Origin of the sequence: Candidatus Desulfosporosinus nitrosoreducens, assembly GCF_030954495.1 — a bacterium.
GTDB lineage: Bacteria > Bacillota > Desulfitobacteriia > Desulfitobacteriales > Desulfitobacteriaceae > Desulfosporosinus > Desulfosporosinus nitrosoreducens.
Window position 1 is genome coordinate 57672 of record NZ_JAVHUW010000082.1, and the last position, 115343, is coordinate 173014.

Genomic DNA, 115343 nt, shown 5'->3' on the forward strand with positions numbered 1-115343 from the left:
TTGGGAAAATTGTATGCGGTCTGCGATAAGGGGGGTGACCAGGTGTTCATGTTCAAGCTTGATTATGACAGGCAAAAGATCGTTCCCTGCCCGGGGAGCCCCTTGCAGCGTTCACCCGGTTCCGCGCCGCGCTACAGCGCGTTTCATCCGCAGCTGCCCTATTTGTTTGTGAACAAGGAAAATAAGCCTATTATCAGCGCTTTCCGTTATGACGAGGAAGGGAAACTGGAGCATATCTGGACTGTTGACGCGCTTCCGCCGCAGATAACCCCGCCGGAGGGTTTTTTGCAATCCGATATTTGCCTGGGAAAATCCGGCCACTATCTCTATTCGCTCCTGAGAGTCGTGAATGTGATTTCAGTTTTTAAAATCGACGGGAAAACTGGCCGGCTCACACTGGTGCAGGCTTTGGAGAAGGCCTGCGCCGGCGGCAGAGGCTGCGCGGTCTCTCCCGACGGACGCTTTCTCATCCTTGCGGCGCTCGAAGGGCACGAGGTGGCAACCTATCCTATAGGAGAAGACGGCAGGCTCTCTCCGGCAGTCTCCTCGATCGTTCAGCCCCTTCCCGGGACCGTAACCTTTTGGGAAGCGTGACACTTCCTCTAAGAGGTAAGAAGCGGCCGGCACCGACAACCGGTTCATGGCTTTTTGTTGCTTAGGAGACTAAAATTAAGGTTGTAAAGTGCGAGTGCGTTCTGAAGGCGGAACGCACTTTATCTATTTCTTCATTGGGTAACTATGGGGAGCTTGGAGGCAACGCAGCAAGGCAGAACAGCAATAACCATTTTCCGAAACCAATAAAATGTTGTATAGTAGTTATACTGTTTCCCGAAGGTGAGAAACATTGCCTGGAAAAGCAACCGGGAGGGGAACTCCTAATCTTATGCAGTAAAGGCTATCTTATAAAGTAAAGGCTGAAGAATACAAGGGGGGAATAGACAAATGTCAGAAAAGAAAGAGGTCCATGATTTAAGATCTGCCTTAGAGCTGTTGGCATCGGTTCCGGGACAATTAATTCAGACGGATATTGAAGTTGACCCTCATGCCGAGCTGGCGGGAGTTTACCGTCACGTAGGAGCGGGCGGAACTGTCATGAGACCGACTAAGGAAGGTCCGGCCATGATTTTCAACAACCTCAAAGGCTTTGCTGAGGCCAGAGTGGCTATCGGCGTGCTGGCCAGCAGGAAACGCGTCGGCTTGCTTTTGGATACAGATCCCAAAAAACTGGGGTTCCATTTGGCCAACTCCGTTAAAAATCCTCTACCGCCGGTGGTGATTGACAATAAATATGCCCGCTGCCAGGAAGTGGTGCACTATGCCGATGAACCCGGCTTCGATGTGCGGAAGCTGGTCCCGGCGCCGACCAACACAGAGGAGGACGCCGGTCCTTATATTACCATGGGCATGTGTTATGCCAGCGATCCCGAAAACGGAGACAGCGATATCACGATTCACCGCCTTTGCCTGCAGTCCAAGGATGAAATCAGCATGTTCTTCACTCCCGGCGCCCGTCATTTAGGCGTTTTCCGGGAGAAGGCGGAAGCCATGGGCAAACCGCTGCCCATCTCGATCAGTATCGGCGTCGATCCGGCCATTGAAATAGCCGCAGGGTTTGAGCCGCCTACCACGCCCATTGGCTTCAACGAGCTGCAGATTGCCGGGGCTCTCCGCCATAAACCTGTGGAATTGACGAAGTGCCTGACAATCCGGGAACATTGTATTGCCAACGCCGAATATGTGATTGAGGGAGAACTGCTTCCTAATTTCTATGTCAGAGAAGACCAGAATACCAAGACGGGTAAAGCTATGCCCGAGTTCCCGGGCTACACAGGGGATGCCAAAGAAGTTCCGGTTATTAAGGTAAAAGCCGTGACCCATCGGGTCAATCCGATTATGCAATCCTGCATCGGACCCAGTGAGGAGCATGTGTCCATGGCCGGCATTCCCACAGAAGCCAGCATCATTCAAATGATCGAACGGGCTATGCCCGGCAGATTGCAAAATGTTTATGCGGCACCCTGCGGAGGAGGCAAATATGTCGTTGTCATCCAGTTCAGAAAGAATGTGCCCAGCGACGAGGGACGCCAGAGACAGGCGGCGCTCCTGGCCTTTTCTGCCTTCAGTGAACTTAAGCATGTTTTCCTGGTGGACGAAGATGTGGATTTATTCGATATGAGTGACGTGATGTGGGCAATGACCACCAGATTCCAAGGCGATAATGACGCGATCTTTATTCCGGGGGTCAGGTGCCATCCTCTTGATCCCTCCAGCAGTCCGGAGTTTTCAACGAGTATCCGCGATGTCGGTATCTCCTGCAAGGCGATTTTTGACTGTACTGTTCCCTATGACCAGAAGCAGCGTTTCCAGAGAGTAAAGTTTATGGAAATTGATGAAGGAAAATGGGCGGAGTTCCTGAAGGTTTGATCGTAGAAAACGCCGGAATTTAGGGCAATGTCCTTAACAGCATTGAGCAAAATCCAGGCTGCCTGGTTGTTAAACCAGATGCCTGCCTTCAGGCCAGTCCCAAATTCGAATGCGCATTCGACTTTGGGACTGGCCGTTTCGTTCTGTGCAAAATTCTTATTGACAAAAATGGCTGATCACAACTTTAAATGAAGAGATCCGTCCATAGAATCACCTTTTGCCTAATAACTATGAATGAGCAAAACAGCTTCCATTCTTTTACTAAAAATAAATAGAGACAATCTGCTTCCTTCTGTGGTATAAAATAAGTCACCACAACAAATCTATCCCAAGGAGGAAGCAAATGTCTCATAGTGCTATCTTACCAAATAACGAAGCAATGTTCAATTTCTTTAAAAGCCACAGGCTGCCACTATATTTTTCAAAGCCTGTTTTACGGCATATTCAAGACTTTATCGTGGCTGCTACAGCGAAAGGACATCGTGGTGTGGTAAGGTAGCGGACATTGCTGAATGGAGTTCGGTTCACCAAACATCCATTGGTCATTTTCTCTCCCATGGGGTATGGGATGAGTTTTATATCCAAAAAATTGTTCAACAAGAATCCCTCCAATTTGTCGTATCTCATTCAAAAAAGACTGAGCAACCCATTTTCGTGATTCATGATGACACAGTTTGTCATAAGACGAAACCTTCGTCACAGGCACAACGTCCTATCGAGCAAGCAGAGTTTCATTTTTCGCATTTAGAGGGTAAAAGTGTTTGGGGACACCAAGTCCAAGCAACCCTTGTTCAATGCGATGGCCACTCGCTCATATGATATTCATCGATACGATAAGACCAAGCGAAGCAAGCTTGATGATGCCTGTGAATTGGCTAAAACCATGCCGATCCCCCCTAAGTCAGGCTATGCTTTGGTCGATTCTTGGTATACATGCCCCAAACTCATGAACACCTATGCAGCAAGAGGATACCAACTGATTGGAGCGCTTAAAACGAATCGTATTCTTTATCCGCAAGGGATTCGGGTTCGCCTTGATACGTTTGCCTCCTATGTGACCCAAAAGGAAGTTCACCTTGTGACCGTGAACAGTTCACCCTACTGGGTTTATCGCTATGAAGGGGCTCTGAATAGTATTGAAAATGCCGTCGTCCTATTTTGTTGGCCGAAAGAAGCCTTTCAAGTGCCCAAAGCCTTGCATGCATTTCTGTGCACGGATGTTTCACTAGAAACACAAACCATTTTAGATTACTACAGCAAGAGATGGCCGATTGAGATCTTCTTTCGACAAGCCAAGGGGAATCTTGGTTTCAAAGGCTACCAAGTACGCTCGATCCGTTCCATTGAAAGACTTTGGGCTTTACTTGCTTTCACTCATTTGTACTGCACCATTGGATTAGGGCACCCCCTGCTCTTTGGTGATGGACTTCGAAAAGTAAGAAACGACGTAAAAGGCCAATACATTCAATGGATTTATGATTGTGGTAGAAACGAAATACCTTTAGATGCCGTTTTAAAATCTCTAAAAGCTGCTTAAGGAGAAGTTTAACTAATCGTCTGTAAATATTTGTTACGAGAATTGCTCATTTATAGCTAATAAGCTGCTAGCGTACTATAAACTCAGGTATTTAATTCCTTAATAATATTAAACAATAGTGCTACACCGTTGCTGATTATATCAGGTTCCAGATGCCCATATCCCATAAGCAGCTTGCTTTGATGCCGGCCTTTTTCTATGCAGTGGCTTTCTATAGGAGTGATATATATTCCGTTGTTTAGACAGCTGCTTTTAAACGCCTCGTCAAATCGCATTCCGGGAAAATCTATGGCGACATGTAACCCGGCTGAATCTCCATAAGTAATCCACTCGCTGCCAAAGGTTTCTTCCAGTGACTCCAACAGCACCTGCCGGCGCTGACTGTAAATTTTACGCATCTTTTGGACATGCCTGTCAAGCTTGCGTGTTCTCAAAAATTCCGCTAAAGCAGCCTGCTCAAAGGGCGGATTTTGTACATCCAGATGGGTACGCAGATCCCGCCAGCGCATTTGAAGCTGGTAGGGCAAAATTACATAGCCTATCCTCAGCGCCGGAAAAACGGTTTTACTGAAGGTGCCAACATAAATCACACGCTGCGTGTCCATCGTATAAAGCGGAGCAATGGGCTCGCCGCTATAACGGAATTCGCTGTCATAATCGTCTTCGATGATATAAAGATCGTTTTCTCTGGCAAAGCGAATCAGCGCGGCACGGCGGGACGCGGGAAGAATTCCGCCCAACGGGAACTGATGAGATGGTGTAACATATATTGCGCCTGCATTTCCGCACTTTGACAGGTAATCTGTTTGCATCCCCTCGGCATCAACCGGTATGGGAACAATGGTGCAGCCTTTGTTTATGAATGTAGCAAGCATTCCGGTATGACAGGGGTCCTCCATCAATATTTTTTGGCCGCCCCCGCACAAAAGGTCTGCAATCAAGTGAAGCCCTTGTGTTGCACCGGCAGTTATAAAGATATTATTCGGTAAAACCTTAATACCTCGGCTTCTGAACAACCAAGCCGCAATTTCTTCCCGAAGATCAGGCAATCCCTGCGGTCCGGTATAACCAAAAGCTTCAAGTGGCAGTTCCAAGGAAGCCTTGTATAACAACTGCTGCCAAAGGAACCTGGAAAATTGGCTCAAGTCGGGCCGGCCCGTCCGAAAACTCACTGAAAGTGGCCGGACTGCCTGGCTTTTTATTTTTGGCAATAATGCCGGTTCGACCGGTTCAATGCACAAACCGTCAGCAACCCGCGTGGGAGCTCCCTGCCGGCTTATAATGTAGCCCTCTGCAATCAGCAAGTCATAAGCCTCGCAAACTGTATTGCGGGAAACACTCAGTTCCTTTGCTAATGCTCGTGTGGACGGCAGAGCTTCTCCCGCATTCAGTTGCCCGGATAGCATCAGTTCTTTTAAGTTCTGATATATTTGACGCCATAGCTGCAATTCACTTTTCCGGTTCAATTCAATTCCTAACATGACGCCTCCAACTGGCTCTGTAAAATCTACACTATACTGGCTCTTTAACAGAACCAGTTGCATGGGTAAAATTATACCATCACATTAAATGAATGCAATGCATTTTCGGAGAGATGTTAGCTTGAAAAATGACTCAACGTAAGTTAAAAATAGGCGCACTTAAATAAAGGTGCTTTCATCCTTTGAAAATTTAATAACAGCTAACCTAAGCCACAGTAATGTCAGCAGCTTTTATTATATTATTTGAAATGAGAAGTTTTACAGCTTGTTTAATTGCTTTCTCTTTCTGTTTTTCCAGCATAGGTTGTGGCATATCAATTTTGTACAAATCGCTTGGATTCCACAATTCACCCGTAACAAACATGTGGTAAATGGCGGTGAGTATCATCCTAGCGATAGCAATAATGGCTCTTTTTTTGCCCCTCCTTTTGTAAAGGCGTTCGTACTTGATTTTGTAGCAAGGAGACTTATCCGATTTCACGGCTGCATGGGCAACTTGCACCAACGCAGGTTTGAGGTAGACACCGGCACGTGTAATTCGGACAGATTTCTTCTTACCGGCAGATTCGTTGTTGCCCGGGGTTAGACCCGCCCAACAGCATAAACGTTTGGAATTGGCAAACTGAGACATATCCGTTCCAATTTCGGAGATGATGGTGATAGCAGAAGTTCTTTCAACCCCAGGAATGGTACGGAGGAGAGTAATGGCGCTTTCATATGGAGCAACCATCTTGTCCAGCTTTTCATCCAGCTTGTTAATGGACTGTTGGACGAATTCCAAATGGGATCGGACCATTACGATACGCTCTTTTTGATCCTGGGTCATCTGATATCCTTCAATGGATTCAATCACGGTATCTGCTTTTTTCTTCAAGGCCTTTTGAAGAAGGGATGAACAGTGTACCGGATCAAAGGAATCAGAGGAAACCAAATAGTCCGTGATGGAAGAGGCAGATTTGCCAAACATGTCGGAAACGACAGCATCAAGGGCTACATTACAAACAGTAAAGGCATTTTGAAAACGGTTCTTTTCACTGCTTTTACAACAAACAAGTTTAAAACGATATCGGGTATATTCACGAAGAATACGAATGGGTTTTCTGGGAATATAACTTCCGGGTACCAAACCTAAACGGAAGAGATCTCCGATCCACTTGGAATCTTTGGTATCATCCTTGTTTCCCTTTACAGCCTTCACCCATTTTGGGTTGGCGACAGTGATACGGATGGTATCTTCCAAAAGATTGTAAACAGGTACGTAATACTTTCCCGTAGATTCCATACACACATCAAAGCAGTTGTTATCGATTAGCCACTGCTTGAACTGAAGAATGGAATTGTTAAAAGTAGAAAACCGTTTTTTGGAATAATGGGGAACGATTCCTTGGGAAGTACTGAGTGTGGCGACGAGAAACGTTTTATGCACATCGACACCACAGCAGATAGGATAAACGACTTTCATGACACAGCCCTCCTTTCATAGTAGAGGAAGACATTGACTGAATCACCACACATCTAACGAGAAGCTAAAACAATGATTAGCTTGCGGTCTTATAGAACCACTCATTTGTGCTTGAAAGATGATTCTTACACTGGTTAGAATACTGATTTAAGCCGAGAAGAGCTGTCTACGACTCACCTCACCGTGCTTTGTAGTGTATCTTCTCCTCAGACTAATTATTGCCAGTGTTGAAGGCCGCGCACCATTTTTCATTACTGTTTGTGCCGCCAGCGGTAGCGGCGGAATGGAGGTTAGAATGGATTATTTGAACGGGAAATTATATTTGATTTGTGCTTTTTCGTTGGCAGGAACCAGCGTCATATCGGCCAGATTTGTTATGGGAAAGCTTGGGACGTTTACAATCACAGCAGTAAGCCTATTTTTTGCGCTTGTATTTTTGGTTTCATTATGCGGTAAGCAACTTGTCCGCTATATTCCATCAATGTCATTTCGCACTTTTCTTTTTTTGTCACTGCAGGCCTTATGTGGGATTTTTTTGTTCCGTATGTTTTTACTAAGCGGCCTTTATTATACCAGCGCTGGAGAAGCGGGTATACTCACAGGCGCGACGCCCGCCATAACAGCGTTTCTCGCTATGGTTGTATTAAGGGAGCCGGTCAGCCGCAGAAAACTTGCCGGAATACTCTGTACTGTAGGAGGCATTCTGATCATTCAAGGAATATTAACGCCGGGAAACGGTTTATCCTTAGAACACCTCGGCGGGAATATACTCGTACTTTGTGCGGCGGCTTGTGAGTCCGCCTTCAACACGCTGTCACGTATTTCCGCCGTTAAGGCTGCGGCGGACTTGAAAGAGTCTTCAAGTCCTATTGCGCAGACCACAATTGTAACGGCAATTGCTCTGATTTTATGCCTGATCCCTGCAATGCTGGAGCATCCTTTGCAGGAACTTTCAGGAATCGGCCTGATGGAATGGGCGGCTCTTCTTTGGTACGGCGTATTTGTAACGGCTCTGGCATTTATCTGCTGGTACTCTGGAATAAAGCGATGCGGCGCGTTCACAGCTGCGGCTTTTTCGGGCATGATGCCGTTTACTGCCTTGCTGCTATCGACCGTAGTGTTGGGCGAAAGCGCCGATTATCAGCAGTGGTTGGGCGGTTTTCTTGTAATCGCCGGCATGATCCTTATCGGGACTGAAGGCAGGGATGCCGCGTCTCCGTTATCCAGGAATAGAAAAAGCAGAGGAAAGGAACAGGTTAAGGAATAATGGACACGCTCGAAACCTACATACAGGTGAGGTGACTGAGGTAGATAGCATGGAGTAAAGCAAAGATTAATTTATCAGATTCTACCGAAAAAGGTAAAAGATTTCTATTGCTGGACCTGAATTTGCCAGACCGTTTTTAATTGGAACGGTTTGGCTTTTTAATTTTAGGGATTTTCTCCGGAAAAACACTCTATCCAGGTGGGCCGACAATTGCGGCTATGACCTCCAGTGATTGAAAGGAGTTAATAAGGCACAGCCTCTCGACGATTAACAGACGTAGTATACCCTTAATGATTCCATTAAGTTGTTTAAATTCAGTTTATAAAACTATCATATGATTACAATGCCATGTTATAAGCGGGGGTAGTAAAAAGGTATGAGCGTGATAGGTTAGAGTATTTAATTAATGAAGTAAAGGAGGATTTAATCATTGAAGAAAGGAAAGAAAATTGTTGCGTATTGTGCTGTTATTTTAATAGCATTCGCAGGTATTAGAGTATATAGAAGCATTGGTGCAGTGTCCCCGAAGCCGACGATCGTAAACAAAAAGACTTCTGTTCAGGTTCAAGCGACGGAAAAAGCCGAAATAATATCAGGGATTACATACAACGCTACCTTGGAACCGTATGAGGAAGGCATTGTTAGCAGTATGATATCAGGCCAAGTAGTTCAAATTTTGTTTAGCAATAGTGACAGTGTTTCCAAAGGCCAGACTTTGGTAGTTTTGGATGATAAAGATTTAAGAAACCAACTCGAGGTAGCGGAAATGACTGTTCAGAAAGATGAAATCACAGTTCAAAAAATGGAAGCGAGCTGGGAATCATCTCAAAGAGATTATGACAGAACGAGAGCACTATTTGAGAATGGAGCTATTTCGAAGGCCGATTATGAAAACGCAGAAACATCTCTTAAACTGGCCAAGGCTAATTTGGAATCTGAAAAAGTCACTTTGGAATCTGAGAAGGTCACGTTACAGAGTATTAATAACTCCCTTGAGAATTGTATAATTCGAGCACCCATTAGTGGTGTTATGGATGATAAAAGTGTAAATCTTGGGCAGATAACTTCCCCGGGACCAATCCTTGCAAAAGTAAAAAATATATCTTTACTATATGCAGTAGTACAGGTAGAACAGGAAAATGTGAACAATCTAAAATTAGGACAAAAAGCTATTATCAACAATGGTAATGACTCAATTGAGGGAGTTGTAAAGAGTATTGATGTATCGGCAGACCCTTCTGTTAGAGCTCTTAATTGCAAGATACTGGTGGATAATAAACATAAATTACTTCATCCGGGTGATTATGCCAAAGTTGAAATCCCCAATGAGCAAAAGATACAAACGATGACAATTCCGCTCGAAGCCTTAGCTGGAGATGAAGGGAATTACTATATTTTTGTAAATGATAAGGGGGTGGCTCGCCGCCGCAGTGTTACAATTGGCGATACGACCCAAAATAGGGTGGAAATCAAATCTGGGGTTCTATACGGGGATAGTGTCATTTGTACAAATGTGAATACGCTGCAGGATGGTGATGAAATAACGGTAGTTTCTGAACAGGGGGGAAATCGATGATTTTAGCAGATGTTAGCGTCAAGAGGCCTGTATTTACCATAGTTGTAATGATAGCTTTTGTCGTTGTAGGGATCCTCTGTTATACGAATTTAACCATTAATGATATGCCCCAGGTTGATTTACCGTATGTCACGGTTACCGTTACCCAGGGTGGGGCATCTCCGAATCAACTTGAGACCAATGTAACAAAAAAAGTAGAAGAGGCGGTAGGGCAGATTTCCGGAGTAAAGCATATTACTTCCACTATGACAGAGGGTGTTTCCAATACAACCATAGAGTTTTCATTGGATAAATCTCCCGATGTTGCCGCACAGGAAGTCAGAGATAATATTGGGGCCATTCGCGGAGAGCTGCCCAAAGATATCGACGATCCCATAATTTCCAAAGTTGATCTTTCAGCTAGCCCTATTCTATCTATCGCAGTTAGTGGAACGGAAGAAACAAAAGAGCTTTCACAGGTTGTCGATGATGTGATAGCAAAGAGGCTCTATACGGTGAAAGGTGTAGGAGCGGTGAATATACACGGCGATTCCAAACGCGAGATTCAGATTAAGCTGGATCAAAATAAGATGGCAGCCTATGGATTGACTGTGGAAGAAGTGATCAATAATCTGAAGAGTGGCAATCTCGAAGGAACAGGAGGTACAGTTACCGATAAAAGCAATGAAATTTCTCTTCGCATCGACGGCAGTGTAAAAAAGGTTGAAGATTTTAATAACCTTCTGGTGGCAAAAAGAAACGGAAAAGAAATACGGGTTCATGCTATTGCCGAAGTGATCGACGGGTTTAAAGATGCCGATAGCCTTTCCATGTATCAAGGAAAGCAGGCAATCGGCATTGATATTGTCAAGCAGTCGGGTGCCAATACGGTAGAAGTAGCCGATGCAGTGAAAAAGGAACTTTCAAATCTCAAGGCTTACATACCTCGCGGAGTAAACGTTGATATTGTCAGGGATAATTCGGAATCCATTAGTGATTCGGTAAACGAAGTTATGAAAAGTATGCTGGAAGGATGTATACTGGCAATTATTGTCGTATTCCTGTTTTTAAATGAATGGGAGAGCACACTGATTAGTGCCCTATCACTTCCTACCTCCATAATAAGCTCTTTTATTGCCTTGAAAGTCATGAACTTTTCACTCAATACCATGTCGTTGATGGCATTATCACTGGCTATAGGCTTGCTCATTGACGATGCTATTGTTGTTGTGGAAAACATTGTTCGCCACTTGCATCTGGGAAAAACCCCATTTCAAGCGGCAAAGGAGGCTACCACCGAAATTGGGCTTGCCGTACTTGCTACGACATTAGCTGTTGTGGCAGTGTTTCTGCCAACTGCAATGGTCAATGGAATCATCGGGAAATTTTTCATTGAATTCGGACTTACGGTTGTTTTTAGTATGTTGTTTTCATTACTCGTATCCTTTACCCTTGTTCCGATGATGTCATCAAGGATACTAAAAACCGAAAAGAAACATAATAAAACATTTTTTGGCAAGTCATTAAACAACTTTAGCCGCATGTTTGATAAGATTGCTGAGAAATATTCGCAATTCCTGAGTATTGTTCTGCATCACAGGCTGATCACGATGGTATTGGCGACGGTGCTGTTTGCTGGATGCATCGGCATGATTTCTTCGCTGGGCATCGAGTTCAGTTCATCGACAGACAATGGTGAAATCAGTATCAATACAGGTCTCGACTCAGGCTTGTCTCTGGAGAAGGCTGGTCAAAAAGCGAGAGATATTGAAGGGGTTATCCGCCAGTACTCTGAGGTAAAATCAATTTACACTACAGTACAAAAAGAACAGGCTTCGTTTTTCGTCAAGTTGAGTGATAAAAGGGAGCGTAAAGACAGTGCTAAGATCATTGCATCCAAGATGCGAGAAGACCTGAAAAAAATACCCGGCATAGAACTTGCTATAAATGCTGTTTCCAACTCTGGCGATATTAAGGATGTCGTCATCAACATTCAAGGAGATAACTATGATCAGCTCCGGAGGTTTGCCCTTGAAGCAAAACGGGTAATGAGTCAGGATCCCTATGCAAGAGATGTCAGTATCAGCGATAAGGCAGGTAAGCCGGAGGCCAAACTGGATATAGACCGGGATAAAGCAGCGGACTTAGGAGTGGACACTTCTTTGGCAATGGGTACTTTAAATACGTTATTTAATGGTACTATTGTGGGTCAATACAATAGCGGAAAAAACAAATATGATGTTCGATTATCTATGGAAGATCAACAACGCACAAGCCTTGACAGTCTGAGTGGTATTAGTGTACCTGGCTCCAACAATCAAATGGTACCTCTTAGCCAGGTGACTCGCAAAGTTTTAACCACAACACCTACAGCATTAAACAGGCATGACCGAACCGGACAAATTGAAATTTCGGCAAATGTCTCTGGCATGGCTACAGGAGACTTCATGAATTTGTACTTGAAGAAGTTCAATCATGAAATGAAAGTTCCGGCAGGGATAACTGTAGAAGAAGGGGGGATGGGTGCAGACATGCAGGAAGGCTTTATCGGCCTTTTGATCGCCTTAGGCATGGGAATCCTGTTCATATTTCTCATTATGGCAGCACAGTTTGAAAGCTTTATTGACCCCATAGCCATCATGTTTTCTCTTCCTTTGGCGCTTATAGGTGCTATTGCAGCTTTGTATGCAACCGGAAGCAAGATAGATTTTATGGCATTGATCGGTATCATAATGCTCATGGGACTTGTTGCTAAAAATGCCATCCTTCTTGTCGATTATGCCAAACAAAAGTTAAGGGAAGGTGCGGGTATCAATAAAGCTTTAATAGATGCTGGCCGGGTGCGGTTTCGTCCAATTTTAATGACGACTCTTGCAATGATATTTGGTATGATTCCCATCGCGACCGCTACAGGTGCCGGTACAGAAATGCGTGCACCAATGGCTTATGCGGTCATAGGAGGACTGATTTCTTCCACGTTTCTTACCTTGTTTATAGTTCCGGTAGTGTATAGTATACTTAACGATTTCAAAGTTTTGTTCAGGAAGAGAATGTCCGTTGAAGCAAATAAGCAAGCATAATTGGTAATCGTCCGGACTTGTGCTTTGCATACAGAAGACTCCTGAGAATGCCATTGCCTTCTCAGGAGTCTTTTATACCATTTTAGTTAGAATGTGATGATAACGTCGTCGTAAAGATGGTCATTTAGGTAAAGAAACTATAAATGTAGCTCCCTTTTCCAGCGCGCTTTGAACTCTAATAGATCCATTATGCATAGCTACAATTTTTTGGGTAATTGAAAGACCTAAGCCGCTGCCTTTATTTGAGCGATCCCTAGACATATCAGATTTGTAGAAACGTTCAAATATATGAATTTGATCGTCTTCTTTTATCCCTATTCCAGTGTCGGTTATTTGGCATTCAACTTTGTTTCCCCGGTGCTGCAGAGCAACACGTATTTGTCCGCCTTTGGGGGTGAATTTGATACTGTTGCCTATAAGATTGATCCATACCTGGCTCATGAGATCTTCATCTGCTTTGATCGTTATTTCCTCAAGAGAAGCTTCCATATCAATCTGTTTGTTCTGCCATTGGGGTTCGCAGGATAAAATAAGGCTTTTTAACTGTTTATCTAATCGGTAGTCTTGGGGATCAAAGGGGATCGTTGCAGCTTCCAGAGAAGCGAGCTTTAATAAGTTGTCGCTCAACTTGGACAAACGTCTACTTTCAGTTTCAATAATGCTCAAGTAGTGCAGCCGCTCTTCAAGGTTGATTTGCTTATTTCGCAGCGCTTGGGCAAATCCGCGGATTGATGTCAGAGGAGATTGGATTTCATGGGATACATTGGAGATAAATTCCTGCCTCATCTTCTCCATCCGATTTAATTCCAGAGCCATTGTATCAACGTTTTTCACTAGTTTATCAAATTGTTCATCATCTTGAAAACGTAAGTTCATGGCGACATCAAAATCTCCCTTCGCAATTTTTTCCGTTGCTTGAAGAACGGAGTTAAATGCTTTCTTGTATTGAGCCATATGATTGAACCGCAGCAAGGTGATGATGACTATAGCCAAAAGGAGTCCCATTAATGAATTAATAACTTGAACAAGAACATCCGGTGGGTGCAAGCCAATACTTGCATAAAATAAAGGCATTGCGAAAAAGGAAGCTAAACAGCAGACAGCAAACAAAGCCAGCAAGAGAACTATGCTGACAACTGTCTGGATAACGTCATTTATTTTCATGCTCATACCTCCATGCGGTAACCCAGTCCCCGAATTGTCCGGATTGCAAAAGAATAGCTATCTCCTGAGAAACGCTCTCTCAGCCGGTTAATATGAACATCTAACGTTCGTTCATTTCCTTCATAACCATAACCCCATATATCCTCAATTAACTGTTCTCTAGTAAACGTTTTCCCTGGGTAACTAGCAAGTTTAAATAAAAGCTCAAATTCTTTAAGAGGAAGGGTTAGACGCTCTTGATTTACAGTCAGCTCATATGTTTTGCGATTCATTTTTAGTTCACCGATTTGGATCATCTGAGAGGTGGAGATTTGATAACGTTTCAGTAGGGCCTTAACCCTGACAACCAGTTCCTGTGGTTCAAAGGGTTTGACCAGATAATCATCAGTTCCCAGTTGGAATCCCTTTACTTTTTGGCTTGTTTCGCCTTTTGCAGTAAGCATGAGCAAAGGGATATCGTAATACTTCCGAAGTTCATTGCAGAGCTGCCAGCCATCCATATGCGGCATCATGATATCAAGGATAACCATATCCGTTTTTATAGACTCAAGCTTTGAAAGAGCATCAATACCGTCGGTAGCCTCATATATTTCAAACCCTTCATTGCGCAAGAACACTTTTACTAATTCGCGTATATGTTGATCGTCATCGACAATTAATATATTATTCATTTTCGCTTATTCCTTTCCGGATTCAAAACGTATTTATATAAAATAAAAGGAAGGTATGGAGGCACTTAGTTTAATACTAACCATAGTTCAAGATAATGCTTGAGCATGCTATGAAGAATGATAGCAGATTATTGTAAACTGAATTTAAACAAGTATCTGCGTTACTACCGTTCATGGAGAGGTAGTTTTATATGTTTTGAAAGCATATCAGTGCAACAAAGACTAACGTAATCGACTGAAGGTTTGTTAGCCGATTTTTTTTATTTCATGTTTGACATTGTTTATATTCAGTTTAAAAAGTTCCTATATGATATTCACAGAACAGCAATTAACAATTCATAACAAAGGAGCTGAGTAGTTATTATTAGTCGAAATTTAAAGAGTAATTCACGGTTAAAACCCGGACAATCTTGTGAATCCAGCAAGAACCCTTGGTTGGCACTTATTGCAATTATGCTGGGTTCGCTGATGGTGGGGTTTGACGGCACTATAGTGTCCGTTGCCAACCCGCAAATCGCCGCTAAGTTGCATACTAGTTTAGGACAACTGCAGTGGATCAGCAATGCATATCTGCTTGCAACAGCGGCCAGCCTGGTTTTAGCGGGAAAACTCGGGGATAGATTTGGACGCAAGTTGATTTTTATAATAGCTGTTTTGAGTTTCGCATTTTCCTCACTGGCAATCGGGTTATCTGAAGCGGTTGACTTAATTATTGGATTTCGCGTCATACAAGGGATATTTGGGGCGTTGATTTTGACCAATGCCATGTCCCTTATCCGTGTCGTATTTCCGCCTGAAAAGCTTGCCGCAGGTGTTGGCGTTTTTTCATCGGCCAATGGCTTATCCGTGGCAGTAGGGCCCATCCTTGGCGGGATAATTGTACAAAAATTGGGCTGGGAGTGGGCTTTTTTTATCAATACACCTATAGGCTTTATCAGCGCCGTGTTGGGGATCTTCCTGCTTCTGGAAAGCAAGGTTCATACCGCTGTCCGGTTTGACATCGGCGGGGTGCTGCTGTTGTCGGGAACTCTGATCGCCTTATCCTACGCCATTATCAGGGCACCTTCTAATGGCTGGGGTTCTACGAGTACGTTGATTCTTATGGCTGTGTCTCTGGTGTTACTGATCGGATTCATCCTTGTTGAAATGAGAGCCAAAGATCCGCTGCTTCCCCTCAGTCTGTTCAGTAATCGGTCCATATCCATCGGGGTCATAATGACTGTTCTGGTAATGTTTGCTTTGATGGGATCACTCTTTTTCGTGATGCTGTACCTGCAGAAGGTTCAGGGAATTTCACCGTTTTCCGCAGGGTTGCGTATTTTGCCGCTTGGGTTAGGACTTCTTATTAGTGCGATAGCTTCTGTACCTTTGATAAAACGAAATGGCCCGCGAGTTCCTCTTACAGGAGGCATGATTATTATGGCTGCCGGATTATTTATTGCAACTTTCACGGCGTCCGATAGTTCGTATATGATATTGGCAATCGCGCTTTCCGTCCTAGGTATCGGGCTCGGTGTAGTTATTCCGGCTTCCACTGATGCGATTGTAGGAGCTGCAACCATTGAACAGGTTGGGGCTGCGTCAGGTGTACAACAAACAGCTAATCAGGTTGGAGGAGTTTTGGGTATTTCTATTTTAGGTGCGGTTATGTCCAGTGTCTCACAAAATACGTTTCAGAAATATTTGATAGATGCACATTTACCGAAACAACTGATAGACAGTATTGTCAAACAGGGGGGCGCGGCAATCAGTCAGGGGATAGCCACAATTCCCATCAATACATCCTCAGACTTTGCTGTGTCAATCCAGCAAGGAACTAAATTCGCGTTTATGTCTGGCATGCATGCGGCCATGATGTCGGGAGTTATCATATCCATAATCGGAGCATGCGGTGCATTTTTCATAACGAGGTCTGGTCCTGACGGGTTGGAGCAAGAGCAGTAATGCAGTAATGAAGAAAAAAGATAGGCATGAATTTTAATTTTTTAAAAACATTCGGAAAAACTAGCATAATACGAAAGGGGATATCAAAATGAGTGAAATGAAATTAAATGACAAAATAGCCGTAATAACTGGAGGTAACAGTGGTATTGGTTTGGCAACCGCCAGATTGTTTAAAGAACAAGGAGCAAGCGTCATAGTTGTCGGCAGAGATTTAGCGACCCTTGAAAGCACACGTAAGGAGCTTGGAGAAAATAGCTTTGCGATTCAGGCGGATGTTTCTAAGATTGCGGACATTGACCATGTAATGGATCAGGTACGTGGGAAATTTGGCAGAATAGACATTCTTTTTGCAAATGCAGGTATTTCAGAATGCCCGCCTATTCAGGAAACTGACGAAGCGTTTTTCGAACACATGATGGGTATTAATGTAAAAGGCGTTTTCTTTACTTTTACTCGGGCGCTGCCACTTCTTAGCAGTGGAGCCTCTGCTATTTTTACAAGCTCGGTGGCCAATAAAAAAGGCCGGCCGGGAGATCCGCTATATTCGGCAAGCAAGGCCGCTGTCCGCAGTCTTGCCAGGACACTCGCTGTTGATGAGGAAGTTCTTGAAAGGGGAATACGCGTAAATGTAGTAAGCCCGGGTGCTATTCAAACACCGCTCACTGCGCAGGAATTACCTGAGATGAAAGAGGCCATTAATGCCTATATTAAGTCTAGTGTACCTATGAAGCGGTGGGGGCAACCTGAAGAAGTAGCCAAAGCTGTACTCTTTCTGGCTTCCTCGGATTCATCGTATTTGACCGGTGGCGAAATCACAGTAGATGGAGGATTGGGAGAAATTTGATAGGAGTTATGAGTGACGTGATGTGGGCAATGACCACTAGATTTCAAGGCGATAATGACGCGATCTTTATTCCGGGAGTCAGGTGCCATCCTCTTGATCCCTCCAGCAGTCCGGAATTTTCAGCGAGTATCCGTGATGTCGGTATTTCCTGCAAAGCGATTTTTGACTGCACCGTTCCCTATGACCAGAAGCAGCGTTTCCAGAAGTAAAATTTATGGACATTGATGAAGGAAAATGGGCGGAGTTCCTGAAGGTTTGAACGTAGGGAACACCGGAATTTAAGGCAAGGTCCTTAACAGCATTGAGCAAAATCCAGGCTGCCTGGTTATTAAACCAGATGCCTGCCTTCAGGCCAGTCCCAGATTCGAATGCGCATTCGAATTTGGGACTGGCTGTTTCGTTTTGCTCTAAATTCTTATTGACAAAAATGGTTGATCACAACTATAAATGTATTTCAATGTAAAAATTGTGTCTCCTTTTGTCCAATGAGAGCTTTGCAGGCCAGTTAAGGGATATTCCAATTGGTCGGTTTCGTTAACTCAGCCGGTTCGCCTCATCTTATGCTCAAGCCTGTCTTGAGGTTATAACCCCAATGTTCCTTTCCCTGGAGGAACCGGTTGAGGTTGTCCCAAAATCGACAACGTTGTCGACTTTGGGACAACCTTTGTACGGGTTCTCACCCTAAAATAATGATATCTTCATGATAAAGAAATTTCCGTATTTTATTGCCAAGCTTGACATTAAAAACAGGTCCACCTGCGAGCTGCAAAAGGCGGTGAATGAGCGGAGTCAGGCGATTAAGGAACGGGACAAAGCCCTGCGGAAAAATACGGACCTTCAAAAAGCCCCGGATGATCAGACGGGCAAAATAGCCCGACTCAGCATGGAGCGCGACGAATTGAACACAAAAATAGAGGATTTAAAAAAGTCCCAGGCAGAGAACAAGGCTATAACAGGGAAACTGCAGCAGGAACGGACCTCAATTAAACAAAGTGTAAATTACAAAGGAGCTCGAAAGGACTGAAAAGGACCTTAAAGCAGCGTACAGCAAGATATCCGCCAATAGAAAATCGCCTATTTATATGAGAATCTGGACAAAACCTTTAAGGAACTGACGTTGGAAATGAAGCACTTCGCCGCGAAGGATTCGGATACGCATAAAGTCTATAAGGATAAGTTTGGAATTTTCTTATCGCGAGGGTTGACGACGAAAATGTGAAATAGACCGGGAGGGCGGGGAGCAGGGAATGAATTGATTTAGCGCCTGTTGACTTTAGATCCAACAGACGCAAGTAATTAAATAGTGGACTTCATTTTTTGCAGATGTTTTAAATTTCGGGTTATATGCTGGTTTCTCCATGTTATTTATATGTACCTAAAATTTTTGAGTTTTACAGTTATGTTTCCGTGAACGGGGCACGTTGAGACCGTTACAAGTTTGAAAACACTTACATAATGAAAACCCGCTATTCATGCTGGTTGCAGGGTTTAGAAATGTTCTGACAATTTAACAAGACTACCATTGAGACTGCTATGAATTTAGAAACTAGTTGGGGCTAAGAATTTCCGGATTACTCCATATTTATTTGGACGGTCTGGATTTTTTGTTTTATCTTGGATTATTTTCATGTTCTAGGGAGGAAATGAAGGAAACTCGTGGAAAGATTAATAGTAAATTATAAGTAGCCTTGTTTAAAACCAAGGGGTTTTGGATTTTATGAAATAGGAATTTAATTCATACAAGACGTGATTCTAATTCGTAATAGTTTAAGGGAAATCAACCATAAAGTAAAACAAGCGAACATTCTGTCAATAGTATATTTTTGTACCTGGAAGGAGATTTATATGCAACTCAAATACCTTGATACTGTTCTTGCTGTTAGAAACCTCAAAGCACCTTCCTTAGAGGCTTTAAATCCCGATTCAAGACTATACGAAATACTTCTATTACAGATTCAAGGTGATATTGAGGCAAACATAAGTTTTATAGGAAATAGAGAACAGCAATTAGCTTTTAGAAAATATGAAAGTTTTCTAGACTTAGCTTCTCAGAAAAATATTGATCTAGTCGTGACACCTGAATACTCATGCCCTTGGTCGGTTATAGATCATATAATATCCAAAGGTGTTTTTCCTAATAAACAAAAATTATGGGTATTAGGTTGCGAATCTATTGGAAGAGATGAGTTACGACACTTTATTACAACCCATAGTCAGGTCTTTTGGATATACGAAGATGAATTAGTAAATAACGAGGGGAAGGTAGGTAATTTTTTTGACCCTCTTTTATATATTTTTAAAACTGAAGATACAAACGGGAACGAGAAAATAATCTTCACTTTGCAATTTAAAACCACTCATATGAGTGTTCATGGTAGCCCGTTAGAAAGAGACAACTACATTCCTGGGAATCTAATTTATATACTAAGAAACGATGAAAGTTCAATATATTTACTAACTCTAATCTGTGCAGACAGTTTAGGATTTAGAAGAGAACAATTAACTAATAAACAACAAGCAACCTTAATAATGCATATTCAGATGAACCCAGACCCACGTGGCGACAACTTTAAGAATTATCGAAACGATTTATATGCTAACAAGGAAGAAAAGAAGGAAATTCTTTGTCTAAATTGGGCAAAATCTACAAACATTGCTAATGTATATGATATTGATTTTGCTGGGTCAGCTCATTATGTTAAAACGAAGGAAGTAGATAGAAGAGATGAGAAAATAAATTATAACCACGAGAAAGGTTTATACTTTACTAACTGGAAAAGCAAAAAGGTAAATAGTTATTTTTTTAATTCGGATGAATATGTGTTTCATTATCGTTCCACCAAAGTTTTACAAGACCTGGGAACTCCTGAGCAACAGAAAAGAACAGGCCCTGAGATGATTGAAACGTTTATTTGGGATGAGAATAAGTGGGCAGGTGACATCATACCAAATGATGGTTTTTTAGATTTATTAAAAGATACGAATCTGACTGATACAGTTCTCAATGATTTAACATATATAGATAAGGAACGTCTAATTGCATTATCTTCAGGGGAAGCACTAATGACCGATTGGCATAAACCAGAAATACTAAAGTTCCTTATAATAGATGATCAGGAAAAGATAAATAAAATTACAGTAACGCAAGATGGGAAGGGAGAAGTACAAAAGGAAAGATTACAATATTTAAGCTTATTTTCGGCTTTAATGAATGACATAATCTTATGTGAAGATAATTTTCCCGGTTGTATAAAAGACCTAGTAAATGGCTGCTCCATAGGATACGTTGTACCTAATTTTAACCACAATTTATATTCACTTAACGGGAATCCCCCCGCAACTGTCGCATATGTAGGAAGTACACACGAAAAATTGGCAAAAAAAATATTCGATGCGATGTTCTCATTTTTAGATGAAGATTCTAGAAGACGATTAGTAGTTTGGTTTGATAAAGATAGAAAATTAAATATAATTTGTAGCCCGCCTCCAGAGCATGATGCTGATTTGTCTGAAGATATAAGGTCTATCACAAGGGGGGCTTAATTATGAATATCGGAGAAATTAATAAATTACTTAATGATACGTTTGATGAAGTTATTCATGTTGATGAATATATTTTTAGGACAGTTAAAAATTTCAATAATGAGCCCTTGGCTGTTTATTACTTTGATCTTAGTGAGAAAATCATCAATTCTGATTTTGATTTAAATGCTTACCAGGAAAGGTATATCTCTACAGATTACTATACTCATCCAGGTTACCTTCAATGGAACTATTATTTAATTTACATTTGCAGTCCGGAGAATATACAAAAGATTAATTCGCTTGAGATAGAAAAAAACAAAATATATACAAGAAAATATGTTGTAACCCCACATGACCTGATAAATTTACCTGCATTTATGAAGATTTCAGATGCACCGACTGCGGAACTCTCAAAAGATGATTTAGGATCAGTTTGGATGCAAAAGATAAAAGAAAATCAATTAGATGTGGTATTCTTGAATGAAGTTAGTTACATTGATGGAGTTAATAGATATATAGATGGAAACCCAATCCTTCAACAAGAAGAGAAAATATTTACTGAAGTCATTGAAGATGAAGATAGAGAAATCACGTCTTTTATTACAAAAATATCGTTTGATAAGTATAGACCTTATCCAAATCAAAAGGAATTTAAATTGGGTGTTTTTAATCTTTTAAATGGTGCAAATGGGTGTGGAAAGACCTCTTTTCTTGAGGCGATAGAATTATTTTATTGCGGAAAGACTCTTAAAGAAAAAAATTCAATTCAATCGGGGAAAATAGAACTTTACTTTGAAGGAAGTAACAAGGCTAAGGAATATAATCCAGCAGATAATAAAAGATTCCGGTTAAGAGATAGAAGATGGTACAATAAAGTTTATTCACATGGAAATAGACTGTGTGAGAGTTTCAATAAATATAATTTCTTTGACTCTGATGCTGGCTATCGTTTATCCAAAAGCGATAATCAAACTGAGATTAAAACAGCTTTTATGGATATAGTGCTGGGCGAAAATATTAATGAGATAGAAAATCGCATAAAGGGCTTTCACCAAAGATTCCACGAAAAAGTGAAAGAATTTGGTAATGAAATAGAAAAACTGGAAGAATATTTAAAAGTAGAATTTGAAACATTAGAACAACTTGGAAATATTCCCAATGAACACGAGGAGCTATTTAGTTTGCTACAACAAGAAGTTCCAAAAAGAAGGTGGCGTGGGTATTTTCCAGCGGAAATGAATGAGGATATAAATAAATTCGAACGGGAAATTATCTCAGTAAAGATATTTCTAAATTCTGTGGATGTTGAATTAAACTGGTTATCAAATATTTCTCTTGAAATAATAGGTAAAGAATTAAATACATATAAATACAAACTCAACGAATTAGAAAAGATTAATAACAATATTAAGATTCTTGAGATAAAGAAAAAAGATGTTGATAAAGAAATAATAGACCTTAAAAAAAGTGAGCAATTATTTAACAAGATTGTAAAATATTTATCAGAACCTAATATATTAAGTTTAATCGGCTTAGATGAACAAATAGAAAATGAATTGAAATATTTATCACGGTTACAGTCTTCTAAAAAAATTTTAAATAATATTGACCTGGATTTTTTTAAGTTTGAAAATAAAGAAATTGAGGAATATCGAGATGAATTAAATCATCAAAAAACAATTTGTCAAAAGAAGAGGGACGATCTAAATATAAAGATAAACAAAATAGTTGATAGTTTAACTAAATTTGAACAGTTATTAACAGATATCAAACAATTAGGTAAGGCTTATATTTTTTCTAATGAAAAAGTTGATTCATGCCCATTATGTAATTCTAAATTCCAAAAAGATGAATTAATAAAACGCATTGAAACTTATGAAACTGCTATTGATCGTTCATTACTGGATATATTTCAAAGTGAGGTAATAGAGGTTGAAAAAGCTTTAACTGAGATAGATGAATTACTTGATGACTTATATAAGATTGAAAATATTTGCAACATATTATTTCAAAATACTTATTCATATCGAGAATCTAATTTAAAAAGTATAATTGAAGATTTAGAACAAAATTTTAGTATGATAAATAGTTCTAAGAGTAAACTCAAAGAACTGCAATCTTTGAAAAATTATTTTCGAAATAAAGGCCTTTCTGAAGAAGAATTAAACAAATTTAAACATATAACTAATAAATTAGAAACGGAATTTAAATTTGATCCTAGATCAATAAAAATTATTTTTAATAAACAAAATGAAATTATTTCGCAATTAATTAACTGTAATAGTAGAAGTGAAAAATTTAATCAAGAAATAATTAATTTACTCACAAACAAATCGAAATTTTTAATAAATGAAAATTTAAATAATTTAAATTTATTTAAAAAGCAATTAGGTAAGTTAGAAAGATCTTTTGAGGAATTGAAAAAAATATCAAATAAAATAAACCTTGATTATAATGATAATTTATCTACTATAATATATGATTTTGACTATTTACTAACCATATTGGAAAAATATAAGAAAGCAAAAGCTGAAAGAGAAGCAAAAGATATTATTTCTCTTAAATGCAATGATAAAATCAAAGCTATTGAATCTAAAAGAGAGGTTTTAATCTCAAAAATTATAAATGCAAATGCTGCCTTTAAAGTATTAGATGATATTATTAAAAACTTTAGTAAAGAGGATTTCTTTAAAAAGTTTATTGATAATAATAGAAGAGAAATTGTTGACATTTTCAAAAAGATTCATTCACCCAGGGAATTCGAGGACATTATTTTCGAAGTTGGTGAAATAAAACTTAAACGTGAAGGAGAAGAAACTCCTATTCCTTTAACTAAAATAAGTTCTGGTCAGCGATCTGCGTTAGCACTATCCTTATTTTTATCCCTAAATAATAAGATTAATAACGGACCGAAAATTTTATTGTTCGATGATCCAATAGCCAATGTGGACGATTTAAATATGCTCTCGTTTATTGACTATTTAAGATTTCTTGCCATAGAAAAGAAGAGACAAATATTTTTTGCTACGGCAAATACCAAATTAAGGAATCTGCTACTTAAAAAGTTTCAATTCTTGAACGAAGAAATGAATAATGTTGAATTAAGTAGATAACATTATTTTAGTTGCCAATGCGAATAAGCAAGGCATATATTGGTAAGAGGAGCTAAAAATAATACTATGCTGTTCCGGGTGACGAAAAAGTTGCTTAGCGAAGTTAAGATTATATTTTTTACGAATCCCTCATACCTTTCGCCTCCGATGTGCCATGAAGGAATTGAGAAGCAATTCCTCTCGCATTCCATAAGAAGGCCCCTTCCGAAGATTGGGTGTGGTGGTTGGGGTGAAAGTATATTGGTTGATTGGGACCGGGGTTGATGGGGACGGTTGTTTGCGGTCAGTCTTGCGATTCTCTATTTTGGAGATTTTATCCCATGGACAAGGCACGTGGAGTGCGTTGTAAGTTTGAAAACATTAACATGATTAAAAGCCGCTTGTGGAGCGGCTTTTATAAATAAGACATAAATTGTTTAACAATTCAACTAGGACTACCCTTGAGACTATGACGATTTAGAAAACAGTAGTCTACAGATTGTTCCATATTTGTATGGAAGGTCTGACTTTTTACACAAGTATAGAAGGAATATTTAGGAAACACGTTGAATCTCTTATATAAATTAATAGCTTCTATAGATATGCTTTTTATGTCTTTATTGATGTTCAACTATTCTCATACTTAATATTTGCTTATTTCTCCAAGAACCTGTTCAAATACTTTTAACATTTTTTCAATATCTGCTTCTTTTATCGTTAATGCTGGATAGAAGCGGATCAGATTTGCAACGGGTATGTATCCAACTAAAAACCCTTTCTCCAATAACTTCTCAAACACGAGTGGTAAGGGGGATTCTTTATCTTTACTATTAAATTCAACTGCCAACATTAATCCCCTACCTCGAACATCTTTGATGGAACTATATCTTTGTGCCAATAATTTGAGTGCATTCAGGAATTTATCTCCTACTAGCTTACTTCTTTTAACTAATTCTTCAGTTTGCATAACCGTGATTACTTCCTTGGCTACAGCACAACCTAAAGCATCATTTTGATGAGACTGAGCATAATGAAAATCAGTTTTTTCTAATCTTAATGCAATGTTATCAGTCATTATAACTGCACTAACCGGATAACCGTTGCCTAATCCTTTTCCTATGGCAATGATATCTGGTTGTAAGGAGTAGTGTTGAAATCCATACCAGTTTCCCGTACGACCTAAGCCTGTTGTCACTTCATCAACCATAATTATCCCGTTTTGTTGTTTAATCAAGGCTTCCAGAGCCTGAACCAATTTCTTCGGAGGTAATTTCACTAATCCTGATGTATTACCAGGCTCAAGTATTAGCCCACCAATGTTTGCTATTGGTATCTCTTTCAGGCAGAGACATTGAGGAGTACATTTCGATGTAATACAATCATTGCATTTTACCCAGTCAAAGCAAAACCAACCATCACTGTTTCTTTTCCCTGAATCTCCGTACGCAGATAAGTAAGAATTAGATAGAGTAAGAAACAAAGGCCGACTTGATAAGCATCGGGCAATCTGCACACCTAATTCAACCGCCTCGCTGCCTGAGCTGAGAAAAACGCATTTTCCATCCGGTAGACCTACTGTATCTAACACTTTTACTGCTGTTTCTTCAACAATATCATTGGTATATCTAAATCCTAGGTGCGCAATGTCATCAATTTGTCTTTTAATGGCCTGATTGATAAGCGGGTGATTATGGCCAAGAGAAGTGCACCAAACGCCTGCTTCGAAATCAATAAACTTGTTATCATGATCATCAAACAGGTAACAACCCTGCCCTCGAACAATATTTGCTTTAACAAAATCGTACCCGGAGCATTCCAGAACATGATCCATTCTTTTTCCTCCTTCTTTACCAAAACAATGGGTTGAAAAAAACTCCTTTCTATATTCAATTTTTCCAATGTTATAGAGTAATTTTAGTTGATGAAGGTCGGTTAAAGCTAGAAAAGAAATCCCAATCTGTACCGGTATAGAAATGAGGTTATACATGACCTATAAATATATGATTGTAGCTGATTTTATAAGAAAAAAGATCTTTTCCGGTATATTTAAGCCAGGCGAAAAATTGCCGTCAGTACAGACACTTTCCAAAGAATTGTCCTATAATTCGGATACTATCGTGAAAGCGTATAAGTTGCTTGAGGATGAACACTTAATTTATGCTTCTCCCAAAAGCGGCTATTATGTTGTTAAATCCGCAGTTCCCGTAAATAAAAAGAATGGCATAATTGATATGGTAACTGCTTGTCCGCCTGATTCTGTTAATCCATATAAGGATTTTTATCATTGTATGGAGAAAGCTATTTCGCTATATAAGAAAAAGCTATTTGAATATTCTTCGGCCCAGGGGATGCCGGAACTGATTAATGTTTTAGTTAAACACATGGCAAACTTTCAGGTCTTTGCAAAACCACAAGATATTTTTATAACCAATGGCTCACAGCAAGCATTGTATATTCTAGCGGCAATCCCTTTTCCCAACGGACGGACGAAAGTACTTGTTGAACAACCGACATATTCCGTAATGCTTCAGGTATTGAAGTGTACTAAAACATCGGTTGTTGGCATTGGAAGAACACACGAAGGTATTGATCTTTCCGAGTTGGAAGCAATATTTAAGCAAGGTGATATTAAATTCTTTTACACAATGCCAAGATATCAAAACCCTACGGGATTTTGCTATGATAGTTTACAAAAAAAGGAGATAATCAATCTAGCCAGACAGTATGAGGTTTTCATTGTTGAGGATGATTATTTGGCAGATCTAGAGGTAGATGCAAAAGCAGATCCTATGTATGCTATTGGTGAGAGAGAATGGATAATCTATATTCGGAGTTTTTCTAAAGCACTGTTGCCCGGATTGCGTTTGGGAATGGCCATCGTGCCGAAAGAACTACAAAATGAATTTATTGCCTATAAGCGAAGCATTGATCTTAATTCCCCAATCCTGACACAAGGAGCGCTGGAAATTTACCTGCAAAGTAGTATGTACAAGTTCCATGTGCAAAGAACAAAACAATATTATCAAGAAAAAATGAATATTTTGCGAGAAGCATGTGATCTAAATAATATTGTAAAATGTTATTTTCCTCCGACAGGAATCTATACCAGTTTAGATATAGTCGGCACTTCAGCCGATATTCTTATAAACAGGCTTGCCAAATACAATGTGCTTTTAAGTAGTACGGATGGTTGCTATCTTGAGGGATTTCCTCATCCAGAGGGTATACGTTTATGTGTTTGTAAAACAGAAGATCAGGATATCAGAAAAGCAATCCAGCTAATAGCCACGAATTAGGATCAAAAGGTTCTCCAAAACAATAATCTTCAAAGTATTGGACGTAGCAAATACCAATCACCTTACCTAAAGTCTAGCCACCATTTAGTACCGAGCCAATTTCATAACCTTTCCAAAGTAATGCCCCTTTTGAAGGTAGGATGGGCTAGTGGAGGTAAAGGGATTATTATCTAACAACCGGAGGGTTTTTGTAGAGCTCTGGCTTTTGTATTCTTGTTTCAGGAAATTGAGGATAATAGTGGAATTATCTTAAGAAAGAAGCCTAGTATTCAAACATTTTTAAGCTGCCACGTTGCGTTATACTGGACAGATCATCGATAGCAAATTAGGAACTGGAGAAAGAAAGTGGTGGGAACATGGAAAAGAACAATATGACTGACAAAGAATATAAAGAAATGTGGAGCAAATTAGAGCCAATCCAAATAAAAATGATTGAAAAAATTGGTTCATGTCGCCATAACCTTGGTGACATATTTGTTTACACGACCCCTTATGAAAAGCCTAATGAAGTATGTACTGCTCTGTTACATGTTTTGGATCTAGATACCCAATCACCATGCGTGCCCTTTGCTAAGTTCAAGAAGCCGCATGGATAAAGCCTAGCCAGCAGTTAAGTGCTCGAGTCATGCGTGAGGGGTTGTCGAAGGTGGCCCTTCTAGGCGGAGCTGGAGGCGAAATTCCTCCGGACTACCTGGCTTGGGGAGTGGCAATTGGGCAGATAGGGCGAATACCGACGGAGCAACGTCGGTACACCATTTACTTGTAATTATGGAGGAAAGAGAAATTGAAACTAAAGCAAATTATTATTGGGTTGTTTTTAGTAATAGCTGCAATTGCAATTTATACGTTAGTTTTTGTACGGTGGACTGGCAAATGACGCGCACAACGCCTCCAAAACCGTAGTTGAAGTGCCAATGATTGTTTATCCATCCCACCCGGTTGCGCCTTGCTTAGTTCTAGAAGGTTTGAAATAACCGCCTTGATAAACTCTAGCCAGTAGTTAGGTTACGAGTCTTTTAATTCCCCGCTTCCCAAAAGAAGGCCCCTTTCGAAGTTGGTTGAGTGAAGGAGTGAAGGTTCTGGGAACTCTAAGTTGAGGGTTGTACTACTTGGGCGGATCATGCAAGGGGAAATCCAAATATTCAAGGAATTTGATGGATATGCGTGGACAAATCAGCTTCATATACTATTAGGCGTGCCCTGTTCTATGAGAGTGAATTGTTAGCAGAAATTGCCTTTAACTCAAAGGCTTATTGGGGTTATGATGATAAATACATGGATAGATGCCGAAATGATTTAATTATTCATCCTGAAGAGTTAGTTGAATACATAGTTAATGTGCTTGAAGTAAATCAGGAAGTCGTTGGCTTTTATGAGTTAAGAGGCGAAATCCCAGAGGCAAATCTATTTTGGTTGTTTTTAGATCCCAAGGCCATCGGGCAAGGTTTTGGTAAGTCACTGTGGGAAGATGCAATTCAAACTGCAAAAGATATCAGTTATAAATATATGATTATAAAAAGTGATCCAAATGCCGAAGGTTTCTACACTGAGATGGGGGCTGTTCGGATTGGAGAGTTACCATCGTCGGCAATACATGGATTGTATCTTCCACTGTTGCGGATTGATCTTTAAACAATCACTGGCGATTCCTGCGAGTTATGATCTAATTAACTTCCCCGCTCTCCAAAAGAAGGCTCCTTTTGAAGGTGGGTTGGGATGAAAGGATACTGGGTACTTAAAAGTGTTCCGAATGTGGCATGGAGGCTGAAGGATGCGTCACATCTATTGAAGAGGTAATCCAAATATGATATTCAAAGCCCTATTTTTAAGCGTCATTTTACTAACCTGTTTCTCTATTCCCATATTCTTGAGTATAAAAGTGGCTAAATTTCAAAATCTCGGAATACTCAAGAAGGAGATTATTATTACTTTGATAGTGGTAGTTTTTTATTTAGTTACATTAGAATTACTAAACTTAATTGGAGACAATATCGCGCTTAATTTATAATCATGCTAATTTTCAAGGCTTCCGCTAATTCTCTCAATTCAGGAATTAAGGATGTATCAGCTCAAAGGAAGTTTGGCCAACTGAGAAATCGGGAGGAGCGTTCAACTTTCTGCGTCGTCTTGCAGCCGTAAGGCTTAAAGAGAAAGGCTGGTACGAGCCGTTTAAATCGAGAGGTTTATGCATGGTTCTGTAGGCGGCTGGTGGTGAAATCCCTCCGGCCGACCTGGCAAGTGCCGGGTCTTGCGTGTTGAGTGTGGTTAGCGTAAAGAAATACTGGACAACTTAAAGATTAATCAAACTATAGGGGTTGTTTTAATGGAACCAAGAATAGAGACATTAAACGAGAAAAAATTTATTGGAAAAAAAGTTATCATGTCTTTTTCAGAAGATAAAACCCGGGAGCTATGGCAAAGTTTTATGCCCAGAAGAAAAGAAATTAATAATAGCATTGGCAATGATCTATATTGTTTACAAGTTTATGGCAATGATTTTGATTTTAACAAATTTGACTTGAATAAGAAATTTGAGAAATGGGCTGCAGTAGAAGTAACTGATTTCGATAATGTTCCAGATGAAATGGAAACCATTACAATAATAAGTGGACTTTATGCTGTTTTCATTCATAAAGGAGCTGCTAGTACAGGCCCCGGAACATACCGATACATATTCGGAACCTGGTTGCCAAATTCAGGCTATGATTTGGATAATAGACCTCATTTTGATATTTTAGGGGATAAATATAAGAATGATGATCCTACTTCTGAAGAAGAAATTTGGGTGCCAATTAAAGTAAAAGTATAAGACTGGGTAATTTCCCCCGCCACCCCAGCCCCTCGCTAACTCTAAGAAGAAATAGCCGCCTCTTGTCTAAAGGTTCCGGAGAGTAAAGTTTATGGACATTGATGAAGGAAAATGGGCGGAATTCCTGAACTGGACCTTGTGTTTCCTCACTGTATGGAAAGATATTCCTTAATATAAAAGGCCAGCAGCAGATTGAATTTCTCCGCGGCATTGTCCAGCTCGGTCTTTAAGATCTCTTTAATTTTTCGGATGCGGTAGATGACGGTATTGCGGTGGGTGTGCATCCGGGAGGCCGTGTCCAGCAGGCTGCAGTCGGACATAAGGTAAATTTTCAGGGTGTTGAGGTAATCCGAATCGTGATCCAGATCGTAATTGGCCAGTGCCCCCAGGTGGCGCAGGTAAAAGGTTTCCAGCAAACCGGGGTCAGAGGTATTGAACAAGATCTGAAACAGTCCCAGTTCATCAAAACGCACGTACGGCTTTTGCCGGAATTCCGCAACAGCCAGGGAAAAACGAGCGCGCTTGTAGTATAAACTTATTTGCGCCAGGGAAGGGGCCGCATCGCTGATACCCAGCCTGATACTGTCGCAATAACAGAGCAGCTCGATCATCCCCTCCAGGGAAAGCTGCGTCTGCGCCGTGTTATGGACCAAAACCTGCATATTTTCATACTCAAACAAGTGATATTTCCAGCCGTATCTGTTCAGCGGGGAAGTAATCCTGGTCTTATCAATGAGATTGCGGATGACAAAAATTCTATAATTCCCCGCGGTCGCAAAGCCGAATTGATTGAGAGTGCGGAGGGTATTGTCCGGCACCGGCAGCTGGTTGATGGCGTTCTGAAAGGTGGCGCTCAATTGGTTTTCCCAGTGGTTCTCATCCAAGAACAGCCGGCAGAAATCCTGCAGAATATCCACCAAATGCACTTCCCAGGGCATCGTGAAGATGGGGAATTTGTTGACATTGCAAAACTCAATGATTTCCGGGGTGAGGTCCGGGAGAGAGACGTACTTGCCGACATTGATCAGAATCCCGCTGCAATTGTGCAAGGCGATGGTGCGAATGAAATTATAGAGCTTGACGCCGCTTTGGGTAAAAAGCCCCGTGGTAATGACCAGCTCGCCGCCTTTTAAGAAGGAGACGGTTTGAATATCCTCGGCGACATAAACCCAGGACGTATCATTGTTCAGACCGTTTTCTCCGCCGCGGAGGGTCAGCATGTATTTGCTTTTGGCAGAGTCATATAAGGTTTTTACCTGTGTGCGCATCGGGCGTCTCTCCTCAAAGAATTTTTTCGAGTATACCAAAAAAGACTTGTGCTGTAAATACAAAGAAGAGCGAAATGTTTGTGGCGTGAGGCCATTGGAATTAGTTTTCCCTGTGCTATAATACTAACATACCAAATAACAATTTCGCTCTGAAAGGTAGGATTTGCTACGGAACAAAAATTTGCGGTTACGATAGCACGACAGTTTGGCAGTCTGGGCCGCCCCATTGCCCGCCAGGTCAGTGAAAAACTGGGCATTGAATACTACGACAGAGATATCGTGGACCTTACTGCCAAGAAGCTGAATCTTCCGGTTTCGACCATCAGTGAAGAAGAGGAAAGCGCTAAATCTGCCTTCTTCAATATGAGCTACCCTTTGGGAATGGGGACCACGGAAATTCAGGATGAAATATTTGCGGTTCAGCGCAAGATTATTACCGACTTTGCGGAAAAAGAGTCTTGTATCATTGTCGGCCGGTGTTCGGATTATATTTTAAAAGATTATCCCAATCTCATGAACGTATTCATTTACGCACCTTACACGGCAAGACTTTGCAATTGTGTGGAGAAGCTCAACATGCAGCCCGCCGAAGCCAAGAAAATGATTGCCGATGTCGACAAGGCCAGGGAGGCCTATCACAAACATTATTGCGGCTACTCCATGTCCGACAAGGACTTCAAGCATGTCATGCTGGATTCCAGTTTGCTGGGGGATGAGGGAACCTGCGCTATCCTGGTGGAAATCATCAGGAAACGGTTTAATTGGCAATAACACGTCCCTAAGCTAAGGACAAGAACGATGCAATGAGGCATTTCTAATTGGAAATGCCTCATTTTGTTTTATTACCCCGGGCGGGAGGACGAAAAAACTCTCAGAAACCACAACCACTTTAGGCAGGAGGAAGGTGTCAAAAATGTCGATGCTGGAAATCAGGAATCTTTGCAAATATTTCGGGGACCTGGAAGTCCTGCAGGACGTCAATATCTCCGTACAAAAAGGAGAAGTCGTGGTCATCATCGGTCCCTCGGGCTCGGGCAAAAGCACTTTGCTCCGCTGCATTAATCTGCTGGAGCACCCCACGGGCGGTGAAATCCTCTATCAGGAGCAGGATATCACCCAGCTGGGCAAACAAGTCACGGATTACAGGAAGCATGTCGGCATGGTCTTTCAAAAATTTAATCTCTTCCCCCTGAAAACGGTATTGGAAAACGTGATGTACGCGCCGCTGAAGCTCAACAAACTGCCGAAGAAAGAGGCTAAGGATCAGGCCATGCAGCTGCTGCACAAAGTAGGCCTGGAAAGCAAGGCGGAGGTTTACCCTGCCGCTCTCTCCGGCGGGCAGCAGCAGCGGGTCGCTATCGCCCGGGCTCTGGCCATCAAGCCGGATATGCTTTTATTTGATGAACCGACTTCGGCTCTCGACCCCGAACTGGTGGGGGATGTGCTGGAGGTTATGAAACAGCTGGCCGGCGAAGGCATGACGATGGTCGTAGTGACCCACGAAATGGGCTTTGCCCGCGAGGTGGCCGACCGGGTGATCTTTATGGACGGCGGCTACGTGGTGGAGGTCGACAGGCCTGCGGAGATTTTCTCCAATCCTAAAAATGAAAGAACCCGGGCATTTCTGGCCAGAGTTTTGTAAGAGGAGGTGAACTACCATGGAACTGCACTTTGATAAAGCCTTCGCCACTCTCGGCCCCAGTCTTTGGCAGGGAATCGGCATTGTCGTCTACATTACCCTCTTTGGTTTTGCCCTGGCCCTGGTTGTCGCTCTTCTCCTGGCCATCGGCAAGCTCTCCAGGAATAAAGTCCTGACCCGGATTTTAAGCCTTTTCATTGAGCTGATCCGGGGCACGCCCCTGCTGGTGCAATTTTTTTACATCTATTACGTCATCCCCGTGCTTCTCAATAGTGTTGCCTCCCTGGCCGGCTATGCGACAAACGTTCAGTTCAAGCCCGCCACCTGCGGTATTATCGGCTTTGCCATCAATTACGGCTGTTACATGTCGGAAGTCATCCGCGCCGCGATTCTGGCCATTGATTACGGGCAGCGCGAAGCCGGCCTGGCTCTGGGCTTCAGTGAAAAGCAGGTCTTGTTCCGCTTCATTATCCCGCCGGCAATCCGCAATTCCGTGCCGGTTTTCGGCAACTACCTGGTGATGATGATTAAGGACACTTCCCTTTTAGCGATGATTTCTGTGCAGGAGCTGCTGCTGCGGACCAAGACCTATGCCTCGCAGACGTTTCTGACAGTGGAAGCCTACACCATTCTGGCCCTTTTTTATTTGGTGATCAGTATACCGCTTTCACAGCTCAGCAAAATTGTGGAGCGCAAATTGAAGCAGGTTGGTTAAATAGTACAAAATGTACTATCACAAATATACCCTTAGGGGCAAAGAAAGAAGGAGATTGGTTTGAAACGAATGGTAAACCTAAAATTAATGGTTCTGTGCCTGATATCCGTTCTGCTGCTGACAACTGTGACGGCCTGCGGGACCAGCAAAGGAACGGCCTCCGGCGGCCAGACCGCGTCGGGCGGAAGCCAGGAGTCCGCGCTGCTGCAGAAAATCAAACAAAGAGGCTATATTGTCATCGGTTCCTCCAACGACGCCCCCTTTGCCTATCAAGACGTCGACAGCAAAAAGCTGGAAGGCATCGATATCGAAATCCTGCGGGAAATCTGCAAACGCCTGGGTATTCCGGATATTCAAATGAAACAGGTTGATTTCTCCAATCTGCTGGTCGAACTGAATAATAACAGCGTTGATATGGTCGTGGACGGCATGTACGTTAAGGACGAACGGCTGAAGGTTGCCGCTTTCACCGACAAGTGGTACCAGGAAGGGGAAGCCGTGGTCATTCCGGCTAATTCCAGCATCGCCGGCAAAGATGACCTGAAAGGCAAAACCATCGGCGCCCAGCCCGGCACCGCTTTCTATGAAACCGCCCAAAAATGGCTGCAGGACGGAAAGATCGGCAATCTGGTCGCTTACGATAATCAGGCAACCCTGATGACCGCCGTGAACCTGGGCAAAGTGGACGCCGTCGTTACCGACGGAATTGTCGCCGGCTATACCCTGTCGAAGGACAGTTCCCTCAAACTCAAGCTTTTGTCCCCCTACCAGCCGGAGGCCAGCGGTCAGATCGGCGCCGCGGTCCGCTTTGCCGATGAAGATTTTATCAAGGAAGTAAACAAGGCTCTCAACGATATGAAGCAAGACGGAACTTTGATGAAAATACTGACCAATTACGGGCTGACCAAAGATTATTTCGTCGATGTCAATGACGGCGCCACCAAAAACATTAAGTAAAAGAACATCAGGAAAAAGCTATTTATTATTAAGAAAGAAACATTAGTTGAGAAAAGGCCTGTTGAGGAAACATCAAGTAAAAAAACATTAATACCGGCACCTTAAACAGCAAAGTAAGGGCTGAAGCTTTAGGTTAAGAACGAACGCGGAGAGAGATGCCGGGCCTCTCTCTCCGTCTTTTTGAGGAATATTTGAGGAGTCATTGGAGGAGTAACTATGCTGGAGTTTCAGTACCATCTGCCGGTCAATCTCCTGTTCGGCCGCGGCAAATCCGACGCTGTAGGAGAAAAAGCGGCCGCTTTGGGCAAGCGCGCCTTGATCGTCACCGGCGGCAGCAGCGCCAAACGCTCGGGACTGCTGGCCAAAGTTGAAGGGTTGCTGCGGGAAAAGGGAGTTTCCTCTGTCCTGTTTGATAAGGTGAAACCGAATCCTCTGACGACCACCGTCTACGATGGGGCGGCCCTGGCCGCCGCAGAGGGCTGTGATCTGGTCATCGCCGTCGGCGGCGGCAGTAGTATCGACGCCGCCAAGGGTATCGCCTTTCAGACGGTTAACGGCGGGGACATCAATGACTTTATTTTCGGCCGCAAAGTCAGTACCGCGGCCCTGCCCCTGATCGCCCTGCCGACCACCTGCGGCACCGGCAGCGAAGGCAACGGCTTTGCCGTAATGACTAATCCGCAAACCCTGGATAAAAAATCCCTGCGCTGCAATGCTATTGTACCTGCCTGTTCCATCATCGATCCGCTGCTCATGACGACCATGCCCCAATCCACTCTGGCCTGCGTGGGCTTTGACGCCCTCTGTCACAACATGGAAGCCTATCTGTCCGCGCTGGCCCAGCCCCTGACCACGATCCAGGCTCTGGAAGGCATCCGCCTCTGCGCCCAAAGCCTCTGCCAGGTCTATGAGGACCCTTCCGATCTTGAGGGTTGGGAGCGGCTGACCTTAGCTAGCACCCTGGGCGGCATGGTGATCAACAGCGCGGGGGTGGCCGCGCCGCACAGCCTGGAACATCCGGCCAGCGGTCTGAAGGACATCGTCCACGGCAAAGGCTTGGCGGCCCTGACGCCGCTGATTTTTGAACAGTCCATCGGCGGGGCGCCGGAGAAATTCGCCCTGATTTCCAAACTTTTGGGCGGCAGGGATGAAAAGGACTGCGCGGAGACAATCCGGGAGCTGCTGTCCAAGCTCGATTTAACAACAACCCTGGGCGAACAGGGAATTAGCGAGGCCGACGTGGATTGGCTGGCGGAAAATTGCCTGAAAATCTCCGCGGCCGGCCTGAGCAATCATCCGCTTGTCTTCGGCCTGGAAGAGATAAAGAGGATCTACCGGGAAGCCATCTAAGTCCCGGCTGCCCGTAAACCTGATATTGCTGAGAGGAGAATTCTTATGCTGAGAGATGCTTTGCCCCAAATAATAACGCCTTTGCCCGGCCCCAAGGCTAAAGCGATTATCGCCAGAAGAGGGGAGGCCGTTCCGGAGGCCGTCAAATGTGTTTATCCCTGCGTCATCAAAAGGGGAGAGGGCGCCATGTTTGAAGATGTGGACGGCAATATCTTTCTCGATTGGGTCGGGGGAGTGGGGGTTCTGAATATCGGCTACAGCCATCCGGAAGTCATCGCAGCCGTGAGAGAACAGGCCGGCAACTATTTCCACGCCATGATGAACATCGTGACCCATGAAGGCTATATCAAATTGGCCGAAAAAATGAACCGGATCATCCCGGTCAAGGGAGAAAAAAGCAAGACCATGTTTGTCAATTCCGGCGCGGAAGCTGTGGAAAACGCCGTTAAAATAGCCAAGTCTTATACCGGGAGACCTAATATCATCGTATTTTCCGGCGCTTTTCACGGCCGGACCCTGCTTGCCGCGACCATGACTTCCAAAAAAGCCTACGCTCACGGGCTGGGTCCCTTTCCCGACGGAATATACCGGGCGGAATTCCCGTATTTGTTCCGGGGACCGAAAGGGTATACGGAAGCAGAAAGCATTGCTTATTATCTGGAAAAATTGTATAAAGTCTTTGAAGAAGCTTCCCCGGCGGAATACGTGGCGGCCATTGTCTTCGAGCCGGTGCAAGGGGAAGGCGGTTTTATTCCCGCCCCTTTGGAGTGGGCCAAGGCTGTCCGCCGGCTCTGCGATGAAAAAGGCATCCTGATGATCGTCGACGAAGTTCAGACCGGCTTTGCCCGTTCGGGCAGGATGTTTGTTGCTAACTACTGGGCCGAGGCCGGTTTTGCTCCGGATATTATCGCCACGGCCAAATCCATTGCCGGCGGCATTCCCCTGAGCGCTGTCACGGCCCGGGCCGAGATTTTCGACGGAGTTAAGAGCGGGATTATCGGAGGCACCTTCGGCGGCAACGCCCTGGCCTGCGCCTCGGCCTTAAAGGTGATTGAGATTATCGAGCGCGATAATTTGTGCGCCCGTTCGCTGGAGATTGAAGGGAAGTGTCGGGAGAGGTTCCAGCTGTGGCAGGAGAAGTATGAGGAGGTCGGCGACGTCAGAGGGATAGGCTGTATGATGGGCCTGGAATTCGTGACCGACAAAACCAGCAGGAACCCTAATCCCCAATTGGTCGCCAGGATCATCGCCTCCGCGGCCGGACAGGGTTTGATCGTGGAGAACGCCGGAATCTACGGCAATGTGATCAGGTTTTTGTGCCCGTTGGTTGTGACGGACGCCCAGCTTGCGAGAGGCCTGGAGATCTTGGAGTCGGCCCTGGAGACCTGCCGGCAGAATTAAGTATTTTGAGCATAATAAGAGCATTGAGCAAAATCCAGGCTGCCCGGTTATTAAATCAGATGTCTGCCTTCAGGCCTGTCCCAGATTCGAATGCGCATTCGAATCTGGGACAGGCCATTTCGTTTTGCTCTAAATTCTTATTGCTAAATATGGATGGGAGTATGTCACAAGCAAGGTAACTGTATTAATATAAGAATATAAGAAAAGATAAGGAAATCTATGAACAATCCTTAAGTTTATACGGGGGAGGTAAAAGGATGAATGTAACGGAAACATCAAAAGAGAACTCTTACATGTGGGTCATCCTGGCCATCATTTTTTTAGGTCAAGTGCTCTTGAATGTCTTAAGCTTCCAGATAGGCGGAATGGCCGCTCAGCTAATACCTGCCTTGCATCTGCAGCCCAGCCAGCTTGCCATGGCCTTGTCCGCTCCCATGCTGGCCAGTGCCGTACTGGGAATTCCCGCCGGCGCTCTGGCAGACCGCTTCGGCGTTAAACGCATAGCGGCCTTCGGTTTGATTATCAGCTCCGTCAGCAGCTTTGCCCGCATCAGCGCTGCCAGCTTTGGCGCGCTTTTTGCCTGGATGTTGTTGATTGGTTTTGGTATCGCCGTTCTCAATTCCAATGCCGCTAAATTACTGGGCGCCTGGTTCCCTATACGGCGGATGGGGTTGGCGATGGGAATTTATGTCGTAGGCGCCGGAGTGGGGATTACGATCGCCTTAGCGACGTCTCCGCTTTTCCCTTCAATTCACAGCGCTTTTCTTACTTCGGCAATTGCTATGACTTGCGTAACGGTTTTGTGGCTGCTGTTCATTAAAAATAAACCTGCGGGAGCGCCTGATCAGCCGGTTCTGTCCATGACACACTGTCTGGGTGTGGCGGCTAAAAGCAAAAATGTTTGGTTTGGTGCGCTGGCAATATTTTTCATGATGGGAACCTATGTTACCCAGAGTGGCTTCTTATCGAATGCCCTTGTTCAGGCCAAGGGCATTAATCCGGTTCAAGCCGGCCTGGTTGCCTCTTCTTTGACCCTTGCTTTTATTGTCGGAGGCTTGCTGGGGCCGATAATTTCTCATAAAACCGGATTAATCAGGCCGTTCTTAGCTCCAACGGCTATCCTTTGCGCTCTCAGTTCCTACCTGGCCTGGAATGTTCCCTTTGGTCCCCTTACCACCGTATTTCTTATCCTCGCCGGCCTTTTCATCGGTATGACTCCTCCGCTTATTTTGTCCTTGCCTATGTCACTTCCGGAAATCGGGCCGGTCTATGCCGGGAGCGCGGGAGGAATTCTCAGTACGTTTCAAATGGCCGGCGCCTTTTTTATATCCTCCTACGTCATTATCCCGCTGGCGGGACCGGATATTAATAAAGTGTTTTTATATATCGCCGCCGGTTATTTCATTTATGGCATCGTCATGCTGTTCCTGCCTGAATTGGGAGCAAAAGCAAAGAAAAAGAATGTGGTTTGACCCAATGAGGTGCTCAAGGCAATGAAGCAGACGGGACTCTGCGCTGAAAAAGGCATTACCCCTGAGGGGCATTGGGTAAGACGAGACTTTAATTCGGTTTGCGCTAATTGAGTTGATGATTGCTTAGATTCTTGTCAGGGAAGGGAGTTGAACTAAAGGATGGAAATGACCGTCGATAAAAAACGATGCCCGCAGAACCACCCCTGCCCGGCGGTCCGCGTCTGTCCCACAGGCGCAAATTACCGTGTTATCGGATAAGCTTTTAGGGATAAACGTATTCATCAAATTAAAGAATTCAATAGTTTCCTCCTGTATGTAAGTTATATGTACATGAAATTTTGAGTTTTACAGTTATGTTTCCGTAGACGGGGCATTCAGAAGTTGTAGTCCTGTTGCAACGCTAAAATCGTTAATGGTTGAAAATGAGTAATAAACTTTGGAGCGTAAGAGCAATTTTGCTTTTGCGCTCTTTTTTCTTAGAGTAACTAAAAAATCTTAATAATAAGGAGGATGTTTTCATGAAAAAGATTACGTTTATTCCTACAAAAATTTTGTGAAGAATACTGGAAAACTAAGGGTTGCAGCATATTGTTGGGTTAGTACCGAGCGCAAAAGCCAATGCGCAAGAAAAAAGGATTGACGGACGAGGCCTGATGGCCTCATGGGGCTCCGCCCCATACGCGACCTTCGGTCGCATAGGTTTATCGCTTTGGGTTTCCAAGGAGAGTGATGCTTTGAAAACAAAAAGAAAAGAGCGACACCGTGCTCCGCCATATTCACTATTGCCGGGTGAGCAGGTATGGACCGGCACAGCCTCGTAGCCTGGAGCTTTAGATAAAAACTTATACCAGGATGATACAAAGTCATCCTGACTGGACTTTTGCCAGCGTATTTTTTAACGTTGGGAAAAGTGGATTGCGGCGAAGTGGAAGGAGCATATTTCAATTTGCTATAAAGATAAGTTGTGTATCAATATCAAATTAAATGATGGATGAAAGGTTTGTAAGGGGCAGCGAGACGGTAATAATGAAGTGTTGCAGTGTTTGCAAACTACTCTGTCATTTTTGCCCAAAATATGGCATGATATAAGAAAATTCTCATTCTCTGGTACTATTAAAAAAGCAAATGGTGATTAAGATGAATATTGATTTATATCATAATGATACCGGAATTTATACAGAAAAAACGTAAATGCGATTATTGGGATTTTAAGATAGCGCATCCCAAAAACAAAGCAGATTTATTGCACGATATACTTTGCATTGCAAAATCACAGGTACCAATATTTATTTGCAAGCAGAACATGTGTTTGGTATAATTTGTATGTGAATTTAAACCTATCGAATCACTATCGAACGAATTAATTTCGGTAGAAGGAGGTGTGATAGTTGGCTAAAAAAATGACAGTAGACGGAACTGAAATTTCAGTTGTTCAATTCGAAGAAAAAGATTATATATCTCTTACCGACATGGTTAGAAATATGGAAAATGGGCTAGCTCTAATTGAGAAATGGCTACGGAATAAAAACACAATTGAGTTTTTGGGAATATGGGAAGAAATGTACAATCCCGATTTTAATTCCCCCGAATTCGAGGGAATTAAAAATGAAGCGGGGCTAAATCGGTTTGTATTGTCTGTAAAACAATGGACGGAGAAAACGAATTCTCGTGGGATCATAGCAAAAGCGGGCAGATACGGTGGTACATATGCACATGAAACAATTGCCTTTGAATTTGCCTCGTGGGTATCTCCCCAGTTTAAGCTGTATCTGATTAAAGAATTCCAACGTCTGAAAGAGGAAGAATACAAACAGTTAGGCTGGGATATTAAACGCAATCTTGCGAAAATCAATTACCGCATACATACGGATGCAATCAAAGAAAATTTAATTCCTCCGCAGCTTACGCCCCAACAGGTAAATCAGGTATATGCCAGCGAAGCCGATGTGCTAAATGTAGCCTTGTTTGGAATGGCTGCAAAACAGTGGAGAGACGCTAATCCTGAACTCAAAGGGAATATCCGTGATTACGCTAATGTTTCACAACTTGTTTGTCTTTCCAATATGGAGAACCTGAATGCCGTATTTATCGGTGAAGGGATGCCGCAAAATGAACGACTTACAAAGCTAAATGCCATTGCAATAAATCAAATGAAACTTCTGACAGAAGATCATAGAATAATGGCACTTGAGGAAAAGAGTCGTGAATGAGGTGTGATGAGGAGTTGTATTTTATGGCAAATATTCATGCGCTCATGACGCTGATCAACAAAATATTCCCCAAGGAGAACTGCACCAGGGACAATATCGCTGAGTTCATCCGACGGCTTGCCCTAAAAGATGTCAGTCAGAATAATGAACATTTTGCGCCCGTGCAGCCGCCGCAAGTAAATCAGAGCAGTAGATATTCTCCCGAAAAAATAACGCAAAAGCCATCCACAAGAGGAAAGCAATCCGAACCGTACGCGACCTTTAAGAAGATGAGGCAAGTCGGCGGTGTTCGAGAAGAATACATGAGCTATTATGCTAATAATGCTGAGATCTTTTTTAAGCAAGCGCAATTTATGAAGGATTTTATGGATAATTATGACCAGAAGATTCCGCTTGATACTTACTGCGCTACTTATGGCACAATGGACGACGCGCAACTGCGCACTTACTTTACTTGGCGCACAAAGGTGCGTCAGGGTGTTATTGAGGAAACCTCGTTATCCTATGCATTCTGTTATATATTTGAACTGCTTAATGATGTCGGTGTGAGCAGCCCCGCTGAGGCAATCGAGAAATTGATGACACTTTGGAGGTTGTTCAGGCGGTATCATGAAACAATGGACACCAATTTGCGCCAATGGATACGGGATTATTATGTGGTTCATAAACCACAGTTAGCGGTTGAATTCTCAGCTTTTAGCAGCAGGTTTCCTGTTCCGTATCACGTCGAAGATGTAACTTTGATGGCAAAGGCAAAGTCCTGCCGTTGGGATGATTTGAGAGTTATCGAAGCGTCATCATCATTTAGGATAACCAACGGGCAATTTTACAAAGCCGCCGATCAGGCGATGATTGAAAAATGCGCTTGCTTTGTAATACAGGAGCTTGCTAAACTTTTCAAAAGTAGCGGCGTGGATTTGAGAAATATGTTTTTTGAAAACCGCAGGGAGAAAATGTACCCTCTCTTCAGAGGTGCTGTACATAGGAATACAGCCATACAGCCGATAACGGTACAACTTGACGAGTTTGAGACGATTAAACTAAACGGCAGGGGTTGGTATCGGGAATATTTAACCTTGGCCCAGTACCGGTCTGTGATCGGATATATCTTGAAATGTATCGAAGTCAAAATGCGAAAACACTTCGGTTACAAGCGAAACCTGCAAATGCCGAATATTTCTCAGGTGGAAAATAGTTTTTTGTACAGCGAACCGGATAAATTCACCTATCCAACCCGCCCGACCATGGGCAGGCTGAAAGTATGGAAAGCGAGGGCCTTCTCCGTCATAAGCAGCGCCGAGTTTGAGCTGGCAATCACCCGTGCTATTGCCGAATACTGCAAACTGGCCCATCTCGTTATCGTAAACGGTGTGGTTAAGGAGATTAAGCCTGTTGAGATAGATTTGAGCAAGCTTAAGGATATCGAAAAAGAACACCTGGAAACGGCAGCAAAGCTCATTGCTGAAGAACCGCCGGTACCGGTGGTTGAAGTTCCACGTCCTGCTGTGATAGCGCCTGATCTTGAAATGGCGGGAATGGCCGGTTTCGTAGATTCTCTGCCTGAAGAAGGACGAACCCTGTTGATTGCGTTGCTTAACGGAGGACAAGTTCCGCCCAACAGCGAACTGCTTGTAGAAACAATTAATGCCAAGGCACTTGAGGCGATTGCCGATAACATGATCGACTATTCCGAGAGTGTGCCGTATGTGTATGACGATTATACCGACGAACTGAAATTGTTGTTGGGAGGGCAATAGATGAGTGTAACAAACAAAATTCCGCCGCGGATTGCCAGCACACTGCTTAATGCCTTAAAAGGCGGCGTGGTCCCGCGCACGGGGCTTGGCTACATCACGGTGGGAAGAAAAGATGAGATTGATGCGCTTTTGCACGATGTTGAGACCATTTCCATCGGCGGGGCTTCGTTCCGCTTCATCGTCGGGAAATACGGCGCGGGCAAGAGCTTTCTTTTACAAACAATCCGCAACTACGCCATGGAACGCGGTTTTGTGGTCGTTGACGCAGACCTGTCTCCCGAACGCCGCCTCGTCGGCAATAAGGGGGAGGGTCTTGCTACCTATAAGGAACTGATGAAAAACCTGTCTACCCATACCGCCCCTGACGGTGGCGCTTTGAGCCTGTTGCTCCAGAAGTGGATAGCGGCGCTTAAAACGGAAGTTATGGCCGAAAATTCGCTCCCGGCAGACAGTGCGCAACTCAACGGATTAGTCGAGCTAAAGATCCATCAGACCGTCAATGAACTGGAAACCATTGTGCACGGCTTCGATTTTGCGCGGATTATTGCGCTGTACTGGAAAGCAACGGTCAACGAGGACGATGAAGGAAAGAGGAAAACCCTCAAATGGCTGCGCGGCGAATATCCTACCAAAACAGAGGCGAAGCAGGAACTGGGTATCGGCGTTATCATAACGGATGACGACTGGTATGAGTATATCAAACTGTTCTCTATGTTCGTCGTGAAAGCGGGATATAAGGGCATGATTATGATGATTGACGAATTGGTCAATCTGGTCAGAATCCCTAATTCGGTTGCGCGTCAGAACAATTATGAAAAGATACTGACCATCTACAACGATGTTATGCAGGGCAAGGCCCAATATTTAGGCGTGATTATGGGCGGCACGCCACAGTGCATCGAAGATACGAGGCGCGGCGTATTCAGCTATGAGGCACTGAAATCCCGGCTTGAATCCAGCCGTTTTTCCGATGGCGCTACCCGCGACCTGCTGGCGCCGATCATCAGGCTCAAAACCCTTACACCCGAAGAGATGTATTTCCTTGTGCAAAAGCTGGAATCTATCCATGCACTTGTGTATAAATACGAGCCGAAGCTGAAATCCGCGTCACTGCAGTATTTCATCAAAAGGGAGTTTACACGGGTTGGCGCGGGACAAAACATCACCCCGCGGGAAATCATCCGGGATTTTATTGAGATCCTGAATATCATTCTCCAACATCCTGAAAAGTCGCTGGAAGGCATTTTAGACGGCGAGAGTTTTGAGTATGCCGCAGCGTCTGAAAACGACGAAAAAATTCAGGAGGAATTTAAGGGGTTTGAGATATGAGCGCTTTCGGGAAGTTAGCAACCTTTATTCAAGACTACATCTACCGCAACAACTGGGAAGAACTGCGTGAAGTCCAAGTTGCGGCTTGTGATGTTATCTTTAATACGGCTGACAATCTTCTCATTACTACGCCGACTGCATCTGGCAAGACAGAGGCGGCGTTTTTACCGGTTATTACTGAACTGTACAACAAACCTTCAAGCAGCGTTGGTGTATTGTACATCGCCCCTTTGAAAGCTCTGATTAACGACCAGTTCGTGCGCCTTGAAGAATTGCTGGAAGAAGCCTATATCCCTGTAACCAAGTGGCACGGCGACGCGTCGCCATCCCTGAAAAATAAATTGCTCAAACATCCCCAAGGTGTCATGCAGACCACCCCTGAATCATTAGAGGCGCTGCTGATGAAAAGAAAACAGCAGGCGATGAAGCTGTTTTCCGATCTTCGCTTTATCATTATTGATGAGGTGCATAATTTTATCGCTGAGGACAGAGGGGTTCAGCTGCTTTCCCTTCTGGAGAGACTACAGAATCTGATCGGCTTCTCGCCGCGGCGCATCGGTCTCTCCGCTACGCTGGGCGATGTACCGGCAGCAGAAGCATGGTTAAACAGCGGAACGCCAAGAACCTGTGTTACGCCGGATGTTGGGACGGAAAGACGCAAGGCGATGATCATGATCAGTCATTTTTATACTTTGCATCCTTCTGTTGATCAAGAACGCCAAAGTGTCCTGCCCTTTTTCGAATCGCTTTACAGCCTGACGCGAGGGAAAAAAAGCATCGTTTTTTCCAACTCCCGCTCCGACGTGGAGCGCAACATTGTGAACCTCAAAGACATCGCGGAAAAACGCCGCGAGCCTGATGTGTTTCTGGTACACCACGGCAGTATTTCCGCTTCCAACCGCGAGTATGCCGAAACGCAGATGAAGTTTTCTGATCTGCCCTTTGTGACGGGAGCGACCGTTACCTTAGAATTGGGTATCGATTTAGGCGACTTGGAACGCATCGTGCAAACCGGCTGCCCGCATTCGGTGGCAAGTTTGTCGCAAAGACTCGGTCGCAGTGGTCGCCGCAGCGGAGTCTCGGAAATGTGTTTTGTTTTTGAGGAAGAAAAGGAATCAGCAGGTCTAGAGTTTTATAAATCCATTAACTGGCTTTTGGTAAAATGTATTGCGTTGATTGAATTATACCGCGAGAACTGGCTTGAGCCTATCGTAGCAGACCGCTATCCTTATGGCGTTTTATATCATCAGACGATGAGCTTTCTCTACAGCTGCGGTGAAGCGAAGCCGGAGCTGTTAGCGCAGTCGCTCTTGAGCGAGGCGGTGTTTGCCCATGTCTCTCAGGAAGATTACAAAACATTGCTGCGCTATATGCTGGAAAAAGAGCAAATTGAAAGAACCTCTTCCGGCAGTCTTTTAGTCGGTGCGCAAGGCGAACTATTGACGAATCATTATAATTTTTATTCTGTTTTTGAAAGCCCCATCGAATATTCGGTGCGAGACGGTTCCCAGGAAATTGGTATGTTAAATAATCCGCTGCCGCCGGACACCACCTTTGTGCTAAGCGGGAAAACGTGGTCTATCCTTGAGGTTGATAAAGAACAGAAGATCATTTATGTCACAAGTGCCAAAGGTAAGCCGCCGACTGTTTGGGACGGTACTTGCGGTGGCTTTGAACATACCAAAGTCCTCCAAAAAATGCGTGAGGTCGTCGCAGGCCGTACTGAATATCCCTATCTTCATCCGAGTGCGGCATCCCGTCTTAAGGAAATACGGCTGACAGTACGTCAGACACGGCTGTTAGAAAACGCGGTGTTTGAAATTTCTCCGGACACCTTCGGCCTGGCCCTGTGGCTTGGAACAAAGGCGGCAAACGCTCTCGACCTTGCGCTGACGGCGCTGCTACCCCAACGACAGTATACGCCCCCCTACTGGCCTTTCATTATTGTCAAAAACGTCGGACATGATGCGCTCTTAAAAACATTAGAGTACATAAAAACTGTGCCGCTGTCTATCAACGACTTAAGCATCCCTGACGAGATAAAGGTCGAGGGAAAATACAATGATTTTGTTCCGCCGGCATTACTGAGGAAACAATATGTCGCCAAATACATTGATATTGGGGAAATGCAGCGGGAGATGACCAAGAATAAGGAAGCTGAAAGCTAAAAGCAGAAGGAGTAAGTGCGTGTGAAATTATTTGAGCTGATTTGGACAAATATCAAGCTTTTCTCTGCGGTATTACTGGCTTTCATTTTAGGTCAGATTATTGTTGGAATATGGCGCAGACCATACATAGAAATGAAATATCGCTTTGAAAAGAGCAAAATCGGGAACGTCTTACTTGAAAGATATTTTAAGAAGGTTATTCCGGTAATTTTGCCCTTGATTTCGCTCGCTGTTCTGGTGGCGCTTCAACAGAAATACAGCATTATTAACTTTGGGAAAAGTGAAGGATACACGGGGCTTGTCCTAGGGATATTGACCTTATATGGCATATTGTATGTTTTTTTACAATTCATTATCAACTACACGCTGCAGGACAAAGAAAATGATTTGTATTGGGGAAGAAGTATTATCGGGGAATTGTTTGTCCAAAAACTAGGATTTAAACTTTTTGGTTCTGTTTTTTTTAGGTTTCTTTTGGTCTATGGGGGCATTTACCCTTATATAAAAGAAGCAATCGTTTCAGTAACGGAGAAGTTAAGTATCACAGGGAGCGTTCTGCAAGCTTTGTGGGAAACAAGCCTGTTCATTATTTTTATTTTGTATGTATATTTATTTTTGCAGAGCCTAAGTGGCATGAGTATTTTATACGATGTTCACAAGAAATATAAATTAGAGCCATTGAGATGGAAAATCAAGAAACAAGTAACAGAAGAATATATGAGAAATTTCAAATATGCTTATAAAAAGAATCGTTATGAGATCTTTTTCAATTCATTATTTGCCGAGGCGGAAGACTTAAAGGCGAATAAACAACAAGAAATGATAATGCACATTTTAAACGAAATATTTTTTGAAACAGAATTTACGCCCGGCGGATGGAGCGTGCTGGAGAGATTTATAGGAAATGAGGAAAACGAACAGTGGAATCGTCTGATCTATTTATATAATTTTTTTGTCCAGTTATTTGAACGACTCGCAAAAAGCTCTGTGCAGTTAAAGCTTGATGAATTATTAGAGGTTCACAAAATCCAGGATAATGCTATATGTAAGGCTATTGACAGCTATATCAAAACTCAAAATAAAGAATCCGAGTTAAGGGATAACATATTTATCAATGAGCTTGTCGACAGATATATGCAAGAGAAGTTCTGGAACAAAGAATGTACATATTTTAAGCTGCCCGCAAACATTATGAAGTCTATTAATTCTTGGGACGACCTCGAAAAAATCCACGAGCATATTACGCAGCAAAGAGGTTATAAGATTATCCAAAAAATCCGTCAAGAAAATGATGCGGAATTAACGGATTCCAAAAGATTGCTGATAGAAAGCTATGACGCGTATTTAAAGAAAATGCTGGATCGTTATAAGGATTATGTGGATGTATTGAAAGGAAAAAGTGATTTCTGGTTTTTCGGATCATTGAAGCGGGGAGCAGCCAGAGAAAATAGTTTAAGCAATGCCATTTATCTGTACATGCGGGATATGGCTTATACGGAGTCAGATAAAGAATACTTCGTTTTTCTGGCGGAGAGGCTGGCTTACAAATATAAAGCGGCTCTTGTTATATATCATATGCTTTATCCCAAGCCGGATCATGAGTGGAGTAAGGAAGTAAAATTATTTCGCCGGATCATCGATGCCGACTGGGCGGATGAATCCATTGCGGATGAAGAGGTGCTGGAATTTGTATGTACTAAAATTGCGGAAAGTAATATTGGGCATCGGATAAAGGGAGAGTTAATCCGGTGGATTGGCCATCATATTAAGATAAATCAGATAAACGAAAGGATTATGCACAGATGCTTGACGGATCAATATATCACATACGCAAAGCTTCTCAAATTCATATATATTTTTACAGACAGCACAAGCTATCCGATTGATTTTTATAACTTCGATTTTGATAAAATCGAAAAACCATCCGGCTCGAATTGGGGAACGGGATTCTTCACCGAGATGCTGGAAACTCCGGAGCTGTTGCGGGAAAGCTTTTTCGCAAAGCATGTATATCAGCTTTGTGAAAAAATTTCGTATTCGGATGATGATTTTGCTAGGATCAGAGATTTCAGAGTGTTTTGGCTAAATCCGATTTTCAAACTCGATAAATCCAAGTTCATGGAGTTGACGAAAAATCATTATCTGGAAAAAGGGATTATTGAATTTTTACTCTTGTGTTTAAGTACCGAGAGCTATGAATACCTTATTCAGGGCGAGACTTCGGCATCTTTTGCGGCTAGAGTCAAAGCGATTATCAAAAGCGAAAATAAAGAAATAAATAAATATGTGGAAACTTTAGTGAGTCGGGCTAATGAATGCAGAGGACCGGCTATATCTGATTGGGAAGTGACGCGACTTATTAATGAATTACGAAAATTGCTTGATGAATAATAATTATACTTTGACGATTAAATTTTAGGTTAAGGGAGTAAACTGACAATGCGCGACAACAAAAAGTTTTGGAATCGGTATTCCGGGCTGTATGACTTCGAGATTAATCGGTTTAACAAAGCGGCATACGAAGAAATGTACAATCTGATGTCGAAAGTGCTGAGAGCCGATATGCGGGTTTTGGAAGTCGCCACTGGAACCGGTTTAATCGCGCTTGGCATAGCCAAATTTGTCCGGCAAGTTGAAGCGACGGACTTCTCCTCCAAGATGATTGAAACCGCAAAAAAGAAAATTGCTCCGTCCAATGTTAAATTTTCCATCGAAGACGCTGTGGCATTATCCTTTGCAAATGATTCATTTGATGCGGTCATCATTTCCAATGCTTTGCATATTATGCCAGACCCCGAAGCGGCGCTTATGAGTATCCGCAGGGTACTGCAACCTGGTGGATTACTGATAGCACCAACCTTTGCGCATGGGCACCTAAAAAACTCCATCTGGAATCTGAACGCTAAAATACTGAAACTCATCGGGTTTGAAACTTACTCGAAGTGGATACCGGAGGAATATACTGGGTTTATTGAGAAAAATGGTTTTTCTGTTGGCCGGCGGAAAGTATTAAGAGCCACTTTTCCGCTTGTCTATCTTGAGGCGACTAAAGTATCCTAATCTTTATAGAATTAGGGTACTTAATGAGTTCCGGGAGACGTGAATATACGTTGGGTGTTCAAGAGGGGAAAGGTTTTGACCGAAAATCGTGACATTTCCCCGCCAAGGGATACCAGATTGACACGGTAGTATTTTTATATCCTCAAGGCACGTGGAGACGGTAATTCTGATGACAAATAGTGGTTCCAAGGGCAAATGAGCCAAATCAGCCACTATATGTAATGGTTTTGCAGTAAAAAATAAGCAAAAAACGGACTGAAAAAAGTGCAATTTTCAGCCCGTTTTTTGCTTATTTTTATAAATGACATTGAACATACGGGATAATAACTATTATTTTACAGAAATGTATAAAATCAAAAGTTATTGACATGCTATATCTCAAGTGTTATTATCCGGTACATACAGTGATTACAATACGGACACCATTTCAAGTGATGAGGGTGATTAAATATTGCGGATAATTATTAAAAATACATCGGGGAAACCTATTTATGAACAGATTAAAGAACAAATCAAGGAGGCTATCCTCAGCGACGACTTAAGCGAGGGGGATATACTTCCATCCATCCGGCAACTTGCCAGTGAGTTGAAAATAAGCGTCGTTACGACAACAAGAGCCTACTCTGATTTGGAGCAGGAGGGTTTTATCGTCAACATACAAGGCAAAGGCTGTTACGTTTCCCCGAAGGACAGTGAACTGGTACGTGAACAGCTGCTTCGTAAAATTGAAGATGGTTTTGCGGCTGCCATAAATGCCGCAAAGATAGCTAAATTGCCTCAAAAGGAATTATTCCAAATGCTTAAATCTATGTTGGAGGGAAATCCCTATGAATAATGCACTTGAAATACGCGAACTTTGTAAAAACTATAAAGACTTTGCACTAAATAATGTCTCTTTTTCTTTACCGATGGGCTATATCATGGGTTTCGTCGGTCAAAACGGCGCCGGTAAGACTACCACGATCCGCCTGATCCTTAATATGATTGACCGGGAAAGAGGGGAAATAAAACTATTCGGCTTGGATAATATGCAGGATGAACAGAAAATTAAGCAGGACATTGCGGTCGTTTTCGATGATACCTATTTCGTCGACACTTGGAAAGTCCGGGAAGTAGAGAGAGCCCTCAAGGACTTTTACAGCAATTGGAGCAGTAAACAATTTAATGAATATCTCAGCAGCTTTCATCTGCCTTTGGATAAAAAGGTGAAAGAGTTATCCCGTGGCATGAAAATGAAGCTGATGCTGGCTGTCGCGATGTCACACGAGGCCAGGCTCCTGATCCTCGACGAGCCGACGAGCGGACTTGATCCAGTTGCACGAGAAGAGCTGCTTGAAATACTGAGCAAGTATATTGCCGACGGTCAGAAAAGCATCCTTTTTTCCACCCATATCACCTCAGACCTTGAAAAGATTGCCGATTATATTACGGTGATCGAGCATGGGAGTATTTTTTATTCCGGAACCAAAGACGATCTGCTGGAACGGTTTTGCATCGTTAGAGGGGGGCCGCACGACCTGACGGATGAACTGAAGAAAAACCTTATCGGGCTCACCACCAATATCGCGGGATTTGCCGGACTGCTGCCGACTTCCGAGATGAAACATCTGGCTCCGGAGATTGTTACGGAAACACCTACGATAGACGAGATTCTCGTATCCATCAGCAAAGGAGGGAATCATTATGAGTAGTATTCTCAAATCGGTAAAGCTCGATTTCAATATCGCGAAGTCGCGTTATTTTATGTTCATTATTGACATTATCGGGGTTTTCTTTGCTGTAATGAGCAAAATACCCATGTATGGCGCCCTGATTATCATGGTCGTTTCGACGCCCATTGCCGGCCAGATTTTTTCTGTATACGAAAAAAATAACCTCGAAAACCTGTATGGTATATTGCCGCTCAAGAAATCTGATGTCGTCATAGGCAGACACCTGTACGCCCTGTGCCTCATCGTCATAAACGGCATCATCGCAACGTTAGTGGCATATATCGTTTCGATTGTCACTGGCCATGTCATAAACAGCAATGAATTTCTGACCTTATTGTCCTTTGGCTTTGCTTATGCGTGCCTGATGACCGCGGTGATATTTCCGCTGTATTTTAAATTTTCGTTCTCCAAGGTCTATATCTTTTCCAACCTGCCGTTTTATTTGCTTTTCGTCATCCTCTTCGTCCTGACGAGAAAAACGAACCTTCTGCAACAGGCGGGCCCGGCGGTCCAGAATCTCACTTCCAGTCTCACAGCCGCGGCGGTCGGACTGGGTCTGGGGCTTGTTCTGCTGGCGCTTTCATGCATATTATCAATGTCTCTTGTCGAGGGAAATCAGCCGAGGTCCCTTCCTGCGGAAGAACCGGCAAAACGTCTGTTCTTTGCCGACAACCTGCGCACGTGGGTGGTGATCCTCGTCGTGCTGCAGCACCTGGCCGAAGTCTACAGCACATTGTATTTATTCATGATGATCAACTCGGCTTACTTCATGGGCCTGCTCTTCCTGCTCTCGGGGTATTTCACTCCCGGGGCGTATGAACGCAAGGGGCCCGGCAAATTCCTCATGGACAGGCTGCTGCGGCTCGCCATACCCACGCTCGTTTACGTCTTCATAATCAGCCCCTTGATGGTCTGGGGAAGACATCAAATAACGCATCAGCCCATCGGAAATCTGTTTGTCTTGGATCAGATGTGGTTCGTGGTGATGCTGCTCATATTCGACTTGGGCTATCTCGTGTGGCGGACGATTGTGAAAAACAGGCCGGAGCGCCCGGCGGGCGGTGCGTCCAAGAAGCTTACGTTTTCCAAAGTTGCCCTCTTCACGCTGGCGCTGGCGGCGGCCAGCTACCTGCTGCGGATCGTCATTCCCTATGGCATACCCGTGCTCGAATTCCCGTCGCTTGGGTATCTGGCCCAATACCTGAGCTTTTTCCTGATCGGAATGCTTGCCTTCCGGCAGGGCTGGCTCCGGTCAATTCCAGGCTCGCTCGGGCAGCTGGGTTTCGTTTTAGCCATACTTGCGTCGGTCATTTTATTCCCGGTCTCGGTCATCGGCTCCAACAGCATGTGGATAGGCTACGGGAGCTGGCAGTCGGCTGTATTTGCTCTGTGGGATTCGATTTTTGCCGTGGGCATAAGCCTGGCATTGATTACTTTCTTCCGCCGCTTCCTCGACGGCGGGAAGAAGTTCGGCCGGTTCCTCTCCCAGCATTCCTTCGCCGTGTATGTCATCCATGTACCGGTCATCGTTTTCCTGGTGCCGGCGTTGTCAGGCTTGCAGGCGCTGCCTCAGCTGAAGTTCTTGCTGGCGGCGGTCGTCTGTCTGCCGGTCTGCTTCGGGCTTGCTTGGCTTGTACGGAAAATTCCCTTTGCGAAGAGAGTGCTGTAAGGGAAATTTTAAAATGGCAAAACGCAGATTTTCAAAAGAGGAAGTTGCAATGTGGCATAAGGGGTACAATCAGAACATGTTTTATATCAACAAGAATTAAGTAAAAAGGAGCTAAAAATGTCAATAATTTTTTTGATCATTTCAGTAACGGCTTTCATAGCTTTTATAATCGGTCTTAGTAACCCAAGCCGCGCAATATTTTGGTCTAAGCATAAAACCAAAATTCAGTTAATTGTTTATCTTATTATCGGTATTGTATTTGGCGTAGTCTGGGTTTTGGTCCGTTTTTAGTGTATAGGTTGGCCGGCCTGGAATCTTGAGAGCTCATTAAAAATCACTCCTTTAAAAAATTCAGGTAGTTTGGTCTAAAATAAACCTAAAATAATAGGACAATTTAAAATCGCCGAATTTCTTGCGCCCCAAGGAATTCGGCGATTTTTTGGCTTCTATCTCCCAAAGTCAGGAGGGCTGGAGATACTTGGTACATAAAGTTTTAAAAATGACCTTGACCACTCTGGTCATTCGGTATAGAATAATAAGTGACCGGATCGGTCATATTAATTAATCAGGCGGTTATCATCTATCCGAAATTTTGTGGTATAGAATCAGGACCTAATGAAGAGCTGCTATTATAAAAAGGAGGAAAATTAAATGAACGATGAAATAAGGAACAAAATGGACAGTGCGGCACCAGCGAATGTCTGGCAAGGACGGGGAGAGATTAAGAGACCGACGGAGGCTCGCATCCCGCTGATGGATGTGTCCGCATTATCGGAAGAACAGCGCACGCTGGCTGGAATTGGAGCGTCGAATGTCCTTAGAACGCTTGCTCACCGTGGAGACTTGATGACGGCTTGGCTGGAGTTTGGAGGGCATCTTACAACCGGAGGGAGAGTGCCTTTCCGGACGCGCGAGCTGATGATCTTACGGGTCGGACTCCGCTCCTCGTGCGAGTATGAGTGGGCCAACCATGTTCCCGGTGCCCTCAGTGCCGGCGTAACCGCATCTGAGATTGAAGCCCTTGCGAACGCTACGGGTTCGTGGTCCGACGCTGACGCGGCGGTACTGAATCTGGTCGATGACCTTTGCGCAGATAACTGCGCTTCGGAGAAGACTTGGAAGGCTTTGACCGCGACTCGCGATGAGGGAGAGATCATCGAATTGCTGATGCTGATTGGCTTCTATCGGATGAACGCCGGATTTCTGAATTCTCTGGGGGTGCAGGCCGAGCCCGGGCGCCCCCGCCTCGGACAGAGTATGTCTTACGAGGCACCTGCGCCTTCCAGACGACCGGCCAGCACCTCTACGGTTGGAGCACCATCAGAGGCGAAACCGGACGGGATATGGCAGCTGAAATTTTACCACCCCGCCGCGACGCAGGAACTCCAGCTTGTAATGGTGACAAGGGATGATGTTTTGTCCGGAACGCTCACCAATGAGGCGGCGGGTATCACCGTGCCGTTCTCGGAGGGTAAGGTAAACGGGAACCATGTGACGTGCACGACAGTCATGACGAAACCGTTTCCTGTAACCATCACCTGGGAGGGGACGATCGACGGCGACTTTTTCGCGGGTACAGCTACAATCCGTGATGCGGGCTCATTTCCATTTGATGGTACGAGGGTAGGATAGACGCGTCTATTCTGGAATGGTTAGGCAGGTATGAGACTTATGCCGGGAGATAAACTCCACAGTCTTTTATTGAACGCTCTTGGCCACTTCGGTCATTTGTTATAAAATAATATCTGACCGAAGTGGTCAGACAAACGAAGTAATGAGGTGCCTATCATGTATCCGAAATTTTATAGTTTGGAACCAGAGAAAAGAGAACGTATTATAAATGCAGCTCTTAAAGAGTTTACGCGAAGTGGTTATGAAAGGGCTTCTACAAACGAGATTATTAAAGAAGCGAATATAGCCAAAGGTTCATTGTTCAGCTATTTTAATAACAAAAAGGAATTATATCTATTTTTGCTTGATTATTTGCTTGAGATTATTGATAAAATTTACGACGAGGTGGATTGGAATGAAACAGATCTTTTTAAAAGGATTAGAGACCTAGGATTAATTAAGTTTAAAATCATGAAAAAATTCCCGAAAGCATTTGACTTTCTGACAACGGTTGGTCATGAGAATGCCGCTGAAGTTAAAACTGAAATTGATAAAATGGGTAAGTATGTCATTGATAGTGGCTTCGAAAAAAGTTATAAAAATATAGATTTGACTAAATTTCGTGAGGATATTAATGTTCAAAAAACTATTAATATTATTAATTGGACGTTGCTAAGTTTTGCAGAGCAACAAGCAGATAAATTAAAATCTTTTAATGAGATCGATATGGACCCGCTTGGAGAATGGGAAAAGTATTCAGACATCATGAAGCGTTGCTTTTATAAAAAGGATGAGTGATTGTACGGATTTACGCTTGGGTATTTTTTACTTGGAAAGACTGTGAAGGTGAATAATAGCAATGTATTGAAGCTCTTGGGTGTGAAGTGAGCACCCAAGAGCTTTAGTATGTGGGAATAATTTGGCTAGATAGCTAAGATAAATTAGATTTCGCTGACAAGAGCTTGAGCAATTGATATTCTTCTATTGAGGGATTTGAGACCGTTGTGTTTTGACATAGAGAAGCATTGTAATTGTGTTTGACTTGACAAAGCGACACGTGTGTCGTAAAATATGAGAAACGACATATGTGTCGCTTTTGCAGAAAGGAGACTGTATCGTGTCAAATAAAAGTAATAACACTAAAAAAAATATCATTGATGCATCTCTACAATTGTTTGCTGATAAAGGCTATCAAGTTGTTACTATGAAAGATATTTGTGATCGCTGCGGTCTGAGCAGAGGGGGCTTGTACCGTTATTTTTCTTCCACGAAAGAACTATTCATAGCGATGCTTGACGGGGACATAGACGATGACATAAAGGCTGTGAAGCAAGCAATAGAGCAAAAAGTACCCGCAAAAGTAATATTTGAGCATTATTTAGATCATGAGAAAAATGCCATATTCAGTGACAATAAAGGGTTGTTTTTTGCTGCTCACGAATTTGCTTTCGCTGAACCTGAACAGCGTGCCTATTTTGATAAAAGGGTAGCGTTGTCTGTTGATTTACTTGGCAATCTATTCAGATATGGTCAAGAAACTGGAGAATTTAAACATTTTGATAGTTCTATTGTAGCAGCACATATTATCTATTTTTTTGATGGCTTGAAGACCTCCTCATCTGTTCTGACAGTCAACGAAGAAATGGTCGATCAGCAGCTAACTATAATTAAAGGGATGGTAATATGAAAATTACTGCTTTTAACGGAAGTCCAAGAGGCATTAATAGTAATACAAATATGATTGTGGAAGCATTTTTGGCAGGGGCACGGAAAGCCGGTGCAGAAACGGAAAATATTTTTTTGATTGATAAAAATATTAAGCATTGTACAGGATGTTTTTCTTGTTGGTTTAAAACTCCAGGGGAATGTATCCATCAAGATGATATGAATGAATTGCTTAAGCTATATAAAAGTTCAGATATTGTATGCTTTGCTACCCCTGTTTACCTTTGGAATATGACAGCGTGCCTTAAAAACTTTGCAGATAGGTTAATCCCTCTAAAAAGTCCCAATGTAGTGGAAAGTGAGGGTAATTTTGAGATGAAAAATAATTTATCGAAATTACCTGATATGATAGTAATATCAAACTCTGGTTTCCCGGGTGAAAATAATTTTCGCACTATGCATGAAGTAATGAAATCCTCAAATCCGATATTGGAGATATATAGGAATAATGGCATGTTACTTCGGATGAGTAGAGCCGATATACAAGAAAAAGTACAAGAATATCTTTCGTTTGTAAAGCAAGCCGGATTTCAAGTTGCATCAAACGTTAAATTATCAGATGAAGTGGAATCTGGTCTAAATTCAGAGTTGTTATCTACTGAGGAATATATAAAAATCATTTCAGGTGGCAAGTAATCATTCAGAGGGCTTTGTTGCCAAATCTTACCCATGTCAGGCCGGTCCCAATTCGAATGTGCATTCGAATTGGGACCGGTTGTTAGTCTTCGCTGAATTTTTCTGTGGTAATGCTTCTTCCTGTAAATTCTTATTGACAAATCTGCTTGCTTACTACTATACTTCATATATACCCCTGCGGGGTATTAGGGATAAAATGAATTTTAATTCGAGTTTCGCTCATTGCTTTGCCCCTTATTTAATGGAGCTATTCAAAGAAAAACGAAAAATTATTAGAGAGGAAGTAGAACTGAATGATGCAGATTACCGTCAATAAAAAAAGATGCCCCCAGAACCACCCCTGCCCGGCGGTCCGCGTCTGTCCCACAGGCGCAATCAATCAAACCGGCTATTCCGCCCCGACGATTGACCAGGACAAGTGTATTCAATGTAAAAAGTGTGTCTCCTTTTGTCCAATGAAAGCTTTGCAGGCCAATTAAGGGCGATGCAAAAGGGCCGGTGTCAGGTTTTGTGCTTTGTCTTTTGGAAATAAGATGCGGCGGCCGCCCGGCCACCACTTTCATATCCCTGCGCTTAAGCCTGCAGCGGATCAAACAGGTCATTCGTAGTTGTATTAACTATCCGAATGTCCCTTATTCCCGTCGTTCAGCTACTCACAGAAAACGGCCGAAAAACTTATCCGCCTCTTCGAGGCCTATGCCTCCAAGCAGTCCGTCTCCCTGACCGCCGGAGCGCCAGCGCTGGAAGAAACGCTGCCGGAATTGAATGAGAATCTGGACAAAACCTTCAAGGAACTGACCCGGGAAATGAAGCGCTTCGCCGCGAAAGATCCGGATACGCATAAAGTTTATAAGGAGAAGGTTATTAACTTCTTATCGCGAGGGTTGACGACGGAAATGTAAAGCGGATCGGGAGGGGCAGGGAAGGAAATAATAATGAGGTGGGAATACAGATTGAAAAAAAATGCATCAATTTTAATTATATTAATAGGTGTAACTTTTATTATATACATTTCTTTACTAATGCCGATTTCAATAAAAAGTAAATATGTGGGAATTGCATACAGGTTGAATGATTCAAAATTTAATAAAAAGGTTACTGTTGAATTAGATGGTCAATATAATAGAAATTCCAAGCAATTTGATGGCAAACTGTGCATAAATAATAATGAATATACACCTTGCTTTTTTTCACCAGCCACAATGTGGATATGTTATGTAGGAGATAGAAGATATTTAATGGGGCAAGTTTACGCAGATGAAGATTTAAAACAGCTGACATTTGAAATAAACAATGAACAAATTTATTATGACTTAACGAAAGAACCTTATAAGGGTGAAAATTTGTTCATTACCGTGCCAGCCAATAATAAAGAAGAGGCTGAAGCGATTTATAAAAAACTACAACAATATGGAGTAATTGGTAACTAGATCCTTGAGTCCATTAAAATGTCAACATGCAATCTTACGCATATCGACTACAATCTGAGAGCAATTCACCCCAGACCAATCCGTGCCTCACTACCCTCAAGAAGAAATAGCGGTCTCGATAAAGCCTAGCTGGTGGTCTTGTGCTAAGAACGCGTTCGAAGAACACGATGCTGTTATCCGTGACGCCTTTGAAACCCAGCACTTTAGCCTCTATTACTGTTTATCTATTGATATTACTGACATAATGACCTCACCAAAAGTGTATTAAATTCAGAGATTTATACTTCTGTCAGACCTCTCTTTCTTCTGAAATAAGAGGGGGAAAGAGGTTATAATGAGAAAAAAAACATTACGGCGCCGCTATTAAAACAGTTTCTGAAGAACCGACTCGGATGATAAATCTTGTATTAACCTTAGATGAAAATTCGGCAGTAAAATTCGCAAGCTTATATGCCTTATGGCCCTGTTATAATATTGAAAGAGATTGGGCATCGGAAAAAGTTATAATTTGTATGAACAGGATTATAGATTTGCAGGCTTCCATGGCACGAAAAGCATGCTTTTTTTGTTGTATCCCAAATACCGTGAGCGTGTATTAAATATTATAAAAAATGTTATGAGTCGGATGACAAAGAACTGATTCAAATGGGATCATATTCACTAGCGCGGAAGTTACTCTAATTAATGATTGAATTAGCAAAGATAAAGGTGTTTGGGGAATAGAAAGTGAGGTTTCCAAGTTGATAATTGGATTATATGATGAGACATCCGGTTCATCGCTGCCAGAGAAAAAAGATATTGCGGAAAAATGTCTTGATATATGGGATTTGATGTTTGAAAAACAAATCGGTTCTATAAGGTAGTTGAGCTAAAAACTAATGGAGAGGTGAAAGACTTATCTGATTTATGGCTATCCGCCAAGGGGGTGCCAGAGGAGTACGACATCTTCTCACGCACTCAAGGCACGTTGAGACTGTGACAAGTTTAAGGAAACAGACACTCTGAAAGACGCCTGTAGATTTCTAGAATATTTTTAATTAAATCGGAAACAGGCGTAATTTTTCCGCCTACGTCCATGGGAACATGTCGCCTATTTTGTTTTACATAACATGTTATTATAGGTAATGATTGTTGCGGTGTGGCAGGAAACTGTCATGCACGGTGTAGAGCAGGGGGTAAAGGCGGAGATAAGATAAAAGCTTTAACTATTATTTTGGTGTAGTTTATATTCTCAGAATAAAAGGCTTTAGGGGTACTGCGGATACTATATTTCAGTTGCGTTGAAAACAAAGAAGGTAGATTTTTTTGATTGGCAAGTCTTCATTTGATGAATTGTTTGATTTTCTATGTCGAAAAATAATATTATTTGACTAAAAATACTGGTATTTGTTTGTCGAAAATTACGGGCGACTATTTAGTAAGTCTATGATAGCATGTAGATAATTCAAAATTTCTATTCTAAGGATTCCAATACTTAAAATTCACAAGGCTTCGTTGTATTAATTGTAATTTATTCCGAAATTGGATATTGGTTAGATAGAGATTATTGGTTGAGAGAAAAAAGACTCAGCTTGTTAATAAACTTGACAATCGGCTAATTTAATTTTTGAAATACAAAATACTATAAAAGTTTATGTGAAAACAGGAATTTAGGAAATGGCGTCAAATATAGCAATATATAAAAAATGAAAGGATGTTTTAATATTGAACTACGAAATAATAGCGGAAATGGTCCACAGTTTAGTCAAAAATAACCATAATATGGCATTGTGTGAGCAGGGGGTATCTTCAGCAAAAATATTACCTAATGAAGTTTCCATAATCCAAAGAGTTTTTTCCAAATATGAAGCAACTGGAGATGCTGTAACCATTGGAATAATCCCAGAGGGCATGTGGGAATAAGGAAGATGACGCATCATCTCGATTGTGAAATCACATCCATACTAAATGATATACTGAACAGAGCGTATCTCAGCCCTGAAATGATGCACTTAATCCAATCCTCGTTAAATGCCGAAGTCAAGAACGGTGAACAATTTAAATGGGCACACCTGACTATATTAGGTTGTGAATGTGTAAGTGGAGTGAATGAAGTCTTGCTGCCAGGTGCCGTTGCTATGGAATTAGCTGCTCTGGCAGCAGATATTTTTGATGATATTCAAGACCAGGATAATGATAATCTGCCATGGCGTCAAATTCCAACTGCTAATGCTTTGAATTTAGCAATCTGTTTAAGTATGCTGAGCTACAGGTCTCTTTCTATGTTATCGGATAATACGGATAACAGACTTTATAAGGAAGTTAGCCAAATGCTTAGTCATATGTGGATAACGGCTAGTGATGGGCAATTTCAAGAGGTTCTCTTAGACAACTCTGAGCAAGTTATTCTTGACCAATATTTTAAACTTGTTGAGAAAAAGTCAGGAAGTCTAACGTCATGTGCGTGCAAATTAGGCGCAATTTTAGGTGGTGCATCGGAAGAACTGGTAATTCAATTGGGCAGTTTTGGAAACTATCTAGGCATCATGGGCCAAATTAGAAATGACCTAAATGACTTTTTAAGCTTGGAGAAGAAAAGGGATTTTGTTAATCATAAAAAAACTTTGCCATATGTCTACCTTTTGAACGTTCTGAAAGGTAATTCGGCTGAACAATTTAATAAACTAACTCAATTACAAGCCAATGGGCTACAAGGTTTTGGTAAAGAAGAACAAGACTATCTAAAACAACTAGCAATGGATGAAGGGGTTACACTTTATTGTAGAGTGATGTATGAAATGTTCCGGGAAAAGGCAATGGAAATTATTCAAACAATGTTAATTTCCGAAAAACACAAGGAGAAGTTGATCAAACTTGTTGAAGAAAATAATTTGGCGACAGGCATATAACATTGCTAGTGTCGCCTTTGTTTTATTGACGATCATGTACTTTGTAGCAATTATTAATCACCCATACGTCGGCCTTGATCTTAATAATCATAATGGTAAATGGATTGTTGCTGACAGTGATCCTTATGGTGAGGGGTACAAGCTAGGAGTCCGTGTTGGTGATATAATATTAAGAATTAATAATCAAGAAACAGGAGATTATCACTTCGTCCAAAAATGGGGTGAGACCGAAGGTGCTTCAGTAATAGAATTTCAAAAAAGCACTGAATCAACGGATTATATCATCAAAATACCAAAACGCCCTAGTAAATTGATGGTATTCAGCGAAATACCTATGGCCATTTTAGGACTGGTCTTTATGTTTTTTGGATATTTCACATGGTTTAAAAGACCTTACATGATTCAAGCACGTGCTTTATTCTGGGCTAATTGGTTTATCGGTTTAGCTATCATCTTAACTCCGGCTTCGAGTCGAGTACTGATGTTTTCCAGAGATTTGGAATCCATTGTCATGTCACTGGTTCCATTGACCCTTGTAGATTTATTTTCGGTATTCCCGAGCGAAAATAGAAACCGGATCAATTGGGTTGGTCGCAATATATTAGCTGTTACGAGCGTATTAATAATAGCTCTTACGGTATTACAATCAGCGGGTATCCTGCACATTAACAGCTCGATAAAGAAATTAATACTAACAAATTTGTTGGTAGGTATTCTTTTAGTGTTGATGAATCTATGGTTATCAATAAGGACATCAAATGATACATCGGAAAAAAACCAAGTAAATATTGTGCTATTAGGTATAGCCCTAGCTTTTTTGCCGTTTATTATTTTAACGGCTATTCCGGTTATATTAAATACTCAACCCATTGTTAACACCGAGATCAGTTATTTATTTGTTTCTGCATTTCCGATTACTTTATCTTATGTCATTGTTAATAAATATTTATTGGACTGTCATCAACTCTTGGAATATACACTAATTTTTTTGATTGAAGGAGTAATTACTAGCATTGTTGTTACATTTGTACTCTTTTTTGTAAATGTGTTTGGTAATTTAAATATAGAAAAGTTTCTTGCTGTTTTACCCCTAACATTAGCCTTTATGGTTTATATAACGTTTCTTCGAATCACGATAAAGAAGATAATTAATACATATTTATTTCCAGAAGGAAAGCATGCTTTTAAGAAACGAATTCTTGACCTAAACGAAAGATTGATTTCTATCCATGAAGAAGAAAGTATATTAGAAGAGTTTGTAAATAGCTTAAAGATTCAGGGTGCCTTTATTATCATAAAGGATGATAAAAGTAGAAATTTTAACAAGAGTGTAGGCATGTTTGCGGAAAATATTAATGAACGATATAAATTACAAGAATATTTTCGGACTGAACAAAAAATTAACTTAGAGGCGAAATTGCTTTCAGATGATTCGCAAGCTGAAGTCTATATTCCCGTCATTTCAGATAATTATATTTGCGGAATATTTTTAGGTCATCGTTATTCTAAGATAAAATTTAAGAAGGAAGATCTAGCGTTTATTACGTTAATTTCCAGCCAATTAGCGCAACGCTTGACATCTGCACTTGTTACAAAAGAGTTGTCAAATGAAATCAAAGACTTGGCCAATCAAACCTTTAAATTACAACGAAAAACTCAAGGATTACATGGTATTACTGCCGTATTGTTTAGAAATTTTGAAAGAGAGCGAAAATCAATAGCACATGAGATTCATGATGGCCCTTTACAATTTGTGTTGGATTTGGATCGACGCCTGAAGAAACTTACGAAAGACGTCTCCGCAAAAGACGAAATGGTAGAAGACGTTTTGTATATGCGAGAGCTGGTAGAAGAGCTAAGTATGGAACTCCGTTTAATATGCAAAGGGTTACGTCCTCCTACCTTAAGTGATCTAGGATTACTTTCCGCTACTGAATTGATGTGTGAGGAAATAATGCTTAATGAGCCAATACTAATCTCGTTAGAAATAGTCGGTATTAATCGAGAAGACCGTTTTGATGAAGAAGTAGAAATAGCAGCGTATCGTTTTTTACAGGAAGGTATATCAAATGCTGTGAAACATTCGAATTCAAATGAGTTAAAGGTCCATCTTGAAATGAAAGAATCTAAAATTGAGCTAATAGTAAAAGATTCCGGTAAAGGATTTGATACAAATAAAATAGATGACTGGCTGATGACAGGTGTTCATTATGGAATAGCAGGAATGAAGGAAAGATTAGAAAGTTTGGGGGGGAACCTTCAAATAAGTTCATCAAATGGACGAGGCACAATGCTAAAGGCAATTATCCCAAGTTCTTAATAAAGATTAATTAATGTCAGGGCATGAAATAAAAAGTTCTCTGAAAAGCGAGGATCAATGGGAATGATAAATAAAACAGAATCAAAAAAAATAAAAGTCTTAGTCGTTGATGATCATACGCTTTTTTCAGAAGGAACAGTTTCTTTATTACGTGTTGAACCCAGTATTTTGGCGGTAGGTATTGTAAAAAACGGAATGGAATGTATGAGATTTATAAACAAAACAGAAGTTGATGTCGTGATGCTGGATATCAATCTTCCTGATATCTGTGGAGTTAATATCATAGAAAAAATGAAGATGGTTCAACCAGCAATGAAGATTCTTATGCTCACGGGACAAGATCCCAAAGGTTATGTTACAGAATCAATAAAAAAAGGTGCTAATGGTTTTTTGCTCAAAAATTGTTCAGTAGAGGATATGATTGATGCAATCTTTAAAGTTTTTAATAAGGGGGCATATTTTTCACAAGGTTTAGACTTATTGATTAATAATAATGGAGATAACAATTCTAAGAACCCTGAAGTACTTGAAAAAATATTGACCGTTAAAGAATTAGAAATATTAGAATTGATATCAAAAGGATTTCACAATAAAGAAATTGCAGAGCTTTTAGGTATCAAAGTGCGTACTGTGGAATTCCACGTTAGTAATATTCTTCCCAAATTAGGAGTACGCAAGCGGTTTGAGGCTGTTTTAAAATGGGCAGATGTTAGTAAAGAGAAAAAGTCTTAATATGCTTAGAGTATAGAAAGAAAATTAACTTAAGTGTTCACGCCATGAAGGACTTTACAATTGATAAGTCCTTCATGGCGTATTTATATCGTCGATGAATGCAATAATTTAGCGTAAAACACGGGGGCATTTTATTGGGAATCACGGGGGACAAAGTCATAAATTAGTGATAGTCTTTTATTAGTAAAAAAATTAAACGGTTTTATAAGTTAAGTCAATTTTAGTGCTATGTTGATTGTATTTATATGGCTACGGCCATTTAAATAAAGATGCCCTCAGATCATCAATACCGACAAAGTAACAAATGATCTGAAGGCGTTCGCCCCTACACAAAATAGTAGGTATTTTTATACTATACCTTCTGGGGATATTTGTGAAGGGAGAATTTTTGAAGGAGGGAAATTTATTCCGCTTTTTGATCCCATGAAAATATCTTTAGTAACAATTTAATAAAGATGGTTCAATTAAGCCTTGGGCCATAAGACTCGGCGATCGGCGAATGCCGAGAGTCTAATCGGTAATAGGAGGGAAATTAGATGAAGAGATTATTAAGTAAAATTTCTGTTTTCGTTATGTCACTTGGTCTGTTAGCTGCTCAAGTACCCATATTCCCTACTCCAACCTTAGCTAGCGCTGCACCAGTGTATACAGTATCTCGATATGTTACTAATCCTAGTAATGCTTATAATTGGGGTTATGCCGCAGGACAAGCAGCCACAAACAACAGTGGACCAGCCGACAGTCTTGTTATATTGGATTTCGGAGAACCCACGGCGACTGGGAGCTTATTGGTTAATGGTACTTCCCTTACCACCGCCCAGATTGTTACTTATACAGAAAATTTTCTTGGTGGGTTTTGGGCAGGTACACCTTCATGGCCGCATGTAACCGTGGCTATTGGTACTAATAATTGTGGTAGTAATGTTACCAATGCCACCGGGCAAGCCTGGGGAAATTCAGTGAATGCAGTTAACGCATATATTGCTAGCGCAGGTTTCACTTCTCAGGAAACTGCTATTGGTGCAAACGATATGGAAATTGATTGGAATACAGCTAGCACTACTAGAAACTGGGTTGACGGATATAATAGCACAGCAAACTATAGACTTTATGACTATGGTGACGATGCGGGAGGATTATATCCTGGTAATGGTTGGACAGCAAATGATGTTTGGTACGTGGCCTACGGTGCTCCAAAGAATTGGCCTGTGCCTGAGATTTATAATAGTAACTGCGCTACCTTGGATTGGGGTCCAATGAATCAATGGGCAGTTGCTAACAAAAGTGCTGCTATTAACTTTATGGGTACATTAACGGAGTATGCAGCGGATTCTAGCACATTCACCCCTTCTCAGGGATGGACAGCTTTATCTAACGCTACGGGTCAAGCTATGACCTATTCGACTGATATAACTTGGGCTAATTAAAAAGAAGGGGGTTTAACTAAATGAAGAAGTGGACAACAATTACTATTTTAACGGGATTTCTTATTGCTACAGCTGCGATTAGTGCGACTCAACTCTCTGCTAGTACAATACCTCTTGAAAGCAAGGTTAAAATGGAAGCGGGACTGTCTGCAAATGCAAATATTCCGGTTGATAAGTACCAAGCATTATTGAAAGAGCACCAAATAAAGGAGAATGCGTTAAATGAGATTGCCAAAAGACCTCCAGCATCCAAAACCTATGCGCCACCTGTAGATTTAGGAACTCCAGTGCAAGGACCTAAAGGTATATTATCGCACGACGATAGTAATCCTGGTATGCTTCATTCTTGGCAATTTACACTAGCTAATAGTTGGGTGGGTGATATAAATAATATTAGAACCGTAGTCTATGCTGGGGCTGAAGGGTCTGAAACAGGGAATCCAAAGCAAGGAGTCTTATGGGTTTTGGTTTTCCAACCGGATGGTAGCATTCTAAACCAAGACAGTCTTAAAAACTACAAGACTTCTGCATTAGATGGTAGTCTGAATATTGTATCGGTGAACGGTAATGTATTAACCTTAAAGGCAGCATTAGGAACCACTTATACCTTCGATATTGCCACTCGATCGTTGAAAAGCCAGTAAGAATATCGAAAAATTGGCGGTATCCTTTAAGGGAAGTCGCCAATTTTTAACTTATATCCAAGTTTGTCGACATATTTTACTAAATCCTTATATACCAGGGCTTCCGAAGCTTCAACCCTGATCTGTAGTCCTGAATAAATGGCAAAATACGCTGCTAATTATATGAATTTACCGCATATGGTATTCTTATTGTGGTCCTAACATAATCGAATTGGAGAGCTACAATGTTTCTGAAAAAGTTACTATAAAGCAAGAAGGTAAAACCTACAATTACTTTAAAATCGTCGCTTCTTATAGGGATAAAGACGGGAAAAAACCCAAGCACCGCCTCATCCGGAATCTGGGCAGGATTCGGAACTGGTTTTAGCTAAAAGTTCCGATATTGTAGTCACAAGGATTTGGATGTTTTTCCCATTATTCTGTTGCATTCCCTCGGGAAACCTTTCAGTTACATCGATTTTTTCAAGACATGGTACTCAATCGTTGTATTAAGCCCCTTAGCAAAATCCACGTCGTGGAATGGATGCAGAGTACTGTGCTACCCCCTATAGTTGAGGCTCCCCGGATACCGGATGATTATGCTGTATACCAGAAATTGGATTTCCTTAATCAACAGGAAACCGATTTGTAAACCCATCTCTATACTCAACTTACGCGTTTTGACCCCAGTGTTGGGGAAGGATTTTTCTATGACATTACGTCTACCTATATGGAAGGAAGCCAATGCGTGATTGCTAAACTAGGGTATTCCCACGACCACAGACCCGATCGAGAACAAATCGTCATTGCACTCATGGTTACCCCGCAGGGTCCACCATTTTATTGGAGACGGATCTCAAAGACCATATCTTGGATTGCCGAACAAAACGCCAAATTGGCTCTTTCTAAGAAATCCCGCCAAAAGGAAGCTGTAGAGCGAAAGGTGCAAAAAATAATTTCCAAAAGAAAACTCAAGTCATTGATGAAGGTATCTGTTACGCCTATTGAGGTTAAAGTGCTTAAAAAAGACGGCTAGATACGTTTAGCCCATTCTTATCAGTTATCTGCGATGATTGATGAGAATGGGGAAACGGAAATGAGACGATTGGATGGTATAACTTTCTTCATTACTAACGATACGACGATTCCACAAACTCAAATCATTCAAAGATACCGAGAAAAGAACAAAATAGAAGAAGCGTTTCGGGAAATGAAATCCCAATTGGCTCTAAGGCCGATTTATTTTAACTCGTACTGAGCGAGTCAAGGCTCATGTAAGCGTTTGTATCTTGGCCTATCTATTAGTAAATATGATGGAGATGATGATTAAGAGGGCTGGACATTCAATATCCCCCATAGATGTTTTGAAGCAAATGCAAAGTTGCCAGTTAAATCAAGTAGGTATTAAAGGCTAACCCGGTTATTCACTGACCAATTATCGATATATGCCTCAAAGCCTTGCTACGACAGGTACTGGAAAATTTTACGCCAAAGTTGGGTTATATATGGTTCCACTTCATAAACCCCAAAATTGTTTGATTTCCAGCCATTCTTGCCAATTCTATTTATTATTATGAAAATTTAACTTTACGAATTTTGATTATAGAATTCAATTCGAAAAAGGTGAATTACTTTTTGCCATCGAATGATTTAAATATGCCAATAAAGGAATTAAAGGAACAAGTTCGTATTAAATTTATGAGACAGACAATTAGTTATATGAAATGGCAAATGTCGGTACTACTCAAAATTGCTCTACGGAGGTTCAATATGAAGAAAGTATTGTTATTTTACATTCTAGTGCTTGTACTGGTGTTTTCATCAACAGCTTGTTCAAAGACAATAACATCTAAATCAGATAGTATACCAAAGCAATACGAAAATGCGGATAAATCATCCCAAATATTTGCTCCGCAAGATGTGTCAATTAAGATAGGTGGGATGCCTGTTCAAAAAACTATCAAATCAGGGCAAGCTATTTCGGTTCCGTATGGTAATGGAATAATCCCAATATTCATAGAAGTAAAGGGAACCTCTCTATCCAAACAGAAACTAATGAAAGTATTGGTTGAGCCATCCAGTTGGCATTTTGAATCGAAGAATTGGCCAACTGAATATACTTATTTTTTTGATATAAGGTTAGATGAGTCGGCTCCGTTAGCTGGTAAAGTTACATTATCAGAAATACGTGGAGAAAATAATCAAATCATAGTAGATCAACCGGTAACATTTACAATAACTTTGGTAAAATAAAACCTGGTGGGGTCTTCTGGTTTTTGTAGTTTTCTTTATTTTGTTAAGTCTGCTGACATCGAGTATATGGAAACCATCCTGGATCAAGATTGAAATTTCCAATTGCTTCGTCGCGCTTGTCGCTTCAGATTTTGCTTACCTTTCTTTGTTAGACGCAAAAAAGGGCGGCAAAACATTTAGCTGTTTGCTTCCCTACGAGCTTATAAAAAATTTATTTATTTGTCGATTCAAGCGTTTGTAAAAGTAAATAAGACCTGGGCATATGCTTTTTCATATAGTCGTCGCCGTTTTTATTGCGCAGATTTTCCGCATTGCTTTTGAAAGCATCGTACCATTTCTGCCCGGTATCGGCAAGAAGCTGAATGTCTTCATCTCCGAGAATACTACGGCAGGCAGCCGCCATAATCTGACCGTTCAAATCGGTCTGCCCACCCTGCTCGAAAAGACTGAAACAATACTGAAGCGTGTGTTGGCCGTAGTAGAGGAGTTCTCTGTACTCGATTGGGTGCGCCTCTATATAAGCACCCGGATTCGATGCCTGGGCAGGGGACGAGGCTATTGTTTCCAAAAGCTTTTTAATAACCGCATTGGCGTCAACTTTCCCGTTTGCAATCGCCTGTTCATAGCAGGCCTGTTCCTGAGCCATGATATATTTCTGCGTGTCAAGCGCGTCCTTGTAAATGTCGGCGGGAAACTTCTCTTTGATGGAGGGAGCATAGTAGCTTCCATCCTTCGGTATCCAGTATTCGATAAGCGTATACTGTCCGGCCGTATTCTTTGCAAAAGTAATGGCCACCGGCATATGGCTGCCGCCAGTATTGGATAATCCGCCGCCAGAATATTCATACTCTTGATAGAGTGCCATTGTATAAACGGTGGTCATATTCCCATTTTCCACAGTCTTCAAAGTTACATGGGATTCCGCCGCGAAATCGCTTTTGGGGTACAAATTGGCGTTCTCACTTAAAATCGCGTTTCCGACGCAGGCGTCAAGAACAGTATGGTCTGCACTTGCCGAACTGACCACAGCAGATATGTTGCTCTGTACAGGTTGTATTGCCTGCGCATAGAGAAGTTTTTCAAACTCTTCCCGGTTTCTGGTAAATAAGCGCACGTCCTGTCCATATTGCGTATCAGACCAGTCTCTCGTGTAAACAAGTTCCAGTGGGCTGCTATCGTCACTGCCGTCGGACAGCTTGAAATTGATTGTTTCAACATTGCCAATTAGTGAAAGCATAACAGCCGCGTTGTTCTTAAATTGCTGCTGCCTTGAAGTATCTGAATAATATGCTTTGAGCGAGGGGCCGGCGTTGAGCTTTATTGTAACTGCATAGGGTTCCGCGTCTGTTTTCAATTCAAAGGAATCACGGCTGACGTTTTCAGGAAATTCCAAAAGCGATATAATCCCGCCAACCTTTGAGTTGTTACCCACATAATCGGTTTTGTATTGTAAAAATTGCTCAGCAAGGCTCTGCCCGGTTTTTGTTTCTTTAGGATTTACCGCTAGAACTACAGTTGCGGAGATAACTGCCACCACAGCAACTGCAATGACCCAAAAGGCCGGACGTTTGTAATTAAGCACATTCCTTACCCGCATTTTGATGCCCGTCTCCCCGAAAGCCAGTGGGCTGCCTGGCAAAAATTTATGAACTTTGGCAAGCGTGAGGAGTGAAGAGGAATAGTCCGCCTTTATATTTTCTCCCATTTCCCGGATGACCGCTTCGTCGCAGCGCATCTCCATATCACGGCTCACCAAATGGAAGGACAGCCAAGCAAACGGGTTAAACCAGTGGATACACACAGCGAGAAACCATAGCGGCTTTACAAGATAATCGCGCCGCTTGATGTGCGTTTCTTCATGGCGGATGATGTAACCCCGCTCACCAAATCCAAGAGCAAGGGGCAGGATTATTCTCGGTCTGAAAAAACCACAGACAAAGGGCGAGCTGATCCGGTCGGTCTGATAGATATTGTTATGTATGAGTGTGGCTGCGTAAATTTTGCGCTTGAGAAGCAGATACAACACTAGACTGTAAGCGAGTAGAATGATAACACCAAGCACCCAAATTGTTGCCAGCACGAACAGAATGATCTGCATAGGATTTACGCTTGCTGTTGGCGTCGCGGCGGGGAGTACATCGTTAATCGCACTAGTGACGCCCGGGACAATCACGTTCACCTGCGGCTGAACCATAGTGCCGATATCTGTCGGAATATGCTTCATCGCGGTGTTGGAACCAAGAAGACCAAAAATGCTGACGGCGCTCTTTAATGAAACAGGGCAAAGAAGCCGGAATAGTACCACAAACCAAAGTCCATAGGATACCGCTCCAGACGCTTTTCTAAGTGGCAGCCGCAAAAGCATAACGGCGGCGATGACAACGGAAGCCGTAATGCTCATATTAAGCACAGAGCAAAACAGGCCCTCGATAAACGCTTCCATATTTACCCCCCTTTATATCGGTCGATTAGGCTCTTGATTTCCTCGGCTTCCTTTTCAGTGAGCTTTTCGCCCACGAGGAAAGCCGCAATAAACTTCGGCAGTGAACCACCGAAGCTCTTTTCCATCACGGCGCGGCTCTCGTATTGCTGTACTTGCTCCCGCTTAACGAGTGCGGTGACGACGGAGCCTTCGTTTTGAAGAATTCCACGGGTGCAGAGCTTCTTCAGTACAGTATAGGTAGTGCTGCGCTTCCAACCAAGCTCGCGTTCACAAAGCCGTGTAAGATCACCCGACTGAATCGGCTCATTTTCCCAAACGATGCAGGCAAAGCGAAACTCAGCATCGTACAATTTTAAGTCCATATCTATAATGTCCTCCTGTCTATTACGATAGACTCTAGTGCAAGTCTATCGTAATAGACAGGAGCTGTCAATACTCTAAAGCAATGAGGGCAATAGCTATATGCTTAAATTCCCGCCTGTCCCAAGCCGCAATAAAACCGTGAGTTACACCAACGGATATATCGCATCTTTTTTGACCATTCAAGGCACGTTGAGACAGTTAATGATTTAGAAAACAGGAGAGGCTAGGAATTGCCAGATCGTTTTTTTATGGACGGTCTGGCTTTTTTGTTTATTCAGGGGAGAATGATAATTTTTTGCGTAAGATTTTTAGAAGGAATTTCTGGGAAAATGTTGAATGCTTGAAGAGAATTATTTCTTTTGCTGATCTCTCTGCTATCCAGTGCTGAGACTTAAATACCGACGTCCCGCGCCTGAGTTATCAAGCGGGCAGTATTGACATCGGTAGCCTGATGGCTGTAGATTATAAAATACATCCAGATCACTATGCCGTCTTCGCTGGAAACAACCCGTCCACTTCTTATTTTGCTCAGCAGGTAGAAAACCAAAAGGTCTTTTTCGGTGACACTGGCAGGCTGGCCCAGAATTGCACGGCCCCAGAGCCGGGTGATTCAGTATTTTATGGTACATCTCACGTAACTATGGTTCTGGCAGTATACCCTGACCATACCTATGATGAAGGTACTAAGCTTTATTAAATGGGCGTGTGATAAAGCAGATTGGATTGATCCATTGATAGAAAAGGAAGACGAGATATTAGGGGGAAGAGAGTACTTATTTGACTTATTGGAATGGGAGGATTGAACAGTTTATGGCAGTAGGGTTATATGTTTGGCATGGTAATCATCATTTGGCACATATTAAAATTATAGAAAAGGCATAAGTATTCTAGCCGGCAGAGTGTTGGGAACGGTATGGTACAGAATGTATATTTAAAGGAGGCTAATTCATGATTACTCTAGACCAAGCAATTTTAAACCGTCGTTCTATTCGTCAATTTTCGAATGAAATTCCTTCTAAAGATCTAATTGAATCAGTGATTGATGCTGGAAGACTTGCCCCTTTCGCTGCAGCAAGTAGCTCAAACAAATATGTAAGAAAGTTCATCGTTGTATCTCGAAGTAATCCGGTGCTTATGGAATTAGCAGAGATTGTTAAAAAGCATGCACAGAAGGCCTTTGAAGAATTATCCAAGCAAATAGAAGTAGTTCCTGAGTTAGGAGTAAAAGCTAAGACTTTTTTGGGAAGGTTAGAAATGACTATGAAGAAAGGGCCGTTAGGAATTGGCTCGGCTCCATATTATATAGTTGTTGCTGAGCCTAAAGGGATACCCGATGCTCAAATGCAGTCTATTGCTCATTGCATGCAAAACATGTGGCTTAAGGCTACAGATCTTGGATTAGGATTCCAACTCGTGTCAATTACCGGACAGATGGGTGACAACCCAGATTTCTGTAAACTTATTAATTTACCCGATGGTGCATATAAAATTGATGGTTGTGCGATAGGTTATCCTGCATCTGAACATCCACCGAAACCGGAATATCCGAGTATTTCTGAAATTACAACTTGGTACCTATAATGTATTAGAAAGTATTAAACACCGGAATCATGTAAACATTCCGGTGTTTAATAATACCCCCCTCGCCACGCCGTGACCAGCTAACCTCAAGAAAAAATAGCCGCCTCGCATAAAGGGTAGCCTGCAGTCATGTGAGTTATGGAAATATCAGGTACAAGAATATTCCACCAACCATCAACTACATGGGAAGAAGCGAAATAAAATAGATAGCGTGAGTTTATTGAAATGTTGAAACGGCAAGCGTGCAACTGTAAAATATCTAAAATTTAGATACAACAAAAACTATATAAATTTGGACTGCCGTCGTCTACAATAACTGCATTACCCATGATATAATATCGATTAACCTGTACTAGGCTCTGGAAAGGATCACTGAAAGAAATGCTTAATTTCTCAAACTACATTATAATCGCTCTAGCCTCTCTGGCAGCCGGCGCAGTAAATTCTATTGCCGGCGGTGGCACCCTGATTACATTTCCGGTGCTTACGGCCCTGGGTATACCGGCCGTCTCGGCCAATATCACCAACACCGTGGCTTTATGTCCCGGTTATCTGGGAGGAAGCCTTTCGCAGGGTAAGGATCTGCAGAACCAAAAAAAACGTCTATGGCTGTACATCCCGGCGTCAATAGTTGGCGGTTTACTGGGAGGCATTCTCCTGCGTATCACCCCGGAAGGTCTTTTCCGTGAGTTGGTCCCCTATTTGATTCTACTTGCCACAGCATTGCTAGTCTTTCAGCCTATAGTCCGGTCCTACTTGACAAAACGAACCGAGACCGTCGGAGCTCAACCGAGATCAGATTTATGGGGAGTTGTCCCGGTGGGAATTGCAGCTATTTACGGCGGCTACTTCGGTGCCGGGTTAAGTATTATTGTGCTTGCTGTGTTAGGTATTACCGTTGATGACTCGCTGACCCAACTCAATGCATTGAAGCAGACCATTGCTTTAGGTACTAATTTAACCGCGGGGCTCTTTTTCGTGTTTTCTGGAAAGGTAGTGTGGTCGGTCGCGCTGGTGATGGCTATTGGGGCGTTGCTTGGCGGCGCGCTCGGCGGAAAATTGGCCGGTCATGTGAAGCCGGCTGTTTTGCGCTGGATGGTAGTGGTTATAGGCTTGATAGTGGCAACGCTTTATTTTATCCGCTAGCCAGAGGATGGGTAATAGATGACGTTGAACCCTGATTTTTACGTATCGGTAAACCGGCCACGCTTCATTCGGAGGCCACTGAAAAAAGAAAAGGTACAGCTACTCAAGAAAAGTGAGAGCCGTACCTTTTTTTCTGTATCTAAGAACTTTTTCAATGGCCTCATGTCAGTTCCCAGTCTCTTTTTGTTTCATTAACTCAACCAGTCCGTCTCATCTTATGTCCAAGCCAGTCTTGAGGTTACAGCCTTAACATTCCTTTACCAAGAAGAGCCGCTTAAAGCTGTCCCAAAATCGACAGCGCTGTCGATTTTGGGACAACCTTAAGCGGCTCTCACACTCCCGGGCTGGAACGGTTTGTTACGAACTGCAGTGGGTTCCGGCGCGACGGCGCTTATTTTTCTGCCCAATAAAATAAGCTTCTTTTATCTTTATAGCCATGGATTGCATCATAAAATTTTTGAGTAGTTATGTGGGGCCGGGTAATGGCATTTCCTACAACGACACTATGTGCTCCATGATATAGGGCGATAACGGCATCCTCAGGTGTGTTTATATGACTTTCCATGATCACCTTAACCTTACCTCTGCATAAATCAACTAATCGGCAAAGAAGCTCAAAATTTGGTTTTGCAGAAGATTTGTAAGTAGGATCAAATCGGCTTAGGGTTGGCGCTATCATATCCGTCCCTTTTTCTATGGCAATTAGGGCGTCTTCAGCATTCCGTATATCTGCCAGAATAGGTGTATGGGGGAATTCACGTTTTATTTCAGGAATAATATCGTATGCCAAACGATTGTCCTCTACAAGCCTATTTGTAGCATCTACAGCTATAATATCCGCTCCCGCTTCAATACATGACCGAACATAGTTCATACCCGGTGTAATAAACACTTCACTTTTATCACTAAAGACTTTCCATAGCCCAATAACAGGTAGATTACATTCTCTTTTTATCTTTTTTATGTCTTGCGGTGTATCTAATCTTAATCCGGCAGCCCCTCCCCATACTGCGGCTTTGGCCATTAATAAAGTAATATCTTCACAATAGTGAGGATCACTTTTTTTGGCCTGGCAGGATACAATGAGACCCTTTTCAAGTTCCTTGATTATTTTTTCTTTCCTGTCCATTTGCATAATCTCCTTAAAGGGTGAAGTGTTTTAAACTATAAGCAAATGCAATAATTATGCCAAAACACATTGAGAGGGAATCTAGGTATCCAACCTCTCTGTTTTGGCAATTAACATTGCAATTTGGAGTTAACAGGAGTTATAACTATTGACGGAAGGAATAACGAATACAATAGCGAACTATCTTTATGACTCAGGCCGTTTTCTTGTTGTCTCTATGATAACTATATAAAATGTTAAAGATAACGTTCCGGATAATAAGGGAGAATTAAGCAATGAAGAGAATAGATGCTGTTTATAAAAAGCTCAAGGAACTTGATCAGGGAAAGGGGGCAACTGCCGGCGAAATAGCTGACGCGCTTGAACTTAGCAGAGCTAATGTCAGCAACGATTTGAATTTACTCTTTCAGGAGGGAAAGGTTCGTAAAGAAGGAACAAAACCAATATATTTTCGAATCGTGCCGGATGGTGGACCGGAAAGCGAAGAAAGAACATTGGATTCTTTTGCGGAAAAAAACCCCAGCCTTTTTGCCGTTATTGAACAAGCTAAGGCCGCCGTTCTTTATCCTCCGAAAGGAATGCCCATAATGATCCTGGGTGAAACCGGCACCGGTAAATCGATGCTTGCCGGTTTAATCCACCAGTATGCGGTAGAGATGGGCAAAATGACAGGCGAGGCACCTTTCGTGCTTTTTAATTGCGCCGATTATGCCAACAATCCCCAACTCCTGATCAGTCAGCTTTTTGGCACCATGAAGGGCGCCTATACAGGGGCAGATGCTGATAAAGCGGGACTGATTGAAAAAGCGGACGGCGGGGTGCTTTTTCTCGATGAAGTTCATAGGCTTCCCCCGGAAGGACAGGAAATGTTTTTTGCTTTTATGGACCGGGGGATCTTCAGGAGACTGGGAGAAACAGACATTGACAGGACGGCTCAGGTGCTGATTGTTTCGGCTACGACCGAAAATCCTGATTCGGCTCTGCTGCGGACCTTTACACGGCGGATTCCCATGATTCTTCGCTTACCCAGCCTTGACGAACGAACGATTGAAGAACGATTTAATCTCGTCAGTGAGTTCATGAGAGAGGAATCCTCCAGGCTCGGAAAGCAAATTATGGTATCGGTCAACTCCATGCGGGCCTTTTTAAGCTATCGCTGCCCTAATAATATCGGGCAGTTAAAAACAGATATTCAACTGGCCTGTGCTAAGGCCTATGCGGATTTTGTCTCCCGCAAAAAAGAAGAAATCAAAGTCAGCAGCATGGATCTGCAGCCTTACATCCGGGAAGGGCTCTACAAAGAAACGGAACACCGTCAGTTGTACAACAAGTTCATTGGCTTTGACAAAAGGTATTGTATCTTCGCTAAAGGTGAAAAAAACATGCTTTTGAAAGAAGGGGAGAACGAAGGAAGCATTTACGACATGATTGACCTCAGAGTGCATGAGCTGAGGAGCAAAGGCCTCAGTGCCGAAGAACTGGAGTCCCGGATGGAGAAAGATATTGCGGATTACTATAGAAAATACTTGTACAAAGTTGATCAATCAGGTTATTTGCCAAGCATTGAGAATATCGTAGGTTCGGAAATTATTCGGGTTGTCGAAGAAATTATTAAGTTTAGCGAGGAAAGACTGGGCAGAGCCATCAGTAAAAAGGTTTATTATGCGATGGCCGTGCACATTCCCAATTCCCTTGAAAGGCTGAGAAAGAACAGAAAAATAGTCAATCCACAGTTAAACAAAATCAGGGTCGAATACAGTGAGGAGTTCCTTGTTGCTGTTGACTGCCTGAAAATAATTGACCGGGTCTTCGACGTTTCGATGCCTATTGATGAGGCGGGTTTTTTGACCATGTTTCTCGTGTATAATGATCAAAAAATAGCGGAAGAAAAAAAGGAAGTCAAAATAATTGTTATAGCTCACGGAACTTCGACGGCTTCTTCCCTCGCCGAGACGGCCAATCGTCTGCTTGGGGTTCAGTATACGGTAGGTATTAATGCCCTACTTGAGGAAAAACCACAGCAGGTCATCGTTAAGCTGAAAACGTTCCTTAAAGAAGAAAAGATAAAATCGGATCTTTTATTTTTGGTAGACATGGGATCGCTGATTAATTTTGGGGAAGAAATTGAACAAGAATTTGGCATTAATACGAAAACGATTCCTTTAGTCAGTACTCTTCATGTGATTGTGGCTACAAGAAAAGCGATGTTAGGGTATTCCCTTGATGAGGTGTATCAGGAAACCTTAGCGGTGAACACCTATCTGGGTGACGATTCCCCAAATGTCAATCTGCTTGAGGAGCAGACAGATAAACTTGCCATCGTCACCTGCTGTACTACCGGAAAAGGCAGCGCTCTTGTCCTGAAAAATATTCTCGAGAGCAAACTTAAGTTGGACCGGAATATCGTGGAGATTATACCGGTCAACTTGGTTGGCAAAGAGGATGTTCAGGAAAGGCTTAAAACGATCGGGAAAACACATAGAATAATGTGTATTATTAGCCCCTTGGGAGTTGAAACGAAAATCCCCCAATTTGATTTTAATGACGTGTTGAATTTACAGGCCATAGCAACAATTCAAGAGCTGGTGGAGATTGAAGTCACCTATTATAAAATCGGGGAGGCCTTGGAAAACCAGCTTGCCAATATTAAGGCCAGGACCGCTTTAAAGGACATTAAAGGATTGATTCATTCGATTGAAGACGGGTTAAAGGTTAAAGTCGATACGAAAGTATTAATTGGGGTAGCTCTTCATATCGGCTGTATGCTGGATAAACTGCTGTCCGGGGGAACTATTGTGCCCTTTGAGAGTAAAGAGCAGTATATGGCCCAATATCCTCAACTTTATACTCGAGTCCAAAAAGCGTGTGCTGCTTTGGCTGACAAATATAGAGTGAGCATTACGGAAGATGAAATTTGTTATATCATGATGTTTTTCCTGCCTTATATTGAGTGAATCGATACCCTGAATACGGGATTCGGAAAAGAAGACAACCAGCTAATCCCAGGCTGGTTGTCTTCTTTTTGGTTACCTTCGGAATTTTCACGCCTGGGATTGTTTAACATAACTGAAGGCAAGACCATGTGTTTTGGCACGTTTCTTGCAATGCATTATAGAGCGAAACACTTCAATTCATTGATTACAGAAGGGGATTTACGAATGGATTATGAAGAAATCATTATGCAGATCATCGTAAATAGCGGGAACGCCAGAAGCCATGCCATGAACGCTATCGGCTTAGCCAAGTCGAAGAATATGCAAGAGGCAGAGAATGAATTGGCGAAGGCCGTTGATGATTTGAATCTGGCGCATGAAACGCAAACGAGGTTGATTCAGGATGAGGCGGCAGGGAGAAGCAAGCAAGTTACGCTTCTGATGGTTCATGCCCAGGATCATCTCATGAACGCCATCACAGTGAAAGATCTGGCTCAGGAATTTATCGACCTGTACGAAAAGCTTTTCACAATGAAAATGGGATAAAAAGGAGAATAGCCATGAAAAAAATCACCTTGGTCTGTGCCGGAGGTATGTCGACCAGTTTAATGGTTAACAAAATGAAAGCTGCAGCCGCCAAACTGGAAGAGGACGTTGAAATTCGGGCTACAGCGGAAAGCAAGTTCAAAGACTACGAAAATGATACGGATATTCTGCTTCTCGGTCCTCAAGTGGGATTTATGCTCAAGAAGCTAAAAGATACCTATGAACCCAAAGGAATCGTTGTCGATGTTATTGACAGTGTCGATTACGGCCTGATGAACGGAGAAAAAGTTTTGCAAAAGGTATTGACTCTGTGATAAAAGATTGAGGCTTAATTTTAGGGTAAACCATCATGACAGTTGCGGATTCCAGAGAGGAACTTAAGTCCTCAGGCAAAAAATCCTAAGAAAGGAAGGAGAGAATGGTCTACAACCTGGTTTGGAAAAGGATCAATTATAAAGGGATTGCTCAAAAATCATGGACCATAAGTTCAAGGTCCCCCTAGAAATCAGGCCCTGAGCTTCCAGAGAATCTTTAACAAACATACGAGGTGGAAAAAATGAATGTAGTCTTTGTTGTTTCTGATACGTTCCGTCGTGATAACCTTGCGTGCTATGGCCCCTCACAAGTTAAAACTCCAAATCTTGATAAGTTAGCTGACAAATCCTATGTTTTTGACAATGCTTATTTGGGCTCTTTTCCCACATTGCCTAACCGGCTGGACATCATGAGCGGACGATTCAGCTGTGTTGATCACCAATGGTGCGCTCTACCTAAAGATACGATTACCCTGCAGCAAATCCTCAGCGCTTCGGGTGTCGTGACACAAATGATCTCTGATAATGCTCACTTAGTTGAGGACGGGTACAACTATGAGCGCGGTTTTGACGGTTGGGAATGGATTCGCGGTCAGGAATCGGATCATTGGAAGGTCACGCCGCGTGATATTGAATTGCCTGCGCACCCGGATAAATTAAACAGAGCTAATTTTACCGTAAAAAACTATTTGCGCAACACATCCTGGTGGAAGTCTGAGGAAGACCGTTTTGTCGCACGGACGGTTACGGAAGCATGTAATTGGCTGGAAAACGAAGGTCAGGATCTGGAAAAGTTTTTCTTGTATGTTGATATCTTTGATCCTCACGAACCGTGGGACGCCCCGGAGGAATACCTCAAAATGTATGAATCAGACTATTCCGGCGATAATGTCTTTTACCCCTATAGCGATGTGTGGCAGGAATTTCTCAGTGAAGACGAGCTAAAGCATATACAAGCGCTCTATAAGGCCTCAGTGACAATGGTTGATCATTGGGTTGGGGTATTAAGAGCTAAGATAGAGAAATTGGGCTTGGAAGAAGATACTGTCTTTATCTTCACCAGTGACCATGGCTTCCTCTTCGGTGAACATGGATTTTTAGGGAAAACGTATAATCCTCACCCGGATAAAGGCCACTACGAAGCATTCCGGATGCTTAGTGAAATCCGGCGGATTCCTTTGCTGATTCATATGCCCGGTCAAAAAACGGGTCAGCATCTTGAAGCACTGGTTCAATCCCCCGATTTAATGCCGACCATCCTGGAACTGAGTGGTCTTGTGGTTACAGAGTCCTTCAGCGGTAAGTCGAATATCCAGGCACTGCAATGTGGTGTTTTCTATACGAATGATTGGAAGTTCAACCCGGAAGCGATCCACGGGAAATCATTAATGCCGCTCATACGGGGGGAAGCTCAATCAGTTCGCGAGATCGCCGTTTGTTCAAATACACTCATTCATCACACACCCGTGGTGGCAAAGTGCTCAATTATTACAGAGGATGGCTGGTGCCTCCACTATGCAGGCTATTATCCGGAAGAATTAAAAGACAGCGTTATCCTTAATCGGAGATTGATTGCCCCTAAGGCCAAAAAAATACCCATTGAGCCCGCACTCTTTTATCTTCCCGACGATCCTAATGAGGAACATGATCTGATTCAAAGTAATAAGGAACTGGCTGAGGAAATACACCGACGCTATGTTCAGTGGCTTGAAGAAATAGGTACTCCTGAAGAGCATCTTGCCGGAAGACGTAAATTTATGATCAGAAGGGGGGACCGGGAACTGAGTTAGCTTCTAAGAGGGAAGCACTGCATAATTGCCTGAGATAAATAAATCCTCCTTTGCTTTAAGCTGAGAATTGGTTTTGCCGGTCAAATCTCAAGCAAAGGAGGAGGGCCCCCTTGGAGACGGTTTGTCCGACACCCAGGGGATTGTAGATATTATATCATAATCTCCCGGGTTATTAGCGTTAAATCTTCCAAGGGAAGACTGATTCTCCGGCATTCGTTCGCTTCCTCCGGATGCAAGGAGAAACCTGAAGATATTGGTAGGAATCTTGTGATTTAGTCCAATTAGAAAGGAGAATTGCTAATGAGCTCCAATGTCCTTGACACCTTAGACGGTAACAGGATTACTAAAAGGATTGGCTTTATTGCCTTCGTTGCAGCGATGGGGGCCTTTTTAGACGGATATGACAACATGGTTATAGGGGCGGCACTTCTGATAATTCAACCAGCCTGGAAGTTAAATGCCGCACAGGTAGGTTTATTAGGATCTATAGCCTTTCTTGGCATGGCGGTAGGAGGATTTGTTTTCGGTCGCCTGACCGATAAATTTGGCCGTAAAACCTCGTTTGTACTGGATCTCTTGTTATTTGTTATCGGGGGACTTGTAAGTGCTTTTGCCACTAATATCACTATATTTACTGTGGGTCGTCTGATCATTGGGGTGGCCATAGGAGCTGATGTGCCTATCAGCACCTCACTGATAGCCGAAATCAGTCCCAAAAATAAGCGAGGCTTCCTGACGGGACTCATGCAGCCTTTATGGTTTTTCGGAGCCTTTTGTTCCACGATGATCGCTGTTGTATTTCTTTCAAGCGGGAACAACAATGCCTGGCGCTGGGCTATCGGACTTGGCGTTGTCATTGCAGTAATTGTTATGGGACTCCGGACCCGGATCCCTGAGAGTCCGCGCTGGTTAATGGCTCAGGGCAAGAAGGTCAACACGGAAGAAATCGGTATTAAAAGTAATGAAACTATGCAAACATCTGATACTCAGAATTCAAGTTTGAAGGTTTTATTTAGTAAACGTTATGCCGTTTCATTATCGGTCGTGCTGCTGTTTTGGTTCTTAGCACTTTACAGAGGCGGTACTTTTAATTCCTATGTTCCGCTTTTGTTGCAAATGTTTGGCTTCAAGGCAAAACTGGCTGCCTTAGAAGTCAACGCGGTAATGTATTTGGTCTATTCCATCGTATCACTATTCACGGCTATCTATTTGGACCGCATGGGAAGAAGATCAGTCATTCTCATCGGTTGGGCATTTAATGTCGTCCTGACCTTTTCTCTTGCTTTTGTTTCACAGAGTCAACCGATTGTTTTTGTCGCTTTACTTATGGGCTCAACAATCTTTAATCAGATTGTTACGACAGCGCTGTATCCATGGTCTGTAGAATTTTTCCCCACGATGCTGAGAGCTACGGCCCAGGGAATGGCAACAGGGGTAAGCAGGTTAGGAGCTTTGCTCGCCTCATTTGCCTTTCCGCTCATGCAGGTTTCCTTTGGCTGGACAGGTACGGTTGAGGTAGTTTCGATTATCATGTTCGCCGGACTCATAGCGGGTATTATCCTTCGGCCGGCAGACACAAGCAACCGGTCGCTTGAAGATATCAGCATGAGTAACTAGTTGTATTATCTGTGGTTCGGTGATTGGCTATAAAGCTTATTCTAAGAAATTGATAACTATTGCAAGCAAGTTGTATTTGCCGGAGAGAGTATGTGTACCTTTTGGCAATATAATCCTACAGCGAGGTGGAAAAAATGAATGTAATCTTGGTTATTTCAGATACTTTTCGTCGGGACAACCTTTCCTGTTATGGACCGACTCAAGTCAAAACCCCCAACCTGGATAAGTTGGCTGAAAAATCCTATGTCTTTGACAATGCTTTTTTAGGTTCTTTTCCCACACTGCCTAACCGTTTGGATATCATGAGCGGACGTTTCAGCTTTATCAACTCCGAGTGGGGTGCTCTTCCCAAGGATACGGTTACCCTGCAGCAAATTCTCAGCGCTTCAGGGATAGTAACTCAAATGATTGCCGACAACCCGCACTTAATCGAAAATGGGTATAATTATGAGCGGGGATTTGATGGCTGGGAATGGATTCGAGGGCATGAATCGGATCACTGGAAGGTGACGCCGCGTGATATCGATTTGCCTGCCAATCCGGACAAATTAAGCAAGGCTCATATTACCGTAGAAAACTATTTGCGCAACACATCCTGGTGGAAGTCTGATGAAGATCATTTTGCTGCCCGGTCGGTTAAAAAAGCCTGCCAATGGCTGGAAAATGAAGGGCAGGAACTGGAAAAGTTTTTCTTGTATATTGATCTCTTTGATCCTCATGAACCCTGGGACCCATCAGAAGAATACGTTAAAATGTATGAGGATGAGTATCACGGAGAAGAGGTTATTTATCCCTATAGTGATTATTGGAAAGAGTTTCTTTCTGAGGACGAACTTAAGCATATTCAGACTCTGTACAGGGCTAAAGTTAGCATGGTCGACCGCTGGATTGGTGTGTTGCGGGATAAGATCGAAAAATTAGGTTTGGAAGAAGATACTGTCTTCATTTTTACAAGTGATCATGGGCATCTCTTCGGCGAACATGAACGTATCGGCAAGGCCTTCAATCCTCCTAAAGGCTACTATGAAGCGTTTCGCATGTATCATGAAATACGCAGTCTTCCTTTGCTTGTTCACCTCCCGGGGCAGAAAAAAAGCGAGCATCTTGAAGCACTGGTCCAATCCCCTGATTTAATGCCGACAATTCTGGAAATGACGGGTTTAGTAGCCTCGGAAACCATGAGTGGTAAAACCAATGTGCAAGCACTGCAGTGTGGTATCTTCTATACGAACGATTGGCATTTTAACCCGGAAGAGATCCATGGCAAGTCCATCATGCCGCTCCTGCGCGGAGAAACAAAACAATTGCGCGCTATTGCGGTCAGTTCCAACACGCTGATTCACCACACACCCGTTGTGGCGAAGTGTGCGGTCGTGACGGAGGATGGCTGGTGTTTGCACTATTCCGGAGATTATACGGATGAAGTACAGCAGGGGATCAAGGTTAACAGAAAACTGATTGAACTTAATCCCAAAAAAGAACGGGTAGAGCCGGCCTTGTTTTATTTGCCTGCTGACCCTAATGAGGAGCATAACCTGATCCAGGGCAACGAAAAACGGGCGCTGGCAATACACCAGCGCTATGTTCAGTGGCTTGAAGAAATAGGTACTCCCGAAGAACATCTTGCCGGCAGGCGGAAATTTGCAATAAGCGAAGATGCTAACGAATCTTAAGGATATCCGATAAATTTAACGCTCCCCGGCCTTGGTTATAAAGTATATTCTTTTTGATGAAATAGCATCCTGCGGACACTTGCGGGCAAAAAACGCTGACTTCCCCGCCTGTTGAGGGTAAACGTTCATCAGGATGGATACTGCCGTCCAAAAAAGCAGGGAGAATTCGCCCCCTGCTTTTTTGGCCCAAAAGCGAAGGTTCTTGGAAAAGGCTAAATGGGACAATGTCAAGATGCTGCGTTTGGATTATACCAATTTAAGCACGAGGAAATTCCCCTGAAACCGGATAACCGGATCAATTGTTGGAGGAGAACAGATGTCTGAAGCTTATAATTTTCTTCTAAAAGTACAAGATCTGCTGCAATCAAAGGCAGCGCCTCTAGCCGGTAAAATTAATGCTGAAAGACATATTTCTGCGCTAAAAGATACTATCTTGTCTATTGAACCATTGATGCTGCTGGGAGGATTTGCTCTGGTTTTAGCCCGAAGGCCGGTTGCGGCAAATTGGTCGCAGACGCTTATGATTCTCTATCATTTGACAATAGGGCTATTGAGTCTCTTTACAGTCATTGTCCTGGCCTACCAGCTGTGCAAGAGCTATAATCTGGATCCTGTGCTGGGAAGCAGTTCTGCTTTGCTGACGTTTCTTAGTTTAGCTGTTCCAACTGTAGCTCCCGGGCAAACGAACCCGAATGGTTTATTCCTGGCGGCAGAATTTTTGGGGGTTAAAGGCTTTTTTTCAGCAATTATTCTCGGGCTTTTGACTGTGGAAGTTGTCCGGCTTTTAGATATCAAGGGCGTTAAGGTTAGAATGCCTGAAAGTGTGCCTCCGGTCGTTGCTGTTCCGTTAAATGCCTTCATTCCGGTAATTATCAATGTTGTTCTTTTTATGAGTTTAAATAGCATCATGATGCGTTTTTGGGGAGTAGATATTCCCCAGGCCGTTCTGAACTTAATGACTCCTCTTACAAATACCATGGACAGCATGGGGATAGTTATCTTGGCAGCACTTCTCATCAACATTTTATGGTTTTTCGGCATTCATGGCGGGTCCGTTGTGCAAAGTCTGCTTATCCCCTTCCTTACCTTCAATTTCGCTGCCAATGCCCAGGCAGTGGAATTGGGAAAGCCCCTGCCTCATATTTTTTCAGGAAATTTCTTCTATACCTTCGTCAATATCGGAGGATCGGGAGCTGCTCTGAGTTTAGCTCTGGCTATGCTTATCGTGGCGCGGTCAGAGCAACTGAAAGGGATATCCAGAAACGGGTTTCTTTCGGTAATTTTCGGAATCAGTGAAACCTTTGTTTTTGGTACTCCAATTATTATGAATCCAACTCTCTTCATTCCCTTTGTAGTTCTGCCGATGTTAAATGCTGTTCTTGCTTATTTAGCGGTTGCCTTTCATCTCGTAGGCGGGGTTTATCTTTATCTGCCGGTCAATACACCGGGTCTGATTGCGGCTTTTCTCAGCACCATGGATTGGCAAGCCGTGCTCTTGTGGATGATTATCTTAGGAATTGACATTATCGTATATATTCCCTTTATCAAGAGCTATGACAGGAAGTTATTAACTAAGGAAATTGAGAACTGAACGTACCCTATTTGTTAAATCAATGAAAGGATGTAAGAAATGCTGGAAAAAAGTTTTATTAACAAACATGCCTCAGGGCTGCATGCGCGGCCCGCTGCTCTGTTGGTGCAAAAAGCAAATTCTTTCCCTTGTGAAATCAGCTTGACAAGAGGGGATAAAAGAGTCAGCGCCAGAAGCCTCCTGAGTATTATTAGCTTGGGAATCGGAGCAAATGAAAGCGTTACGGTCATTGCGGCGGGCGAAAAAGAAGCTGAAGCGATCCAGGCGATAGGAGAGTTACTGGAAGCGGGGGAATAAGGCAAAGGAGGAGGCCAATGGAATACCAAGGAATAGCCGCGGCCTCAGGTTACGTGCTGGGGCCGGCTTACGTATTGGAGGATCAACAGTTACAGATAACAAGGCAAACTATTCCGTCGGACTCTATCGAGATAGAAGTGCAGCGCTTAGAAGACAGTGTAAGCCGGGCTATTCGGGAAATTGCCGGGATCAAGGAGGCCGCCCGTCAAAGACTTGGCGAAGATGAGGCTGAAATTTTCACAGCACAAATCCTTGTCTTAGAGGACCCGGAGTACCTCGGCGCCATTAAAGAAAAAATCAGGTCGGAAAAAATGAACGCTGAAGCAGCGGTGCAAGAAATAACGGAGCAATTTTTGACTCTTTTCGCTGACTTGGATCATGAATATATCCGTGAACGAGCGGCAGATTTAAGGGATGTAAGTCATCGGCTGCTGCGCGGGTTGATGGGAATTCAGTCGCTTTCCTTGTCAGCTATGACGGAAAGAGTTATTGTAGTCGCCCATGATTTGACGCCCTCGGATACAGCTCGGCTGGACCGGAGCAAGGTTGCCGGTTTTGTTGCGGATATTGGAGGGAGGACTTCCCATTCCGCCATTATGGCTCGTACCCTGGGACTCCCGGCGGTTGTCGGTCTGCAAACTATTGCGGCTCAAGTGAAAAACGGGGATTTTCTTATTGTCGACGGTAATGCTGGAAAAGTATTTGTGAATCCCTCGGAAAATATGATTCAAACCTACCGGAACAAGCAAAATGAACTGACGGGAATTAACGAAGAGCTCAATCAGTTAATTGATAAGCCCACTCTAACCCGGGACGGAGTGCAAGTAGAGCTGGCGGCCAATATCGGGAACCCTGAAGACGCCAAGAGAGCGCTGGCGACAGGCGCTGAGGGGATCGGTTTATACCGTACAGAGTTCTTGTATATGGGGCGTAAGGACCTGCCTACAGAACAGGAACAATTTAGCGCCTATCAAAGGGTTGCCTTAATGTTCGGCCAGAAGCGGCCGGTTGTCATTCGTTCCCTGGATATCGGCGGTGACAAAGAATTACCCTACTTAAATATACCTAAGGAAATGAATCCCTTCCTCGGCTATCGGGCAATCCGGTTTTGCCTTGACCGCACCGACATTTTTAAAACTCAGTTGCGGGCTATTCTGCGGGCCAGTGCCTATGGAAATATTAAACTGATGTTCCCCATGATTGCTACTCTCCAGGAACTTCGTGCAGCCTATGAAGTTCTTGAAGCGGTTAAGCAAGATCTTAGTAAAGAAAATATCCCTTTCAATGCGGCCATGGAAGTTGGCATCATGGTGGAGATCCCGGCTGTTGCTGTTCTAGCCGAGCAATTTGCCCAGGAAGTGGATTTTTTCAGTATTGGCACGAATGACCTGGTGCAGTATACCCTGGCCGCCGACCGCTTGAATGAAAAAGTTTCCTACTTGTATCAGCCTTATAATCCCGCTGTGCTGCGCTTGATCCAGGGTGTTATTTCAGCGGCTCATCAAAAAGGCAAATGGGTTGGAATGTGCGGGGAGATGGCCGGAGATTTAACGGCGATACCCATTTTACTCGGTTTGGGGTTGGATGAATTCAGTATGAGCGCCGGTTCGCTTTTACCTGCGCGGGCTTTACTTAGCCAATTGACCCGGTCGGAGGCACGGCGAATGGCAGAAACAGTCCTAGCCTTAAACAGTGCTGAAGAAATCAAAGGCTTTGTGGAAAAGGAGATTCCCTTTATTACAAAAATCCGGAATAACTAAACGAATAATCTTCAATCGCTGCGTATAGTCCGAAAAGGGAAAGAGAAAGGAGGGACAGATTTGCAGAAAATAGCTGTTTTAACCAGCGGCGGAGATGCCCCCGGAATGAATGCGGCCATCAGAGTTGTAAGAAGAGGATTTGCCAAAAGGAGAGTAGCTCATGCCGGATACGATTTCTTTTGATGATTCCTGGGCCTTGCCTTTTCTCAGACGGGAAGAAATAAGGCAGATGCAGTCCCAGGTATCACTCGCTCATAACTTGCTCCATCAGAAAACCGGAGCAGGGAATACTTATACAGGCTGGCTGGATTGGCCTTGGGATTATGACAAGGAAGAATATGCCCGGATCAAGCAGGTAGCCCAAAGGATAATCGCTCAGTCCGAGGTCTTCCTGGTGATCGGAATTGGCGGTTCTTACCTGGGAGCGAAAGCAGCCTTGGAAATGCTGACCCCCAGCTTTTATAACCAGCTGTCCGCTGCCCAACGAAAAACTCCCCAAATCTACTTTTTAGGGCAGCAGCTTAGCTCCCCCTATCTGGCTGATCTTCTGGAGAGCTTGGAAGGCAAAGAAATTTCAGTCAACGTCATCTCCAAATCCGGGACAACCACGGAACCGGCTGTTTCCTTCCGGATCATCCGGGAGTATATGGAGCAACGATACGGCAAAAGCGGAGCCGGGGAGAGAATCTTTGCCACTACGGACCGGAAACGCGGCGCCCTGAAGCAGCTGGCCGGGGAAGAGGGGTACGAAAGCTTTGTCATACCGGATGATATCGGCGGAAGATACTCCGTGCTTACTGCCGTCGGGCTGCTGCCGATGGCTGTGGCAGGGATTGAAATTGACGAGATTATGGCGGGCGCCCAAGAGGGACATCGCTTCTATGCACAACCCATGTTGGAGGAAAATCCCTGCTATCAGTACGCGGCGATCCGTAATCTGCTGTACCGTAAAGGTAAAACCACGGAACTGCTGGTCAGCTACGAACCCTCGCTGCAGTATTTCGCCGAATGGTGGAAACAGTTGTTTGGCGAAAGCGAAGGGAAGGATCAGAAGGGGATCTTCCCAGCCGCAGTTCATTTCACCACCGACCTTCATTCCCTGGGCCAGTATATCCAGGATGGTCTGCGCAACTTGTTTGAGACCGTCGTGTTTGCCGGACAGAGCCAGGCGGAACTGGTGATTCCCAAGGATGAAAATAATTTCGACGGCCTTAATTTTCTGGCCGGCCAAAGCGTGCAGTTCGTCAATCAGCGCGCGATGGAAGGAACAGTACTGGCCCATACCGACGGTGGAGTTCCTAACCTAATGATTCGTATTCCGCAACTTAATGCTTTTTACTTTGGCCAAATGGTTTACTTCTTTGAAAAAGCCTGCGGCATCAGCGGCTATCTCCTGGGGGTCAATCCCTTTGACCAGCCCGGAGTTGAGGCGTACAAGCAGAATATGTTTGCTCTTTTAGGTAAGCCGGGGTATGAAGAAAAGAAAGCCGAGCTGGAAAAGCGAATTGCGCAATTTACATGCCAATTATGAAAAGGAGAGAATACAATTGTCCGTTAAGCCAATATTACAACCGGGAATTCCTGCGCCAGAGTTTACCTTGCCGGCGATTAACCGGAAAAGCGAAGAGATCAACAGCCGCCATCCGGCGGAAGTAAGCGTCTTTGTATTCTTTGGCTCGGAGATGACCGGGCCAATCACAGCTCAATTGGGGGATTACCAGGAACGACTCAAGGATTATGAAGTCAAAAAGGCCAGATTAATTGGCATATCGAATGCTTCCGGTGACGCTTTAGAAAACCTTGCGGAGGAAAAGCAGTTGACTTTTCCCATCCTTCACTCCGATCTGACGGGGGGACCAGCCTATAGCTATGGCGTGGTTGATGGCGGTCAGATTTTGCCGGTCGTCTTTGTCGTCGATCCGGAAGGCGTCATCCGCCGCGTCTTTGATCCGGACCCCGCTGAAGGACTTCCGAACCCGGCCATGGTACTGCGGGCCATTACCAATCTAAGCAACGCGCCTAAACCTCCAGTTATAGCAGCCGATGATTGGCGCCTGGGACCGGCGGATGCACCGATTGTCTTGATTGAATACGGCGACTACCAATGCAGTCACTGTCGCGATCTTTTTAATGTCGTTAAAGACTTAATGCCTATCTATAAGGATAAGCTGCAGTTTATTTTCCGGCATTTCCCGATGCGCCATGCCCATCCTTTGGCCATTATGGCGGCGCAAGCCGCTGAAGCGGCAGGAATACAAGGGAAGTTCTGGGAAATGCACGCTCGTATGTTCGCTGCGGATAATGACTTAGAAACAGAAAAACTGAGGGTCTATGCCCAGGAAATCGGACTGGATCCGGAACGATTCAGCGCTGATTTAACAAGCCCTGCGGTGGAAAGTGCGGTGATGGACGAGTACCGCGAAGCGACAAAACATAAGATCAAATCGCCGCCGACCTTGTTTGTTAACTCGATTCTCTTTGACGGTGCTCACACGCTGGAGAATTTAGGCCATAAAGTCGCCGGACTCCTCTCTTGCTTAGATTAGTCCTAATATAAATCAAGAAAGGAACAAGCAACATGGTTGAAAAAAAGGAACTGGAAGAACTGACCCTATTAGAAGATCGACGGTATGACTCAGAGCATGCCTGGGCGCGAATTAAAGGAGACGAAGTCTTTATTGGAATCAGTGACTTTGCTCAAGATCAGCTGGGTGACATTGTTTTCATCGAGCTGCCAAGTGTCGGGGCTGTCTTGAAAAAAGGGGATGTTTTTGGACAGGCTGAATCCGTGAAATCAGTCTCCGCGCTTTATATGCCGGTGAGCGGAGAGGTCGTGGCAGTTAATGAGAACCTGGCAGATACACCGGATACTGTGAATAAAGATCCCTATGAAGAGGGGTGGATGATAATCGTTAAACCGAATGATTTAAGCGAACTCGATGAACTTCTAACGAGCGAGGATTATCTTAACTTCCTCAAAGAATCTTAAATCTTAAAAACCAGTAAATCTTTCAAGGTTCAATATTGATGAACCCCTTTCCTACTGTTGGCTTTGCTATAGTATCAGGCCAGGTTGGAAGGGGGTTCTTCATTATAATCATTTGGCATATTCCACTCTTAAAGCGTTGGGGTATTGATATCTTCACGAAGTCTTCACTAAAACAAAACAGATCCGGCAAGAAGAATCCCTGGTCGATGTAATAGAAAATGCTAAAGATGTAAGTGAAAGCCCAGCTGACAGGGTACTATAAGATCTAGGACCAAAATACGTAAAATAGCACCAGTGCGTCTATATTTAAAGGTATTTTCCATGCTTTTCTAGAAGAAAAATACTTAATTTAAACGGCTTGGAGAATTTTGATTTTGATAGGGAGGGTGAATAATAATATGACGAGAAAGGAAAATTGCTGGAATTGTGATATAAAAGCTTTAGGTCTGTATACGCCGTGTCTCCGCCCTAAAATATAGTAACACCGTTTTTTGTCAAAAGTATGGGCTATACTTCTATGTTATTGAAGGAGAAGCCAATGATTAAATCAAAAAGTAAAGTAGTATCAATTGCGCTAATGGTCATAGCAACTGCATTTATGATTTTTGCTATTTGGACTGAAAACATGAGCATATCTACACGACCTTTTATCGTTTTGGGTTACTTGCTCCTAATGACGTTTGCAATGCTTATTTCTGGGAAGAGTAGCAACCTCAAAAAGAAATAGCGCCTGATAAAGGTTAGCTGGTGGGCAGCTATCGGACTCTTTCAATCCCGCATGATGAATATACCTATCGGATAGCCGAACCGGAAAGCTGGAGGATGAGGGGATGCGGTTATATGTGTGGGGAGTGTTGGGGAACAGAAGATGGCTAGTTTTGAAGGTTGGGGTGAAGTGGTCATGTTGGGTGCGGTTGATTAACAGTAGTTCTAATTACATTAGTATAAGCTATAATTAATAGAAGGTGGTAGAATATGCCAAGAATACTTGGTGAGAGGATTATCCTACGCGAATATAGAAAAGAAGATATTGAACATATGAGAAAATGGGTTAATGATCCTGAAGTTGTAGATTTTTTATCGGATATTTTCCTATTTCCACATACTATCAATATAACAGAGGACTTCGTTAATTCCGTGTTAAAAGGCGAGCATAAGGATTCTTGTAACCTTATAATTGCGAAAAAGGACACTGAAGAGTACTTGGGACAAATTGACCTAATTTATATAGATTGGAAAAATAGAGCTGGCGAAATAGGAATTGTATTGGGTGCTGCAGAGAATAGAGGTAAAGGTTATGGCACTGAAGCAATTAAACTTTTACAGAGATATGTTTTTAACCGGTTAAATCTAAATAGGTTGGAAATAAAAGTTCGTGATTTTAATATTCGGGCTCTTCGGTGCTACATTAAATGTGGTTTTAAAGAAGAAGGAAGACTAAGGCAGAACTTTTTTGTCAATGGGAACTACACAGATACAATTGTTCTTTCACTGCTTAAATCTGAATATGAGATGTTTTAATACAATTTCGCCTCTTCTCAAAAGAAAGTTCTCTTTGGAAGGTAGCATGTAGGTAGAGCACACCATCCGTTCCCCCCGCCAACAGCAAAAGAAATAGCCGCATAAAGACTAGCAGGTGGTCTGGTGCGCCGAAGAGTTGCGTAATGCGGAGACCTTGAATGGCTATGGAACCCAACGCCTAATGCTGCGGGCTGTCCTTACCTAACCTAACCGTGAGGATTACCGAAACAAGGGTTATGGACAAGAGGTTACGACTGAATTATTAAAATAAATAGGAAATTGGACTTTTCTAAAGCCCGACCTGGAGTAACATTTAAAAAATCGGAACGGAATTTATTTCTGGAATAAATTAGGGTTTAATAAAATTACAAAATATGTTGGAGATAAAGTGTTTACCAATGACTCTTTTGCAATATTAGAACTTGAGAAAAATTTGATCGTGTAAGGTCTTATTTCAACTCTGCCCACCGGCACCCTTGTTAACCTCAAGCAGAAATGGATGGGCGCTCTCAGCGTAACATCTTGCTCAAAGAGGTATACCGCCCGTATCATTCTTTATAAGAGAATAAACTAAAGAGGTTCTACAAGAAAATGATTTTTGATACTCTTTGGATAGATATTTCAATAATTGCCAGCATTATAGCAATTTGTATTTTGGCGTATAAGGCGAAGGCACTCACGCTTTTGGGAGCTGTTTTTGCTTTTTTCCTGACTGTTGGGCTTTATATTTCTGGTGGTATTCCTTTCTTAGCTACTTTATTAGGATTCTTTATATCCTCCAGCTTTTTTACAAAATTACGTGCAAAGGAGAAGGAAGAGCTCGAAAAGGCATTGTATGAAAAGGGAGGAAACAGAGACCATATTCAGGTCTTAGCCAACGGTGGGGCGGCATTTATCATTGCTGCAGCTTATTTCCTGATGCCTGTCAAACAGCTTTTAGTAGCTTATTTTGTAGCAATAGCGGCATGTAATGCTGATTCGTGGGCTTCGGAAATAGGTATCATGAGCAGGTCAACCCCTTTTTCCATTATAAATTTTAAACCTGTTCAAAGGGGGATATCTGGTGGGGTGACATTTCTCGGATTGTTTGCAAGTGCTTGCGGTGCTTTGTTTATTGCCGGAATATATACTATATTTATGTTTGTACGTATTCCTTTCCTCGAACTGATAAGGGATTGTACAATTATTGTGATATTTGGATTTGTCGGGGCTGTTATAGACAGTGCCTTAGGGGAGCTTTTCCAACCTGCCTACGTTGACAGCAAAGGGAAGCTCACGGAACAAAGAGCCACCGGAAGAGTGCAAAACAAGATGGTAAAAGGCTTTGAATTTTTCGGCAATGATATGGTCAATTTTATAAGCTCCCTAATGGCAGCAGGTCTTGCATATTGTATTTTAGCTTTTTTATACTGAGCTTCCTCTATACCCGCGAGAGTGGGGTTAAGAACTAAATAATTTAAACGGCTTTGCGGGAAATGTAATCCAGGGCGTGTGCTCTGGATTCACTATTATAGGCAAAAACGAGAGATGTTGAAATTTTTCCGCATGTTCGGGTGTAGTGGTATAATTTAATATCAGATGAGATATCAGATCAGATTGATATAGACAAAGCTTTTCTTTCACCATTAAACGTGTTTGATGCACATATCAGGAGGAAGACTGATGGAAATTGTCTATTTAAACTTTGAGTGAGTGGAATAGAAGCTAGCTGAATTATACGTTATCGATACCCTCTACGCCCACCACGTGCCATGCTAAGCTCAAGAAGAAATAACCACTATGATCAAGCCGAGCCAGAGGTCAAGTACCGAGATGATTCTCCGCTTCACAAAAGAAGGCCCCTTTCGAAGGTGAGTGGATGATTTGCTAGCTTATAAACACGTCTGAAAGGTACATTCAGTATTTGATTATTTTGACGCCGATGATGTTTGAGTGTTGTGGTCACGGGTGTAGGGTAAGCATAAGGAGGTTTAGGGTATGGCGATTGAAAATTGGTGTCAAAATGGTGATTAATGTGCAAGAAACGATTGATGACATATTAAAATCCAGACCAGAGCCACATTCTGGAGAAGAATTAGTGCAATTTTTAATGCAGGTTTTTAATGCCGCTGAAATTCCTGAACGTTTCGAGGATTTATCATTAAAAGATGCTGCTCTTAAGATTCTTGATCCTGGCTTTTCTCAATTTCTCCCAATAAATTTTGGCCAAAGGTTAAAAATAGTTCGGGATATCCCTTCTGAAAAATACGACTTACAATTTGTTGCATTACATATAGCCCAATTTAATGTGAATATTCGTATTGAAGTGAAATCCGCCATATTTGTTGCTTCCTTCGTAGGTGATGATGAAACAGGTGAAGTGAATCTCCGGTTTTTAAATAAATTGCGTGTTTGGTTGGGTATCTCACAAGAAGATATTGATAATCGTTCTGATCGCTTTATGAGTTACGTATATGCTTATAGTGAATTAAACAAACAAAAATTATAAACAAGATGACATGTTGAAATATCTCGGTCACATCCCGGATAATCAATCCTCCCGCGCCAACCGCCTAGCCTTCGCCTACTTCTTCACAATTACCATCACTCACTTCGGAGCCTAGATATTATGGACCGGACGCTCCGTATAACACTCCAGTAACTAATCAACCGGTGGGACATTATGCAGATGGTACAGTAATAGGTAGTTTAAACACAACTGGTATTGGTGGAGGGAGGTTAGGTACTGTTATTGATGCGAGTGGTCATGTTACCGCCTGGTTGGGGTGGTACCTTAAATCGGTATTCGGCATCTGTTTCAATAAAAGACTAGATATTCATAAACCTTTAGATCATTGGCTAGAACACTCTGTACAATGTTTTTGCTAGCGTAAAATAGCGTCAGTAAAGTACAATGCTGTTTACGCTAGCGCAAACAGCGGGGTTAGGAACTAAATAATCTAAACGGCTTTGCGGGAAATAAAAAAATGTAATGTAATCCAGGACGGATAATATACTCTGGATTTTTACTTATAGCGGGCCAGACAGGTATTAACTAGAGAGGTATAAGTCTCCAAATCTCCGTCAAAAAAAGACCACCTTTCCGCTAAGGAAAGGTGTCTTTTATTATGTGGCAAAAGGTATTATAATATTTTAAAAATTGAAATATTTAACAGGCAAACAGGAATTTATAATGGAGGTTAATAAGTGAATAAGGATAGAAACTGGACCGTTTTATTTATTGGTGGAGCTTCGGGAATAGGCAAATCAAGCATAGCTTATGAAATTGCTCGATTCTATGGCGTGAATGTCTTGGAAGTAGATGATATCCAGCTATCTGTAAAAACGGTTACAACAAAGGAAAGTTTTCCCGCAGTACATTATTGGGATACTGGCGTAAATTGGAAAGACGTTGGAGTTAATGGCAATGTAAACTGGTTGATTGATGTAAGCAAAGAAATGATTCCGGTATTGAAAGAGCTTGTAAACAGGCATATTGAAGATAAATTGTCAGTTATAATTGAGGGCGATTTTATCTATCCCGAATTTACAATATCTTTCGATAATCCAGAGGTAAAATCAATTTTTGTGAATGAACCAAACATAAATCAAATATTGCAGAATTATTTATCAAGAGAAGGTAGCGAGTTACAGCATTACAGAGCCGAAATAAGTATTGCATATGGAAAGTGGATAGCAGATACTTGTAATCAAAAGGATATTAGATTGATTGACTCAAGACCTTGGGATACTGTTTTAACGAGAGCTATAAAAAGTTTATTGTGATGCAAATGCTTTGGTTTTGCTATCTTGAGTACAAGAATTAAGCAAAATGCTGAACTCATACCTCCAAATAAGTACGCTATAATGTAATTGTCAAAACCTAGGTACTTTCGTAAATAAAAAGCCCAACCTTAAGGTTGGACCAGGATAGCTATTGTTTAGTTATCTCTTGATTTAGGATAATATTGCGCTAAGGGGAGTTGAAATAATGGACTCAATAGGAGAACAATTTATTGATCGAACAAAACATAACAAACTTGGGCCATCAGATCAGGCTTTAGGTAAGCCGAATCCACCGATTCAACTGGAATTTAATGAGACTCAACCCATCATTAAATTACCCAAACCGAGTGAAATAGTAACTGAGCCCGTGGAATTACGAAGAGTGATTGAGCAACGCAAAAGTATCAGGAATTATTCTACAGTGGCTTTAACAATTGAACAATTATCATATCTGTTATGGTGTACTCAAGGAGTCAAAACAGTCGTCCAAGGGATATCAACATTACGTAACGTTCCTTCGGCAGGAGCACGACATGCGTTTGAAACGTATTTACTGATTAATAATGTCAAAGGAATTACCCCTGGTTTATACAGATTTTTAGCGTTAGAACACAGTCTAATTAGTGTTTCGTTAGATCAATATATTTCGGACAAAGTCACAAAGGCCTGTTTTAACCAGACCTTTATCAAATCCAGTTCGGTAACTTTTATTTGGACTGTCATACCTTATAGGATGAATTGGAGATATGGAGAAAGAGGGTATCGATACTTGTATCTCGATGCAGGACATGTTTGCCAAAACTTATACCTAAGTGCCGAGTCAATAAATTGTGGAGCCTGCGCAATAGCCGCTTATTCGGATGACGAGTTGAATCAGCTACTAGGACTTGATGGAAAGGAGCAGTTTGTAATATATTTGGCAACCGTCGGTATGAAGAGATAAAAATTTTAGAAAGTAAAATGAATATAGAGGAATGATTGCCCCTCAGTGCGGTAGTACCCATGTGCCTCCCACTTCCTGAATAGCTATCTTCTCTATTTGACCGGAGGCAGCCTGGCGAAAGCGGACGATTGGTTCACCCATAGGTTCGTTGGATAATTTGAAAGTTCCCCAGTGCATAGGAATGATCCATTTGGCAGACATATCTTCAGCCATTTTCCAGGCTTGTTCGGGAGTGGCGTGCATCCTTTCGAAGGATTTAGGTGAATAGGCGCCAATGCCCATAATTGCCAAGTCTATGGGTATCCCAGCAAGTTGATGTTTAATTAGGTCTGTATACGCCGTGTCTCCACCAAAAAATATAGTGACACCGTTTTTTGACAAAAGTAAGCTATTGGCTTCCATGCTTTTGTCCCAAGGTAAACGGGCACCCCAGTGTTTCCCTTCAATCGCTTTTACATTTACTCCAGCTAACGACCTGCTGTCACCCCAGTGCATTTCTTCGATCGATTGGAATTTCATGCCCTGCCATAAGGGTAATGTATTTTTAGCAGTAACAGCGATTGTCTTTGGCGACTGTAACTGACGCAACGTTGGATAGTCGAAATGATCCGTATGGGCATGAGAGATAAGCAATAGATCGACAGGTCCAACTTGTCCGCTGTTTAAGGCAGCAGTTATATACCGTCTTGGCCCTATAGTTTGATCCCCAATGGGAGTAATACCAATACGGGAACCCAAAGCCGGATCGGCAATGATTCTTGTACCGAAAAAATTAATCAAAAAGCTGGCATGCCCAAGCCAGGCGACGGTAACCTCGTTGTCCGACCATTTTCCGGGAGTAGGGTGAAGTCTGGCTGTGGTAGTTTCATGTTCAACTTCTTCAGCTAAATGCTCAGTCAGAAGTTTACCTGCAGGTGTAAATCCTCCTGCTAAGAAAAGCGTTCCTAAGAGTCCTAACCCTAAAATTCTGCGTCGTGTGTACTTCTTATTTAATATCGAGTTCAAATGAAATCACTCTCCACAGGGTTATTCGTCATGAGACCGCCTATTCCTCTAATACAAAACGGAAGGGTGAAAGTGAAGAGAAGATAGGAGTGAACTATATTGAATTTAAACCTAGAGTCTAAGGTCGTGCTGGTTACTGGCGGAAGTAAGGGGATTGGCCTGGCCTGTGCAAAAGCCTTCCTCGCTGAAGGAGCGAGAGTCGCTATAGTCTCACGTGCGCGCGAAAATTTAGATGCAGCCCAGCTTTATTTGGAAGGCGAGGACTTTTCCGTTTACACTTGCCCTGCTAATCTGACAGAAGCAAGTGAAGCAGAGCTTATGGCCGGAATGGTAGAAAACCATTTAGGTCCTATTGACATTCTAATAAATAGCGCAGGAGCAGCGAAGCGTTATCCAATACAAGAATTAAATTCTCAGGCTTGGCGGGATGCCATGGATGCTAAATTTTTCACATATACAAATGCAGCTGACGCAGTCGGACGCCGTATGGTTGGCCGGAAGCAAGGAGCAATTGTCAATATTATCGGCTTAGGCGGAAAAGTTGCCTCGTCCTTACATTTACCGGGTGGAGCAGCTAATTCTGCTCTAATGCTTGTCACGGTTGGCCTAGCTCAAGCATATGGGCGTGAAGGAGTAAGAGTTAACGCCATTAACCCGAATACTACGACGGGCGAACGGACCAATGTCAAAATCAGCCTGGAAGCTAATCTACGTAATATTAGTGAATCTCAAGTTCTGGCAGAGCATCAGGCACAGATCCCAATGGGACGTTATGCGACTCCGGAGGAAATAGCTAATGTGGCTCTATTTCTAGCCTCCGATAAGGCAAGCTATGTGACTGGAGCAATAATTCCCATGGATGGGGGACTTTATCCTATTATTTAACCTCAAAGATCGTTGGACTTGCTCCCGGTACCCACGGAGAGAACCGAAGGCGGTTGGAGGGTGAAGGACGTTAGGCAACAGTAAAATTGATTTCATAGAATAGGTGGTCATAGTAATGGATGGAAATAATCGAGCAAATATCACGCGCGGTACACACGTTTTGATAGTACAAAAACAAGATCAGAGAACGGAAAAATTAACTGAAGGTGTTGTTAAAGACATTCTGACTAATTCGCCTACTCATCCTCACGGAATAAAAGTTCGCCTTGAGAGTGGAATAGTGGGTCGAGTAAAGCGCATTCTCCCTTAAACGTTAACTGATTGCCGCATCTATTTTGTGGGGGAAGATAGAGCCGATCCAGGTTGGCAAATCCTCTTATGAGAGGGAAATCGGCTGATTTATAGTATATCGGCTTGAATTAATTAAGTTCCAAGATTTAATATCCAACGGTTAAAATTTCTGTAGTTTAAAACCTGGGTATTTCTCTATTTCAGAAAATTACTATGGAGAGTAATGCTCCGGCAATAATCCATAAAGTATCAATTTTCAATTTTAGTAAATTGATGTGTACCCCATGTCAAGGACAATTTGGGTTTTTGGAATTCCACCTAAATAACAAACTAATTTATCTTCTACGCATATCCTTTTCAAATCTGAAAAAGTATTCTGCTCCGGCAATATCCTCACGCGGTGTGTGCGGATCAAGGTGACGGGGATTGTAAAACTCAACGATATTGAATCCACATTTATTGACATAAAAATGAATATTCCGCTTTTCAAAATAAGGGGTATGCGTTTCCCATATCTCGGTTTCAGGGTGAAGCTGTTCAATGGATTTCCAGGCCGCAAGCCCAACACCACGGCCATGACCGTTCGGATTCACAAATAGTAAATCAAGCGAATTGTGTTGAGTTGAGGGATGAATCACAATTACCGTACCTCCGACAATCTGACCATCCAGCACAATATGGTAGGTTTCAGCACCTGGTGCATCCATAGATTTTTCAATATCTTCTTTGGGAATTACCTCACCTGCCGATTCGCCAAACTCCTTTACTACAGCAACAGTAAATGCTGCTTGCAAAGCATTTATAAAATTAGCACGCTCGTTCTCATTGATGGGAACAAGCGAAATTTTTATATCCGATATGTTATTCATCGTATTTTCTCCAAATCTCCATTGCTCTTAACGGATAATGTGAATAATCTGCAGTATAAAACTGCCCGACAAATTCCTATGTTCCTGTCCAAAATAATATCATAACTGAGTCAATTTCAGAAAGCGAGACTCCCAGAATCTGTTTAACCTTTTTAGTTGAAACTTATGCGGCAAGCTTTTTTGATTTTTTTAAACGATCTACAGCAATTTGAAGTAGCAAACCTGGTCAATTCCGTCAACTTCATAGCAACGGTGTGGTCTTACCTGCCGAACCGGGAAACTGCCGGCGCGATATAAACTCAGTTATTTAATTTCTTAATAATATCAGATAATAGCGCAACAACGTTGTTGATTATATCAGGTTCCAAATGCCCATATCCAATAAGCAGCTTGCTTTGACGCCATAGCTGCAATTCACTTTTCCGGTTCAATTCAATTCCTAACATAACCCCTCCAACTGGCTCTGTAAAAATCAGGGTATACTGGCTCTTTAACAGAACCAGTTGTATGGGTAAAATTATACCATCACATTAAACTCAAATATGAGCTGAATGCTTGTAGATGGTTTTTGCTGAAGATATAGCTGAAGAAAAGGAAAAGTCCAGCCTGGAATTCTTAAAACAGGACTTAAGTCCTACTTTAATTCTCAGGGAACTCTCAGTTTTGATTGTTAGACTATGTTTGAAGATAAAGTTAGTCGATAATCAGAAAGGAAGATGTTTAATGCGTAATTTGAAAGTTTTACTGACCTCGGGATTGGTGATAGGTTCCTGCCTGTTTTCTGCCTTGCCAGCTATGGCTGATACAACGGCACCAGTCGCGCCTACTCTTAATTCCAACTCCACATATTGGACACAGATCAAGGCACTGCGCCAAACGGACAAAGGTTTAAGTGATACGTTACAAGGGTTAAGACAAAATATTCAAGCCCAACGTAAGACAGATTGGACTCAAAAGAATTATACTGTGCTATTAAATGTAAAAAATGACCAAATTTCAATGGTGAATGATTACACCACAGCACTTACTGACAGGTTAACTCTAAGAAAAGATGAGCTCCAGTTGGACATTGATCGTCAGGCCAAAAACAAAACGAATATAACCACAGACTTGCAAAACATCATCACCGATTTAAATAATCAAATCAGCGCCAGAAATCAGCTAATAACGGATGCTCAAAAGATCCTGGTGGATTTGGGCGGAAGTACTGTCAGTACCTCAACAGCTACAGTCCAATAGAGAAAAATCTGAACGATATCCTTTTTAGTTGATGGCATCCATTACTGGCACTCCGTTTGGGAGAACAATTGACTTGCAATCCAGCCAATAGAGAACTATCTGTCCTACCCCGGATAACCACCGGGCGTAGGATATTTTTTACCACTGATATGTCCGGTGCCAACCCGCAAATCGCCGCTAAGTTGCATACTTGTACAGCATCAGGATTAAAATGGTTAAATCTTAAGAACCATGATAAGGTATTCTTTGGAGACCGCATTTATCAGGAGATTTTGTTGCACCTGTTACGTGAAATTGCCAATCCGGCACAACACTAACTAAGATGCTGTATGATGAAGAATGCGGCACGGTCTAAGGCTTGATCGGCTTCATCAAGGATACCGGCGAACGCTTGGAAAACATGTGGGACATCGGCAGTCACGTCGAGGATCACGTCCACGTCTGCTGCTCGTGCGCGCTCTGCCATCCGCGCAGAGTCGTCAAGAAGTACCTCATTGGTTCCGACTTGAAGCAGAAGCGGTGGGAATCCCGCAAGATTGGCAAATCGAGCAGGACTCAGGAGTTCCTGATTCGGGTCCTGTCCGGAGAGGTACATTGCTGTTGTGTAAGCAAGGTTCTTACGAGTGAAGAACGGATCGATCCCGGCTTTGCTATCTATGCTCGCTCCGGAGAGTGTCTTATCTAAACTTGGCGAGAACGCCACAACCGCTGCGGGCATTGGCAAACCAGCATCCTGTGCCATGAGGCACGTTGAGACAGCGATACCGCCGCCGGCAGAGTCACCGGCGAACGCAATGGACTTTGCCTCAACACCGGTCTCCAAGAGTGCGCGATAGGCTGAAAGCGCATCGTTCAGTGCCGCCGGGAACGGGTGTTCCGGAGCAAGGCGATAATCGAGCGAGACAGACCGGATACTGGTCCTGCTTACGAGGTTCCCGGTGAGGGACATGGCGGTCTCGGGGGAACCGAATACATATCCACCGCCATGGAAATAGAGAATTATTCCCAAACGAGCATCCTGTGCGGGCTCGACGAGCAAACCGGGCCGATTACCGAGAGCCGTCTGAGTGATTCGCACGTCTGTAGGTACTTTCATCGCCGTCATCATGGCAGCGAAATCCGCGCGCATCTTCTCGACGGTTTTTGGTTTGGAAGTTTGAGGGCGCCGTAGCATTTCATTTACTGCTTTACGTTGTTCTCTACTCATAATGATATTCTCCTGTTCTAATTGTTTTATTTTTAGTATAAAATAAAATCATGACAGAACATGTCACTATTATTTAGGGAGTGAACTGAATGGGCAAGTCGAGGCGCCTGATTGAATTAATGATGGCGGTTAATCGGAAACGACAATTCACGGTCAAAGAGCTTGCTGAAGAATTTGGCGTATCTACCAGAACCATGCTGCGCGATTTGCAGGAATTGAGTGGAATGGGTGTGCCTTTATACTCCCAGGTTGGCGCAGGAGGGGGATACAGAGTACTTACAGAGCGCAACCTCCCACCTATTTCGTTTACAGAGAACGAGGCGTTCTCAATATTCTTTGCTTGCCACGCACTTAGACACTATAGTTCATTGCCCTTTAAAGCATCTGCAGACTCTGCTCTCCGAAAATTTTTCGCGTATTTACCAGACGACATGAAAGAGCAAATAGATGAGATACGGCATCGAGTTGACTTCTTTACGCATAAGCGCCCACAACGAGCGGGATATCTTGAGATATTGCTCCAAGCATCCATTGAAAGGCTACCCGTGACCATCAATTATGGTGTTCGGACAGATGAAACCACACTCAGAACTGTTCAACCTATTGGAATATACGCGCATGAGGGATATTGGTTTTGCCCGGCATACTGCTATCTGCGAAATGCCTACCGCTTGTTCCGAGTGGATCGGATATGGTCAGCCGCTTTAGCCGATGTTGAAACGATATCGGCCCCAGTCGATGTTTGCGAGGTAAATTTATCGAACTTTGGCCTTCATTTTCAAAGCGAACTTGAAAGTGTCGATGTTAAAGTGAAATTATCGGCAAAAGGAATTGAGCTATTCAGCGATAAGAGTTGGTTGTTCCCTTGGGGGAACGTCATTGTTTCTGATGAGGGGATAGGTATACTTAAGGTAGGTATTCTTGCCTCAGAAATACCATTTTTCGCTGAATACTTTTTTTCGTTTGGGGCAGAGGCGATTGTGCTTCAACCGGAAGAACTTAGAGAAGCTGTCAGAGCGAAGTTGGTTCAGACTTTGGAAAAGTATGATACCCCACAATGCTAGTCTTCAAGGAATTGGAAACTGAAAATATCTATGAGAAGGAGGGAGGAGTATTAATAAAGCCTAGTCAGAATGGAATTGTCCCTATGAGAATCTCCAGTTCATTGAAGAACGTAGAATAGTAAAAAAATGTGACAGTTGCAAGGATCTTCGTGACGCCGGCAGAAATCCGGCCTGCGTAGATGCCTGTACCATGCGCATCGAGGAAACCTTCCGGAGAATTCACCTTTTGCAGATTATGAAGATGAAGAAGTCCCGTTTCAATGTCTATATTATTGAGCGGGTTTTATTTGCATGATTTTTGCCAGGCTAGAATTTTAGTTAGGTACCTTGACATATTGCGGGATTCCAGTATAATAGAATATAGATAGGTACCTATATAATATTGGGGAGAATTATTGTGGCTGAATATAGTAACGAACAGAAGCAAAAAGATCTCGTAATTTCATTTGATGAGTTGTTGTTTACCTTGAGTCAGTTCATCAGGCTTTACCAGAAGGGGATGTATCGTGCCAGGCTGCCGTATGTGCCTTACCGGGGCCAAAACAGGGTCTTGAACATTATTGCAGACAACGACGGCTTGAATCAGAAAGAGCTTGCCGAGCTTCTGGATATTCGCTCCGCATCCATGTCCGAACTTTTGAACAAGCTGGAGCGGTCAAGCCTGATTACGCGGGAAAAGGATGAAGCAGACAAACGCATCACACATGTTTTTTTGTCGGATGAGGGACGTAAACTTGCAAACAGTTCACAAAGCCAGGGAGATTTTGCGGAAATGCTCTTTGGAAGCTTGCCCGATGAGGAAAAGCACATGTTCTATACCATCATGAAGAAACTTTGCGCTGTCTTTGAAGCGCAGGCACTCCTTGAGGGTGAAGATTCAGAAGAGTCTTTGCCTCCGCATTTGAGGGATGGACATATGCCGCCTCATCCGCCGGAGACCCGCCCGCTTCCGCCTCATTTACGGAAAGGCTCTGCATCCGGGCCACCGGAAAAAGGCCCGTTGCAGCCTTATTGGAAAAAATGACTTATACAACCGGATAAAGTCCATGGCTTGAAAGCCGCAGACCGATCTGACTTTTTGGGCTGTACAACGTATAGCCTGGTATTTGTATGCCTTTTTTAGAAATTATAATAGTTAAAGGAGGGTATAACATTTAATACGTTTTATCGATTTTTTTCGTTTTTAACTCATATTGGAGGGCTTATGGTCGGGATATGGAAAAAATTCTTACATGAGATTACAGGCCATGCTCTCTTTTCGATTTCCTTGACCGCTGCAGTTGTTACTTCCTTTTTCAACATCCCCAGATGGGGTTATATAGATGTTAAAGTGCTTGTCTGTTTGTTTGAGCTGATGCTGATCGTAAAAGCATTGGAAGAATACGGGCTTCTCGGACACGTCGCTGTAAAAATTGTGAACTGCTGCAAGAACGAAAGACGGCTGACGGCGGCTCTGTGTGTCATTACTTTTCTGCTTTCAATGTTTACCACCAACGACGTCGCGGTCCTGACGATTGTCCCAATCCTAGTCGCAATCTCCAGGACGTGCGGCCTTTCCGTCACCTTTCCATGTGTTCTGACAACCATCGCTGCGAATCTAGGAAGCAGCGCAACTCCGATAGGTAATCCACAGAACCTTTACATTTTTTCGTTCTACAAGATGAGTCCGGTATCTTTTTTCAGAGAGTCCGTCCCTCTATGCCTTGTGAGTTTGCTTCTGCTGATGGCGTCAACCCTGTTTATCCGCCCGAAAAAAATCCGGGCCGAGCTTAGCATTGCGCCTGTGACCGAAAAAAAGAGGGTAGCGGCATTCCTTCTGTTGTCGGTACCGGTGATTGTCGGTATCTTTGGTCTGATTCCCTACGCGATTACTTTTGTGTTCGTGCTGCTCGCTGCAATAATTATAAACAGATCAATGCTCCGCAAACTGGATTACCGACTTCTGCTGACCTTTTTGTTGCTATTTGTTGCCGTAGGCAACATCTCCCATATTCCGGTGCTGAAAGAACAAATAGCAGCTCTGGAAACCACTCCTTTAAAAACATACGTATCTGCTCTTTTCCTGAGCCAGATCATCAGTAATGTTCCCAGTACGGTCATGCTTGCACCGTTTACAGTTTATGCGTATGCATTGTTTTATGGCGCCAATATTGGCGGGCTTGGTACTCCCATTGCTTCACTTGCCAGCGTCATTGCGTTTTCGCTGTTCTATCAAGTCTTTCCTCATAAAAAGCTTCAATTTATTGGCACTTTCCTGTTATGTAATGTCATCATGCTTTTTGTCTTAAGCGTTGTGTTTGCTAGTGTCCTAGTGCAGGTTTAATACTCAAATCCCACCCCGGCCGTCAAATTGCAAACAAGCCGATTAAACGGTCGGTCAATCGGAAGCGCCGGCCTCCCAGAACAAAAAGTTGCGGAACTGCACCGTATAATTTAGTGGAGAATCATTAAAATTCAAAGATAGGTTGAATAATGATGAAAATAGATTATTATAAATACCATGCATTGGGTAATGACTACATAGTAATTGACCCAAATAAAACTAGAATTAATCTTAGCGCAGAAAACATTAAATTAATTTGTCATCGGAATTTTGGAATAGGTTCTGACGGTATTTTATATGGACCATTCTTTGAAGGCGAAAGTCTAAAACTTAGAATTTTGAATCCTGATGGTAGTGAAGCAGAGAAAAGTGGCAATGGAATCAGGATTTTCTCAAGGTATCTATTTGACCAGGGTTATATTAAGACAAATTAAAATTCTTTCAGATGGACATGTTTACATGACTGGAACTGTTTCCAGCGTTGCGACCGGTAATTTTTCTGAGAAATTGTGGCAGAACCTGGAGTGAGGATGTTACGAAACACATGCTGTTGTCCCCCAGAGGCTTTCACATGAGGTTAGTCGGTTGTCTTACATTGCAATGTGGGGGTGATAATTTCCCAGAAATATATATGAAGCGCACAACGTGAGCACACAAGGAAGGTGTATAATTAAATGAAAATTGAGATTACTGATGAAATTAAAGAACAAGATAAAAATATTATTTTTCAAGGCTTAGTAGACTATAATTTAGCGAGAATTGAAGACAAAAACCCCAAGGATTTAGGCGTTTATTTACAAGATGAAGCAGGTAAAAAAGTTGCTGGTCTAATTGGCATTACACATGGCAATTGGTTGTTTGTAAAATTTCTGTGGGTAAGTGAGGAATTAAGGAGACAAAACGTTGGAAGCAATATTTTAAATCAGGCGGAAAAAACAGCGAAAGAGCGTGGGTGTAAGTATTCATTTTTGGATACTTTTAGTTTTCAAGCACCTGAATTTTATAAAAAGCATGGATACAAGGAAGTGTTTGCATTAGAAAACTATCCTGTCACAGGAAAACGTTATTATTTTACTAAAACTCTTTAAACAAAGGCTAAAGAAGACCCCCTTGCCAAGCTCAAGAAGGTTTAGTAAGCGGGGGCGAACTAGAATTTGCTAAATTCATTATCCGGGATATTGAGGTATAAGAGGCGATTCTATGCTAGTAAAAATGATTTCAGAAGCAAAGTCGGATGATAACTATATCAAGAATGTAAGATTTGAAAATGAAGTTCTTACAGATGCCGATATTTCAAAGATGGAATTTGAGTCAGTACAGTTTGACAAGTGTCAATTTATTAATTGCAATTTTTCACGTACCAGCTTTTATAACGTAACCTTTATGAATTCCGATTTCTCAAACTGTAGCTTTGAAGATAGCTATTGGAAGAAATCAAAGATATCGGAAAGCAAAGGCGAGGGCAGTAACTTTAGTCAAAGTCATTTCAAAGAGGCAGTGTTATCCAATTGTTCATTACGTTACGCCAATTACACAGGATCAGTATGGGAGGAAAACTGTACGATCAGTGATTGTAGCCTTAAAGAAGCATTTCTATCAGAGGTAAAGTTCAAAAAAGTTAAGCTAAAAGCGGTTGATTTTCAGAGTGCGGATTTTTTTAAAACTCCTCTTAAAGGAATTGACCTATCAGATTGTATAATTGAGGGGATTACCTTATCTGATACCTTCAGCGAACTTAAGGATGCAAAGATAAATGTCATGCAAGCTGTTGATATAGTACAGATTTTGGGAGTAAAAATTATTTAGCCCCTACTTTAAGCAGATGATTATTTTCAAGATTTTTTTAAAATCCAGAAGGGAATTAAGGAAATATATGGAATTATTAAAAGGCGATTATTTGAGGCCGAAGCGGGTCACCTATACCAACATGCCTTTTGCGGAGTAGTGCTATCAATATAAAGGGGGAATGTTAGTGGAAAAAGATAAGAAGATTGCGGTTTTAATTGATGCTGATAATGTATCCGACAAATATATAAAGTATATTTTTGATGAAATTTCCAACCACGGGACACCTACATACAAGCGAATTTATGGAGATTGGACAAAGCCTCAACTTGCAACATGGAAAACGGTTCTGCTTAATTATTCTATTACCCCAATTCAGCAATATAGCTATACAACCGGTAAAAATGCTACCGATTCAGCCTTAATAATCGATGCCATGGATATTCTATATTCAAATAATGTAGACGGTTTTTGTATTGTTTCAAGTGATAGCGATTTTACTAAGTTGGCTGCCCGGCTAAGAGAGGCCGGAATGTATGTTATCGGTATGGGTGAAAAGAAAACGCCTTTGCCTTTCATTGCGGCCTGTGAAAAATTTAAATATCTTGAAGTCTTAATGCCGATTCCAATAGATTCTGATAAATCGGATACCTATAGTGTATTGGAAAAGAATAATACCCCTCGAGAAGATATAGCGAATATAGGAAAGTTGATCGAATCGATAAAAGTTATCATAACGGAGAGTTCAGACGAAGATGGTTGGGCTTTTTTGGGCGAAGTTGGAAACAGGCTCAGTAAGCGTTACCCGGATTTTGACACAAGGAACTTTGGCTACCTAAAGTTAACTCCCTTTATCTCGTCCCTAAAGCAATTCGAAATCCAGTCACGAAAAACGAGTAATCCACACATTACTCATCACTATATCAGAAATCGGTGACCAATCAGGTTTGAGTGCTTTATAATTTCAATTGACTCGATGGGGAATTCAAGAAACTGATACGGAAACTGCCCCAAAAAGATACATTGTCAAAAAACAGTAAAGGGCCGACGTTTTGAAGAAAATGTCGCCCTTTACTGTTTGCAAAGAAGCGGGAGTCTTAGAGCGGATTAGTCAGCGGATAAATGATTTCATTTCTTTTAGGTGTAGCTATATTTGTTGACTTCATGATAAAATAATGATATTTTTATGATAAAGAAATGCGAAAAGGTGAGAGGCATGATCCATATCAGACCTGTTTCAGATTTAAGAAATAAATTTCCGGAAATTGAGAATTTGGTTATTAAAGAAGGGCAGCCAGTTTATCTAACGAAAAATGGTTATGGCTCTATGGTTGTAATGAGTTTGGAAAAGTATGCCGAACTAACGGATGATCTGGAAATGAAACTTGATGAAGCAGATAAAGAGGCGGATTCAACGGATGTTCGATACACTCATGATGAGATTTTCTCAAAGGTGAAGGCGAGAATTGATGACGGAAGGTAGGTATTCGTTAAGATATATTCCCAGATTTGAAGCCGATTTTAATGAAATTGTAGACTATTTAGTATTTAAGCTACATAATCCGGATGCTGCAAAAAGGCTTATCAATAAAATCGAAATTTCAATTGCCGAACGATTAAGCTGTCCATTATCATTCGAACCGTTTCAATCAAATCGGAAAAGGAGAAATCCGTATTATCGGATTTACGTAGATAATTTTACTATCTTCTATGTCGTTATTGACAATGTGATGGAAGTCAGAAGAATTCTGTATAGAAGCAGGGATATAGCTAATTTGATTGAATAATTGTTTTGGACCGCTACGCAGCGGTTTATTTTATCCAAATTCAAAGATCCCTTCGAATTTAGGATAGGTTTGTAATTTGGGAATGTTCCCAAAAACAGGGTCAAAAACCACTACATATAGTGTGTTTCATAGATGACAAAGAGCGTTGGAGGAATGTGGTCTCCAAAACGGGAATTTCATAAGAAAATAAACAAAGGAATCAAGATAGCTAAGCTTGATTCCTTTGTTTATTTTCCTGAATGCCCTGACAACTCAAACACGTTAATGGACTGGGATTTCCTGGAACTCTGCACAATTGGCTCCGACGTTGCTCATTTGCCTGAGGGAGTGGATCGGAAAAGCAGCTTGCCGTTCATAAGTTATTCATAATTAATTCACAGGATGTTCAAAAGGCAACGTCATAATAAATATCAGCAAGAGGTTATGAACTGGTAAGATTAAGGGGGAATAAACAATGAAGAAGTTCAATAAAAAAATTTCACTACTCCTGGGAACGGCGGTTTTAGCTGTTGGACTCATGGCTATTCCGGCGATGGCTGATACAACGAATCAATCAGCAGCGAGTCAGGCACCAACGACCACACCTCCAACCTGGACTGTTCCATATGGCCATGGTATGATGAGTGGATTTGGAGGCTATGATTTTAACGGCAGCGGTAGCAACAATAATAGCGATAACAGCAATAATAACAGCTATGGTCCCGGCTATGGGTCTGGATCTGGGTCCGGATACGGCTTTGGTATGATGGGGGGCTACGGAGGGTATGGAATGATGGGCGGCTATGGTGGCTACGGAATGATGTGGTAAACTCTTGTAACATAGTCTCATTCTGCTCGTAAAACTACTCCTCTAAAGTTTCCTACTTATATGAATCCGACTTTCAAACTATAAGAAATTATTCCGCTAAGAAGGTGTGAAGTCTATGATGGGATTTGGTTACGGCAATTGGGGCCCGGGATATTGCTATGGATATGGTTCAGCTTTCGCCTCTGGTTTGGGTGGTGGCTATTGGTGGACGAGTCTTATAGGGTTAAGTATGCAATTACTTTCCTGGTTATTGATAATTGCCGTAGGGATTATTTTATTTCGCTGGCTTGGCAGGAGGATTCCCACAATTGGCTATAAGAACAGCAATGCCCTGAACATTGTAAATGAGCGCTATGCCCGCGGTGAAATAAACACAGACGAATACTTAAGCCTTAAAAAGGATCTTTCTCAAATAAATTAAAGGGTTTTAGCAATATGGCTGAATTCCCTTGCCCGTCATAAGGGCCCTTCTCTTACTTAATAAAGGTGAGAGAAGGGCTCTTGTGTTAGGGATTATAGAGGCGAAAGGGGAGCAGTGATAACCCGGGTTATTATTTGCGAAAAGAGAGTTGTCCTAAGCTTCTTCACTAAAATTCAGGTGTTGAATACTAGAGGGAATGCTTGCTTGAAAGAATTCATATTGTTGATCTTTAAGAAAGAAAAGCTATTTTATAATATAATTCTTTGGACATAAAACTCTTTGTTGGTTAACAAAGAGACTGAGGAGACAAAGAGAGAAGTTTCCGCCTCAAATTTAAAAACCGGAGATGTTGTTTTGGTTCAGAATGATTTGTTTGAGGTTGAACCTTCAACTCAGAACCAAAAAAGTACCCCCCAAGAAATTGTTAATTTCATGGGGGGTAGACTATTTTTCAATAGTTACCTTTTGGGGCAGTTGAACAATAAATTCCGTCTCTTCCCCAAGATGACTCCTTACATTTATTGTACCTTGATGGAGAAGGGTAATCTGCCGGACTAAAGAAAGTCCAATGCCTGTTCCTCCGGTTTCACGTGTTCGGGATTTATCAGTCCTGTAAAATCGCTCGAAGATGAAAGGAAGGTCTTTTTCCGCAATGCCTTCACCGGTATTTTTGATTTTAACGGTTGCAAAATCCGCCGCCGGGTTCAAGGTGATGCTTACTTGCCCTCCAACATTAGCATAGCGATAGGCATTGTGAAGAAGATTGTAAAAAAGTCTGGTCAAGAGACGTTCGTCTCCCTGAATTGGTACGGGTTTGGGCGGAGCGTTCCAATTCAGGGTTAATTGTTTTTCTTGAAGCAGAGGATAGAAGCTATGCGCTACTTTATCTATGAGATGTTTCAAGTCTACAGTTGTGAAGATGGGTTTTAAAGCCCCGATTTCGGCGACATTCAAGTCTTTTAAGTCACTGGCCAGGTCAACCAAGCGGTCAATTTCCTCATGGATCGAGGAAAGATTTTCTTGATCCGCGGGTAAGACATTATCTTGGAACGCTTCGATATAGCCTTTGATGGAAGTCAGAGGAGTTCGCAGTTCGTGGGCGATGTCGGCAGTAAACTGTTTGCGCACTGTTTCCTGGCGTTTTAAATTATTGGCCATGACGTTAAAAGCTGCGGCCAATTGCCCGACTTCGTCGTTAGTCTGAACTGTAACACGCTCGTCGAGATGTCCCCGGCCTATGCGATCCGTGGCAGAGATCAGGCGTTTCAGGGGTGCCACAAGACGACGGCTTGTAAAATAGCTAAGGATTATCCCAAACACAAGCGCCAGGCCTCCGGCAAGCAGCAAAGAGTATAAGACTGAGGACTGGAATTGAACATCTTGAGGGTTAAGAATAGGAGCAGATGAAGGGTAGCGTACGAGAGCCGTTGCTATAACTCCTTGAGAGCCGGAAACCGTTAAGGTTTTTGTTTTCCAGCTTGTAACGGCCTGAGAGGACATACTCATACCCATCATTCCACTTTGACTGTTCATCATATCCATCATATTATTTAAGGTAGCAATCAGCTTGCCGTCGGGATCGGTTAGGGTCACTGTCGTTCCCGCCGGAAGGGATAGACTAAGTTCATGGAGCGATGCCGAATCCCAGTTCCCTTTGCTTTCATACACTGCACTTAAACGAGTGGGCAGTTGTTCGATAACCGTTTCATTCGTCTTGGTCAAGTAATTGCTGAATTCTTGATGGAAGACAAGATTAACGGCAAGAATGCTGAAGATTAACGTTATAAGTATAATGACAAGAGTAGACAGAAATAACTTTTGGCGCATGTCATCCTCCCGCACTTGGATTGAATTTGTAGCCGACCCCATAAACCGTCATGATAATTTGCGGATCACTCGGAGTGGCTTCGATTTTTTGGCGTATTTTTTTGATGTGGGCATCAATGACCCGGTCATCGCCTTCAAAGTCGTGGCCCTGGACAATTTCAACCAGCTGGCCTCGAGAGTAAACTCGTCCGGGGTGCTTAGCTAATACTCCAAGGATTTTAAATTCAGTAGGGGTTAACGGAACTACTTGATCATTAAGCCGGGTCTCATGTTGAATATTATCTATCGTTAGACCGTTGTCATAAGAAATGACGTCCGCCAGGGGTGACGTGTCATTATTGGCCCGGCGCAGAACTGCCCGGACACGGGCAACCACTTCACGCGGACTGAAGGGCTTTGTGATGTAATCGTCCGCACCGATACTCAGACCTTGAATGCGATCCTCTTCTTCGACTTTGGCAGTGAGCATAATAATAGGAACAGAAGAGAGTTTGCGAATTTCACGGCATATTTCTGTCCCGGACATACCGGGTAACATTAAATCCAGAATGACAAGGTCATAAGAATTCTCCTTAAACATGGTTAAAGCGATTAAACCGTTCAAGGCCGTACTGACTTGAAATCCTTCTTGCTGCAGGTAGGCCTTGAGTACGGAAGTGATTTTCTTTTCGTCATCAACCAGTAAAATTTTCATAGATTGCCTCACTCCTAACTTAAAGAAACTCTTAATTATTATACAGTGAAAGATCAATTATCAGCAATCTTTCCTAACAAGGTGAGTTGCCGGTGAATTAAACTCTCTACTTAGACTCGCTTTGGGAAGCATAACAAATCTAATACGAAAATTTTATCAATAAGTTATGAAAAACTTATGAATTTGAGGCGGTTTTTAAGCAAACAATTCCCCTCATAAATAAGAGTGAGAAACCACTCTTATTTATGAGGGGAATTGTTTTGTAGTTTGATTTAGAATAAAGAACTCTTCCGAACCAGCGGGAACATGTTGAATTACATATAAATATCACTTTGAGAAAATAATATAACTGAGATAAATTTTTAATTTAGTAAAGTTTAATCTGTACAGTGCTCTAGAGCGGCAGTTTGTGGAGGTAATGGATGAATAAATATAGTAGAATAATATTAGGTCTTATTGTATTTATAGCTATTTTATCAATACCTGTTATTTATGAGTGGGGAAAAACAGATAAAGGACCTTTAATAAATCTAAATACACCGGGTATTCTAAAACTTGCGAATAAACAATGTGTTGAACCGGCGGAATGGATGAGAGCTAATCACATGCAATTGCTTCTGAAGTGGAGAGACGAAATGGTCCGTCAAGGCAAAACCGTGTATGTGAATAGTCAAGGTCAGTCCTTTGAAATTAGCCTCAATACATGCCTGAAATGCCATACAGATCCGTCGAAAAGTCAATCAGATCAGTTCTGCGTATCCTGTCATACGTATGTAGGAGTAAAACCAACCTGTTGGAGCTGCCATGACTGGCCGCAAGCTTATAAACAAACTGATTGAGGATGCACAAGACATCCTCTATGAAGATTTGCAGCAGCGAAATAGACTCCGCTGAATTAAGAGGGATTTTGGACATTGTTTTGTGATAAATGTTGTTATAAATTAGGATTCAGGTGTTGAAACTGTAAGAACAGCTATAGTTTTTCCATCTGACTTTAGAGGTATATAGACATTTAAATAACCGCTGCTGAGCGTACTAGCGGAGGCCCCGCTTGCCATCACTTTTCCGACCGCAGCCGGAGTGGGATAATTTAGAACTCTTGATGCGCCTTGTTTTACGCTGGTTGAAATCCTTTGATTACCAACAAAAATCGATACACCCATCGTTCCTGTAAACTGATTTTCGAGACCATCAACTATCTTATAATTGCCATTTTCGGTGTAAGTCCCTTTACTTAAGGTTGTTCCCGCAACGTTCCAATCGCCGGGGTAAGTTTTAGTGAGGAAATTATTAATTTTAGTTTCAGCAGCAACGATAGTTTCCTTATTTCCTGGTTGTGTTGATGTTTCCGCTGGGTGCCCATCCGTTAATTGAGATGTTCCTGTTGAGGAGAGTGTTGTTGGTTGAACTTGAGGTTCCTTGGAACATCCAGTAATAGAAATCAGCAGCAGGACCAAAATTATTGTCCTAAAAAACCATTTCACCATTATTTTCCTCCTTGTATTTTTATAGTGTATTATTATAAAAAAACCGCTAACTTATTCAAACGGAATAAGTATTTAAGAACTACGATGGGGCATCGTTGATGATTAAGTTCCAGACGGGTAAAATTGTCCTTACCGGCGCTTTTTAGGCAGGCCGGTCCCAGATTCGAATGCGCATTCGAATCTGGGACCGGCTGTTTAATTTTACCTTTGAATAATTCTTTTGCTCAAAGGCTGATTTCCGGCTAAAAGATGGTCTTTTATTTTCAGCAGGCATATCAACATTCGGCTCTACAACTTGGGCTTTATCAACATAGGGAAAAAGCAATAACTTCTTGGTCTCTTCTTAGTTGGAGAACCATGCTTTTCAGTAATCTTTCAGTAATTCCTCAGGCCAGATTCAACTACTAATTTTATAATTACATTGTCCTCCGCTAAAGAAGACTTGATTCAGGTGGAGTTTTAACTCCAGCTGAATCTTAGTTGCACTTATCCAGGGACTTAGCCGCTCTTAACTCACCGCTTGCAGAAACGGGAGTCTTGGAGCGGATTAGTCAGCGGATAAATGAATTGAAGAAAGAGAGATTAAGTAAACACGAAGTATTTTATTCCTTACCTAGTATGTCTTTCAATAATACTTGCCTTTAATTATGGAGCACATCGAAAGGAGAAATGCGGCTAACTCATTTTACTCAAAAGATTTAGTTTGGAGATTTAGTCAATATGAAAATGGATTACAACAACAGGCTA

Annotated in this window: 96 protein-coding genes and 5 pseudogenes (1 of these 101 only partly in view); 84 read left to right on the top strand and 17 right to left on the bottom strand. The window is 42.5% G+C overall.

Annotated features, from left to right (window positions below; all coding sequences use genetic code 11):
* From REC12_RS23060 to REC12_RS23070, 3 genes and pseudogenes are all read left to right on the top strand, one after another.
* On the top strand, window positions 1-594 hold the 3' portion of the coding sequence (locus tag REC12_RS23060; protein ID WP_308898314.1) for a lactonase family protein. Its footprint begins 564 nt before the window's first position; 594 of the gene's 1158 nt are visible here — the last part of the coding sequence; its start codon lies off the left edge, out of view; its stop codon occupies window positions 592-594.
* Between the two features lie 348 nt (window positions 595-942).
* Window positions 943-2424: a UbiD family decarboxylase gene (locus tag REC12_RS23065; protein ID WP_308898315.1), complete on the top strand. Its 1482-nt coding sequence runs from the start codon at window positions 943-945 to the stop codon at window positions 2422-2424.
* A gap of 343 nt (window positions 2425-2767) precedes the next feature.
* Window positions 2768-3961, top strand: a pseudogene (locus REC12_RS23070) (IS701 family transposase).
* Window positions 3962-4044: 83 nt separating this feature from the next.
* Here REC12_RS23070 and pdxR read toward each other — a convergent pair.
* Together pdxR and REC12_RS23080 are read right to left on the bottom strand one after the other, a co-directional pair.
* A complete protein-coding gene (gene pdxR, locus REC12_RS23075; RefSeq protein WP_308898317.1) occupies window positions 4045-5442 on the bottom strand; it encodes a MocR-like pyridoxine biosynthesis transcription factor PdxR in 1398 nt (465 codons plus the stop codon).
* Window positions 5443-5647: 205 nt separating this feature from the next.
* Window positions 5648-6904 carry an IS110 family RNA-guided transposase gene (locus tag REC12_RS23080; RefSeq protein WP_308898319.1) on the bottom strand — a complete coding sequence of 419 codons (1257 nt, stop codon included), beginning with the start codon at window positions 6902-6904 and terminating at the stop codon, window positions 5648-5650.
* Between the two features lie 295 nt (window positions 6905-7199).
* Between REC12_RS23080 and REC12_RS23085 the strand changes: the two genes are divergently transcribed.
* From REC12_RS23085 to REC12_RS23095, 3 genes are all read left to right on the top strand, one after another.
* Entirely contained in the window at window positions 7200-8171 is a 972-nt protein-coding gene (locus REC12_RS23085; protein ID WP_308898320.1) for a DMT family transporter, read from the top strand.
* Window positions 8172-8601: 430 nt separating this feature from the next.
* Window positions 8602-9747 (top strand): efflux RND transporter periplasmic adaptor subunit, encoded by a 1146-nt coding sequence (locus tag REC12_RS23090; protein WP_308898321.1) that lies wholly within the window; start codon window positions 8602-8604, stop codon window positions 9745-9747.
* Complete coding sequence (locus tag REC12_RS23095; RefSeq protein ID WP_308898322.1) at window positions 9744-12806, top strand: efflux RND transporter permease subunit; 3063 nt, start codon at window positions 9744-9746, stop codon at window positions 12804-12806. The genes REC12_RS23090 and REC12_RS23095 overlap by 4 nt, the downstream gene beginning before the upstream one ends.
* Before the next feature lie 120 nt (window positions 12807-12926).
* On the opposite strand, the gene REC12_RS23100 is transcribed toward REC12_RS23095, so the two are convergent.
* Together REC12_RS23100 and REC12_RS23105 are read right to left on the bottom strand one after the other, a co-directional pair.
* Window positions 12927-13970: a sensor histidine kinase gene (locus REC12_RS23100; RefSeq protein ID WP_308898324.1), complete on the bottom strand. Its 1044-nt coding sequence runs from the start codon at window positions 13968-13970 to the stop codon at window positions 12927-12929.
* Between the two features lie 2 nt (window positions 13971-13972).
* Window positions 13973-14641: a response regulator transcription factor gene (locus tag REC12_RS23105; protein ID WP_308898325.1), complete on the bottom strand. Its 669-nt coding sequence runs from the start codon at window positions 14639-14641 to the stop codon at window positions 13973-13975.
* A gap of 435 nt (window positions 14642-15076) precedes the next feature.
* On the opposite strand from REC12_RS23105, the gene REC12_RS23110 reads away from it, so the two are divergent.
* The 6 genes and pseudogenes from REC12_RS23110 to REC12_RS23135 all read left to right on the top strand — a co-directional run bounded on the left by REC12_RS23110 (window position 15077) and on the right by REC12_RS23135 (window position 24067).
* Complete coding sequence (locus tag REC12_RS23110) at window positions 15077-16585, top strand: MFS transporter (protein WP_308898327.1); 1509 nt, start codon at window positions 15077-15079, stop codon at window positions 16583-16585.
* Window positions 16586-16673: 88 nt separating this feature from the next.
* Window positions 16674-17429 carry an SDR family oxidoreductase gene (locus tag REC12_RS23115; protein ID WP_308898328.1) on the top strand — a complete coding sequence of 252 codons (756 nt, stop codon included), beginning with the start codon at window positions 16674-16676 and terminating at the stop codon, window positions 17427-17429.
* An 8-nt stretch (window positions 17430-17437) separates the two neighbouring features.
* A pseudogene (locus REC12_RS23120) lies at window positions 17438-17688 on the top strand (UbiD family decarboxylase); the annotation flags it as partial.
* A 441-nt stretch (window positions 17689-18129) separates the two neighbouring features.
* Window positions 18130-18453 carry a hypothetical protein gene (locus REC12_RS23125; protein ID WP_308898330.1) on the top strand — a complete coding sequence of 108 codons (324 nt, stop codon included), beginning with the start codon at window positions 18130-18132 and terminating at the stop codon, window positions 18451-18453.
* Window positions 18454-19274: 821 nt separating this feature from the next.
* A complete protein-coding gene (locus REC12_RS23130) occupies window positions 19275-20972 on the top strand; it encodes a hypothetical protein (RefSeq protein ID WP_308898332.1) in 1698 nt (565 codons plus the stop codon).
* Between the two features lie 2 nt (window positions 20973-20974).
* Window positions 20975-24067, top strand: a complete 3093-nt coding sequence (locus REC12_RS23135) for a hypothetical protein (RefSeq protein ID WP_308898333.1) — start codon at window positions 20975-20977, stop codon at window positions 24065-24067.
* A gap of 622 nt (window positions 24068-24689) precedes the next feature.
* Here the strand turns inward: REC12_RS23135 and REC12_RS23140 are convergent.
* Entirely contained in the window at window positions 24690-25877 is a 1188-nt protein-coding gene (locus REC12_RS23140; protein WP_308898335.1) for a class-III pyridoxal-phosphate-dependent aminotransferase, read from the bottom strand.
* 154 nt (window positions 25878-26031) lie between these two features.
* Here REC12_RS23140 and REC12_RS23145 point away from each other — a divergent pair, with 154 nt between their 5' ends.
* The 4 genes from REC12_RS23145 (at window position 26032) to REC12_RS23160 (ending at window position 30151) form a co-directional block, all read left to right on the top strand.
* Window positions 26032-27342, top strand: coding sequence for an aminotransferase-like domain-containing protein (locus REC12_RS23145; protein WP_308898337.1), 1311 nt, complete (start codon window positions 26032-26034; stop codon window positions 27340-27342).
* A gap of 356 nt (window positions 27343-27698) precedes the next feature.
* Window positions 27699-27938: a hypothetical protein gene (locus tag REC12_RS23150; protein WP_308898338.1), complete on the top strand. Its 240-nt coding sequence runs from the start codon at window positions 27699-27701 to the stop codon at window positions 27936-27938.
* A gap of 622 nt (window positions 27939-28560) precedes the next feature.
* Window positions 28561-28974, top strand: a complete 414-nt coding sequence (locus REC12_RS23155; RefSeq protein ID WP_308898339.1) for a GNAT family N-acetyltransferase — start codon at window positions 28561-28563, stop codon at window positions 28972-28974.
* A gap of 691 nt (window positions 28975-29665) precedes the next feature.
* Window positions 29666-30151, top strand: a complete 486-nt coding sequence (locus REC12_RS23160) for a GyrI-like domain-containing protein (protein ID WP_308898340.1) — start codon at window positions 29666-29668, stop codon at window positions 30149-30151.
* 146 nt (window positions 30152-30297) lie between these two features.
* On the opposite strand, the gene REC12_RS23165 is transcribed toward REC12_RS23160, so the two are convergent.
* Complete coding sequence (locus tag REC12_RS23165; RefSeq protein WP_308898342.1) at window positions 30298-31419, bottom strand: PucR family transcriptional regulator; 1122 nt, start codon at window positions 31417-31419, stop codon at window positions 30298-30300.
* A 192-nt stretch (window positions 31420-31611) separates the two neighbouring features.
* On the opposite strand from REC12_RS23165, the gene REC12_RS23170 reads away from it, so the two are divergent.
* The 7 genes from REC12_RS23170 to REC12_RS23200 all read left to right on the top strand — a co-directional run bounded on the left by REC12_RS23170 (window position 31612) and on the right by REC12_RS23200 (window position 38953).
* Window positions 31612-32190 (top strand): cytidylate kinase-like family protein, encoded by a 579-nt coding sequence (locus tag REC12_RS23170; RefSeq protein WP_308898636.1) that lies wholly within the window; start codon window positions 31612-31614, stop codon window positions 32188-32190.
* Window positions 32191-32338: 148 nt separating this feature from the next.
* The gene (locus REC12_RS23175) at window positions 32339-33061 is read left to right on the top strand and encodes an amino acid ABC transporter ATP-binding protein (RefSeq protein ID WP_308898638.1); all 723 of its coding nucleotides are present in this window, start codon (window positions 32339-32341) and stop codon (window positions 33059-33061) included.
* A 16-nt stretch (window positions 33062-33077) separates the two neighbouring features.
* On the top strand, window positions 33078-33773 hold the full coding sequence (locus REC12_RS23180; RefSeq protein WP_308898343.1) for an amino acid ABC transporter permease: 696 nt from the start codon (window positions 33078-33080) through the stop codon (window positions 33771-33773).
* Between the two features lie 69 nt (window positions 33774-33842).
* Entirely contained in the window at window positions 33843-34730 is an 888-nt protein-coding gene (locus tag REC12_RS23185) for a substrate-binding periplasmic protein (RefSeq protein ID WP_308898639.1), read from the top strand.
* A 219-nt stretch (window positions 34731-34949) separates the two neighbouring features.
* Window positions 34950-36080: an iron-containing alcohol dehydrogenase gene (locus tag REC12_RS23190; RefSeq protein ID WP_308898641.1), complete on the top strand. Its 1131-nt coding sequence runs from the start codon at window positions 34950-34952 to the stop codon at window positions 36078-36080.
* A gap of 45 nt (window positions 36081-36125) precedes the next feature.
* Window positions 36126-37481, top strand: a complete 1356-nt coding sequence (locus tag REC12_RS23195) for an aspartate aminotransferase family protein (RefSeq protein WP_308898344.1) — start codon at window positions 36126-36128, stop codon at window positions 37479-37481.
* A 257-nt stretch (window positions 37482-37738) separates the two neighbouring features.
* A complete protein-coding gene (locus REC12_RS23200) occupies window positions 37739-38953 on the top strand; it encodes an MFS transporter (RefSeq protein ID WP_308898346.1) in 1215 nt (404 codons plus the stop codon).
* A gap of 123 nt (window positions 38954-39076) precedes the next feature.
* Here the strand turns inward: REC12_RS23200 and REC12_RS23205 are convergent, their stop codons facing one another.
* Window positions 39077-39235, bottom strand: a complete 159-nt coding sequence (locus tag REC12_RS23205; RefSeq protein WP_308898348.1) for a hypothetical protein — start codon at window positions 39233-39235, stop codon at window positions 39077-39079.
* A 1118-nt stretch (window positions 39236-40353) separates the two neighbouring features.
* Between REC12_RS23205 and REC12_RS23210 the strand changes: the two genes are divergently transcribed.
* The 24 genes and pseudogenes from REC12_RS23210 (at window position 40354) to REC12_RS23335 (ending at window position 68503) form a co-directional block, all read left to right on the top strand.
* Window positions 40354-41163, top strand: a complete 810-nt coding sequence (locus tag REC12_RS23210) for a KilA-N domain-containing protein (RefSeq protein ID WP_308898642.1) — start codon at window positions 40354-40356, stop codon at window positions 41161-41163.
* Window positions 41164-41186: 23 nt separating this feature from the next.
* Complete coding sequence (locus REC12_RS23215; protein ID WP_308898350.1) at window positions 41187-42920, top strand: TerB N-terminal domain-containing protein; 1734 nt, start codon at window positions 41187-41189, stop codon at window positions 42918-42920.
* Window positions 42921-44249 carry an ATP-binding protein gene (locus REC12_RS23220; protein WP_308898351.1) on the top strand — a complete coding sequence of 443 codons (1329 nt, stop codon included), beginning with the start codon at window positions 42921-42923 and terminating at the stop codon, window positions 44247-44249. It begins immediately after the preceding gene.
* On the top strand, window positions 44246-46417 hold the full coding sequence (locus tag REC12_RS23225) for a DEAD/DEAH box helicase (RefSeq protein WP_308898352.1): 2172 nt from the start codon (window positions 44246-44248) through the stop codon (window positions 46415-46417). Before REC12_RS23220 ends, REC12_RS23225 begins: the two co-directional genes overlap by 4 nt.
* Window positions 46418-46438: 21 nt before the next feature.
* Window positions 46439-48808 (top strand): hypothetical protein, encoded by a 2370-nt coding sequence (locus REC12_RS23230; protein ID WP_308898353.1) that lies wholly within the window; start codon window positions 46439-46441, stop codon window positions 48806-48808.
* 48 nt (window positions 48809-48856) lie between these two features.
* The gene (locus REC12_RS23235; RefSeq protein ID WP_308898354.1) at window positions 48857-49477 is read left to right on the top strand and encodes a class I SAM-dependent methyltransferase; all 621 of its coding nucleotides are present in this window, start codon (window positions 48857-48859) and stop codon (window positions 49475-49477) included.
* Between the two features lie 451 nt (window positions 49478-49928).
* On the top strand, window positions 49929-50312 hold the full coding sequence (locus REC12_RS23240) for a GntR family transcriptional regulator (RefSeq protein WP_308898355.1): 384 nt from the start codon (window positions 49929-49931) through the stop codon (window positions 50310-50312).
* A complete protein-coding gene (locus REC12_RS23245; protein ID WP_308898357.1) occupies window positions 50305-51168 on the top strand; it encodes an ABC transporter ATP-binding protein in 864 nt (287 codons plus the stop codon). Before REC12_RS23240 ends, REC12_RS23245 begins: the two co-directional genes overlap by 8 nt.
* The gene (locus REC12_RS23250) at window positions 51161-52858 is read left to right on the top strand and encodes an acyltransferase family protein (protein ID WP_308898359.1); all 1698 of its coding nucleotides are present in this window, start codon (window positions 51161-51163) and stop codon (window positions 52856-52858) included. Before REC12_RS23245 ends, REC12_RS23250 begins: the two co-directional genes overlap by 8 nt.
* Before the next feature lie 651 nt (window positions 52859-53509).
* Window positions 53510-54490, top strand: a complete 981-nt coding sequence (locus REC12_RS23255) for a carboxymuconolactone decarboxylase family protein (protein WP_308898360.1) — start codon at window positions 53510-53512, stop codon at window positions 54488-54490.
* Between the two features lie 156 nt (window positions 54491-54646).
* Window positions 54647-55267, top strand: coding sequence for a TetR/AcrR family transcriptional regulator (locus tag REC12_RS23260; RefSeq protein ID WP_308898361.1), 621 nt, complete (start codon window positions 54647-54649; stop codon window positions 55265-55267).
* A gap of 319 nt (window positions 55268-55586) precedes the next feature.
* Window positions 55587-56156, top strand: coding sequence for a TetR/AcrR family transcriptional regulator (locus REC12_RS23265; protein ID WP_308898362.1), 570 nt, complete (start codon window positions 55587-55589; stop codon window positions 56154-56156).
* On the top strand, window positions 56153-56830 hold the full coding sequence (locus tag REC12_RS23270; RefSeq protein WP_308898364.1) for a flavodoxin family protein: 678 nt from the start codon (window positions 56153-56155) through the stop codon (window positions 56828-56830). The genes REC12_RS23265 and REC12_RS23270 overlap by 4 nt, the downstream gene beginning before the upstream one ends.
* A gap of 296 nt (window positions 56831-57126) precedes the next feature.
* Window positions 57127-57309, top strand: a complete 183-nt coding sequence (locus tag REC12_RS26615; RefSeq protein WP_445223118.1) for a 4Fe-4S binding protein — start codon at window positions 57127-57129, stop codon at window positions 57307-57309.
* 282 nt (window positions 57310-57591) lie between these two features.
* Complete coding sequence (locus REC12_RS23285) at window positions 57592-57732, top strand: hypothetical protein (RefSeq protein WP_308898365.1); 141 nt, start codon at window positions 57592-57594, stop codon at window positions 57730-57732.
* A gap of 51 nt (window positions 57733-57783) precedes the next feature.
* The gene (locus REC12_RS23290; protein ID WP_308898366.1) at window positions 57784-58260 is read left to right on the top strand and encodes a hypothetical protein; all 477 of its coding nucleotides are present in this window, start codon (window positions 57784-57786) and stop codon (window positions 58258-58260) included.
* Between the two features lie 1704 nt (window positions 58261-59964).
* Window positions 59965-60162, top strand: coding sequence for a hypothetical protein (locus tag REC12_RS23295; RefSeq protein ID WP_308898368.1), 198 nt, complete (start codon window positions 59965-59967; stop codon window positions 60160-60162).
* Between the two features lie 5 nt (window positions 60163-60167).
* Window positions 60168-61148: a polyprenyl synthetase family protein gene (locus REC12_RS23300; protein ID WP_308898369.1), complete on the top strand. Its 981-nt coding sequence runs from the start codon at window positions 60168-60170 to the stop codon at window positions 61146-61148.
* Complete coding sequence (locus REC12_RS23305) at window positions 61114-63468, top strand: ATP-binding protein (protein WP_308898370.1); 2355 nt, start codon at window positions 61114-61116, stop codon at window positions 63466-63468. The genes REC12_RS23300 and REC12_RS23305 overlap by 35 nt, the downstream gene beginning before the upstream one ends.
* Before the next feature lie 63 nt (window positions 63469-63531).
* Window positions 63532-64200 carry a response regulator gene (locus tag REC12_RS23310; protein ID WP_308898372.1) on the top strand — a complete coding sequence of 223 codons (669 nt, stop codon included), beginning with the start codon at window positions 63532-63534 and terminating at the stop codon, window positions 64198-64200.
* Window positions 64201-64736: 536 nt separating this feature from the next.
* On the top strand, window positions 64737-65627 hold the full coding sequence (locus tag REC12_RS23315; protein WP_308898373.1) for a hypothetical protein: 891 nt from the start codon (window positions 64737-64739) through the stop codon (window positions 65625-65627).
* A 20-nt stretch (window positions 65628-65647) separates the two neighbouring features.
* The gene (locus REC12_RS23320) at window positions 65648-66271 is read left to right on the top strand and encodes a hypothetical protein (protein ID WP_308898374.1); all 624 of its coding nucleotides are present in this window, start codon (window positions 65648-65650) and stop codon (window positions 66269-66271) included.
* A 211-nt stretch (window positions 66272-66482) separates the two neighbouring features.
* Window positions 66483-67662, top strand: a pseudogene (locus REC12_RS26620) (IS1634 family transposase N-terminal domain-related protein); the annotation flags it as partial.
* A 358-nt stretch (window positions 67663-68020) separates the two neighbouring features.
* The gene (locus tag REC12_RS23335) at window positions 68021-68503 is read left to right on the top strand and encodes a hypothetical protein (protein ID WP_308898381.1); all 483 of its coding nucleotides are present in this window, start codon (window positions 68021-68023) and stop codon (window positions 68501-68503) included.
* Between the two features lie 211 nt (window positions 68504-68714).
* Here the strand turns inward: REC12_RS23335 and REC12_RS23340 are convergent, their stop codons facing one another.
* Complete coding sequence (locus REC12_RS23340) at window positions 68715-70946, bottom strand: M56 family metallopeptidase (RefSeq protein ID WP_308898383.1); 2232 nt, start codon at window positions 70944-70946, stop codon at window positions 68715-68717.
* Between the two features lie 2 nt (window positions 70947-70948).
* A complete protein-coding gene (locus REC12_RS23345) occupies window positions 70949-71308 on the bottom strand; it encodes a BlaI/MecI/CopY family transcriptional regulator (RefSeq protein WP_308898384.1) in 360 nt (119 codons plus the stop codon).
* A gap of 949 nt (window positions 71309-72257) precedes the next feature.
* On the opposite strand from REC12_RS23345, the gene REC12_RS23350 reads away from it, so the two are divergent.
* Both REC12_RS23350 and REC12_RS23355 read left to right on the top strand, forming a co-directional pair.
* A complete protein-coding gene (locus REC12_RS23350; protein WP_308898386.1) occupies window positions 72258-72890 on the top strand; it encodes a nitroreductase family protein in 633 nt (210 codons plus the stop codon).
* Window positions 72891-73271: 381 nt separating this feature from the next.
* A complete protein-coding gene (locus REC12_RS23355) occupies window positions 73272-74036 on the top strand; it encodes a sulfite exporter TauE/SafE family protein (RefSeq protein WP_308898388.1) in 765 nt (254 codons plus the stop codon).
* A gap of 391 nt (window positions 74037-74427) precedes the next feature.
* Here REC12_RS23355 and REC12_RS23360 read toward each other — a convergent pair whose 3' ends face one another.
* Entirely contained in the window at window positions 74428-75165 is a 738-nt protein-coding gene (locus tag REC12_RS23360) for an N-acetylmannosamine-6-phosphate 2-epimerase (protein WP_308898390.1), read from the bottom strand.
* Window positions 75166-75440: 275 nt separating this feature from the next.
* Between REC12_RS23360 and REC12_RS23365 the strand changes: the two genes are divergently transcribed.
* From REC12_RS23365 to REC12_RS23455, 19 genes and pseudogenes are all read left to right on the top strand, one after another.
* Window positions 75441-78119, top strand: coding sequence for a sigma-54-dependent transcriptional regulator (locus tag REC12_RS23365; protein ID WP_308898391.1), 2679 nt, complete (start codon window positions 75441-75443; stop codon window positions 78117-78119).
* 204 nt (window positions 78120-78323) lie between these two features.
* A complete protein-coding gene (locus REC12_RS23370; protein ID WP_308898393.1) occupies window positions 78324-78644 on the top strand; it encodes a PTS lactose/cellobiose transporter subunit IIA in 321 nt (106 codons plus the stop codon).
* Window positions 78645-78658: 14 nt separating this feature from the next.
* The gene (locus tag REC12_RS23375; RefSeq protein WP_308898395.1) at window positions 78659-78958 is read left to right on the top strand and encodes a PTS sugar transporter subunit IIB; all 300 of its coding nucleotides are present in this window, start codon (window positions 78659-78661) and stop codon (window positions 78956-78958) included.
* Window positions 78959-79200: 242 nt separating this feature from the next.
* The gene (locus REC12_RS23380; protein WP_308898396.1) at window positions 79201-80748 is read left to right on the top strand and encodes a sulfatase; all 1548 of its coding nucleotides are present in this window, start codon (window positions 79201-79203) and stop codon (window positions 80746-80748) included.
* A gap of 300 nt (window positions 80749-81048) precedes the next feature.
* Window positions 81049-82365, top strand: coding sequence for an MFS transporter (locus tag REC12_RS23385; RefSeq protein ID WP_308898398.1), 1317 nt, complete (start codon window positions 81049-81051; stop codon window positions 82363-82365).
* A 134-nt stretch (window positions 82366-82499) separates the two neighbouring features.
* Window positions 82500-84038 (top strand): sulfatase, encoded by a 1539-nt coding sequence (locus tag REC12_RS23390; RefSeq protein ID WP_308898400.1) that lies wholly within the window; start codon window positions 82500-82502, stop codon window positions 84036-84038.
* Window positions 84039-84354: 316 nt separating this feature from the next.
* Entirely contained in the window at window positions 84355-85629 is a 1275-nt protein-coding gene (locus REC12_RS23395) for a PTS sugar transporter subunit IIC (protein ID WP_308898403.1), read from the top strand.
* A gap of 39 nt (window positions 85630-85668) precedes the next feature.
* Window positions 85669-85926, top strand: a complete 258-nt coding sequence (locus REC12_RS23400; RefSeq protein WP_308898404.1) for an HPr family phosphocarrier protein — start codon at window positions 85669-85671, stop codon at window positions 85924-85926.
* Window positions 85927-85943: 17 nt separating this feature from the next.
* A complete protein-coding gene (ptsP, locus tag REC12_RS23405) occupies window positions 85944-87686 on the top strand; it encodes a phosphoenolpyruvate--protein phosphotransferase (protein ID WP_308898405.1) in 1743 nt (580 codons plus the stop codon).
* Between the two features lie 60 nt (window positions 87687-87746).
* Window positions 87747-87833: pseudogene (locus tag REC12_RS23410) on the top strand (6-phosphofructokinase); the annotation flags it as partial.
* 13 nt (window positions 87834-87846) lie between these two features.
* Window positions 87847-89217: a glucose-6-phosphate isomerase gene (locus REC12_RS23415; protein ID WP_308898406.1), complete on the top strand. Its 1371-nt coding sequence runs from the start codon at window positions 87847-87849 to the stop codon at window positions 89215-89217.
* Between the two features lie 16 nt (window positions 89218-89233).
* Window positions 89234-90232 carry a thioredoxin domain-containing protein gene (locus REC12_RS23420; protein ID WP_308898408.1) on the top strand — a complete coding sequence of 333 codons (999 nt, stop codon included), beginning with the start codon at window positions 89234-89236 and terminating at the stop codon, window positions 90230-90232.
* A gap of 32 nt (window positions 90233-90264) precedes the next feature.
* On the top strand, window positions 90265-90675 hold the full coding sequence (gene gcvH, locus REC12_RS23425; RefSeq protein ID WP_308898410.1) for a glycine cleavage system protein GcvH: 411 nt from the start codon (window positions 90265-90267) through the stop codon (window positions 90673-90675).
* A 538-nt stretch (window positions 90676-91213) separates the two neighbouring features.
* Complete coding sequence (locus REC12_RS23430) at window positions 91214-91402, top strand: hypothetical protein (protein WP_308898412.1); 189 nt, start codon at window positions 91214-91216, stop codon at window positions 91400-91402.
* A gap of 248 nt (window positions 91403-91650) precedes the next feature.
* Window positions 91651-92196: a GNAT family N-acetyltransferase gene (locus REC12_RS23435; RefSeq protein ID WP_308898413.1), complete on the top strand. Its 546-nt coding sequence runs from the start codon at window positions 91651-91653 to the stop codon at window positions 92194-92196.
* Window positions 92197-92787: 591 nt separating this feature from the next.
* Entirely contained in the window at window positions 92788-93609 is an 822-nt protein-coding gene (locus tag REC12_RS23440) for a DUF92 domain-containing protein (protein ID WP_308898415.1), read from the top strand.
* 571 nt (window positions 93610-94180) lie between these two features.
* The gene (locus REC12_RS23445; protein ID WP_308898416.1) at window positions 94181-94684 is read left to right on the top strand and encodes a hypothetical protein; all 504 of its coding nucleotides are present in this window, start codon (window positions 94181-94183) and stop codon (window positions 94682-94684) included.
* 698 nt (window positions 94685-95382) lie between these two features.
* Window positions 95383-95961, top strand: coding sequence for a hypothetical protein (locus REC12_RS23450; RefSeq protein WP_308898417.1), 579 nt, complete (start codon window positions 95383-95385; stop codon window positions 95959-95961).
* 205 nt (window positions 95962-96166) lie between these two features.
* Window positions 96167-96904 carry a SagB/ThcOx family dehydrogenase gene (locus tag REC12_RS23455; RefSeq protein ID WP_308898418.1) on the top strand — a complete coding sequence of 246 codons (738 nt, stop codon included), beginning with the start codon at window positions 96167-96169 and terminating at the stop codon, window positions 96902-96904.
* A 42-nt stretch (window positions 96905-96946) separates the two neighbouring features.
* Here REC12_RS23455 and REC12_RS23460 read toward each other — a convergent pair whose 3' ends face one another.
* Complete coding sequence (locus REC12_RS23460; protein WP_374214244.1) at window positions 96947-97909, bottom strand: MBL fold metallo-hydrolase; 963 nt, start codon at window positions 97907-97909, stop codon at window positions 96947-96949.
* Between the two features lie 99 nt (window positions 97910-98008).
* Between REC12_RS23460 and REC12_RS23465 the strand changes: the two genes are divergently transcribed.
* Both REC12_RS23465 and REC12_RS23470 read left to right on the top strand, forming a co-directional pair.
* Window positions 98009-98794, top strand: coding sequence for an SDR family oxidoreductase (locus REC12_RS23465; protein ID WP_308898419.1), 786 nt, complete (start codon window positions 98009-98011; stop codon window positions 98792-98794).
* Window positions 98795-98909: 115 nt separating this feature from the next.
* A complete protein-coding gene (locus REC12_RS23470; RefSeq protein ID WP_308898420.1) occupies window positions 98910-99104 on the top strand; it encodes a YwbE family protein in 195 nt (64 codons plus the stop codon).
* A gap of 316 nt (window positions 99105-99420) precedes the next feature.
* Here REC12_RS23470 and REC12_RS23475 read toward each other — a convergent pair whose 3' ends face one another.
* Window positions 99421-99954 (bottom strand): GNAT family N-acetyltransferase, encoded by a 534-nt coding sequence (locus REC12_RS23475; protein ID WP_308898422.1) that lies wholly within the window; start codon window positions 99952-99954, stop codon window positions 99421-99423.
* Window positions 99955-100253: 299 nt separating this feature from the next.
* Window positions 100254-100400, bottom strand: coding sequence for a hypothetical protein (locus REC12_RS23480; RefSeq protein WP_308898424.1), 147 nt, complete (start codon window positions 100398-100400; stop codon window positions 100254-100256).
* A 115-nt stretch (window positions 100401-100515) separates the two neighbouring features.
* On the opposite strand from REC12_RS23480, the gene REC12_RS23485 reads away from it, so the two are divergent.
* On the top strand, window positions 100516-101193 hold the full coding sequence (locus tag REC12_RS23485) for a hypothetical protein (protein WP_308898426.1): 678 nt from the start codon (window positions 100516-100518) through the stop codon (window positions 101191-101193).
* A gap of 313 nt (window positions 101194-101506) precedes the next feature.
* Here the strand turns inward: REC12_RS23485 and REC12_RS23490 are convergent, their stop codons facing one another.
* Window positions 101507-102400, bottom strand: coding sequence for an alpha/beta hydrolase (locus REC12_RS23490; protein ID WP_308898428.1), 894 nt, complete (start codon window positions 102398-102400; stop codon window positions 101507-101509).
* An 89-nt stretch (window positions 102401-102489) separates the two neighbouring features.
* Between REC12_RS23490 and REC12_RS23495 the strand changes: the two genes are divergently transcribed.
* From REC12_RS23495 to REC12_RS23550, 12 genes and pseudogenes are all read left to right on the top strand, one after another.
* Window positions 102490-103464 (top strand): helix-turn-helix transcriptional regulator, encoded by a 975-nt coding sequence (locus tag REC12_RS23495; RefSeq protein ID WP_308898430.1) that lies wholly within the window; start codon window positions 102490-102492, stop codon window positions 103462-103464.
* A 70-nt stretch (window positions 103465-103534) separates the two neighbouring features.
* A pseudogene (locus REC12_RS23500) lies at window positions 103535-103669 on the top strand (4Fe-4S dicluster domain-containing protein); the annotation flags it as partial.
* A gap of 192 nt (window positions 103670-103861) precedes the next feature.
* Window positions 103862-104488 (top strand): MarR family winged helix-turn-helix transcriptional regulator, encoded by a 627-nt coding sequence (locus tag REC12_RS23505; protein WP_308898432.1) that lies wholly within the window; start codon window positions 103862-103864, stop codon window positions 104486-104488.
* Window positions 104489-104668: 180 nt separating this feature from the next.
* Window positions 104669-105787, top strand: a complete 1119-nt coding sequence (locus tag REC12_RS23510) for an SLC13 family permease (RefSeq protein ID WP_308898435.1) — start codon at window positions 104669-104671, stop codon at window positions 105785-105787.
* 149 nt (window positions 105788-105936) lie between these two features.
* A complete protein-coding gene (locus REC12_RS23515; RefSeq protein ID WP_374214245.1) occupies window positions 105937-106221 on the top strand; it encodes a hypothetical protein in 285 nt (94 codons plus the stop codon).
* A 240-nt stretch (window positions 106222-106461) separates the two neighbouring features.
* Window positions 106462-106875, top strand: a complete 414-nt coding sequence (locus tag REC12_RS23520; RefSeq protein ID WP_308898437.1) for a GNAT family N-acetyltransferase — start codon at window positions 106462-106464, stop codon at window positions 106873-106875.
* A gap of 112 nt (window positions 106876-106987) precedes the next feature.
* On the top strand, window positions 106988-107593 hold the full coding sequence (locus tag REC12_RS23525; protein ID WP_308898439.1) for a pentapeptide repeat-containing protein: 606 nt from the start codon (window positions 106988-106990) through the stop codon (window positions 107591-107593).
* Between the two features lie 166 nt (window positions 107594-107759).
* A complete protein-coding gene (locus tag REC12_RS23530) occupies window positions 107760-108509 on the top strand; it encodes an NYN domain-containing protein (RefSeq protein ID WP_308898440.1) in 750 nt (249 codons plus the stop codon).
* 279 nt (window positions 108510-108788) lie between these two features.
* A complete protein-coding gene (locus REC12_RS23535; protein WP_308898442.1) occupies window positions 108789-109055 on the top strand; it encodes a type II toxin-antitoxin system Phd/YefM family antitoxin in 267 nt (88 codons plus the stop codon).
* Complete coding sequence (locus REC12_RS23540; protein ID WP_308898646.1) at window positions 109042-109359, top strand: type II toxin-antitoxin system RelE/ParE family toxin; 318 nt, start codon at window positions 109042-109044, stop codon at window positions 109357-109359. Before REC12_RS23535 ends, REC12_RS23540 begins: the two co-directional genes overlap by 14 nt.
* A 454-nt stretch (window positions 109360-109813) precedes the next feature.
* Window positions 109814-110167 (top strand): hypothetical protein, encoded by a 354-nt coding sequence (locus REC12_RS23545; RefSeq protein WP_308898444.1) that lies wholly within the window; start codon window positions 109814-109816, stop codon window positions 110165-110167.
* 115 nt (window positions 110168-110282) lie between these two features.
* Complete coding sequence (locus REC12_RS23550; protein WP_308898445.1) at window positions 110283-110588, top strand: SHOCT domain-containing protein; 306 nt, start codon at window positions 110283-110285, stop codon at window positions 110586-110588.
* 444 nt (window positions 110589-111032) lie between these two features.
* On the opposite strand, the gene REC12_RS23555 is transcribed toward REC12_RS23550, so the two are convergent.
* A complete protein-coding gene (locus REC12_RS23555) occupies window positions 111033-112415 on the bottom strand; it encodes a sensor histidine kinase (protein ID WP_308898446.1) in 1383 nt (460 codons plus the stop codon).
* A 1-nt stretch (window position 112416) separates the two neighbouring features.
* Complete coding sequence (locus tag REC12_RS23560; protein WP_308898448.1) at window positions 112417-113109, bottom strand: response regulator; 693 nt, start codon at window positions 113107-113109, stop codon at window positions 112417-112419.
* A gap of 422 nt (window positions 113110-113531) precedes the next feature.
* Here REC12_RS23560 and dsrJ point away from each other — a divergent pair, with 422 nt between their 5' ends.
* Window positions 113532-113948 carry a sulfate reduction electron transfer complex DsrMKJOP subunit DsrJ gene (gene dsrJ / locus REC12_RS23565; protein ID WP_308898450.1) on the top strand — a complete coding sequence of 139 codons (417 nt, stop codon included), beginning with the start codon at window positions 113532-113534 and terminating at the stop codon, window positions 113946-113948.
* A 102-nt stretch (window positions 113949-114050) separates the two neighbouring features.
* Here dsrJ and REC12_RS23570 read toward each other — a convergent pair whose 3' ends face one another.
* Window positions 114051-114596 carry a cache domain-containing protein gene (locus REC12_RS23570; protein ID WP_308898451.1) on the bottom strand — a complete coding sequence of 182 codons (546 nt, stop codon included), beginning with the start codon at window positions 114594-114596 and terminating at the stop codon, window positions 114051-114053.
* Between the last annotated feature and the right edge of the window lie 747 nt (window positions 114597-115343).

Excerpts from the sequence above, each read along its gene's own strand:
- REC12_RS23300 (WP_308898369.1), top strand. The coding sequence starts at position 60,168 with ATGACGCATCATCTCGATTGTGAAATCACATCCATACTAAATGATATA.
- REC12_RS23560 (WP_308898448.1), bottom strand. The coding sequence starts at position 113,109 with ATGAAAATTTTACTGGTTGATGACGAAAAGAAAATCACTTCCGTACTC.
- REC12_RS23175 (WP_308898638.1), top strand. The coding sequence starts at position 32,339 with ATGCTGGAAATCAGGAATCTTTGCAAATATTTCGGGGACCTGGAAGTC.
- REC12_RS23400 (WP_308898404.1), top strand. The coding sequence starts at position 85,669 with ATGCTGGAAAAAAGTTTTATTAACAAACATGCCTCAGGGCTGCATGCG.
- REC12_RS23355 (WP_308898388.1), top strand. The coding sequence starts at position 73,272 with ATGCTTAATTTCTCAAACTACATTATAATCGCTCTAGCCTCTCTGGCA.
- REC12_RS23480 (WP_308898424.1), bottom strand. The coding sequence starts at position 100,400 with ATGTTAGGAATTGAATTGAACCGGAAAAGTGAATTGCAGCTATGGCGT.
- REC12_RS23390 (WP_308898400.1), top strand. The coding sequence starts at position 82,500 with ATGAATGTAATCTTGGTTATTTCAGATACTTTTCGTCGGGACAACCTT.
- REC12_RS23195 (WP_308898344.1), top strand. The coding sequence starts at position 36,126 with ATGCTGAGAGATGCTTTGCCCCAAATAATAACGCCTTTGCCCGGCCCC.
- REC12_RS23430 (WP_308898412.1), top strand. The coding sequence starts at position 91,214 with ATGATTAAATCAAAAAGTAAAGTAGTATCAATTGCGCTAATGGTCATA.
- REC12_RS23200 (WP_308898346.1), top strand. The coding sequence starts at position 37,739 with ATGAATGTAACGGAAACATCAAAAGAGAACTCTTACATGTGGGTCATC.
- REC12_RS23545 (WP_308898444.1), top strand. The coding sequence starts at position 109,814 with ATGAAGAAGTTCAATAAAAAAATTTCACTACTCCTGGGAACGGCGGTT.
- REC12_RS23310 (WP_308898372.1), top strand. The coding sequence starts at position 63,532 with ATGATAAATAAAACAGAATCAAAAAAAATAAAAGTCTTAGTCGTTGAT.
- REC12_RS23520 (WP_308898437.1), top strand. The coding sequence starts at position 106,462 with ATGAAAATTGAGATTACTGATGAAATTAAAGAACAAGATAAAAATATT.
- REC12_RS23550 (WP_308898445.1), top strand. The coding sequence starts at position 110,283 with ATGATGGGATTTGGTTACGGCAATTGGGGCCCGGGATATTGCTATGGA.
- REC12_RS23510 (WP_308898435.1), top strand. The coding sequence starts at position 104,669 with ATGGTCGGGATATGGAAAAAATTCTTACATGAGATTACAGGCCATGCT.
- REC12_RS23320 (WP_308898374.1), top strand. The coding sequence starts at position 65,648 with ATGAAGAAGTGGACAACAATTACTATTTTAACGGGATTTCTTATTGCT.
- REC12_RS23150 (WP_308898338.1), top strand. The coding sequence starts at position 27,699 with ATGGAAAAGAACAATATGACTGACAAAGAATATAAAGAAATGTGGAGC.
- REC12_RS23395 (WP_308898403.1), top strand. The coding sequence starts at position 84,355 with ATGTCTGAAGCTTATAATTTTCTTCTAAAAGTACAAGATCTGCTGCAA.
- REC12_RS23250 (WP_308898359.1), top strand. The coding sequence starts at position 51,161 with ATGAGTAGTATTCTCAAATCGGTAAAGCTCGATTTCAATATCGCGAAG.
- REC12_RS23065 (WP_308898315.1), top strand. The coding sequence starts at position 943 with ATGTCAGAAAAGAAAGAGGTCCATGATTTAAGATCTGCCTTAGAGCTG.
- REC12_RS23360 (WP_308898390.1), bottom strand. The coding sequence starts at position 75,165 with ATGGACAGGAAAGAAAAAATAATCAAGGAACTTGAAAAGGGTCTCATT.
- REC12_RS26615 (WP_445223118.1), top strand. The coding sequence starts at position 57,127 with ATGCAGATTACCGTCAATAAAAAAAGATGCCCCCAGAACCACCCCTGC.
- REC12_RS23125 (WP_308898330.1), top strand. The coding sequence starts at position 18,130 with ATGATAAAGAAATTTCCGTATTTTATTGCCAAGCTTGACATTAAAAAC.
- REC12_RS23115 (WP_308898328.1), top strand. The coding sequence starts at position 16,674 with ATGAGTGAAATGAAATTAAATGACAAAATAGCCGTAATAACTGGAGGT.
- REC12_RS23535 (WP_308898442.1), top strand. The coding sequence starts at position 108,789 with ATGATCCATATCAGACCTGTTTCAGATTTAAGAAATAAATTTCCGGAA.
- REC12_RS23085 (WP_308898320.1), top strand. The coding sequence starts at position 7,200 with ATGGATTATTTGAACGGGAAATTATATTTGATTTGTGCTTTTTCGTTG.
- REC12_RS23145 (WP_308898337.1), top strand. The coding sequence starts at position 26,032 with ATGACCTATAAATATATGATTGTAGCTGATTTTATAAGAAAAAAGATC.
- REC12_RS23385 (WP_308898398.1), top strand. The coding sequence starts at position 81,049 with ATGAGCTCCAATGTCCTTGACACCTTAGACGGTAACAGGATTACTAAA.
- REC12_RS23365 (WP_308898391.1), top strand. The coding sequence starts at position 75,441 with ATGAAGAGAATAGATGCTGTTTATAAAAAGCTCAAGGAACTTGATCAG.
- REC12_RS23160 (WP_308898340.1), top strand. The coding sequence starts at position 29,666 with ATGGAACCAAGAATAGAGACATTAAACGAGAAAAAATTTATTGGAAAA.
- REC12_RS23185 (WP_308898639.1), top strand. The coding sequence starts at position 33,843 with ATGGTAAACCTAAAATTAATGGTTCTGTGCCTGATATCCGTTCTGCTG.
- REC12_RS23215 (WP_308898350.1), top strand. The coding sequence starts at position 41,187 with ATGGCAAATATTCATGCGCTCATGACGCTGATCAACAAAATATTCCCC.
- REC12_RS23245 (WP_308898357.1), top strand. The coding sequence starts at position 50,305 with ATGAATAATGCACTTGAAATACGCGAACTTTGTAAAAACTATAAAGAC.
- REC12_RS23490 (WP_308898428.1), bottom strand. The coding sequence starts at position 102,400 with ATGAGTAGAGAACAACGTAAAGCAGTAAATGAAATGCTACGGCGCCCT.
- REC12_RS23315 (WP_308898373.1), top strand. The coding sequence starts at position 64,737 with ATGAAGAGATTATTAAGTAAAATTTCTGTTTTCGTTATGTCACTTGGT.
- REC12_RS23130 (WP_308898332.1), top strand. The coding sequence starts at position 19,275 with ATGCAACTCAAATACCTTGATACTGTTCTTGCTGTTAGAAACCTCAAA.
- REC12_RS23270 (WP_308898364.1), top strand. The coding sequence starts at position 56,153 with ATGAAAATTACTGCTTTTAACGGAAGTCCAAGAGGCATTAATAGTAAT.
- REC12_RS23340 (WP_308898383.1), bottom strand. The coding sequence starts at position 70,946 with ATGGAAGCGTTTATCGAGGGCCTGTTTTGCTCTGTGCTTAATATGAGC.
- REC12_RS23570 (WP_308898451.1), bottom strand. The coding sequence starts at position 114,596 with ATGGTGAAATGGTTTTTTAGGACAATAATTTTGGTCCTGCTGCTGATT.
- REC12_RS23435 (WP_308898413.1), top strand. The coding sequence starts at position 91,651 with ATGCCAAGAATACTTGGTGAGAGGATTATCCTACGCGAATATAGAAAA.
- REC12_RS23375 (WP_308898395.1), top strand. The coding sequence starts at position 78,659 with ATGAAAAAAATCACCTTGGTCTGTGCCGGAGGTATGTCGACCAGTTTA.
- REC12_RS23475 (WP_308898422.1), bottom strand. The coding sequence starts at position 99,954 with ATGAATAACATATCGGATATAAAAATTTCGCTTGTTCCCATCAATGAG.
- dsrJ (WP_308898450.1), top strand. The coding sequence starts at position 113,532 with ATGAATAAATATAGTAGAATAATATTAGGTCTTATTGTATTTATAGCT.
- REC12_RS23485 (WP_308898426.1), top strand. The coding sequence starts at position 100,516 with ATGGTTTTTGCTGAAGATATAGCTGAAGAAAAGGAAAAGTCCAGCCTG.
- REC12_RS23380 (WP_308898396.1), top strand. The coding sequence starts at position 79,201 with ATGAATGTAGTCTTTGTTGTTTCTGATACGTTCCGTCGTGATAACCTT.
- REC12_RS23525 (WP_308898439.1), top strand. The coding sequence starts at position 106,988 with ATGCTAGTAAAAATGATTTCAGAAGCAAAGTCGGATGATAACTATATC.
- REC12_RS23260 (WP_308898361.1), top strand. The coding sequence starts at position 54,647 with ATGTATCCGAAATTTTATAGTTTGGAACCAGAGAAAAGAGAACGTATT.
- pdxR (WP_308898317.1), bottom strand. The coding sequence starts at position 5,442 with ATGTTAGGAATTGAATTGAACCGGAAAAGTGAATTGCAGCTATGGCGT.
- REC12_RS23235 (WP_308898354.1), top strand. The coding sequence starts at position 48,857 with ATGCGCGACAACAAAAAGTTTTGGAATCGGTATTCCGGGCTGTATGAC.
- REC12_RS23370 (WP_308898393.1), top strand. The coding sequence starts at position 78,324 with ATGGATTATGAAGAAATCATTATGCAGATCATCGTAAATAGCGGGAAC.
- REC12_RS23255 (WP_308898360.1), top strand. The coding sequence starts at position 53,510 with ATGAACGATGAAATAAGGAACAAAATGGACAGTGCGGCACCAGCGAAT.
- REC12_RS23140 (WP_308898335.1), bottom strand. The coding sequence starts at position 25,877 with ATGGATCATGTTCTGGAATGCTCCGGGTACGATTTTGTTAAAGCAAAT.
- REC12_RS23555 (WP_308898446.1), bottom strand. The coding sequence starts at position 112,415 with ATGCGCCAAAAGTTATTTCTGTCTACTCTTGTCATTATACTTATAACG.
- REC12_RS23440 (WP_308898415.1), top strand. The coding sequence starts at position 92,788 with ATGATTTTTGATACTCTTTGGATAGATATTTCAATAATTGCCAGCATT.
- REC12_RS23080 (WP_308898319.1), bottom strand. The coding sequence starts at position 6,904 with ATGAAAGTCGTTTATCCTATCTGCTGTGGTGTCGATGTGCATAAAACG.
- REC12_RS23455 (WP_308898418.1), top strand. The coding sequence starts at position 96,167 with ATGGACTCAATAGGAGAACAATTTATTGATCGAACAAAACATAACAAA.
- REC12_RS23345 (WP_308898384.1), bottom strand. The coding sequence starts at position 71,308 with ATGGACTTAAAATTGTACGATGCTGAGTTTCGCTTTGCCTGCATCGTT.
- REC12_RS23205 (WP_308898348.1), bottom strand. The coding sequence starts at position 39,235 with ATGAATACGTTTATCCCTAAAAGCTTATCCGATAACACGGTAATTTGC.
- REC12_RS23495 (WP_308898430.1), top strand. The coding sequence starts at position 102,490 with ATGGGCAAGTCGAGGCGCCTGATTGAATTAATGATGGCGGTTAATCGG.
- REC12_RS23180 (WP_308898343.1), top strand. The coding sequence starts at position 33,078 with ATGGAACTGCACTTTGATAAAGCCTTCGCCACTCTCGGCCCCAGTCTT.
- REC12_RS23350 (WP_308898386.1), top strand. The coding sequence starts at position 72,258 with ATGATTACTCTAGACCAAGCAATTTTAAACCGTCGTTCTATTCGTCAA.
- REC12_RS23225 (WP_308898352.1), top strand. The coding sequence starts at position 44,246 with ATGAGCGCTTTCGGGAAGTTAGCAACCTTTATTCAAGACTACATCTAC.
- REC12_RS23105 (WP_308898325.1), bottom strand. The coding sequence starts at position 14,641 with ATGAATAATATATTAATTGTCGATGACGATCAACATATACGCGAATTA.
- ptsP (WP_308898405.1), top strand. The coding sequence starts at position 85,944 with ATGGAATACCAAGGAATAGCCGCGGCCTCAGGTTACGTGCTGGGGCCG.
- REC12_RS23470 (WP_308898420.1), top strand. The coding sequence starts at position 98,910 with ATGGATGGAAATAATCGAGCAAATATCACGCGCGGTACACACGTTTTG.
- REC12_RS23165 (WP_308898342.1), bottom strand. The coding sequence starts at position 31,419 with ATGCGCACACAGGTAAAAACCTTATATGACTCTGCCAAAAGCAAATAC.
- gcvH (WP_308898410.1), top strand. The coding sequence starts at position 90,265 with ATGGTTGAAAAAAAGGAACTGGAAGAACTGACCCTATTAGAAGATCGA.
- REC12_RS23540 (WP_308898646.1), top strand. The coding sequence starts at position 109,042 with ATGACGGAAGGTAGGTATTCGTTAAGATATATTCCCAGATTTGAAGCC.
- REC12_RS23210 (WP_308898642.1), top strand. The coding sequence starts at position 40,354 with ATGACAGTAGACGGAACTGAAATTTCAGTTGTTCAATTCGAAGAAAAA.
- REC12_RS23415 (WP_308898406.1), top strand. The coding sequence starts at position 87,847 with ATGCCGGATACGATTTCTTTTGATGATTCCTGGGCCTTGCCTTTTCTC.
- REC12_RS23335 (WP_308898381.1), top strand. The coding sequence starts at position 68,021 with ATGAAGAAAGTATTGTTATTTTACATTCTAGTGCTTGTACTGGTGTTT.
- REC12_RS23515 (WP_374214245.1), top strand. The coding sequence starts at position 105,937 with ATGATGAAAATAGATTATTATAAATACCATGCATTGGGTAATGACTAC.
- REC12_RS23095 (WP_308898322.1), top strand. The coding sequence starts at position 9,744 with ATGATTTTAGCAGATGTTAGCGTCAAGAGGCCTGTATTTACCATAGTT.
- REC12_RS23220 (WP_308898351.1), top strand. The coding sequence starts at position 42,921 with ATGAGTGTAACAAACAAAATTCCGCCGCGGATTGCCAGCACACTGCTT.
- REC12_RS23100 (WP_308898324.1), bottom strand. The coding sequence starts at position 13,970 with ATGAAAATAAATGACGTTATCCAGACAGTTGTCAGCATAGTTCTCTTG.
- REC12_RS23135 (WP_308898333.1), top strand. The coding sequence starts at position 20,975 with ATGAATATCGGAGAAATTAATAAATTACTTAATGATACGTTTGATGAA.